The sequence below is a fragment of the Paenibacillus sinopodophylli genome (genome assembly GCF_005930355.1).
Taxonomy (GTDB): domain Bacteria; phylum Bacillota; class Bacilli; order Paenibacillales; family Paenibacillaceae; genus Pristimantibacillus; species Pristimantibacillus sinopodophylli.
The window spans coordinates 30,807-146,149 of the sequence record NZ_VDBO01000011.1 but is presented as its reverse complement, the minus strand read 5'-3'; the positions used below and the strand labels follow the sequence as shown (position 1 = coordinate 146,149).

At 46.0% G+C, this 115,343-nt stretch carries 75 protein-coding genes and 2 pseudogenes (1 of these 77 only partly in view); 30 read left to right on the top strand and 47 right to left on the bottom strand.

What is annotated here, in order from left to right; translation table 11 throughout:
- Positions 1-52, top strand: partial view of a response regulator transcription factor gene (locus tag FGT79_RS25010; protein ID WP_171056435.1) — the final stretch only. 644 nt of this gene lie to the left of the window's left edge; the window shows 52 of its 696 coding nt (coding positions 645-696); the start codon falls outside the window, past its left edge; its stop codon occupies positions 50-52.
- A complete protein-coding gene (locus FGT79_RS25005) occupies positions 49-1,452 on the top strand; it encodes a sensor histidine kinase (protein WP_138755564.1) in 1,404 nt (467 codons plus the stop codon). The genes FGT79_RS25010 and FGT79_RS25005 overlap by 4 nt, the downstream gene beginning before the upstream one ends.
- A 265-nt stretch (positions 1,453-1,717) precedes the next feature.
- Here FGT79_RS25005 and FGT79_RS25000 read toward each other — a convergent pair whose 3' ends face one another.
- Entirely contained in the window at positions 1,718-2,632 is a 915-nt protein-coding gene (locus tag FGT79_RS25000) for an AraC family transcriptional regulator (RefSeq protein WP_138755563.1), read from the bottom strand.
- A gap of 186 nt (positions 2,633-2,818) precedes the next feature.
- On the opposite strand from FGT79_RS25000, the gene FGT79_RS24995 reads away from it, so the two are divergent.
- Positions 2,819-3,556, top strand: a complete 738-nt coding sequence (locus FGT79_RS24995) for an SDR family oxidoreductase (protein WP_138755574.1) — start codon at positions 2,819-2,821, stop codon at positions 3,554-3,556.
- A 184-nt stretch (positions 3,557-3,740) separates the two neighbouring features.
- Positions 3,741-4,049, top strand: coding sequence for an MBL fold metallo-hydrolase (locus FGT79_RS32655; RefSeq protein ID WP_138755573.1), 309 nt, complete (start codon positions 3,741-3,743; stop codon positions 4,047-4,049).
- A gap of 265 nt (positions 4,050-4,314) precedes the next feature.
- On the opposite strand, the gene FGT79_RS24985 is transcribed toward FGT79_RS32655, so the two are convergent.
- The 5 genes from FGT79_RS24985 to FGT79_RS24965 form a co-directional block, all read right to left on the bottom strand.
- Positions 4,315-4,668, bottom strand: a complete 354-nt coding sequence (locus tag FGT79_RS24985) for a nitrite reductase (NAD(P)H) small subunit (protein WP_138755562.1) — start codon at positions 4,666-4,668, stop codon at positions 4,315-4,317.
- Between the two features lie 13 nt (positions 4,669-4,681).
- Entirely contained in the window at positions 4,682-7,123 is a 2,442-nt protein-coding gene (nirB, locus tag FGT79_RS24980; protein WP_138755561.1) for a nitrite reductase large subunit NirB, read from the bottom strand.
- A gap of 36 nt (positions 7,124-7,159) precedes the next feature.
- Complete coding sequence (locus FGT79_RS24975; RefSeq protein ID WP_138755560.1) at positions 7,160-7,702, bottom strand: hemerythrin domain-containing protein; 543 nt, start codon at positions 7,700-7,702, stop codon at positions 7,160-7,162.
- 122 nt (positions 7,703-7,824) lie between these two features.
- Positions 7,825-8,424, bottom strand: a complete 600-nt coding sequence (gene mobA, locus FGT79_RS24970) for a molybdenum cofactor guanylyltransferase (RefSeq protein ID WP_171056434.1) — start codon at positions 8,422-8,424, stop codon at positions 7,825-7,827.
- A gap of 216 nt (positions 8,425-8,640) precedes the next feature.
- Positions 8,641-11,367 carry a DNA/RNA non-specific endonuclease gene (locus FGT79_RS24965; protein WP_138755558.1) on the bottom strand — a complete coding sequence of 909 codons (2,727 nt, stop codon included), beginning with the start codon at positions 11,365-11,367 and terminating at the stop codon, positions 8,641-8,643.
- 479 nt (positions 11,368-11,846) lie between these two features.
- Between FGT79_RS24965 and FGT79_RS24960 the strand changes: the two genes are divergently transcribed.
- The 5 genes from FGT79_RS24960 (at position 11,847) to FGT79_RS24940 (ending at position 20,899) form a co-directional block, all read left to right on the top strand.
- Positions 11,847-12,290, top strand: a complete 444-nt coding sequence (locus tag FGT79_RS24960) for a GNAT family N-acetyltransferase (RefSeq protein ID WP_171056433.1) — start codon at positions 11,847-11,849, stop codon at positions 12,288-12,290.
- Positions 12,291-12,498: 208 nt separating this feature from the next.
- On the top strand, positions 12,499-14,481 hold the full coding sequence (locus FGT79_RS24955) for an ABC transporter substrate-binding protein (protein WP_171056432.1): 1,983 nt from the start codon (positions 12,499-12,501) through the stop codon (positions 14,479-14,481).
- A 415-nt stretch (positions 14,482-14,896) separates the two neighbouring features.
- Positions 14,897-18,319 (top strand): S-layer homology domain-containing protein, encoded by a 3,423-nt coding sequence (locus FGT79_RS24950; protein ID WP_138755555.1) that lies wholly within the window; start codon positions 14,897-14,899, stop codon positions 18,317-18,319.
- A gap of 223 nt (positions 18,320-18,542) precedes the next feature.
- Entirely contained in the window at positions 18,543-19,271 is a 729-nt protein-coding gene (locus tag FGT79_RS24945) for an AfsR/SARP family transcriptional regulator (protein WP_138755554.1), read from the top strand.
- 215 nt (positions 19,272-19,486) lie between these two features.
- Positions 19,487-20,899 carry an S-layer homology domain-containing protein gene (locus FGT79_RS24940; protein WP_138755553.1) on the top strand — a complete coding sequence of 471 codons (1,413 nt, stop codon included), beginning with the start codon at positions 19,487-19,489 and terminating at the stop codon, positions 20,897-20,899.
- A gap of 212 nt (positions 20,900-21,111) precedes the next feature.
- Here the strand turns inward: FGT79_RS24940 and FGT79_RS24935 are convergent, their stop codons facing one another.
- The 4 genes from FGT79_RS24935 to FGT79_RS24920 all read right to left on the bottom strand — a co-directional run bounded on the left by FGT79_RS24935 (position 21,112) and on the right by FGT79_RS24920 (position 29,857).
- A complete protein-coding gene (locus tag FGT79_RS24935) occupies positions 21,112-24,459 on the bottom strand; it encodes a glycoside hydrolase family 9 protein (protein WP_138755552.1) in 3,348 nt (1,115 codons plus the stop codon).
- Positions 24,460-24,729: 270 nt separating this feature from the next.
- Positions 24,730-26,472 carry a type 2 periplasmic-binding domain-containing protein gene (locus tag FGT79_RS24930; protein ID WP_138755551.1) on the bottom strand — a complete coding sequence of 581 codons (1,743 nt, stop codon included), beginning with the start codon at positions 26,470-26,472 and terminating at the stop codon, positions 24,730-24,732.
- 40 nt (positions 26,473-26,512) lie between these two features.
- On the bottom strand, positions 26,513-28,096 hold the full coding sequence (locus tag FGT79_RS24925; RefSeq protein WP_138755550.1) for a response regulator: 1,584 nt from the start codon (positions 28,094-28,096) through the stop codon (positions 26,513-26,515).
- 39 nt (positions 28,097-28,135) lie between these two features.
- Positions 28,136-29,857, bottom strand: a complete 1,722-nt coding sequence (locus FGT79_RS24920; RefSeq protein WP_171056431.1) for a cache domain-containing sensor histidine kinase — start codon at positions 29,855-29,857, stop codon at positions 28,136-28,138.
- A 239-nt stretch (positions 29,858-30,096) separates the two neighbouring features.
- Here FGT79_RS24920 and FGT79_RS24915 point away from each other — a divergent pair, with 239 nt between their 5' ends.
- Together FGT79_RS24915 and FGT79_RS24910 are read left to right on the top strand one after the other, a co-directional pair.
- Positions 30,097-32,877, top strand: a complete 2,781-nt coding sequence (locus FGT79_RS24915; RefSeq protein ID WP_138755548.1) for a hypothetical protein — start codon at positions 30,097-30,099, stop codon at positions 32,875-32,877.
- A gap of 55 nt (positions 32,878-32,932) precedes the next feature.
- A complete protein-coding gene (locus FGT79_RS24910; RefSeq protein ID WP_171056430.1) occupies positions 32,933-33,865 on the top strand; it encodes a YbjN domain-containing protein in 933 nt (310 codons plus the stop codon).
- A gap of 142 nt (positions 33,866-34,007) precedes the next feature.
- Here the strand turns inward: FGT79_RS24910 and FGT79_RS24905 are convergent, their stop codons facing one another.
- The gene (locus tag FGT79_RS24905; RefSeq protein ID WP_246096611.1) at positions 34,008-34,400 is read right to left on the bottom strand and encodes a hypothetical protein; all 393 of its coding nucleotides are present in this window, start codon (positions 34,398-34,400) and stop codon (positions 34,008-34,010) included.
- A 241-nt stretch (positions 34,401-34,641) separates the two neighbouring features.
- Here FGT79_RS24905 and FGT79_RS24900 point away from each other — a divergent pair, with 241 nt between their 5' ends.
- Positions 34,642-35,994: a stalk domain-containing protein gene (locus FGT79_RS24900; protein ID WP_138755546.1), complete on the top strand. Its 1,353-nt coding sequence runs from the start codon at positions 34,642-34,644 to the stop codon at positions 35,992-35,994.
- An 84-nt stretch (positions 35,995-36,078) separates the two neighbouring features.
- Here the strand turns inward: FGT79_RS24900 and FGT79_RS24895 are convergent, their stop codons facing one another.
- Positions 36,079-37,071: an aldo/keto reductase gene (locus FGT79_RS24895; protein WP_138755545.1), complete on the bottom strand. Its 993-nt coding sequence runs from the start codon at positions 37,069-37,071 to the stop codon at positions 36,079-36,081.
- A 146-nt stretch (positions 37,072-37,217) separates the two neighbouring features.
- Complete coding sequence (gene csaA, locus FGT79_RS24890; RefSeq protein WP_138755544.1) at positions 37,218-37,550, bottom strand: chaperone CsaA; 333 nt, start codon at positions 37,548-37,550, stop codon at positions 37,218-37,220.
- Positions 37,551-37,766: 216 nt separating this feature from the next.
- Here csaA and FGT79_RS24885 point away from each other — a divergent pair, with 216 nt between their 5' ends.
- From FGT79_RS24885 to FGT79_RS24870, 4 genes are all read left to right on the top strand, one after another.
- The gene (locus FGT79_RS24885; protein WP_138755543.1) at positions 37,767-38,168 is read left to right on the top strand and encodes a VOC family protein; all 402 of its coding nucleotides are present in this window, start codon (positions 37,767-37,769) and stop codon (positions 38,166-38,168) included.
- A 361-nt stretch (positions 38,169-38,529) separates the two neighbouring features.
- Complete coding sequence (locus FGT79_RS24880; RefSeq protein WP_171056429.1) at positions 38,530-39,300, top strand: LytR/AlgR family response regulator transcription factor; 771 nt, start codon at positions 38,530-38,532, stop codon at positions 39,298-39,300.
- Between the two features lie 59 nt (positions 39,301-39,359).
- The gene (locus FGT79_RS24875; protein ID WP_138755541.1) at positions 39,360-40,004 is read left to right on the top strand and encodes a hypothetical protein; all 645 of its coding nucleotides are present in this window, start codon (positions 39,360-39,362) and stop codon (positions 40,002-40,004) included.
- A gap of 53 nt (positions 40,005-40,057) precedes the next feature.
- Entirely contained in the window at positions 40,058-41,662 is a 1,605-nt protein-coding gene (locus FGT79_RS24870; protein WP_171056428.1) for a sensor histidine kinase, read from the top strand.
- A 113-nt stretch (positions 41,663-41,775) separates the two neighbouring features.
- Here FGT79_RS24870 and FGT79_RS24865 read toward each other — a convergent pair whose 3' ends face one another.
- The 8 genes from FGT79_RS24865 to FGT79_RS24830 all read right to left on the bottom strand — a co-directional run bounded on the left by FGT79_RS24865 (position 41,776) and on the right by FGT79_RS24830 (position 49,909).
- Positions 41,776-42,546: a DeoR/GlpR family DNA-binding transcription regulator gene (locus tag FGT79_RS24865; RefSeq protein ID WP_138755539.1), complete on the bottom strand. Its 771-nt coding sequence runs from the start codon at positions 42,544-42,546 to the stop codon at positions 41,776-41,778.
- Between the two features lie 185 nt (positions 42,547-42,731).
- Complete coding sequence (locus FGT79_RS24860) at positions 42,732-43,295, bottom strand: D-lyxose/D-mannose family sugar isomerase (RefSeq protein WP_138755538.1); 564 nt, start codon at positions 43,293-43,295, stop codon at positions 42,732-42,734.
- Between the two features lie 34 nt (positions 43,296-43,329).
- Positions 43,330-44,544: a carbohydrate kinase family protein gene (locus tag FGT79_RS24855; protein ID WP_246096610.1), complete on the bottom strand. Its 1,215-nt coding sequence runs from the start codon at positions 44,542-44,544 to the stop codon at positions 43,330-43,332.
- Positions 44,541-45,707, bottom strand: a complete 1,167-nt coding sequence (locus FGT79_RS24850; RefSeq protein WP_138755536.1) for a Gfo/Idh/MocA family protein — start codon at positions 45,705-45,707, stop codon at positions 44,541-44,543. Before FGT79_RS24850 ends, FGT79_RS24855 begins: the two co-directional genes overlap by 4 nt.
- On the bottom strand, positions 45,707-46,549 hold the full coding sequence (locus FGT79_RS24845) for a class I fructose-bisphosphate aldolase (RefSeq protein ID WP_138755535.1): 843 nt from the start codon (positions 46,547-46,549) through the stop codon (positions 45,707-45,709). Before FGT79_RS24845 ends, FGT79_RS24850 begins: the two co-directional genes overlap by 1 nt.
- A gap of 254 nt (positions 46,550-46,803) precedes the next feature.
- Positions 46,804-48,204 carry a sialate O-acetylesterase gene (locus FGT79_RS24840; protein WP_138755534.1) on the bottom strand — a complete coding sequence of 467 codons (1,401 nt, stop codon included), beginning with the start codon at positions 48,202-48,204 and terminating at the stop codon, positions 46,804-46,806.
- A gap of 46 nt (positions 48,205-48,250) precedes the next feature.
- Complete coding sequence (locus FGT79_RS24835; RefSeq protein ID WP_171056427.1) at positions 48,251-48,961, bottom strand: SGNH/GDSL hydrolase family protein; 711 nt, start codon at positions 48,959-48,961, stop codon at positions 48,251-48,253.
- 84 nt (positions 48,962-49,045) lie between these two features.
- Positions 49,046-49,909: an AraC family transcriptional regulator gene (locus FGT79_RS24830; RefSeq protein ID WP_171056426.1), complete on the bottom strand. Its 864-nt coding sequence runs from the start codon at positions 49,907-49,909 to the stop codon at positions 49,046-49,048.
- Positions 49,910-50,171: 262 nt separating this feature from the next.
- Between FGT79_RS24830 and FGT79_RS24825 the strand changes: the two genes are divergently transcribed.
- Positions 50,172-51,152, top strand: coding sequence for a zinc-dependent alcohol dehydrogenase (locus tag FGT79_RS24825; protein ID WP_138755531.1), 981 nt, complete (start codon positions 50,172-50,174; stop codon positions 51,150-51,152).
- A complete protein-coding gene (locus FGT79_RS24820; protein WP_138755530.1) occupies positions 51,149-52,138 on the top strand; it encodes a zinc-binding dehydrogenase in 990 nt (329 codons plus the stop codon). Before FGT79_RS24825 ends, FGT79_RS24820 begins: the two co-directional genes overlap by 4 nt.
- Before the next feature lie 114 nt (positions 52,139-52,252).
- Here FGT79_RS24820 and FGT79_RS24815 read toward each other — a convergent pair whose 3' ends face one another.
- The 12 genes from FGT79_RS24815 to FGT79_RS24760 form a co-directional block, all read right to left on the bottom strand.
- The gene (locus tag FGT79_RS24815) at positions 52,253-53,389 is read right to left on the bottom strand and encodes a substrate-binding domain-containing protein (protein ID WP_138755529.1); all 1,137 of its coding nucleotides are present in this window, start codon (positions 53,387-53,389) and stop codon (positions 52,253-52,255) included.
- 118 nt (positions 53,390-53,507) lie between these two features.
- Complete coding sequence (rpe, locus tag FGT79_RS24810) at positions 53,508-54,173, bottom strand: ribulose-phosphate 3-epimerase (RefSeq protein ID WP_138755528.1); 666 nt, start codon at positions 54,171-54,173, stop codon at positions 53,508-53,510.
- 26 nt (positions 54,174-54,199) lie between these two features.
- Positions 54,200-55,240 (bottom strand): alcohol dehydrogenase catalytic domain-containing protein, encoded by a 1,041-nt coding sequence (locus tag FGT79_RS24805; RefSeq protein WP_212758625.1) that lies wholly within the window; start codon positions 55,238-55,240, stop codon positions 54,200-54,202.
- The gene (locus FGT79_RS24800) at positions 55,237-56,307 is read right to left on the bottom strand and encodes a galactitol-1-phosphate 5-dehydrogenase (protein WP_138755527.1); all 1,071 of its coding nucleotides are present in this window, start codon (positions 56,305-56,307) and stop codon (positions 55,237-55,239) included. The genes FGT79_RS24805 and FGT79_RS24800 overlap by 4 nt, the downstream gene beginning before the upstream one ends.
- A gap of 31 nt (positions 56,308-56,338) precedes the next feature.
- Positions 56,339-57,238: a sugar phosphate isomerase/epimerase family protein gene (locus tag FGT79_RS24795; RefSeq protein ID WP_138755526.1), complete on the bottom strand. Its 900-nt coding sequence runs from the start codon at positions 57,236-57,238 to the stop codon at positions 56,339-56,341.
- 250 nt (positions 57,239-57,488) lie between these two features.
- Positions 57,489-60,401, bottom strand: a complete 2,913-nt coding sequence (locus FGT79_RS24790) for a family 78 glycoside hydrolase catalytic domain (protein WP_246096609.1) — start codon at positions 60,399-60,401, stop codon at positions 57,489-57,491.
- 69 nt (positions 60,402-60,470) lie between these two features.
- Positions 60,471-62,627 (bottom strand): beta-galactosidase, encoded by a 2,157-nt coding sequence (locus FGT79_RS24785; protein WP_138755525.1) that lies wholly within the window; start codon positions 62,625-62,627, stop codon positions 60,471-60,473.
- A gap of 110 nt (positions 62,628-62,737) precedes the next feature.
- Positions 62,738-68,887 (bottom strand): S-layer homology domain-containing protein, encoded by a 6,150-nt coding sequence (locus FGT79_RS24780; RefSeq protein ID WP_138755524.1) that lies wholly within the window; start codon positions 68,885-68,887, stop codon positions 62,738-62,740.
- A 46-nt stretch (positions 68,888-68,933) separates the two neighbouring features.
- Positions 68,934-69,752: a carbohydrate ABC transporter permease gene (locus FGT79_RS24775; RefSeq protein WP_138755523.1), complete on the bottom strand. Its 819-nt coding sequence runs from the start codon at positions 69,750-69,752 to the stop codon at positions 68,934-68,936.
- 4 nt (positions 69,753-69,756) lie between these two features.
- Positions 69,757-70,626, bottom strand: coding sequence for a carbohydrate ABC transporter permease (locus FGT79_RS24770; RefSeq protein ID WP_138755522.1), 870 nt, complete (start codon positions 70,624-70,626; stop codon positions 69,757-69,759).
- A 58-nt stretch (positions 70,627-70,684) separates the two neighbouring features.
- Entirely contained in the window at positions 70,685-72,049 is a 1,365-nt protein-coding gene (locus FGT79_RS24765; RefSeq protein WP_138755521.1) for an ABC transporter substrate-binding protein, read from the bottom strand.
- 315 nt (positions 72,050-72,364) lie between these two features.
- A complete protein-coding gene (locus FGT79_RS24760) occupies positions 72,365-75,613 on the bottom strand; it encodes a family 78 glycoside hydrolase catalytic domain (protein ID WP_171056425.1) in 3,249 nt (1,082 codons plus the stop codon).
- A gap of 360 nt (positions 75,614-75,973) precedes the next feature.
- Between FGT79_RS24760 and FGT79_RS24755 the strand changes: the two genes are divergently transcribed.
- Positions 75,974-77,725, top strand: coding sequence for a sensor histidine kinase (locus tag FGT79_RS24755; RefSeq protein ID WP_171056424.1), 1,752 nt, complete (start codon positions 75,974-75,976; stop codon positions 77,723-77,725).
- Positions 77,726-77,739: 14 nt separating this feature from the next.
- Positions 77,740-79,281 carry a response regulator gene (locus FGT79_RS24750; protein ID WP_138755518.1) on the top strand — a complete coding sequence of 514 codons (1,542 nt, stop codon included), beginning with the start codon at positions 77,740-77,742 and terminating at the stop codon, positions 79,279-79,281.
- A gap of 214 nt (positions 79,282-79,495) precedes the next feature.
- Here the strand turns inward: FGT79_RS24750 and FGT79_RS24745 are convergent, their stop codons facing one another.
- From FGT79_RS24745 to FGT79_RS24730, 4 genes are all read right to left on the bottom strand, one after another.
- On the bottom strand, positions 79,496-80,869 hold the full coding sequence (locus FGT79_RS24745; protein WP_281286011.1) for a (Fe-S)-binding protein: 1,374 nt from the start codon (positions 80,867-80,869) through the stop codon (positions 79,496-79,498).
- The gene (locus FGT79_RS24740; RefSeq protein ID WP_138755517.1) at positions 80,862-82,277 is read right to left on the bottom strand and encodes an FAD-linked oxidase C-terminal domain-containing protein; all 1,416 of its coding nucleotides are present in this window, start codon (positions 82,275-82,277) and stop codon (positions 80,862-80,864) included. The genes FGT79_RS24745 and FGT79_RS24740 overlap by 8 nt, the downstream gene beginning before the upstream one ends.
- Positions 82,278-82,727: 450 nt before the next feature.
- Entirely contained in the window at positions 82,728-83,771 is a 1,044-nt protein-coding gene (locus FGT79_RS24735) for an NAD(P)/FAD-dependent oxidoreductase (protein ID WP_138755516.1), read from the bottom strand.
- Complete coding sequence (locus FGT79_RS24730; protein ID WP_171056423.1) at positions 83,768-84,778, bottom strand: ABC transporter substrate-binding protein; 1,011 nt, start codon at positions 84,776-84,778, stop codon at positions 83,768-83,770. The genes FGT79_RS24735 and FGT79_RS24730 overlap by 4 nt, the downstream gene beginning before the upstream one ends.
- A gap of 211 nt (positions 84,779-84,989) precedes the next feature.
- Between FGT79_RS24730 and FGT79_RS24725 the strand changes: the two genes are divergently transcribed.
- The 6 genes from FGT79_RS24725 to FGT79_RS24700 all read left to right on the top strand — a co-directional run bounded on the left by FGT79_RS24725 (position 84,990) and on the right by FGT79_RS24700 (position 90,201).
- Complete coding sequence (locus FGT79_RS24725; RefSeq protein WP_138755514.1) at positions 84,990-86,573, top strand: helix-turn-helix domain-containing protein; 1,584 nt, start codon at positions 84,990-84,992, stop codon at positions 86,571-86,573.
- Positions 86,574-86,916: 343 nt separating this feature from the next.
- Positions 86,917-87,042 (top strand): transposase, encoded by a 126-nt coding sequence (locus FGT79_RS32650; protein ID WP_138755569.1) that lies wholly within the window; start codon positions 86,917-86,919, stop codon positions 87,040-87,042.
- A 623-nt stretch (positions 87,043-87,665) separates the two neighbouring features.
- Positions 87,666-88,232: a TetR/AcrR family transcriptional regulator gene (locus FGT79_RS24715; protein WP_138755513.1), complete on the top strand. Its 567-nt coding sequence runs from the start codon at positions 87,666-87,668 to the stop codon at positions 88,230-88,232.
- A 56-nt stretch (positions 88,233-88,288) separates the two neighbouring features.
- Positions 88,289-89,020 (top strand): SDR family oxidoreductase, encoded by a 732-nt coding sequence (locus FGT79_RS24710; protein WP_138755512.1) that lies wholly within the window; start codon positions 88,289-88,291, stop codon positions 89,018-89,020.
- A gap of 447 nt (positions 89,021-89,467) precedes the next feature.
- Complete coding sequence (locus FGT79_RS24705; RefSeq protein ID WP_138755511.1) at positions 89,468-89,677, top strand: hypothetical protein; 210 nt, start codon at positions 89,468-89,470, stop codon at positions 89,675-89,677.
- A 44-nt stretch (positions 89,678-89,721) separates the two neighbouring features.
- A complete protein-coding gene (locus tag FGT79_RS24700; RefSeq protein ID WP_171056422.1) occupies positions 89,722-90,201 on the top strand; it encodes a transposase in 480 nt (159 codons plus the stop codon).
- A 260-nt stretch (positions 90,202-90,461) separates the two neighbouring features.
- Here the strand turns inward: FGT79_RS24700 and FGT79_RS24695 are convergent.
- The 3 genes and pseudogenes from FGT79_RS24695 to FGT79_RS24685 form a co-directional block, all read right to left on the bottom strand.
- A pseudogene (locus FGT79_RS24695) lies at positions 90,462-91,618 on the bottom strand (transposase).
- Positions 91,619-91,824: 206 nt separating this feature from the next.
- Positions 91,825-92,460, bottom strand: a complete 636-nt coding sequence (locus FGT79_RS24690) for a nitroreductase family protein (protein WP_138755509.1) — start codon at positions 92,458-92,460, stop codon at positions 91,825-91,827.
- A 42-nt stretch (positions 92,461-92,502) separates the two neighbouring features.
- A complete protein-coding gene (locus FGT79_RS24685; protein WP_138755508.1) occupies positions 92,503-93,096 on the bottom strand; it encodes a TetR/AcrR family transcriptional regulator in 594 nt (197 codons plus the stop codon).
- Positions 93,097-93,222: 126 nt separating this feature from the next.
- On the opposite strand from FGT79_RS24685, the gene FGT79_RS24680 reads away from it, so the two are divergent.
- Both FGT79_RS24680 and FGT79_RS24675 read left to right on the top strand, forming a co-directional pair.
- On the top strand, positions 93,223-94,404 hold the full coding sequence (locus tag FGT79_RS24680; RefSeq protein WP_138755507.1) for an MFS transporter: 1,182 nt from the start codon (positions 93,223-93,225) through the stop codon (positions 94,402-94,404).
- Positions 94,405-95,591: 1,187 nt separating this feature from the next.
- On the top strand, positions 95,592-99,644 hold the full coding sequence (locus FGT79_RS24675) for a DUF5695 domain-containing protein (RefSeq protein WP_138755506.1): 4,053 nt from the start codon (positions 95,592-95,594) through the stop codon (positions 99,642-99,644).
- 132 nt (positions 99,645-99,776) lie between these two features.
- On the opposite strand, the pseudogene FGT79_RS24670 reads toward FGT79_RS24675, so the two are convergent.
- A pseudogene (locus FGT79_RS24670) lies at positions 99,777-99,875 on the bottom strand (IS3 family transposase); the annotation flags it as partial.
- Between the two features lie 204 nt (positions 99,876-100,079).
- Positions 100,080-100,529, bottom strand: a complete 450-nt coding sequence (locus FGT79_RS24665) for a MerR family transcriptional regulator (RefSeq protein ID WP_138755505.1) — start codon at positions 100,527-100,529, stop codon at positions 100,080-100,082.
- Between the two features lie 167 nt (positions 100,530-100,696).
- Between FGT79_RS24665 and FGT79_RS24660 the strand changes: the two genes are divergently transcribed.
- Positions 100,697-101,548 carry an aldo/keto reductase gene (locus FGT79_RS24660; RefSeq protein ID WP_138755568.1) on the top strand — a complete coding sequence of 284 codons (852 nt, stop codon included), beginning with the start codon at positions 100,697-100,699 and terminating at the stop codon, positions 101,546-101,548.
- A 456-nt stretch (positions 101,549-102,004) separates the two neighbouring features.
- Here FGT79_RS24660 and FGT79_RS24655 read toward each other — a convergent pair whose 3' ends face one another.
- Positions 102,005-102,529 (bottom strand): hypothetical protein, encoded by a 525-nt coding sequence (locus FGT79_RS24655; RefSeq protein WP_138755504.1) that lies wholly within the window; start codon positions 102,527-102,529, stop codon positions 102,005-102,007.
- A 333-nt stretch (positions 102,530-102,862) separates the two neighbouring features.
- Between FGT79_RS24655 and FGT79_RS24650 the strand changes: the two genes are divergently transcribed.
- Positions 102,863-104,071, top strand: coding sequence for an IS110 family RNA-guided transposase (locus tag FGT79_RS24650; RefSeq protein ID WP_138755503.1), 1,209 nt, complete (start codon positions 102,863-102,865; stop codon positions 104,069-104,071).
- Positions 104,072-104,282: 211 nt separating this feature from the next.
- On the opposite strand, the gene FGT79_RS24645 is transcribed toward FGT79_RS24650, so the two are convergent.
- From FGT79_RS24645 to FGT79_RS24630, 4 genes are all read right to left on the bottom strand, one after another.
- Positions 104,283-104,489: a helix-turn-helix domain-containing protein gene (locus tag FGT79_RS24645; RefSeq protein WP_138755502.1), complete on the bottom strand. Its 207-nt coding sequence runs from the start codon at positions 104,487-104,489 to the stop codon at positions 104,283-104,285.
- Positions 104,490-105,079: 590 nt separating this feature from the next.
- Positions 105,080-107,629 (bottom strand): winged helix-turn-helix domain-containing protein, encoded by a 2,550-nt coding sequence (locus FGT79_RS24640; RefSeq protein ID WP_138755501.1) that lies wholly within the window; start codon positions 107,627-107,629, stop codon positions 105,080-105,082.
- Between the two features lie 142 nt (positions 107,630-107,771).
- Positions 107,772-111,812 (bottom strand): InlB B-repeat-containing protein, encoded by a 4,041-nt coding sequence (locus FGT79_RS24635; protein WP_138755500.1) that lies wholly within the window; start codon positions 111,810-111,812, stop codon positions 107,772-107,774.
- Between the two features lie 276 nt (positions 111,813-112,088).
- Positions 112,089-115,343, bottom strand: a 3,255-nt coding sequence (locus tag FGT79_RS24630; protein ID WP_171056421.1) for an S-layer homology domain-containing protein, incomplete at its 5' end; no start/stop codon positions are given.

Here is a 115,343-nt window from a genome sequence, read left to right as displayed (position 1 = left end):
TATTCATACGATTCGAAGTGTGGGTTATCGTTTTTCGGGAGATGGACTATGAAACTTCGTACAAAAATGTGGATTTTCGTCATTTTGAGTTACGTAATAAGCTTGGTTGTATTCCTCGTTCTCATCAGAACAATAGCGAATGTCGCTAATGATGGATATTCCTTGCATATTCTGGACAATATTGCACATTCCGTACTGGAATCCGCCCAGGAGCAGCAAGTATTCAGTGAGCATGGAATTGAATCAGCTTTAACGCCTTTTTCCAAGGAGCATCCGAAAATCCGTTTTGAATGGATCGCCTCTGATGGCACAGCGATATACGACTCTTCGGGCATCATGAACCATTATCAATTTAAAGAACTGTTCGATCGATTTCTCGACATGAGATATACACTATCAACCGACGGAAATCAGGTTTCACTGGCCTATGCATCAGAACAGAATGGAGAAACCTATTATTTACTAATGGGATTGCCTACTGATGCGTTAAAGCCAGGCCAAATGTATTTCTACGTTCGTTCCTTTTCCGTATATTTTATTTTTGCATTACCTATATTGGTCGCATTTTTAATACCATACATACTATCTTCATGGTATTTTTACTCCATTAATCGACGTATCCGCAAGTTAAATATGGCGTTGAATCAAGTTAATATCCAAACGAATGTAATGGAACTGAAGGATAACTCCAAGGATGAAATCGGTCATCTCACTCGGCATTATAATGACATGACTCGAAGAATACGAACGCAAGTCAATCAAATCGAACAATTGGAGAATAATCGCAAGCTCTTGCTGTCTAATTTATCCCACGATTTGCGAACACCTTTAACTATGATGCTTGGCTATGCTGAGTTGATTCGAACTGGCCATTACAAAGATGAGAAGGATCTGCAAACCAGCGCCAAAATCATTCTTCAACGCTCCCGATACATGGCCAAACTTCTTGATCAAATACTCGACGTTTCACGACAAGAAACCGATAAGCTGGAAATCCATTTCTCCTCCTATAACTTATCCGAGCTTATTCGAAAAATTGCTTCTGATTACCTTTTTGTTATTGATGAACAGGAATTTTTATTTGAGGTAGCCTTACCGGAAATGGAGGTTTTTGCATGGATTGATGCTTCATTAATCGAAAGAATGCTCCGCAACTTGCTAGATAATTCCATTCGTTATGGGAAGGATGGACACTTTCTCCACATCGAGCTGATTGAGGAAGAACAAACTGTGTGTATTGTAGTGAAGGATAAAGGTGCAGGAATTCCTCCAGCAGAACAGGAGCGAATCTTTGAACGGTTCTATCGTGTAGATCGGGGAAGAAAGGGTGAAGGCCTTGGCATCGGACTATCTATCGTAAAGGATATAGTCGAGGCGCATCAAGGCAATATTCAACTGACCAGTATCCCCTACGAGGGGACTACATTTCTCATTAAGCTGCCGAAGAACTAGATGAATCCTTATCAAACAGAGCCCATTACTGCTTCTTATGCAGTAGTGGGCTCTGTTTGTTGTGCAAAGTGACATTTATTTTCTCGAGCATCACGGTTATTTATCAACTCTGTGTAATAATACGACCGACTCCACATGTGTGGAGCACTTACGCTCCTATTCGCAGATTGAGCATCGCCGCTTCTACCCTCAATTCGATCCTCTGCTTTACCACTAGCGATGATACGGTTCACCGTAACATCTATAGAGCGAAATCGAAGGCACCCTAAATGGATTGGCGCAACTCCTGAATATCCTTGGTCGGCGGACTTCCGTACATGCGGGCGTATTCCCGGCTGAACTGGGAAGGGCTCTCGTAGCCTACCCGAAACGCCGCATCGGAGGCTTGAACGGATTCCGTCAACATGAGGCGTCTCGCCTCTTGCAGACGCAAGGTCTTCTGGTATTGCAAAGGGCTCATTGCCGTGACGCGCTTGAAATGCTTGTGGAACGCTGACACGCTCATGTTCACGGACTTGGCGAGCTGCTCGACCTCGATCGGTAGGTTGTATTGTCGGTTGATCGATTGGATCGCCTGCGAGATGTTATGCGAATGACTACCGATAAGCGCGAGTTGGCGAAAGACCGCGCCTTGTTCGCTTTGAAGAACCCGGTATAGGATCTCGCGGACAATCAGCGGCGATACTATCAGAATGTCCTCCTGCTCGTCGAGCAGCCGCATAAGCCGTACGAGCGCTTCGAGCATCGCGGGGGTCGATCGGTTGACCTTGATGCCGCGAGCGGACGCGGCAGGCGCGGGGACTGAAGAACTCATTTCTCTGACGATATCCAAAATGACATCGTTGTCGAAGCTAAGTTTGAGGCTTAGATATGGCGTCTCCGGAGACGCCTCGATGATTCGACCGAGGATGGGCAGGTCGACAGAAACGACGAGGTAGGTAGACGGATCGTAGCAGTAGGTCTCGTCAGCCAGCGAGGCCGTTTTGGCGCCTTGCGCCACGACGCAAATGGACGGCTTGTACACGGATTCCATCGGCTCCGACAATTCGGTGGCATGCATTAGCTGCAAGGAAGGCACGACAGTAGGGTGCGTCCCGGTCGAGGGAGCATGGCGGAGGATCAAGGACGCCAGTTGCCGCTGGGCCAGCTTCAAACGTTGCTCTTCGTTTATCGTATTCATCAAGGAGACTTCCTTTCCTGGGAGATTGCATCTTACCTATATAATAGCTGGACGGAAGAGAATTAGGCAAAGATCGAACAGGTATGGTCTACCGCCGCGATATGTCGTTTGGTTATCATAAGGATGCGAGGTCGAACAAGAAGGCATAGCCGGTCGACTGATATCCGGATAAAGGAGCGAATGACAATGAGTTTGAACGGCAAAGTTGCAATCGTAACGGGAGCATCCCGAGGCATCGGACGGCAAATCGCTATCCAACTGGCACAGTTGGGTGCGAAAGTGGTCGTCAACTATTCCTCCAACGAGGTGAAAGCCGAGGAAGTCGTGGAGACGATCGGGCAAGCCGGAGGCGAGGCGCTGGCTATCCGAGCGGATCTGGGCAAGATAAGCGAAGTCGAAGCGTTGTTCGAGAAGACGCTCGAGCGATACGGGCGCATGGACATTCTAGTCAATAATGCCGGCACGATGGAGAACGCGGCGATCGGGGACGTATCGGAGGATAGCTTCGACCGCCAATTCGCTCTTAACGTGAAGGGGACTTACTTCGCTTGTCAACAAGCGATGAAACATATGTTGCCGGGCGGAACGATCCTTAACTTCTCGACATCCGTGTCGGGCGCGATGCTTCCGACCTATAGCGTCTACGCTGCGACGAAAGGCGCGGTTGAGCAATTGACCCGCCAACTGGCGAAGGAGTTCGGCCCCAAGGACATCATTATCAACTGCATTGCGCCCGGGCAAGTGGCAACGGAATTGTTCCTAAACGGCAAATCGCCGGAGCTGGTCGACTCGTTCCGCCGGATGAACGCGTTCGGGCGATTGGGCGAACCGGAGGATATCGCGAACGCGATCGAACTGCTCGTCAGCGACAAGGCCCGTTGGATCACAGGACAGACGATTCGAGTTAACGGCGGGTTTAATTGAATAGAAAGGCAAGGCCAGCAAGTCGTTAATTTAGGTAGCCAGGCACAAAGACACGCACCTTTACAAGGTTGCGTCAGACTGTCGAGAAAGTCTCGGCAGTCTTTATTTTCTTGATATTCGAACCTTACACATATTATAATCATCAATCTGCTATGAAGAGCGTGAATAATATCAGTCTTCGCAACTGCCTCGTCACCTTCGAACTCGAAATAATCTACAGTGGTTAGGTCTCTTAGAGAATTTACAACCCACATTTGCTCAAACTTACTCTATAAAAAAACGAAGACTAAACGCCGGTCCGTTAAAACAAATCGTGCTGACCCATGGACATCCCGATCATGTCAGAAAATTACACGCTATTGGCAGCTTAAAACCTTGTTTTAAACCAGGTCATTCGCCGCGACACGTCGTCTTCTATCACGAAAAAGATCGGATTATGCTATGTACAGCCGTTGTCTCTACTGATGGCTCTGACAAACCGTCTCCACTATGAATTCTTCATACTTGTGATGCGGTTCAGCACGAATAATCTTAAACATCCTACCATCAAACTTAAAATGAACCATCTGTTCCATACACAATCTTTCTATTGAATTCCTATTTTTCTTTTAGCACCAACTCCCTATATACATTTCGCTACCATTCTCCATCGAGTCAACATGACTCTCTAACCGATTACCTAGCACGCTACAGAAAACCCCCAAGTCATCATTGACTCGGGGGTTTGTCGTTACTTTCCAACTATTCAAGCTATCAATCTATCCATTCTGCTCAATACCAACAAGCACAACATCGCCCTCCAAGCAAAGCGGGAACGTCTCTACCTGTCCGGTGTCTGGGAGCTGAACCTCTCCCGTGACCAAGCTTATTTTACAATCACGAAGCGGACAATACACATACTCGCCGCTGACAAGACCCTCAGCGAGAGGGCCTCCCTTCTGATGCCCTGTTCTATTCTCCAATGCGTACAGCGTACGTTCGTCCAATCGGAATATGGCGATTTCCGTTCCGCCGCTGCCCAGTTTAACAACCTTCCCTAGATGCAAAGGAAAATCTGCAAGACTTCCTACTGGATAATACGCTACTTCACCTTTACTCATAACGGCTTCCATATCGCTGCCTCCCCTAAGTCATCTGAATGTGCTCGTATAGCCGATGCTGCAGCTCTTCACTCTCTACAACCTCACCCCACGGATCATACAGCCCTTGCAGAGCCCGTTCAATACTTGCCATAAGCTCTTCTCGGCGTGCTTTGTTCTCGACAATTTCACTGACAATTGCAGGCAGGCCGAGCCGCTCCACCCATTCCGATGTCCGCTCCCCGTACTTTCCGGTTTCTCGATAGAATTGGATAAAAGCACCTGCGAGCTCGATAAGCTCTTCATCCGTTTTCACCTTGCATAATAGATCCGCAGCCCGCAGCTTAATCCCGCCGTTGCCGCCGACATAGATCTCCCAGCCCCCATCGTTGCCGATGATGCCGAAGTCCTTAAACGCTGGCTCCGCACAGTTGCGCGGACAGCCGTTAACGGCCATCTTAAACTTGGCTGGCATCCATAGCCGTTCGAACTTCTTTTCCAGCAGGATTCCCATACTAAGGGAATCCTGTGTCCCGAACCTACAAAATGTAGAGCCAACGCAGGTTTTCACCGTACGAATCGCCTTCGCATATGCATAACCCGACGGCATACCGAGATCTTCCCACACACGCGGAAGGTCTTCTTTCTTCACGCCTAGTAGATCCAGTCGTTGTCCACCTGTTACCTTGACCATTTTCACTTCGAATTTGTCAGCTACATCGGCTATTTTGCGCAGCTGCTCCGGTGTTGTCACCCCGCCGTACATCCGAGGAACAACCGAATACGTGCCGTCCTTCTGAATATTGGCATGCAGCCTCTCGTTAACGAACCGGGAGTCCTTCTCATCCTGGAAGGCATCCGGCCATACCATGCCGATATAATAGTTGATCGCTGGTCTGCATTTCGTACAGCCCTCTGGATTTTGCCAACCCATCACATTCATGACTTCGCGAACATAAGTTAATCGCTTATCCCGAATGGCCGCAATGACATCCTCTCGGCTATGCGTGGTGCAGCCGCAAAGCGACTCGACTGCGCTATGACTGCCCTCATATTTGTCACCAAGCGCCAAGGTTAGAATCTGCTCTACCATCGGCTTGCAGCCTCCGCAGGAACGGCTGGCACCCGTGGAGCTTTTGATCTCATCCACTGTACGCAGTCCATTATTTGTAATGGCATGCATGATCATGCCCTTGGTTACCCCGTTGCACCCGCATACGATTTCATCAGAAGGCATAGCTGCAACGAAAGAGAGCGGATCTGCGTCATCTATATGCTTCGAGCCTACGAGCTGCTCGTGAATGTCCTGTGTCATCGGCTCATGCACCTTCACCCACTTGGACAGCTGCGCAGAGTCTGTCATATCTCCGAATAGAACGCAGCCGACGATACGATTCTCACGGAGAAGCACTTTTTTATACGTCTTCTTCCAATGGTCCTGCATGCGGATAACATCTAGTTCAGGCGCATCCTGAAACTCCCCAGCGGAGAATACATCAACGCCGGATATTTTCAGCTTGGTGGATACGATCGTTCCTTGATACGGCTCCACAGGCAGACCGCATAGATGCTTCGCTAACACGGCGCCTTGCTCAAATAGCGGTGCTACAAGGCCGTAACATATCCCCCGATGCTGATTGCATTCACCAACCGCATATACATCCGGTGCGCTTGTCTGCATAAAGTCGTCCACGATAATGCCTCTTGCCGTTTCTATGCCGCAATCGCGAGCCAGTGTCGCCTCCGGCAAAATGCCTACCGCCATCACGAGAAAATCCGTTTCCAGCGACGAACCATCTTCGAACTGCAAGCGATCTACGCGCGTTTCTCCGTCAATTGCAGTTGTCTTCTTGTTCAGTAGGAAACGAATACCCTGCGCCTCAAGCTCCGCTTGCAGCATAGACGAAGCGACGGGGTCCAGCTGTCGTTCCATCAAATCCGGGAATAAGTGAACGACCGTTACTTCCATTCCCAGCTTTAGAAGTCCCTTCGCGGCTTCAAGCCCAAGCAAGCCGCCGCCGATAACGGCCGCCTTCTTCCATTCACGCGCCGCACTTGTCATGCGCTCACAATCCTGTAAATCGCGGAAGCTGACAATACCTTCTTTATGTATCCCAGGAATCGGCAGCATAAACGGATTAGATCCTGTAGCGATGATCAGCTTGTCATAGTCGCTAGAAGTCCCATCGCTCAATTGTACGCGTCTGGACTCGGTATCGATATGCGTGGCCTTTATGCCAGTCAATAAAGTAATCCCATGCTGCTCATACCACGAATAATCATTCAGAATGATTTCCTCAAACGTTTTGCTTCCTTCCAATAAGTAGGACAATTGGATACGATTATAATTGGGATGCGGCTCTTTGCCAATGACCGTAATCTGGTATTTGTCCGGCGCAAGCTTCAATACCTGCTCGATTGCATTCACTCCCGCCATGCCATTACCAATCAGTATCAGTTTCTCACGTGTATCATGCAGTCCAGCCATTTTTAGTTCCTCCTCGGAAAACCTGATGTACATCGTCTATGAAAAAAAGGATTCTAAATCCAATAAAATTTTCTCTGTTAGGGGGAAAATCACTTGTTCTTCCATCGTGAAATGATCATTCAATAATAGACAAGCTTGAACGAGATGAGCCGCTGCTTCCGAAAGCTGTTTTTTGACGGCTGTCGATTGACTATCTATTACCGCCTCGTCGAACGAATGGATAAAGGAAACGCTCAGTTGATGGTCCTTCTCGAGCACCCATAAGGATGGCCGTATCGTAGGAACGGGCTCTCGGTTGAAATAAGACATAAGGAACGGGAATAAATCTTGTTTCTCCCAAGCGAAATGCTGCTCCAGATCATCCATAAAGAGAGGCAGTTCGCCTTTCAGTTGCTGAAGGATTTGCAAGCCCTTCTCTGTATCGTCAATTAGAATGACTTCCTTGGCATGCGATTCAAACATTTTCAATTGATTTCGTAAGTGCTGATGCTCCTCCTTCAATCGGTCGGTTGCAAAGGAAATCATAGCCGGGTTAGATGATGCAAGCCCTGAACCATTGTTTAAGACATTTACCTCCATTCCAAATCCCTCCAAATACTTAGTTCAATTCACCTTATTGTATAAGTATATGAGCGCAAGCCAATTCTAGCTGTGCGGTAGATCACACTATCCGCCGATATGGGTATTTCCTCAGGCATATATTAGTTCACTTCCAACCGCTGCATGACCTCATAATCGTCCATCTTTTTTATGCTGGCTACAAAATTCAAGTCAACACCGTTTTTGTTCCAATACGAATCATCCCGCTCTCCCAAGGAAACATGCTTTAGCAACGCAGAAAGCTGCGTTTCCCCCTGACCAAGAAGTGGAACAATATATGTAGCACATGTCCGATCATAGATACCGTGTAAGGGATAACGTTTCCCGGCTATTACAGGAACGACCGCTTCATAACCATCGCGTTTCCTTCCTAGCAATAACTCAGCCGCTTTACTAGATATGAAAGGCATGTCACACCCGACAACCCACACAGAATCGTGCTTTGCGAGGGACAAAGCTGCGTGCATGCCCCCAAGAGGGCCTTGACCGACATAAAAATCGGTAATAATGCGTACAGATCGATTAACTATATTTAAAAAAGGGGTAGGATCATGGGTTACGACAATCAGTTCATCGCATATCTCCCGCATTCGATCCAATTGCCTCGCAATCATTGGTTGTCCGCCAAAAGGAAGGAGTGCCTTCATCTCCCCATTTAATTGACGATTTGCTCCTCCTGCCAAGACTACTCCCGAAAGCATCGCAATCACTTCTCCTATTCTGATTCTTATGCATATTACTACTCTCATTAAATCATCTCATTTAACTTGCCCGCTGTGACGTTTATCACATCGCATACTTTACACGTACAACATCAAAAAAAGCCCTCCTGAACAAGTTATCCAGGAAGGCTTCATCTATGTATTTCAATCCTTTACCTCTGCCCAACCTTTGTAATGAGACAAACCTCTGCGGCATCATTGCGTTTTTACTTTTTTGGTTGAAAAGTCTACACTGTTGTAGCCCTCCATATACGCCACGGTATCACTACCCGCTTCATCGCGCATTTCCGCATCTGATGCTCCCTCTTCGAACTCTAAATATCCTTCCATGTATGCCCGATTCCCATTCTGATAGCCTAATTGATTGCTAGCGTCATTCATTCCATCATAGTATTCATTATAGCCATTCGTGTACGCTGCGGTATTGCCATTCTGACCGTTGTCAGACTGAGCATCCTCGAATCCTTCACAGTAGTCGTCGTAGGCTGCCGTATAAGCGGACGCCGTATTCCTCTTCACAATACTCGCTTCTGCATCCCCCAGACCGCTCTCATAATTGTTAAAACCTAATTGATAAGCCTTGTGCCCCGCTGGCGGACCATTCATGCCGTTCTCAGCATCGACCCAGCCACTCTCATAATCGCTGAAGCCTGCTTCATAAGCCCGTCCGTCGCGAGCCGGAGCAGCTTCCCCACGTTGTGATATACCAAGCCGTCCTTCTTCATATTCATCGAACGCCCATTTGTAAGCATAATGGGTCTGCTGTGCATCGCTTCCTGCCTGATTATCGGTCAAACCAGCCTCATAGTCCTCATAACCAGCTAAGTAGGCAGCCGTATTGTGCTGTTTCATCTGATCGCCGTCCGCGTCCTTCCTGCCGTTTGTATATTCGTCGTGCGCAGCCACCCGCGCCTTGTTTGGATTAGCAGGATCATGTCCTTGCCGCGCTTTGACCAATCCATCATTATATTCATCATAAGCTGCTAGATAAGCTTGATAGTTGGATGCAGGAGCAATTGCCGCCTGCGCTGCCGCAAGACCGTCCAAATAATCCTGATGACCTGTTTCGTAACCTAGTTGATCTTTGTTGCAATCGGCTCCACTTTCTGCGCGTGCGAAACCGTCCAAATAATCTTTATACCCTGCGTCAAAAAAATCACTGATTAACTTATTCTTATTATCGATCCGAGCAGCCTGCCAGCCTAAGGTGTACATAGCTTCCTTCATATTCAGAATTCGCTTGTCCACATCCGAATAATGATCCAGCATTCTTGTAAATACAAGCTTAGTGTAGCATGTATACTCATGTTGACCCAGCCATTCAATCTCTGCTGCACTCAATTTGTGATACTCATCGATTACATGCGTCAATGCGTCTAACATATCGGCAATATCCTCTTTCTTCTTGGAAAGCTCATTCGTGATATGATTCCATGCTCCAACACTGGCGAAGTTGGAGCCGCGAAGCTCTGCTATCCCTTTCGAGTCTCCTTGGGAATCTAGAATAATCGCTTTAAGCACGAAGCCTAGATTAATCGGGGTGACCTTTTTCAAGTCCTTTCCTACCAATTGAGCGAGCGTCGAAATAATCGTTTGCTGCTTGTCGATCATTTTTTTGACCTCATTATAGAATTCCATAATGCCATCTGCCACTTCTTCGATGACCGGATCATAGCCCTTTGCTCCCTTGTTTTTGGTCACCGATAACTCGACCCATTTGTTGTCGACGAATTTTTTGTGGCTCGCATCAGGATTGTCGGCTCCTGCTATTGTCGCGACTCCTAAATCCTGAGGTGCTTGGACAACGCCATGCTTGGACTTGATGACGCAATTGACATATTTGGACAACTTCGAACGCCCGCCATTCACCGAGAGCACATAAGCTTCACAATGCAGATCTGCATCGACATAATTGCTAGAATCGTCGGTAAGCGTTTTATCTATTTTTTCGCTAATATTTTTCACTTCCACATGATAATAAACAAAATGGCCCGATTCGTTTACCCATGATTTCACTTGGCTTTCAACGAAGTGCTCATGATCTTTGTTAGCCCTTTCCGTAATCGGAAATAAATTTTGCTCATAGCCCGGACCGCCTAGACTGTCATTAAGCAAATGTCCGCGAATGTACCGATTTTCTAGACCTGGATGTTTTTTACGATTGGTCGGCAAATGCCGCATCAGGTTCCGCTGATCTGCTGGACCGAAGCCCTGCGGATGATTAGGCCCTAACTGGCTAGCGATCATTTCCTTTGCCCATGTATGACCTGTTGTGCTTTTTCCCGTCTTAAACTTCACGTCCTGCTTATCCGGCATACCATGTGAATCACCTTTATTCAGCTCAAATTCGTTGTTATTCGTAAATAAACAGGCGCCTTTCGGATTAATTTCCATGGCGACCTGCGCATTAGGTGTACCTAAATCTTTAAATCCGATTTGCTTCAAGCCAAACCGCAGCTGCAGCAGTGGGAAATAAGCACTGACCTCGTCTAAATTGTCGCACTTCGCAATGACCTTATCGACCGTTGACTGAGCAAGGCGAATGTCGCGTTCCATCTCTTCTCGCGAGCGCTTGGAATCAGTAGGCTGCATCGCTAAGATATCATCAAGAAACATCGCTTGCACTTCCACCTCTTCAAGCTCCTTCTCGCCCACTTCTTCCTGCATCTCAGATTCGCTTGGCATAGCCGACTGACCGCTAGGCTGCTGTTCTTTCACATCCGGCACCTTGTTTTTTGGAATTGAACCTTGAATCATACGCTGTACCGCTCTATTTCCGAAGCTTTTCTGTAGCTGCATCATCTCTTGAGCGCTAAGTAGAATACCGCTTGCCGTTTCCATCTGTCCCACTGGACTTGATGGCTGTTCCGCATGCTGGGACACGGTTTTCGCTTCCGTTTTAGGTTGGGATTTCGCGAACATATTGGATGACTCCCTTATAGCTCCTTTATTTTCCTATCCTTTAAAATCATAAGAGATTTCATCCGATTTGTCTCGTCCAATGATACGAAGAAAGGAAAGAACAACAAATAATGCCTCCAGCCACTCGAACGACATCAACGCAGTCAAAATATACAAAACCAGCAATGTCCCTGACGGACCAGCAGCCTGCGACTCGAGTGTTGGATCTATATGGGTGCTTACGTGCTGATGGCTTAGTTAGCCACACTCAGTTATAGTTATTTTTTACCAGAAATCCATTTGGTTATATCGTATAGTCTAATTGGATGGGAATTTAGCTTAAGAAGCGTATTCTTCTTCATACCTGAAAGGAGTGATGTTCTATGCAAAAATCAAGTATTCGTTGTGATAAATGCTGCCATTCGGTGGTTTTAAAAACAGGAGGATTCTTACTACTTAGATAAATGATCCTCCTGCAACAAAACATGGGAGGTAACTGCATGGAAATAGCGTTCAAAGATATTTCAAAAAGCAACTGGGAAGAGTGTATCCAGCTCAAGCTGCATGACGAACAAGTTCAATATGTTGCTCCAAATTGGTATTCCATTATTGAGGCCAGCTTTGACAACTCCTACGTTCCAAAAGCCGTATACTTAGATAGCCATATGATTGGTTTCTTTATGTTTGGTAAGGATCCTTCGGATCAGAGCTATTGGATTGTTCGATTAATGATCGATAAGCACTATCAAGGAAATGGATTGGGGAGAGCAACATTACTAAAAGGAATAGAACTAATTCGTAATAAACCAGATTGCAGTTCGGAAATCATTACGAGCTTCAAACCCGATAATAAAGCTGCTGGAAGCTTGTATGAGCAAGTTGGATTTAAGAAAACTGGACATATAATCGATGGTGAAGTGGTAGTCCGTTTACGAGTAAAATGAAGAACCTGTATAGATATTAATTACACTGGTTGCCGACATGCTCGGCAGCCTTTTCTGTATGGGACGAATGGGCTTTACTTCATTATTCCGATCCAATACGATATAAGCAGTCAAAACGGAATGAAACAGGTAGAAAAGTCCCTTTAAACTTAAATACCTATCTCTTTAGTTCATATATTTATCATTTAACATGAAAGGAGCCCGCTACATGAGTACTCATGATTATTATGGATTCTGGAATGAAGCGAATGTGACCATTCGGGATATACGGTATATAAGGATAGAACCAAGCAGAGAAAGGACTCGTTATCGCTTGCCGACAAGCAGTTATATTTACATCACTAGAGGAAGCGGTGTTATATGGCTGGACGAGCAGTTGCACCGGGCAAGCAGTAATTATTTGCTGCATGGCGCCAAAGGGATGGAGCTCGTCATAGAAGCATCGGATTTTCTAGAATACTATATTCTATTGTACCGAGCGGAACGAAATCCGACGAGAGATTCGTCCTCCCCTAAGCATGCCGAAGCATTAGATCCTCCTCTTCAGCCATATGGGTACGCTCCGATTTATCCAGCAGAACTGCGAAGTACAATGGAACAAATGTACCTTGCCTGGAAAGCATCGACACAGCTTGAACGCCTGCATGTCAAATCGACCTTTTATCATTTTGTTTACCATCTTCTATGGCAAATGCAGCGACAAGATATCATTCCAATGAGACCCAATTTACTGGACCAAGCTATTCGTTATATGAACGATCATTACAATAAACCGATTACAATCGAAATGATAGCAGATGCGCTGAATTGCAGCACTCGTTATTTGAACAAGCTATTCAGCCAGAAGCTGCAGGATAGCCCTATCCGTGTACTGAGACAGATTCGTATGGATCATGCTGTATACTTGCTGAGTCATTCTGACATGAGCTTGCATGAAATTGCCGAAAGAGTAAGCTATTCCGATGCACGGGCATTGAGCCGAGTGTTCAAGAACCATCTTGGAATGTCGCCCTTGCAGTATAGAATGGACAATACTACGCGTAATACAGTTCCGAAATTGTCATCGAGTAGTTCCGATGGAGTCGTTGTGTCTGCTTTACCTCGATGCTATATTGATAACGGTTATCATAATCAATTGAAATATCATCGAAGGGAAGAAGCAACCATGTTTAAGTCATCTAAACCATCTATTGCTGCTGTAATGTTCATTTGCTTCGCAGTCCTGCTTGGGGCCTGCGGTAATGCAACAGGCAATTCGCCAGCTAATTCAACTGTTACGAATGAGGGAACCGTTCCCTCACCTGAACAAACTGCCAATGCAGTGGAAGAGTCTGCAGAAACGAGTACAAAAAGCTACAGTGATAAGTTTGGAGAACGTCAAATTCCGGTTAACCCGCAAAAAATTTATGCGATGGGTGCCGCCTCTCCACTGCTCGCATTAGGTGTCCAGCCAATTGGTGCTCCCTCTTACGAAGTAGCGCCGGATTACTACTTGAGCAACTATCCGGACAAAATTAATATCGTTGGGGACTATCCACCCAATTATGAGGCAATCGCTGATTTAAACCCAGATCTAATTCTAGCCGCAGACTACATCGATACTGAAGTTTATGAGCAGCTTGCGAAGATTGCACCAACAGCTACATTTCTTTGGCAAGGACAAGATATTTATGATCAACTGAAGCAGGTAGCCGGCATTGTGGGGAAAACCGCTGAAGCTGACGAATGGATTAAAACCCATCACGAAAAAGCAGAAAAGGCTAAATTAGAAGTTCAACAATCGGTTCAACCTGACGAAACGGTCTCCATTCTTTGGATCTATAAGGATTCCTTCCAGGTTGTCGGCAATCGGAATGTCGGTCATGTCATTTATGATCTGCTGGGAATAAAACCGCTTCCAGCTATTCAACAAAAGATCGACGAAGGAAAAAAAGAATTTGTTTATACGGACAAGCTTTCATTAGAAGTATTGCCCGAGTATGATGCCGATCACCTTATTGTGATGGTATCCGATGTAGAAGCAGGCTCTGAAGAAAACTATAAAATCATGCAAGAATCGGCCATTTGGAAAGGGCTCCAAGCAGTCAAAAATAACAAAGTACATGAAGTACCCTATGATAAATGGTGGTCATATACCGTGTTAGCTTCAGATGGATTACTTAAGGATTCCGTTGAGCTTTTCAAGCCATAATGTAAAAATAAACCCCGTTAACTATTCTATCCTTTCGTTCTCATATCGGAAGGATAGAATCTTTTTTTCTCCCGATTATCCACCCTCCATTGCCCTGCTATCGAAATTCTATTTTTCAAATTAAGCTACTACATTAAATATAAAAGGAATGAATAATAAACAAGCTTTACATTTCATGTCATGTATTTAAATATTTAATAGTGACAAAAAAGAATTGACTCCTTTACGAAATTTAATTTAATATTCATAATGCAGTCTTGTGTTAAAGGCTGTATCTAGGCAATTCTAGTACCGCATTAAAACTTATCTTTTTAAAGAGCGGTTTTTTTTTGACCACTTATTGATAATGATAATCATTAGTACTTTGAATTGTCACCCTGTATTTATTCATTTTACATAAGGAGAGATTAACAACATGTTGGGTAGTGTATTGGGAACAAATGTAAAGCAGAAGATATCCATCGCCATTTTAATTTCATTATTCGTTTCTTTGCTTTCAGGTTTTTCAGCGACTGTGAATGCAGCGCAATTGGAGCTCACTCCTGCGACTTTAAACTACGTGAAATACGCTGACAAAAATGTATCGTATGACGGCACCGTTGGCAGCAACTATTACGATGCGAAAACCTATGAGCTTAGTGGACAGAAGTATCTTCGCGTAAGTGTATTAGAATCAGCAATTAATTTAAAGCTTGAAATTGACGGTGTGACTCCGACAGTAGTGTCATCTGTTTACAATGATGACGACGTCGTAACTGCAAAAGTGTTTGACTATCCAATCGAGAGCTTTACTGCTCCATTAGCCGGTAGAATTACTTACAGTGCTGGCGGCTTCCAAGGTAACCACCCTACGTATATCGTAATTAATCAAGATGCTACAGCTAATACGAGAGCCGCATTAAAGGCTAAGCTCTTAGAAGCCAATGCGATTACAAACAAAAGCAATGCTTTAACTCAAGCCATTGCAGTAGCAAATAGCGTTGATCACTTGCTCTCACGTGAAGCTGAGCTTCAAGCACAGCTAACTGCGCTAACTACAGCCATTGCAAAGGAATCCGTGGAACTAACCGCCGCGACATTGAACTATGTAAAATACTCAGACAAAAATGTGTCGTATGATGGTACAGTTGGCAGCAACTATTACGATGCGAAAACCTATGCATTGGATGGACAGAAATATTTACGTGTAAGCGTATTGGAATCAGCAATCAATTTAAAGCTTGTCATTGATGGAGTAACTCCGACAGTAGTGTCCTCTGTTTACAACGATGACAACGTCGTAACTGCAAAAGTGTTCGACTATCCAATCGAGAGCTTTACCACTCCATTAGCCGGTAGAATTACTTACAGTGCTGGCGGCTTCCAAGGAAACCACCCTACGTATATCATAATCAATCAAGATGCTACAGCTGATACGAGAGCTGCATTGAAGGCTAAGCTCGTAGAAGCGAATGCGACCGAAAACAAAAGTACTGCATTAACTCAAGCGATTTTAGTAGCAAGTGGCGTTGATCATTTACTATCTCGTGAAGCTGAGCTTCAAGCACAGCTAACTGCGCTAACTACAGCCATTGCAAAGGAATCCGTGGAACTAACCGCTGCGACATTGAACTATGTAAAATACTCAGACAAAAATGTATCTTATGATGGTACCGTTGGAAGCAACTATTACGATGCGAAAACCTTTGAACTGAACGGTCAGAAGTATTTGCGCGTAAGCGTGTTGGAATCAGCGATTAACTTGAAGCTTGTCATTGATGGTGTAACTGCTACAGAGGTAAACACGATTTATAATGACGACAACATTGCTATTGCAAAAATATTCGACTATCCAATTGAAAGCTTTACTGCTCCAATCGTCGGTAGAATTACTTACAGTGCTGGCGGCTTCCAAGGTAACCACCCTACTTATATCATCATCAATCAAGATGCTACAGCTAATACAAGAGCAGCATTAAAGGCTAAGCTCGTAGAAGCAAATGCCCTTGAAAACAAAAGTATTGCACTATCTCAGGCTATTACAGCTGCAAATGCCATAGATCACTTGCTATCACGTGAAGCTGAGCTTCAGGCACAGCTCACAGCACTAACTACAGCCATTGGAAAAGAATCAGTGGAACTAATTAATGCTACATTGAACTATGTAAAATACACAGATAAAAAAGTATCGTATGATGGTACTGTTGGCAACAATTATTACGATGCAAAAACCTTCGAGCTTAACGGGCAGAAGTATCTACGCGTAAGCGTATTGGAATCAGCGATTAACTTGAAGCTTGTCATTGACGGTGTAACATCGACAGAAGTAAATACGATTTACAATGACGACAACGTCGCTGTTGCAAAAGTTTTTGACTATCCAGTCGAGAGCTTTACAGCTCCAATAGTCGGTAGAATTACTTACAGTGCTGGCGGCTTCCAAGGTAACCATCCTACTTACATTTTGATTAATCACGATGCTACAGCTGAGACGAGAGCTGCATTGAAGGTTAAGCTAGCAGAAGCCATTGCAATAACAAACAAAAGCAATGCATTAGCTGAAGCTATTACAGCTGCAAATGAAGTAGATCACTTGCTGTCACGTGAAGCCGAGCTACAAGCACAGCTAGCTGCATTAACGACAGCCATTGGAAAAGATTCCGTGGAATTAGCAGCTGCTACATTGAACTATGTAAAACTCTCAGACAAAAATGTATCTTTTGATAGCACTGTTGGAAACAACTACTACGATGCAAAAACGTATGAATTCAATGGTCAGAAATATTTACGCGTAAGCGTGTTGCAATCATCCATTAATTTGAAGCTTGAGCTTGATGGCGTAACTCCGACGGTAGTATCTTCTGTTTACAATGATGAGAATGTTATAACAGCTAATGTTTTTGACTACCCGATTAACAGCTTCACTGAACCACTAGTTGGAAGAATTACTTATACTGCAGGCGGACGTCAAGGTGATCACCCTACTTACATCGTAATTAACCAAGATGCTACAGCGGAAACTAGAGCTGCATTGAAGGCTAAACTAGTAGAAGCAAACGCGATAACAAACAAGAGCAATGCATTAACTGAAGCCATTACAGCTGCAAGTGAAGTAGATCATCTGCTATCACGTGAAGCTGAGCTTCAAGCACAGTTGTCGGCGCTAACAACAGCAGTTGCGAATGAACCGACTGTTAGCCCGAGCCCTACTAGTAACCCGAATCCAATTTCCACTCCGAGCCCAACTGTAAGTCCGAGCCCGAGTCCTACTGTTAGCCCGACTCCAACACCGAGTCCGGTCACAGAAGGTCCTAAGTTTAATGATGTTCAAACACACTGGGCAGCAACGGAAATCGAACGCGCTGTAGCTCTTGGCATTACAAATGGTTATACAGATGGTACGTTTAAACCGAATGCTACTATTAATCGTGCTGAATTTACTACACTTATTGCTCGTGCCTTTAAGCTTGATAGCGCAACAGAAACGGTTACATTCTCAGATAATAATAATATTCCTGCATGGGCACAATCCTTGATTCAGCAAGTTGTTGCAGCAGGCATTATTAGTGGATATGAGGATAACACTTTCAGAGCTGCTTCCAATATTTCACGTTCTGAAATGGTTGTCATGATTGTTCGTGCACTTGGACTTGAATTAGAACCTGCTGACTCTTTAACGTTTGATGATTCACAAAACATTCCGCAATTTGCGAAAGCATACGTAGCTACAGCTTTGAAGCATGGTTTGATTAAGGGGAAAACCGAAACAGAGTTCGGACCTAACCTTGAAGCATCAAGAGCAGAAGCACTTACACTCATTCTTCGTGCAATTGATTATGCAGCTCCAACTGAGGAATAAGTGTTAAGCTACACGATTTCCATAGGTATTCATCTGAAATAATGGATTAAAAGGAAGAGATCGAGCTCTAACGATCTCTTCCTTTTTTATATAGTCGACCACTATACGAAATTGACGCGGTCCATGTCGAAAGAAAGCGTTTTTTTGCTTGGAGATATGCTTGTACGATGCTACACTTATGGTGAATATTTTGAGCAGAAATGTGCGCTAGGAGGCCCCGCAAATGCTAGTTAATCAAGCTAAGATTCGATGCTTCGGGCATTTTGTATTGCTTGCCCCAAGCGGGGAGCCCGTGAAGTGGCGTACCTCCAAAGCCGAAGAGCTAATGGCCTATCTCGTCCATCACCGCGGAGAGGCTGTAGACCGCTCGCGAATTATGGACGCTTTGTGGGGCAATGATGCTGCAAAAACATCCGCTTATTTCAACACAACGACACATTATCTCCGCAACAGCTTATTGCATATTGGATTAGCTGATATACTGCAGCATAACAAGGGGAAGTATTATATTCGGGCGGAAGCCTTTGATATCGACTCGCTTTCCTTTGAAGACTGGCTGCATTCCTGCAAGACCATTGATTCCAGCAATATTGCCGGCTGTGAGAATATGGCCAAGCTCTATGTCGGCGGATACTTTATGAGCAAGGATTACAGCTGGACCGAACAGCGCCGAGCTTTATTCGAGAACAAGTACCTAGAGCTTGTCATTGGGATGAATCACTATTATGTAAGAGAAGCGAACTACTCTGCCTCCGTTAAACTTCTCAAAAAAGCACTCAAATTCATCCCTTGGAATGAAGCGCTGCATGTCTTGCTCATACAAGCACATCTGAACGGCTATGACCGCCTCGCTGCGCTCAAACAATATGATGCGCTTAAGCGGATGTTACGGCGTGAATACCACGAGAAACCCGGGGATGAGATTAAACGGATGCTGCATATCATGATTTAGCACTTTTATATGATTCGACATCAATATAGTCAAAATATCTACTTCTTTCGACAAATTGAAAATTATGGAACTTTAATAGATTTGTCTTTTAAAACCCATATCTATCAGCCCTTTTAGCGCTATTTTTCCTCAAATTCCTTAAATTCTTGTTTATTGTCCTTTTGATAGAATAGAGCTACGTTTGATAACTATTACATATGAATAGGAGTTTGATTATGAAGAAGAAATGGATCACCATTAGTCTCGCAGCTTTGCTTAGCTCTTCTGCGCTTGCATTCACACCAGTTCCTGCACTAGCTAAAACATCCGCCGACTTCAATGATTTAAAGGACTTGGACGCAGCCACCAAAGCTAAGTTCGATGCATTGATTAGTGCTGGAATCTTTGATGGTGTCGCCGAAGGAAAATTTGGCTTGAAGGAAGAAATGAATCGCGCACAATTCGCAAAAGTAGCCGCGTTAATCTATGAGTTAGATGTTGATTCAAACTTGAAGCAGTCTAGCTTCACAGATGTGAAATCAGACGATCCTGCTAACGGTTATGCCTTGCCTTATATCGAAGCTCTTAAAAAATCCGGCATTACAGATGGCGTTAGCGAAAGTGCCTTTAATCCAGCCGGCAAGGTGAGCAAAGAGCAATTAGCCACTTTCCTCGTTCGCGGACTTGGCAAACGCGACGAAGCGGAATCAAAGCCTGGCGTTAATGATAATACGGTATCTGACTGGGCAAAAGGCTATGTTGAACTTGCCTTACAGCTTAAGATTCTGAATAACAATGCAGATGGAACATTCGGTGGCTCTACTAAAGCAACAAGAGACCTATTGGTCACTGGCGCGTATGAAGCCAAAGAAAAATTCGTGGAACTTCAGCCATCGCCGACTCCAACGGCTACGCCAGTACCTACACCTGTGCCGACACAGGCACCTACACAAGCACCTACAGCGACACCGTCACCTACAGTGTCACCTACAGCGGCTCCTGAAGTGTCAGCGATTGATTATACGCTTAAAGTTGGCAGCACCTTGAGTTCAGTAGCTATTGATTACGAGCATAATCAGGATCACAGCTTGAGAATTGCAAGAAGCGCTACCCCAATCTCTGAACCGATTGCCGGTACAAACGTATCTACAATAGACGATTTGAACAATTACACGGCAGGCACAGACATTTCGGATATTACGCTTATGCATTACATTGGCTTATACGAAGTGGACAGCACTGGAACTGTAGTGAAATTCAGCAATATCTTCTTAGAAGCACCTGAAACCATAACAACACCCTCTTTCAATTTTACGAAACACGATACTTCACCAGGCGGCGTCTTGAGCCTCAAGTTATTTCCAATCGTTGGGCTTCCTGATGCGGTTTCCTGGGAAGTTAAATCCGGTGCTGATTTAATTGCTGGAACGCCTCCTGTCGGTGCAATATTCGGTGGTGAACCAGGCGTATCTGGCACTTATTATGAACATCCAAATAACGTCGCAATCGCGGCTGTTGATAGCGAAGGTAAAGTAGTCGGATATACATTCCAGTCTACTGAATCAGTCGTTATAGTAATACCGCCAATGCCAAATCCATGCATAATTAATCCAATAATGTGTGGACCTATCATTATACCTATTCCTTAAGCAACATAAAATATTATCTATTCTAAACGAACAGGCCTACCCTGAATAATCGGGTAAGGCCTGTTTTTCTTTTCGTACATGCTCCACTTATGTCGCACCATATAAAAGGGCCGTCCTGAAATCAAGCTTCAGAACGACCCCAATCTAATTCCTATTCTATTCATTCGTTTATTCTTAATATACTTCCCATCATGAGTTCTGTCCTACTTCGTTCAGGGCTCAATTCCCCACTGGAGAGCACCTGAGATATAGCCAGTCGTTTTACTCCAATCCGCATAAGCCGTATGAGTCGAATCGAAAGAGTAATCACCCGTCTGCGTGTAATTCGTCCAATCTGTCTTGGACACACGTATCTGAATCTCAATACTAGCTCCCGCAGCCAAATTTCCTGCTCCGCTCGTAAAGCCGACCTCTAGATAATGGTCAGCTCCAGTCACGGGAGTTGCCAGCTTGACAAAGGTGCCCGTTACATTGCTATTACCAATAGTAGACCAATCGCAGAAGAAACTTTGAGCTTTCTCCCCATCAATTGTGTAATAATAACGCAGCTTCACGTCGGACAAATTAATGGAGGAAGTACCCGTGTTGATCAGCTTGAGCTTCGGATTTAGCGTATTTGTCGAAGCTGCAACGGTGGAATTGTACTGCTGCACCTTGATTAACCCGCTTCCGCTAGCAGTGGTATCTACGACTGAAATTGCAAGAGCTTTACTTGCTCCTGCGCTGAAGCTGAATGTCAGCGTCGTTGTTCCCACCGATTGTGCAGCCAAATAGGCTTTCTGGATCGTCACCGTCGTGCCCGATACCGTGTAGTCCGTTCCGGCAACTAGAGTAGCTGTGCCATTCTTAATGTTGGTCAACGTATTTCCGTTCAGCGTCAAGGTCACCGGAATGTTCGCCTGAGCTGCCGTTTTCTTATCAAAGGAAGCAGTCGTCGGACTAATCGTCGAGTTGGCAATTGACGAATCATTCACTGCGATGGATAGCGCAGCAGAGGAACCCGCGCTAAACAGGAAAGTTAAATTCGTCGTTCCAATCGGCTGCTGAGCGAGATAGGTTTTTTGAAGTGTGACCGTGTTACCTGCAACTGTATAGTCCGTGCCCGCAATTAGCGACGCCGTGCCGTTCTTAATACCAGTAAGCGTGTTGCCGTTCAACGTCAGCGTCACCGGAATATTCGTCTGTGCTACGGTTTTCTTGTCGAAGGCACTGGTCGTTGGACTAATCGTCGAGTTATTTACGGATCCTGTTGCGTATGCGGCAACAAACACCAGTCCCGAATTCCAATAAACGGTATGCTCGTTTGTTGTCCATTCTTGGAAATTATCATGATAGTTTTTAGCCGCAAATCTTGATATCTGATTCCCTACTGCTGCATCGTTGGAGTATCTATTCGGACCTCCTACCAGGAAGCCCTTAGGTACCCCAGGTAAATTATCTGTTCTGTACAAAATACTAAACGGATACTGTACGGCGTTATCGCCATACCCTGATACAAAAGATACGCCTACTGGGTTCTGTCCAAGAATCCAGTCTAGCTGGCTATAGGTAACCTCATTGATAATCGCGCGTTTGCTCTCGAAGGTTCCGAGCAAATTGGTACCAATGATCATTTCCATTGGTGTATCCACATACTGCATAGTAATTCCCCAATAGTAGTTACCGTCTTTTACAATGCTATTCCAAGAGCTATCGTTGACTCTGGTTACTTTATCATTGAACCATTGCTGGAATTTGGTCGTATACCAACTTACGACTGCAGCATTCTTATTAGCCGCTTTCATATAACTGAAAAATCCTGTTTGCCAGGTGTTCGCCCAACCGCTGGCGAAATCAAGAGTATCCTCGAAATATACCGCCATATTCGTGTAGTTTGCAAGGAAATATGTGTTGTATTTGGCATCACCTGTGGATCGATACAGGGAGCCTGCAGCCCACAGACGGTTCGATGCATCATCCGTAACGTCGTATGGCCATCTGCCCGTATTAGGCGTGCGGATATTTTCCGGATGTGCCTCCAAATAACCCCATGCCGCAATTGCCGCATTCAGACATTGCTGCGCAAAAGTCGGGTCGATAGTTTGATAAATTACGTAAGCATGTGCGAGTACACCTGCTGCAGTAGCCGTGTCCGCAGTCGTTTTAATAGCTGTCCGTGAGCTTACCGTATCTTTATCAATAATTTGTCTGTCTACTAAGTTGTCATCGTCTTGGAAGGTCACGCGAGCATAGAAGCCGCCGCTTGCCGCATCCTGCATTTTCAGTATCCATTCCAGTTCCCAACGTGACTCGTCCAGAATATCAGGAATACCGTTTCCGCTCTCTGGAATATTAAATTGACCATCCGTAAATTTCTCTGGCATCACTTCATACGCCCAGAAGAGATCAGACAAGGCTTTGGCGCCAGCATTTACGTACTTGCCTTTATCGCCCGCATCATACCAGCCTTTGGAAACGTCCTTCTTAATAGAAGGGTTGGACATCAAAGGAACCGCTGTATCTGGCGTGAAATCCGTTCTTTGATAATCTTGCGTGTACGGACTAGTAATATTAATACCTGTCCTCTGGTGATAGAAGTATCTGGAGACATCAACTAGGAAGGGTTCGTATATCGCATTAGCATCGCCAATCGTGAATTTAGGAGAATTCTGAAGACCCTGCACCTTCACATAATAGTTGCCGGGTACGGTGAAATTCGTAAAGTCAGCCGTGAAAATTCGCTCTCCGCTATCTATGGCTTCATAATTATCGGTAAGCACAAGCGAACCCGTGTATGCTGTGGTATTAGTGGTTGCGTTAACAACGGTAAACGGTGTTCCCGCATCAACAGTGAGAACATCCTCAAACCCGGTCACGAGTGCCTGCTTATTGCCGTCTACAGGATACCCTACTTGATTGACCTTGATAGGCGCATATTCTTTCTCCTTATCAGGAGAGGTAACCTTAATATCATTGAGCCAGACCTTCAAAGGTTGGAAGCCATTGTTTTTAATCGATAATGAATCAATGGACGCTGGGTCAATGCCTTGCGTGACATTAATTACATCTTTTAAAGGTATTTTCACATGCGTCCAGCCTGTCGTAATGCTGGCATAGCTATTAATGTTTACTGTAGTCGTAATTTCATTGCCGGCAGCTCTCTCGAATACTCGGTCTTTAAAGCCAAGGAGGAAGGACTCTCCGCCTGCATTACCTTTAATATTAAACTCAAGAAAACCATTCGGATGATACGGCGTGAAGTTATATGCTTTCCAGCCGGCAACCGTGATCAATGCATTGAACCAGGACGGGCTAGTAGGCGTCTTCGTGTTTAACAACAAAGAAGGCAATCCGTTGTAAGTAACTGTCGAATCGATCGGCAGTTTGCTATTCTCCGTTTCCAATCCGAATCCGCTGTCTCCTGCCCAGCCATCCGTGACATTGCTGAATATCGTGTAATCTAATAAATTTCTCCACCCTGCTGGCGCTTCGGGGGTAGCGGCGTTCGTCGTGATTGGATTCGAAAATAAGATTGTAACAAACATGGTAATTGCAAGGACTAAACTTACTTTTTTCCTCATTAGCTCTCCTCCTTCAAATGTTTGACGATCTGCTTCCTATGAATCTTATTCGCACTCGACTTCTTAGCGGCTGCTGCGCGCCATCACCCCTTTCAATTGAAAACGCTTTCTTATATCATAATTTTAATTCGCTAAGTTGACTCTAGTATATAGAAGAAACAAACAATCATAGAAGAAAACAAGCAATTGCATTCATCTTCCTATTAAAAAAAGGAGCCGCATTCCATGAACCGAATGCGGCCTCCTCTCTGTCTGGTGAACGAAATGCCATTATGGCTTGTTCGCCTTATACCAATCGTTCACTTCCTTCGTAATCACGTCGCCGCCATTCTCGTAAAATTGGTCAACGAATTCATCAAAGTAGGAAAGCGGCTTTTCTCCATAAATAATGTTCAAGTAGCTCTCCGTTGCGAGCTTCTGCAGGAACACACCATGCTTCCCCATCCCATCTGTTAACGGCCCGTGGTATCGGTTTGGAATTTCGAGCTCCTGCTCAGAAATGGCGACTCCAGCTGCCATCAGTTGGGCCGAATTCAGCCCTTTGATTCCCTGTTCAATCGGTGTCATCACCTCGGCATTTGCATTCTGCAGCAACTTTTTTATCGCATCTTCATTCATATACGGCAGCGTCGGTGCGCCCCCGGTCAACGGATACAGCATCCAACGTATATCTATAGATGACCCGTCCGCAAGCGGCCATTCGTAGCTCGGTACGCCTTCAGCTTCGAAATTGACGGTAATGACCTTATCATCCTTCATTACATAATCGTAGCCCTCGTGAAATCCTTTCGCGAAGCGAGGATCGAAATAGGCATCTTCCGGGCCAAAGCTTTTGGCAAGAAGCTTGTTGTAATAGGCAAACCAAGCTTCAATGTGGCTAAAGTCTTTGCTGAATACCGTGTAGCCGCCATACAACGACTTCTGCGCCTTGCCCTTTCGTCCATCCGGTCCGGCGGGAATGGGATACGCCTGCCAGTTCGCTTCTGGCTCAACCTTCATCGTGTCCCCAAGCGGCCAGGCCCCCATCCAGAACGGGCCGAATATGACGCCCGCCATTCCTTTGACCGCAAACTCAGACGCTTTGCTCGAGTCCTTCATACCTGCATCCTTGTCTATGTAACCCTTCGCCATCCAGGATGCCATCGTCTCCAAATATTTCTTGGCATCCGGGTGAACAGCGCCATACACTAGGTTGCCATTTTCATCCTCATTCCAGAACAGTTTGATGTCCAATGTGCTAATCATCTGCCCAGAAAAAGCACCGACTATCACGTCGGTCTGCCCCATCCAGCTCCATGGACCATCCTTCAGCGTAACCGACAGGCCAACTTCATCGTCTTTGCCATTCCCGTTAGGGTCTTGTTCAGAGAAAGCCTTCAGTACGTTCTCCAACTGGGTAATTGTCGTCGGTGGTTTTAACGAAAGCTTCTCGAGCCAATCCTTGCGAATCCACATGACCGCTCCTTCATCGCCCACGTTGAAACGGGGAATACCGTAGATCATACCGTCTTTGGTTACCTCCGTCATGACATACGCGTACTTCTCAATCGCTTCCTTTAGCTTAGGATGTGCAAATATCTCAATGGCATCGTTGAGCGGAAGCAGTTTGTCGGCTTTGAGCAAATCCTTCAGAATGACCCCATCTGCACCGAAGGTGTCCGGCAGCTTGCCGTTCACAGCCAGCGCCAGCCGAACTTTTGTATCCGCGTCCTCAAACTTGCTGACGATCCAGTCAAACTTCGTAATGATTCCTAAGTTTTCATCCATCCAGCGGGAATGCACGTTGTCCGTGAGGCTCTCCCCCGGCTTGAACGCGTTAGGCCGATTCTCGTCCACAATAGCCGTTGTAATCGTAATCGGCGGATCATATCGAAAGTCCCATATCGGCTTCACTTCATCACCCTCTGAAGTGCGCTTGGTCGTCTTAGTACTGCTATTTACACAGCCAACAAGCAATAGATTCCCTATCAGCACTCCCAATAGAATGAATATTAATCTCCTTTTCTCCTTCACTAGCCTTACTCTCCCCCTTTAACGATTAATAGGTTATTAATCACTCCATTCCCGATCGGTATCTGTCTCTGTATTCCTGCGGTGTCACCTGATAATAGTCACGGAATTTGCGAATAAACCAGTTTGTATTCGGGTAACCAACGTTTTCACCGATATGGTAAATTTTATTATTGGTATGCTTGAGCAACTCGCAAGCCTTGAGCACGCGCTGTTCGTAAATATACTGGGAAACGGTAGTATCCGTACATTGCTTAAAAAGCTTTGACAAATGGTTCGGATGAATGTAGACGCGCCTAGCCAGCATCGTAAGCGATAAGTCCTTATCAAGCTCCTTTTGGATGTAAGACTGCGTCTTCCGGACAATCGACAAGCTGTGATCTTCGGATTCCTCGCCCAGCTTATCGCGAAGCGTGTGCAGCGCATCTAGTGCCCAGCTTTCTAATTGCGCCGCGTGCAGCATCGCTTTCCCCTTTACATAAGCGGACTGCCTAGGAGTGAGCACCTGAGTCAGCGTCCTACCGCTGCGATTCGCGATATACTGAAATGCATTCGACAGAAAGAAAAAAACGTCGCGCATGAGATCAGGAGAGCCTGTGTGGAGCAACGGCGACACGAATGAGCGGATTTTGGCCTCCGCCTCTTCCCATTTCTCCGTCTCTAAAAGATGCGTCAAAAGAGGCGCTTCGTAGAGTTTTCGCATAAGACGCGCTTCCCCCTCGTTCCGCTCAGGTACTTGTGCGGACGAACTGCTGTCCTTGTCCAAGCGTGTTACTGCCGCCATATAACTAGCTTGCAGCCCATCAGGGAAGTTACAGTCGGCTTCCCCAACACATATTTCTCCTTTCAGTAAGCGTTGCACTTCTCGCTTTAGCTGCTCTAGCCGCTCGTGCAACCACTCTTGATTCGGTGGTGCGTCCGAAAGGTCGTACACCACAACAAGCAGAGTTCCTTCTTCATCCACAGCCGACCAGCAATCATACCGCTCCATCAGCAGCTCTTCCAGCATGTTCGTTACCGCGAACCTTACCAAGGACTGTGAGTAAATATCTTGTTCATCAAAGGGAGAGCCCAGCCTAACGAGGCAAAGTAAGACATGACCTGGCATCAGCAGCGGAAGATCGAACAGCTTCAGCTTCTCCGCAAGCACCTCGCCATTCAGAGTGCCACTAAGCACCTTGAGCAGCAATCCTGCCTTCAGCTCTGCGCTGTTGTCTAAATAGATACGGAAGCCCTGTTCAATTGCTCGCTCCTGCTCAAGCTGCTTAACGATTCGCCCCATCGTCTCTAATAGCTGCTCGTCCTTAGCCGGTTTCAACAGGTAATCGAGCGCTTGAAGCTCAATCGCTTTGCGGGCATAATCAAAGTCCGCGTAGCCTGTGAGCAGCAAGCATTTCAATTGAGGAATGCGCCGCCTTGCCTGCTCGATTAGTTCTAGGCCGTTCATGCGCGGCATATGGATATCCGTCATGAGGATGTCGACAGGAAATGATTCCATCAGCGCAAGCGCTTCGCTTGCACTGTAAGCTTTCAAAACCTGGGAGATGCCTAGCTTCGCCCATGGAATTGTATCCGCCAAACTGTCTGCATAATGTCTCTCATCATCAACTACAAGCAGGCTATTCACGGCTTTCCTCCTTATCGTTTCGACTCCAGTATTCAGTAATCAGTATTCAATATCCAATCTCCAAACTAACCTCACGGTTAATCCGCCCAGCCCGGACGGATTCATCGTGATTCTAGCGTCTGAGCCGTAATTGCCTTGTAGTCGCTGATACACATTCCATAGGCCGCAGCCTGCATATTCGCCGGCTGGGATAAGAAGATCCCGTTGAAGACCATCAATCTGCTCCGAAGTCAGTCCTTTGCCGTTATCCTCTACTTCCAAGTGCACCAGGCTTTCCTGGACATAGACTCTAATTTCCACCTTGCCGGGGTAGTCGACGTTCTCCAGTCCATGCACTAGCGCGTTCTCTACAATCGGTTGAATAAGCAGCCGAGGAACGCGAATCTCCTCCAGCTCCTGCGGCAGCTCGATGCTGTAGGTCAGCGTCTCATTGCGCAGCCTAAGAATCTCCAAGTGAATGCGTACGAACGCAAGCTCTTCGGCCATGCTGACTCCCTTATTGTCCATCCGTGTTGTATAGCGATAATAGTCGGCTAGGTGATACGCCATATCCATGACTGCCCTGTCCTTTCCCATTTTGGTCATGTTAATGATAAAGCCCAGGCAGTTGTACAGAAAATGAGGATGTATCTGCGCCTGCAGCTGCTTCAGCGTTGCATCACGAGCAAGAATGCGAGATTGCAAGTCATTCTCGATGAGATTTTGAATTTGTGTCGCCATCTCGTTAAAGTTTTGCATCAGGAATGCAAATTCATTGTTCGATTTCTTAGGCAGACGGTACGCATAATCACCGCGCTTGATCTGCTGTACCGCGTGCACAAGACGAAAAATCGGTCTCTGTACGTTCCAGTACAAGGCAGACGCGGCGGCGATACCAGAAAGCAGCAGAATGATCGAAGACGCTCCGAATAATACTCGCTGCTGCTTGATCGGTCCGATGATCTGGTCGAGTGGAACGGAATCAATGAGCTGCCAATCCAGAAGGCTGGAATAATAATAGGTAATTAGATAAGGCCTGCCATCGAAGGAATGGATTAAAAAACCTGAAGTACGGCTATTGACTCTGTCACCCAGCTCTGCGACGATTCCGTCCATCCTCACCCCTTCTACGGATCGACTGGCGATAGGGGCATGTCCCTCTTTGTAAAAAAACGGATTGTTGGAGTGGCCCGACTTGTAGGTATCGAGCAAATTCTCGAAGCTCCACTTGTACAGGTTAATGCGAACGGCAACATCCAGCTCATTCGAACGGTCCGGCTTGTATCCCGTAGTGACATAGGTACGAGTAAAACCTGCCCCTATTCCCAAATCTTCACCGTAGCTCCACCCCAGTGAGAACCGTCTCTCAAACTCTGCCACATCATATTCATAGGAAGGAGAGGAGGATATACTATCGCCACGTTGTGGAAAATAGATGGTCATATCATTGCGCCAGTTGCCCGACGCGCTGGCCAGAGACAGCTTCTCCTGAATCAGCAGTCTTGTTTTCATGAGGGAAAAATCGCTCTTATTAAAGTGGTACAGGTACTCCAGCACATTCGTATCAACGAGCATGGGTGCGGAGACCAGATCGAACTTCTCTATGCTGGCATCCAATTGTGTCATGAAGAGCTCCATCTGATTCAAGCTTGCCTTGATGAGTTCCTCCTGTATAACATTGATGCTCTTATACGTTGAATAATAGTACAGCGCTACGACCGGGGTCAGCAGAATCAGCAGCAACACAAGCAATTTCTGAAAGATGTTGAACTTGATTCGCATAGTCATTCCATCCTTGTTCTGAAAGTACACTTCATTCGATATATTACAATAATTTGGAAGCGTTTACAATATTAATTGTTAGTTTTACATTAGAAGTGTAAGCGGGAATACCTAGTATTTCATACCTAATGAAAACATGGATAAATTTTTAGTAAATGCAGGATTTATCCTGTTTGCCAGCGAATTCAATCTTTATCTATTACATACTTGAAAGTAACATAGGTACAGGAGGTTCACTCGTGCAGGAAAGGATAGAAGCTAATAAATCAACAAGCACAACTACAGCCGCACCGGTAAGCGGAGGTCATACTGCACCGGCCGGCCCGATTATGAATCCTTCTTCTATGTCACAAGGCCAAATTCTGCAATTGCAAAGAACAGCAGGCAACCGCGCCCTGCAAGGTATGGTGATCCAGCGAGCAGGAGGAAGCTCTGGCAGTGGAACACCCACGCCGCCCGCACAGACACCTGAACAATTACGAAGAGCAGAGCTCGCAGCTTACCGGGATGCTCAGTCTCCCGGAATTGCCCAAGCTGCGCTTGATGATACAAGGCAGAAAGTCAAAGGTCAGCTAGGGCTATTTCTGAGTAAGGACAGTCAGGCGGCCAGTATTCGCACCAGTCTAGATGCCAAAGCAACAGAAGCCGTAAAAAGCAATATGGATGCCACTGCCAGTGTATCTGACCAAGCCAGAACCGATGCGAAAAAATACGCGAGTGAGTTTACCAAAGCCGGCGTTGATCAGTCGCTGCTTAAATATGCAGGTGAATTAACGGATACCGAACTTCCCGATTCCAAGAAAGCAGATTTTGAGAATGTTACCAAGCAAGGATTCGATACAGTAGCCCCAAAAACGAGTCAAGAGCTTGACCAGCAGAAGACGAATGCGCTAGCTGCCGCTAATAAGAAAGTAAAAGAGCTTACTTCCTCCCTTCTTTCAACCTCTGTTACGAAATCGAAGCGAACGGTTAGTAATAAGGTTAAGAGCGCGGGCTCCAATTTTCTTGATGCTACTGTTGACGTCGGGGATGCTGGTAAAAGTGCAGTCACAGATCGAAGTACTATGGATACGAACGGGACTCTGTCTGCTGGACTGAATACGGACGAAATTTATGAGAACGCGCTAGCCAATCCGCTTAAAACGGCTGTTCTCTCTAAGCTTGGCGTTGGTCGAGGCGAATTCCGTAGATCGAAAGAACTGAATGCATTCCGCCAAGAGCTCAAGGATGCTGCCCGTGAGAAGGCCAATACGGATATTGACGCCGCAGTTGCCAGTTCAACCCCAATGGCCAAAGAGTATAAGTCCATGATGGCCAAAACCAAAGCCTTCAAGCTTGCCAAAGGCTCGGTGGATAAAGTTATGGAAGATAAGGCCAAGCTCATTATTGAAGCGACTGTGCCTAAGGACACGACAAAAATTAAGCTTAACGAAGCAGGGAAATCTGCTGCATACGACATCGTTAAGGGGAACTCATCCACTACAGAGAAGATAAAAAAAGCCGCCATTGCTGGCGCTATGCAAGAGGCTAACAAGCTGCTAGTCGTCAATCAACCTAAAGCCGTCTTAAAAGCACGTGATTTAGTCAAAAAGACACCGCCTGCTCAGAATCCGGAAATGAGCGGACTTAAAGATAATGTTAAAACAAAAGTAACCAGCGATGACATTGCTACACAAGCCATTGAATCTGTAACCGCGGACAACTTGAACAGCGGTTTCGCCAAGCTGGGGAGAATTGTAGATCTTGCCGTGCCATCTGCAGGCGATTCCGCTTCTCTTTCCGTTGAATTGAAAATACCCGTTCCTAGCGCGCCTGGTCTCTACTTTCTGTTTGCATTCGGCGGAGAAGCCGAACGGGAGGAAGATGAGGTTTCGTGTAATACACAGCTTACTTTCGGGGCAGGCTTCCAAACGTTCGGTCTAGATGCGAACTTTAGACTAGGCGTATATCTCGACGCGTCAGGCAAAACGACAACAAACGTGATGAATTTGATGTCCTATGGCTTGTACCGACAAATGCGCTCCTCACCTATCGTTCCTAAATCGGCGCCAGATTTCTTCTATGGACAAGGCGGCAGGTCGGGCAGCTCTAAGCTTGAAGAAGCCGAGAAATGGGCAATGATGATCGAAGAGCAGGATATGACTGGCGACAACGCTGTTGATATTGGCGTGCTTGTACAATTAGGTATGGAAGCGAACGCTGGTGTAGCTGAGTTTTCTGCTGAATTAGCCTACAAATATTTAAGCCGCTATAACAAGAAACTGGTTGATGACAAAAGTCTGGGCCATACCTCGCTTGAGGATCGTACCAAACGGATCGGCAAGGGCGAGGTCCGTCATGTCGTAGAAGGAGCAACCGAGGTTACCGTTACGCTTGGCAGTACAAAGGTCGCCTTTGGACTTGAAGGGGCTATGACCTTCTCCTCGGGCAGGTTAAGAGAGCTCAACCTCGGCCTATCGGCCAACGTCCCTGCACAATTCGGTGAAGAGACGAGTAAGTTTGCCGAAATAGCTGGCAAAATCGTCACAGCATCTGTCGGCAGCTTGAAAAACCTGGTTGCGCTTATTCAAGCCAAATATAAGAGCACTCACGGAGGGCCCGCGATGGACGGTACCCGTGCTGCTGGCTCTGTCCTAGATTCGGGCAGCGACGCCTTGTTTATGGGCAGCCATTTCGACAGCATCGGGGCAAGTCTATCCGAGAAAATTACCGGCGACGAAACCGTTAATGATACCATTCGCAGCTGGCTGCCTGGACAAGACAGCTCTGCCAGCGATATCGAGCAAGTCGGCAAGATTGGTTTGTCCAACTCGCTGCAGCTAGCTATTGCATTCGAGAAAGAATGGGACGCGGCTGGAACTGCCGGTGATTGGGAAATTGCATTAAGCGCAAGCCAAGTGAAGTCACTTTCGATTGACGCAGGTATCGTCGCCGTTGAAGTGGAGAAATCCAAACGAATCGGTAAAATTGGCTTTAACCAAGATGGCCTGACTGGCGGCTTAGCCGGTCTTGAAAAGTAACTCCTCTCTGACGCAGAACGACTGCTAGTGCAGAGAAGAAGGGATGGTAATCACAATGAGCAAACCAAGTAATGAAAAGCTGATCCTTGACCATCCTATTGTCTTTACCACATTGGCTGGCCAATCGATTCCAGCACAGCTGCAAGAAATTAGGCTGTTTGCAGACGGGGATTCAAGGCGCTGTACCCTACGCCTTGAGCTGGGCTCAGCTGCCTTTCTGGATATTGTCGAGGGTGAATGGTTCGCGCTGCATCCTGCTGCTATCGGGGGATTAACCGTCAGCAGCTTCGACTTGGAGCTGCCTGTGGAGCTGCAACTCTTGCTCCGCAAAGGAATCGCAGAACAGTTTTTACAGGAAACGACGAGCGGCGAGGACATCATTAAAGCTTTACTTAATCCCTCAACTGATGATATGAACGTTAAACTATATACAAGTGAAAATTGGCTGGCTACTGAAATTAAGCAGGAGATGAGTCTACCTGAGGAATTAGCTGATGAAGGTAAGCTCAAACACGGCTTCCGAACGCAGTGGGCCGAAGCTTCAAGATCAAGCTCAAGTGCTGCCACAGCAGCTATCGTTCAAGGAGATATGCATGAAACCGTCGATCAACTGCTTAGCGGCTGGAATTGGAGCTTTCTTCGCGAGGATCCCGAATTGCTTTCCGTGAAGTTTAGCGGAGAAACAGGACAATGGACGGTCCTCATCGCAACGGATGAGGAAAAAAGTCTATGTCTCATCTATTCGATTTACCCGGTTAAGGTACCTGAAGCTCGAAGGTCGCAAGCTATGGACTGGATGACCGAGACAAACTACAATTTACCGATTGGCTGCTTTGAGATGGATCTCACAGACGGCGAGCTGCGCTTTCGCAGCGGAATTGACGTTGAGCAGGACCGTCTGAGCAGGGAGCTGCTGAGTAACCTGCTAACGACGAACATGGCGGTTATGGATATGTATTTTGCCGAACTGGCACAGTTAATAGAATGAGCCTAATAGAAAGAGGCATGAGCTAAGCTCACGCCTCTTTTCTGTTCAGATACGGCATCATCGGGATGGAGTAACCAACCTCATGTGCAACTTCACTAATCTTCAAATCCTTATGCTTCAACATTTGAACCGCTCTCTCCATTTAACCATCGTTAAGGTGAACACGGATTATAATATCCTGATCGTGGTTGCCGAAGCCCGCACCATAGAGCGTCAACCCTCCTACATGAACAGCATGCTCATCAACCGCGAAACGAAGCGTCCAGAACGGTTCGTCCAGCTTCAAATCCGCGAGAATCACGTCCGACATTCGTTCTTCATCGATAAATGTCCCCGCTGTGTCAATTCGAATAGTCTTCAATAGCCCGTATTGATTCACATTGCGATGCCACCATGCAGGTGTGAGCCTCCCCCTCGCAGCTCTTCCGAAATCAGCCGGACTTGTCCATGTACCTAGAGAGATGCCATTAAACGTGAATGCAATATCCGAAGGCCAATAGTCTCTTAAGCCGGGCGCTTCCGAAGCAAGCTCCATCGAAATTTCGATGGCGGCTGAAGGCGGTACGGAGATTCGCTATACCTTCATTGAACGTCTGAACACCGGAGATATTAAATCTATCGAGCATGAAATCAAATCCGGCCGCGATAATTACACCAATATTTTCTTTATATCCATAAAATTAAAACATTTTACAACATTTAATCGTCTATCGTAATAAGAAAAATAAGGGGAGGTTCCTATTCTGAAAAAATTACTAGCTTTTGCAATAAGCCTTATGTTGTTTAGTTCACTTGCTGCTACTGCTTACGCCGCTAGTCCCGCTTCAAATGAAGGCCGTACACTGCGCGGTATTGTGGACATTGCTTTTACGGCCGACGGGGATGGAGTTGGGATTGCGCTGGACGAGAACGGTACGGTGTGGTATTGGCAAGGCAACAGCTTCGCCAAACGTGGACCAAGTGTTCCCGGTGCTGTCAAAGTAACCTCCAAGCTGCTGCTTAAGAAAGATGGGACGGTCTGGGAGTGGAGCGAAGATTCCTCTGACTCTTCACAGGTTCAGGGTTTGCCTAGCATTCGCAAGATTGCAAGCAGCAACGCTGGAAGCATTGCCTTGGATGAGAGCGGCAAGCTTTGGGCATGGGGGCAAAGCTGCCAGGTCGCGCTTGCGGCGGATTCCAAATTGGCATCAACTATTTGCACTGATAACGAGGCCCGCGATCCGCTGTTGGATAAGCCTGTCCTTATTGCCCAGGATATCGTTGACGCGGATATCAATACGAATCTCGCCTTCGCCCGCAAGAACGGTCTCATTGAGCAGTTTTATTATGGGGATAATATTCATTCCGGCACATACAGCTACCGACTTCCAGGAAATCGCAAAGCGGCATCTATATCGGAGAATGCGATGTTTGTAAATCGCGGCGCTCTATTCGTTCTCGGAGAGGACGGCAGCCTTTGGTATAGTTATTATGGCGCTGAACTGCAGCAGGTCGCAAGCAACCGAGCATTCCGTTCCATTGATGCCGGGTATGGGTTACAGCTTCACAGCCTCGTGGTCGACTCGAATGGACAGGTCTGGAACGCCTCATGGAATGCAGCCAATACGAGCTCTTCCATTAAGCTGAAGGGACTGAGCAATATCGCGAAAGCTGCGGCGCGGTCAATCAACAGCGGTCTGGCACTGGACACAAGCGGTAAGGTTTGGTATTGGGGCGGAACTAATATTAATTACGATAAAGACAGCCCGGTGAATGCATCTCCTAAAATATTACCTGTGCAGCATGAGCTTACCGTCACCTGGAACGGCATTAACCTACCGCTGGCATCCGCACCGATCATGCGTGACGGATCGTTGCTTGTCCCCATGAGGGAACTATTCGAGATTTTCGGTACCAAGGTAGCATACAACAACGGCAGCATAACGGCAACACGAGGCAAGCAGGTCATTCAACTGACCGTATACAGCAAGACTGCCATCCTTGATGGAAAGAAAGTACAGATGAGCACGGCACCAACCTATGTGAACGGCAAGACATACGTACCACTGCGGTTTCTGTCACAATCTCTCGGAGCTACAGTGGAGTGGAATGCGGCGAAGGGTGATGTAGCGATCATTACTTCCAAATGACCACTCCTTAATGATTACATTCTCTAGAATTAAATAAAGTCCCGATGACATGATGCTCATCGGGACTGAACGCTAATCTGCCCATTATTTAAAACCAGCATTAGACCCATATACCGGATGAGCCACATACGAATCCTCCAGTAAAGAAATTTCTTCAGGGGTCAAACGAATCGAAAGGGCTGCAGCCGCATCTTCTAGGTGAGTCATTTTCGTCGCACCAATAATAGGAGCTGTAACCGGTTCCTTCTGCAGCAGCCATGCAAGTGCAATTTGAGCGCGAGTGACGTTACGCCTTGCCGCAATTGCTGCAACCTGATCGATAATGATTCGGTCGGCCTCCACGGTCGCATCATACTTAGCTTTTTGTATCTGATCGTTTTCAGAGCGTTGTGTGGTTTCCTGCAAATCCCGAGTCAATCTGCCTGATGCAAGAGGACTAAATGGAATAACACCGATTTTTTCTGCCTTGCATAACGGCATCATTTCCCTTTCCTCTTCACGGTAGATCAGATTGTAGTGATTTTGCATCGTCACAAATCGGGTCCACCCGTGTTTTTCGGCGACATATAGAGCCTTTTGAAACTGCCAAGCATGCATGACAGAAGCCCCAATGTATCTTGCCTTACCAGCCTTTACTACATTGTGTAAGGCTTCCATCGTCTCTTCAATTGGCGTATGGTCATCCCAGCGATGAATTTGGTACAGATCGACATAGTCGGTCCCAAGACGTTTGAGACTTTTATCTATTTCACTCATAATAGCCTTTCGGGATAGACCGGAGCCGTTTGGACCTTCGTGCATGCGGGAGAACACTTTTGTCGCTAGGACAATCTCATCCCGGTTAGCATAATCCTTAATTGCACGACCAACAATTTCCTCGCTTGTTCCCTCTGCGTAGACATTTGCCGTATCAAAAAAGTTGATACCAAGCTCCAAAGCTTTTTTGATAATAGGACGGCTGTTCTCTTCATCAAGCACCCATTTATGAAATCCTCGTCCAGGTTCACCAAAGCCCATACATCCAAGGCAAAGCCTTGAAACATCCAAACCGGTATTTCCAAGTTTCACGTATTCGATTGGAATCCCTCCTTAACGATAAATTAATAGCTTTCCTCAAAATCCAATAATCAGTTCTGCGGACATGATCGCTTCCGCCTTTTTCAGCTTTCACTTGTAGAATACCAGAAAATAAGATAGAAAGCTTTGCTGTCAGGATTCCCAAATCAACCAACAGGAGTTCCATTCGGCAGCGTACTGTCTGGTTTCAAGAGAACTACATCCCCTTTTCCCAACACTCCTCCTAGTACTAATACTTCTGATTTGAAACCAGCTATACGCCTGGGAGGAAAGTTAATGACAGCTACTATTTGTTTCCCGATCATTTCCTCAGCCTTGTATCGTTTCGTAATTTGTGCACTAGATGTTCTAATACCGATCTCTGTTCCAAAATCAATCTCAAGTTTAATAGCGGGTGTTTTTGCTTCTGCAAAAAACTCCGCTTTTGTAATTGTTCCAACACGAATATCGAGTTCTAAGAAATCTTCGATTGTTGCCATTGTGCAATCTCCAATCCAGATTGTAGTTTAATAATTTTGACCCAAATATTTCTCCATACCTAATAAAATCAGCATACCACAGATTTGTATCCATTTTCGGGCATACGATCTGCAACTTACAATGATTCGACTGGCTCCATTTATAAGATTCGCTTCTGCTGCTTGGAGTAGCGTATAGTAGGAGGGATTGAAAATATTTTACAGGAGGCTACTGCCATGTCAAAGGAGATTTGGATTAATCTCCCGGTCAAAGATGTTGAGAGTTCAACTGCCTTTTTCAATGAGATTGGATTTCATGCAGAGAACGTTGGTAACGTGAGAGCCCAGCTCATCATAGGCCAAACAACGATTTTGCTGTTCCCGAATGCAACGCTTGAGAAATTTACAGGTTCAAAAATTGCAGATACTTCCCAATGCGCAGAAGTCATATTCTCCATTGGCGCTGAAAGCAGAGAAGAAGTAGATGCCTTTATCCAAAAAGTAGAGATTGCTGGAGGAAGCATCTTTGGCAAGCCGAGCGAAATTGACGGCTGGATGTACGGTGCAGGATTTGCCGATCTGGACGGTCACCGCTGGAATCTGCTGTACATGGATGAGAGCAAAATGCCAAAACGCTAATACGGAAACGCCGGTCACCTGCTCAGGGTCACCGGCGTTTTTCACTCCCTATCTTTCAATAGATAACTATATTTTCTCAGTCCACTGTATGGGCTGTGAGTATTAAGAGAATTAGACAAATTGAGGGTATTAATCTACATTATTCGACAAATTATTATACCATTCGATAAATTACTCCAATTACTTAGTACATAAGGATGAGTATTATGCTATTATAAACAAGGAATATATTGTGAAATGAGCTTTCTCTATTAGGAGATAGCTCTTTTTCTATACGACAGTTTGAAGCTTCTTGTTAATTATCAAGACCATAGTCCTACTACATATTCGAAGATGCTTCGTCGGAATTGAGGGTGAAGATTTGAATAGTCAATTATCCGTTATTATAGCTGAAGATCAGGAGGCAATTAGAAAGCTGCTGGAAATTTATGCGAAGCAGCTTGATTTGAAGATTATAAGTTCTACCAGCTCAGGTGATCAGTTTGTTCGAGATTGCATACAAAACGAACCTGATTTATTGTTTCTAGATATTGGGTTGCAGGGTATAGATGGTATTGCTGCTTACAAGAAAGTTTTGGAGAGTGGTTTATCTCCCTATTTGATTATGATCTCGGGTACACAAGATTCGAAACTAGTGCTGGAAGGAATCACAATGAATAGCATTGAGTTTATCTCCAAACCCGTTTCGTTTGAAAGAATCACATCTGCAGTTGAAAAGGCGCGAATAATAATAGGAAAAGATTTGGTCTATACGAAGTCAACTCCTTGCAAAATCATTCAATTGAAAAGTAATCATCGTACGATATTTATTAATGAGAATAATTTCTTATACGCCACGAAAATGAAAGGTGAACATAAGACCATCGTAACTTTTGACGGTGGTAAGGAAACGGGCATTGAAGTCAGTAATTCTCTTTCGAACATTCAGAGTCAATGCTCCGAGCACATTTTCTCACCAAACCCGTCTAGCTTAGTTAACTTGAAGTTCATTAGACATGCATATGCAAGTAAGAATCTTTTTGGGACGTATGTTATTCAAATGAAAGCAAATAATGTTAAGTTCGACTTAACTCGTACAAAAAGAAAAGAATTTGAAACACGCTATGCAAAATATCAATTTGAAGTAAGGTAATTTATGAAATGATGATTTCATAGAGTAGACCAGCACATTTGAAGACTAGGAGAATAGCAATGGATCTGACGATACGATTAGAAAAAATTAAAAGTGAAATACGTATTTCATTTCTAGGTACATTATTTCGATTCGACTATTATGATGATAACTTACATTGTTATTGGTACGATGGGCCAACCATTCAACAAGTAGAATATTACTTAAATCAGATATTCCCTAAAAATAATGTACTTAGTCCCTATTTTGATTCCCTCCAAATAAATAAAGGTTTAGATATGTTGATCACCAGAGGCACGTTGTCTTTTAGATTATTCAGGAGTATTTCATTAGAAAGAAAAAAAACGATTGAAAACGAATTAAAGAAACAGGGTTTAGTTACTTTCTTGGATTATGAGATGAATGCGATGGAGCAGCTATTAATGGATCAAGATCAGTTAGGCGGGTACATTCTGCATCCAGATGGGACGCACTTCAGTCTTAAAGAAAATGGGGATAATGTTTTCTCATTCTGGAGCAATTCTAATGTAGTCAAATTCGGAAAATTATATAAATCAATGCGTTCAGATCATAAGCTAATCGTTACTGTTCTCATTCAAATTTATGGTCAAACACGTGTGATGGAATTATTAGATAATAATGAGTTCACGCTAGAAGAGATATTCGAATCGGCTGCATATGTGATGTTCGGGGATGGATCATAGACGAATCAGCATAAATGCAAACGTGATGGATGATATATTGGGGGATCATTTCGGTGGGTATTCTACGTAAAGTACAAAAATTCAAGGTGTCTCTTTCTGCATTATTGATCTTTATGTTTCTATTTCTGATTACGAATATAGCTTATTTGCTCTTAACAAAAGACGCGTTAATCTCAGAAGCCAATAAGAGGTTAGACGTACAGGCCGAATACGTAAGGCAGCATATCGGACAAATCAAAGAAAGCGATTCGATCATTCAACGTGTAGAGAATTCGTATATGACAGGTGTAATGCGAATGATCGAGACGAAGTTGGGCGCACGTTTTTTGAGAATAAATGAAGAAATCCTTGTGGAAATCGTAAATGAATTTAAACTTGATTCTATAGCTGTAAATACCCGTAATTTCGGTGAAAGAAAGCTTGTGAACATCGCATCTGAAAGCCCTAAAGATCTCCGACTAGATGAGGGTCTAACAGTAATACACGATATAAATGGCCTTACACATTTTTACTATCAATCGAATGCCAATGATTACGTCATACAAATTGATTCTAAATCAAATATCCCTGCAGATATATCGAAAAGGGTAAGCGAGCATATTGCTCAGCTTCATAATAACCCTGTAAATCTGTATCATGATAAACCCCTTACATTAGAATTTATATTAACTGAAACGACAAATAATCATTTTAATGGAATCCAAAACATGGTTACTGATGGATCTTATAAACTTGCGAATAAAAATGATATTGATTATGTAAAGAAAGTAACCCATTCTGGAGAGAAAAACTTCTACATTGAAGAAATAAATGGCAAGAAGTATGAGAAATATTTTATGCCTCTTGCATTCGAAAACGAGAGCTACGTTCTTTTTTTAATATCGGATTACTCCCTCTTGGAGCGAGTACTTTATGACCAGGTAATTAAATACGTTTATGCGATCATACTGAGTTCTGCTCTGTTTTTAATTTTATGCTTTATCGTTTATCGGGTTTTTCTGTACAGAAGAGAACAAGTATTACATACCATTGAATCTTCCTATAGAGGGAGCTTGGATAGCTTATTCCAATCATTAAGATGGCAAAGACATGACTTTAATAACCATATGACCACGGTTCATGCACTTGTCAGTATGAAGGAGTATGATGATCTCATAACGTACACTTCAACTTTAGTTGAAGAGGCTACCTCGATTAATGAGATCTTGAACATTAATTGTCCGCCGATAATGGGACTGATACAAGCAAAAGTTGCCTATGCTGCAACGAAAAAAATCGATTTCACCTTTGATATACTCGATTTTCGGGACATCAATATAAAGCACATTAAAGAGAATGAAATTGTTTCTGTATTAGGCAATTTGATTGATAATGCTTTTGAAGCCGTACTCGAAAATATGAATGCTGAACCGTCCAAAGTAAAAGTTAGTGGCATTGCAGAAGGGCAAACCCTCAAATTCAAAGTATTTAATAATGGTCCAGAAATATCAGCAGCATTAAAGCAAAAAATATTTGAACCAGGATTTACTACGAAGAAAACCGGCACTGGGCTTGGGTTACAAATCATCGGCCAATTAACGAAGAAGTACGACGGTAAATTAACCTTGGATTATTCCAATGACGATGGCACACAATTTACTGCTGAGTTTTCGCTGTAAGGAAAAGTTGGAAGGAAATGTTCTCGTTTCCGTTCCAACTTTTTTGCCTTATTGCTTCTGTAAGAAAGTAGCGATTCGGATGCCCACTCGGGACACAAGTCTGCAACTATTACCTAATTCGCCACTTCCATTCGGACTCCCGCCTCTCGGCACGCCAATTTCAGACTCTCATCCGGCCATTGATCCGATATGATCCGATCTACACCGGACAAAGGTACGAAGGATACGAGCACCTTAGCTCCGAATTTGGTATGATCCAGCAAAATATTCGTTTCCGAGGCTTGGCGAATAGCCGTCTGTTTAATCTCAGCTTCATAAATATTAGAATTGCTAAAACCATGCTCGATATTGAGGCCGGTCGCCCCAAGAAAAGCACGATCAAACGCCATGCTCACTAAGCTCTGCGCAGCGATCGGACCGACAAGAGAATTCGTTGCTTCCAGCAGCATGCCACCGGTCACAAGCACCGGAATTTGCTTGCCGGACAATTCCGCGGCTACGTTTAGCGCATTCGTAACGACGGTAATATTCATGCCGGGCGGCAAAAATTTGGCCAGCTGCAGCGTTGTCGTTCCCCCATCGATGAATATCGATTCTCCCGTGCTGATTAGGCTGGCGGCATATCGGCCGATCTTGGCCTTTTCTTCCGTCAGAATACCGGCTCTCTCCTGCAGTGCGATATCTTTGCCGACGAAAATCGCGCCTCCGAAGGTTCTCTTGATCGCCCCGGCTTCTTCCAACTTTTCGAGGTCGCGACGTATGGTCATTTCCGTTACTTGATAAGTATCTTTCAAAGCTGCAATACGGAGCTCGCCTTCGCGGGAGAAATGCTCCAGCATCTGCTGCTGTCGGGCATTTAATCCTTGATATAAGCTTGGTTTCATAACTACTGGCCTCCGATAACCTTAATTTCCGGTATGCCTCTATTATCCATGCTCATGTAGGAACATTCAACTCCAGCCGGTAAGAAATTGACTCTTTCAGCTGGGGCACGGGCAGTCCCTCGCAGCTCTGTTGAACTTTGCGTCCTGTTATTCCCATATAGCAGCACCTAGCCACTGCCTGCCTTTCACCCGAACGATTCATCTTCTATGACGATCGGTTTTCTGACAATCAGCGGATCTGTGAAAATGTCCAGTTCATCCCGGCTTGTACTTGAAAATTCCGATACGACCGCGCCTTCCGGACCACCCTGGAACCAATGATTCGTGTTCGGCGGGATGCTATATTGCTCGCCGGGCAGAAGAATAATCTCATGAAATACGGTATAGGATGACTCGCTTTCGGACGGCACAACCGCTTGAATGTCGGGAGTAGGTTCACCTTCAACGTACAGCAGCACGCTGCCCCAGCGGCAGCGGAAAGTCTCCATCTTGCCAGGCATGCCATCCACGGACGGATGCCGATGCTCCGGGCATGTTTGTCCAGGAAACAGGACAAGATCCTTGGCACAATAGCGATCCGTATTAATATAAGTAATCAGCTCAAGACCTTGCTTATTAAGATTGCCCAGACCAAAGCCGGCGACCTCAATAATCGCCTTTTCCTCGTCACTCAACACAATGCCGGCTCCCGCAATCATTACAGACGCACGCGCCTGAGCCTGCCTCACTTCGCTTCTTGTCAGCGACATGTCCTTCCCCCCGCTTCTTCTTTTTCTTCGATCGTTATGTATCCCGTTCCCATATGCCGGACCCTGGACGATGGGACCAGTCTGGCAGTGCCAGAACAGTATCACGTTGCTGCCAGCCCGCAGCGATTCGCCCCTGCACATCTCCCCAGCTCGGAATACCGCTAACCGCATCAGCCTGCTCTACATTGCAAGCACCAGTACCAACCGCACCCAGTGCCATTTCCTCCATCGTCAGCCCCTTGGCAAGCCCGGCAAGAAAACCAGCGATTGTGCAGTCTCCCGCTCCTGTTGTACCCACTGACTCAACTTCGTAACACGGTGCAAGCAATTCCCGTTCCCTCCAGTTCTCCAACCGTTCGGCATTCGGGGCGCATTGCCCCATTCCTCGGAGACGTTCAGCGCTCGCGGTCGTCCGCAAATAAAGTCCATGCTCGCCGAGCTTTAGCCCGACGATTGCCGCTCCCATACCCAATAGTTGGCCAGATAACGAGTTCAGCAGCATTCCGTCAGCCCAAGCCAGAAGCTCAGTCGTTCCATAAAGCTCGCATAGCTCTCGATACTTCTCGGGCCGAAGCATGTACAGGATTTCTTCAAAGCTCGGAAGAAACACATCCACAAGCGGCAATACGCGCACAAGAATTTTCAACCAATCCGCTTGCCCGGCAGGCGAGTCAGGCTCCGGCCGCGCCATATCCAGCGAAACGGTCAATCCTGCATCCTTGACTTTAGACAGCATGCGCTCCAGCTCGACTCCCTCCTGCTGATACATCCTGCGCATGAGCGGGGGATAGCCAAAATGGAATAGCCTCGCTCCCGGCAGGGAATCGCTTGGCACATCCTCTGCCGTAAAAGTATCATTGGCTCCGGTGCAATGAAGGAAAATCCGATCAACTCCCGGCGGGCTGATTACAAGAGAATAGGAGCTGTGCTCTCCCCCGGCGATAATCATCCCGTCGGCAAGAGATTCTCCGTAGTCCTTGAGAATTTTTACTATAGCATCACCGAACAGATCATTGCCGATCTTGCCCATCAGCTTGACAGGCAGGCCAAGCCGATGCAAGGCCAGCCCTGTATTGGAAACCGTCCCGCCCGTAGACAAATGAACCTGACCGATGTCAATCAGCTTGCCTGGAGCGAGTATCTCTCCTATGCCTTGTCCATGACTCATGCCATTCATAGATGGAATAACATCCAGACAAATATGGCCCGCTACGATAATCTCCGGATTGGCACCATCCCGGCCGCTCACGCCAAGCCCTCCCAGTCTATGACCACTGTTCCGCCTGATTTCTCGGATTCCAGTGCTGCACTGAACAGGTAATGGCTGCTGGCAGCTTCTTCTGGCAATGCGCATGTAAACGGCTGGCTCATGCCTTCAAGGCCGTTCACAATCTCATCGCAGAACGCCGCCCACATTTGCAGGATGGAATCTGAAAATCCGAACTCGAAGATGCCGCCGGTAATCGTGCTGTAAGTGGATTTGTAAGGCACATCGACGACATGCCAAGCCTGCTGCCCGCCCGGTTCATACGTAAGAGAGGACAGCTGTTTTGGATTTTTTGTGGAATACTCCGCTGACATTCTCGTACCTTGGATACGAATAAACCATGTGTTGGCATGTCCCGGTGCAATACGCTTCGTGGAAAGAACCATTGGGAATTTTTGATCGTCTGTCTTGACATCGCAAGCGAGAATCGCGTTGTCCCACGTCTCGCAAGGCGCGGTTCCGCCTTTTCCGTCCGGTCGTTCCTCAACGATTTTGGATAGCAGAGCCCGAACGTTCGCAGGCTTCCAGCCAAACCGAAGCGGCAGATGAAGCACATGTAGGCCAAGATCGCCCATGCAGCCATATTCGCCATTTGTTGCAATCCTTCTTTTCCAATTGATCGCTTTGGTCGGGTCCAGGTCGCTGGAATGCCAGAAGCCCGCTTCGACTTCAATGATTTTCCCGAATCTCCCTTCGTTCACCCACTGTACCATTTGCTGTGCTCCAGGGAAAAACGGAAATTCGGAAGAACTGCGTACGACCACTTCAGGGTTTTCCTTAATCGCAGCCATAATCGCGGCATTTGCTTTGCGATCTATTCCGAATGGCTTTTCCCCCAGCAAATGCTTGCCTGCGCGAATAATGTCGATATAAATTTGCTCATGCAGATTATGCGGAACCGCACAATAAATCGCTTCTACGGAAGGATCCGCAAGCAGTTCCTTATAATCCGTGTACGCATTCCTTACGCTGGGCAAATGATCTTGAAACCACTGGGTCGCAGCTGGATTGGCATCGCAAACGGCGACGATATGCGGTTCGAAGCCTACATCCGTTAGATGGCACCAACGCGCCGCCGCGCTTGCAAACTCCTTGCCCATTAGGCCGCAGCCAATGACGCCAAACGAGATGATTTTTCTAGTCATTAGTTTTGCTCTCCCTTCAGAATAGCCAGCGCTTGCTCGGCTGTCGCTCCATTATGCACAACGCTCATCAGAGCGGATGTCATGCCCGCAGGGCTCGGATGCTGAACGACGTTACGGCCGTATACGATTCCGGCGGCTCCTTGCTTCATCAGTTCGACCGTACGGCCAACGATTTCCTCGTCGCTCGCGCGTCCGCCGCCCCGAACTAGTACCGGGATACCGGAGGCTACTTCGATTACACGATGATATTCCGTCACGTCATCGCAAGGGTCCGCCTTAATGACATCCGCACCGAGCTCTACGCCTTGACGGACAAGCGGCATAATTTTGTGAAGGTCTCCGTCCACCATATAGCCGCCTTTCTCTTCATTCGACAGCATGACAAGCGGCTCTACCATCAGAGGCATTCCGTATTTCTCACATTCCGTCTTCAGCAGCGTAATATTGCGCACGCACTGATGGTGCAGCTCAGGCTGACCCGGGAGCAGAAGCAGATTCACGCACACCGCGACGGCATCAAGACGTACAGCTTGCTCAATCGCGCGATCAATCAGTTCGCTGAACAGGAATCGCGGAAGCACGTTTCCATAAATGTTGGCCGCATCCGTCCTGAGCACAAGTCCCGGCTTCTGCTTGCCCGGAATTTCCTGCAAATGCCTCGCCTGCCCCGGACTCAGCTGAATACAATCCGGCCCCGCTTGAACGACTGTTTCTACTGCGTCTTTCATATTCTCGATACCAGAAAGAAAAGAAAACTCATTAAAAAATCCGTGGTCTATGGCAACATCAAAACATTTCCCTTGAGCGCTGAACATTCGATTTAATCTAACTTTGGTAGACATTCCACAACATCTCCTCTTATGCTTCCTTTTTGTAACTTGTTCGTTTTAAACATAATATTATAATAAACAAACATTTTCGTCCACTTAAAAATTTACAGACTGACATGAAGGCTTCCAGAACGAAATCTGGAAGATTGTGTTTGACTCACACATTAGACTTGTGCATAACTCGTCAATTGCTTAAAGCCCGTCAGACATTTGTCCTGACGGGCTTTTCGAGTTTTGTAAATATATTTATTTGCAATGAATTGTGATTACTCAACGAACCTTACTTGCTGTTTATAAAAGGCAAGCATCGGCATATAAGTACCCGTATCCAACGGCAAATGACTGGAAGGATTCATCTCATATGCACCATGAACAAATGTATCACCCTCGGGAGCTCTAGATAAACGCAGCGTAATCTCATTGCGAGCCGTTACTTCCCACTGGGTACATGCCATTTCTCCGTTTGCGTCTTCAACTGTGAACACTTTATCTGCCGGGTCAATGGCTATAAGATAACCAGACACATCGGCAAACCTCAAGCAAATACTAGCAATCTTATCTTCATGCAGCCAAACAGCGGAGGATAGATTTGGGGCGGCTGCAGATACACTTGCATTCTTATAGATATGAGCTAATGCAACCTTAGCCAATCTCTCACCAATGATCATGTTCCCAGCAGGGCTGTTATGTATGTTATCTGACAATGGACAATCCAAGGCAGGGACTGTATACACTTCAGGGATGGTGAGAGCAGCTTGTCTCTGGCCTTCCCTCACTCTTCCCCATGATTGATCACCTTCAATGGTCGCTGCATCCGTGCAACGATTAAGCTGAACCGTTAATATGGGCAAATCCAAAGCGTTCAGATCTCGACGAATATGTTGAACCAACTGCTCGAACCGTACCGAGTAGCTGGAGGATTCCTCAGGATTGCAATCCGAACAGCCCTGATACCACAAAACACCGCGAACTTTGCCCCCTGTGGATGCAATGATTTTCATCATATGGCGGTATAAGAAACCATCTTCATCTGGATTCCAAGCCTTTAAAGGTGATCCGCCAAATGCGGTTTGCAGGAATCCAATGGGTAGACTCGTTTTATCCTGAATCATTTTACCAAATGCTAGAAACGGGGAATGGCCTGGATTAGCAAATTCTCTATTCTCATAGTGAATGGAAGCTGTAGATTCGTTAAAAGGATGGGATGCCAAGTCCCATATCCCGTTATGTCGCTGCAAATGAACGCCGAGCTGCGGCGCATCTTGAATAGGACCTTTGCCATAGCCAGCAGCATTGCTTTGCCCAGCTATGACCCAGATATCTCCCACTCCGATATGGTGAATCATATCCCCTCGAGCAGCCCATTCCAAAGCCGGATGGTTATCGATTTGCAGACAGGTTTCAAGTCGATATAATCCACCTGCTGGAATCTCATCCAAGGTTATCTCCCAAGCCTGCCCCTCTTGCATCATACAGGGCCGCCAAGGGACAACTATTCTACCATCTGCTTCGTTAACGATTCGAGCCATTACCTGAGCGTGATTGATTACGCGATCGATCATACCTGCCCAAACTCCGGATATAGCTATGCTTCCAAAGCCTTTTTCCTGCTGAATAATCGCCCAATGCTGTGGACCTTGCTGAATGATCACGCCTATTTGCGCCATTTGTATACCCAGCTCCTTTTAATAAAGCAATAGATCACGCGATTGGTTACTCCAGCAGCCTAGCTTCAAGCTCTATAGACAACTGTTGATGGAAAGCAATATCCGGATGATTGATTCCATTCGATAAACGGGTATGAATATCAACGCCCGCTTGCTCCATCTGCTCCCAGATCGCATATACATCAAGCAAAGGTACAGCATAATCAGCAGCATAGCTGCGAAGCGCCTGGTTATATTTCAATAAGGTACCCTCTTCATATACGCGGATAAAATCAGGAACCATTGCTTTATAAAGATCTGGAACGTTTGGATTATCGGTTTTTAGCATCATAATCGTGGATAAGATAAGTATTTCTGCTTCTGTCTCTATCCGTATCCGAGTAACGAGATCCCCAATAGCCGTTATATACGTTTCTATTCCTGCTTCGCCCTCATGACAATCGTTGAGACCAAAGCAAATCGTTACTAAGTCCGGCTTGTAGAGAAGGACATCACGCTCCCAGCGTGATCTGGACTGCTCCGCCGTATTCCCGCCGACTCCTGAATTAATGACATTAAAATTAGCCTCGGGATAATGTTTCTCTACTCGACGACGCAGAAGCTCATGATAGACTTGTTCATGCTCAATCTCATTCGGGCCTAGGCAGCCTTGGGTCACACTGTCCCCAATGGCAACATAGATCACCGTTCTTGCTCCTGGATTCTCGGACTTCTCCTGCAGCCGTTGATGAAGACGTGGGAATTCATCTTTACTCATAAATGGCATTCTCCCTTAGTTATCTGATCGTAAATCAAGATCAGTCTACCTTAATAGGCTAGGGAAGTATTTACAGAATATTAGCTATTCCGATGCTGATTTCTGCTTTCGCCAGTTCGTTGGGCTTAGACCTGTTTTCCGTTTGAATTCTCCACTAAAATGATGGATATTGGGATACCCTGTTTCCTCAGCCACCTTTTGAATCGGCATCTCCGTAGTGGATAAGTACGTTTTCGCTGCCTCCATGCGCAGCTCCAATAAGTAATCAATCGGAGTAAATCCCGTTTCCTCTTTGAATCTTTTAATTAAGTAGGTAGCTTGAAAATTACTAATACGCGTTAAATCATGTAATGTAATTTTGCTTTTATAGGTGGATTCCATGTAACCTGCTAACGCTTTGATTACTTCTTTGCTTAAAGAATAACCTGATGAGAGTACCGTGCTGCTGTTACTCAGCTTCCTATCTTTTCCGTACAACTCGAGCGTACCCTTAACCAGAAGTAAAATTTTTTGCACGTTTAGCAGCAGTAATTGTTCGCCATAGGGTTGATCGTGAAGCTTCATGTCCAGCATTTGGCTGACTTCGCTCAAACATAGCTGCATGAGAGGGGACGAAGTGAAATGGGGATCTAATCCGGATTGCAGCCTATTCCATAATAAAATATTTTGCAATTTCGAGAGATAAGGCTCCTCCTCAATGCCCGTTAATTCGATATACCAAAAAACAGCATTTTTGGAGTGGATGATTAAATCATGCGGGGTATTGGGCGTTAAAATAAATAATGATGACGTTGAGACCTCGTATTGTTCACCTAACCAATGCAATTGGTAAGAACCCGACGCAAGAAAAAGCAATTCATAGGTCGGATGTATGCCGCCTGTTTTGTATTCAGGCGTAGCAGTGACAGTAGAATCATGATAGACCTTTCCATAATTTCTTAGCCTCATTTCATCCCGCCTCCCTTTTCCACACACCTCTTTATCCCTAACATTAGTCATATCCGAATCGCTTGTAAACCTTTTTCAAGTGAATATATCTGAAAGAGTGAAATATTATATAAATTAAAAGACTATATGGGTGTTGAATAAGTACAATTTAACTGCTGTTTTCGTGAATCCAAGTAAGATTTAACAAATACTTCGAAGGATATATCTCTTACAATGAAGGTGGAATGATATTCACACTTCAGCTATAGAATGGAGCTTTGATATGAAAGCATTGCAAATTGTAGGAAAAGAGCAATATTCAATTATCGAGACTGCAATCCCTGATGTTAAAGATTTCGAAATACTGGTGGAGATTCAAATGGTTTCGACTTGTCCGCGCTGGGATATGAATATGCTTGGCGGAATTAATATGTTCGATTATTCGCGTGAACCCGAGTATCCTTTGCCATACGGTTTTCCCGGACATGAAATGGCGGGTGTAGTTAAAGCAATTGGAAGCGGTATCCGTAAATTCAAAGTGGGGGATCGTGTTGCAGCGCTTGAACATATTGGAGATGCCCCAGGTGCTTATGCGCAATATGTTTGCTTTAGAGAAGAGGATTTGCTTAAGCTGCCCGATTCGATTACTTATAAGCAAGCGGTTTCATTCGAGCTGCTGAAATGCGTCATGATTGGAATGCTGCAGCTTGGGGATCTGAAAGGGAAAACCATATTAATTTCAGGACTTGGGCCTGCAGGAATTCTGGCCGTACAAATGGCTAAGTTATGGGGAGCTTCCCGCGTTGTTGGGATAGACTTGAACCAAGAACGTGTTCAGTTTATCAATGATCTTGGCCTTGCTGAAGCCATGCTAGTTAGCAATTTGACCGATGAAAAGTTCGACTTTGGCTACGACTGTGTGGGAGCAGCACCTTCCGTGCAAAATCTATTTAACTTCGTAGAGGAGCATATCGTTATTTTTGGCGTATTACGAGGGGAATTGAAATACGCCGACCACTTATGGTTTAAAGGCTTTAAGCTGGAGTCTTACAAATATCGAGGACTCGTTCAAAGAGATCATGATTTGTTAATCGACCTGGTAGCGAACAAAGGCTTAAACATGGAGTGCCTCCAAACCCATCATGGTTCGTTTACTAAATATGATGAAGCGGTGCAGCTGCTAAGAGAGCAAAAAGCGATTAAGGTTTATTTCCACCCCCAAGAGGACTTCGAAGAAACTTCCGTTAACGGTGAATCCCTATGATAGGAAAAGGGGTCGTTTTTACTGAAAAACTGAAGGTAGCCTATCAAGATGTCAGCATTCCCGCGCTACAGGATGATGAGGTTATGATAGACGTCGAGCATTCTTGGATTAGCAATGGAACGGAGTCCTCGTTTCTCCGTGGGGAGAGAACCGATGGCGAAACACCGTTCAGGGAGGGTGATCCGCTTCCTTTTCCACAAGTAGCTGGGTATCAGAAGGTTGGCGTAATCACCTCACTGGGAAAAGATGTGCAGGACTTTGCAGTTGGCGATCGAGTCTTTGCTACGATAAGTAATGTTAATGACATGTTTTTCTCTACTGGAGGACATGTCAGTCCTGCTGTCACTCATAAAGGGCAGGTATGGAAGCTGCCGGCTGAAAAGGATCCCCTTGCTTATTCAGGACTCGTATTGACCCAGGTTGGTTATAGCTGCGGCATGTGTCCACCCGTTAAAAAGGGCGATTATGCAGTCGTTATTGGAGATGGAATGGTTGGGCAATGGGCTGCCCAAACGCTCATGCATCGCGGGGCTCATGTCATTGTACTCGGTAGACATCATGACCGCTTGAACCTGCTTCCTGAAGGTATTCGCAAAGTAAATACAAAAGTATCCTCTATTGAGGAAGCCCTTCAGGATGTCAGGGATACGTTCTCGATCATAGTAGATACGGTGGGGTCATTAGCAACGGTAACCGAATTAATTTCATTCGCGCAGTACGGCTGTCACTTAGTTTCGGCTGGATTTCTCGGCGAGGACGGCCGGATTGATATCCAAATGCTGCGTACCAAAAAGGTTACCTTGCATTGTCCATCCGGCTGGAGCCAAGAAGATATGGACGAGACCTTGCGAGGGATCACAGAAGGATGGCTTCAAACCTCATCACTTATTACACATCGCTTTCCTGTCGAACAGGCAAAGGAAGCATGGGATTTAATATTGGATTCGAAACAGGCGAAGCTTGGCGTTGTTTTAGATTGGATTTGATCGGGAGCAACCCATGCAATGGTCATGTTAATCGATCTGGCTGAATTCATAAGCCATTGTATTTATAGCTATACAAACAACAAACCCGCCATGTTGAATTGGCGGGTTTGTTAACTACACGTTCACTTGTCGAACACTTCCACGTTCAATAATCTGTGTAGGAAGCTTAACGCTTTCAATTCGGCTACCCTCTGAGGCCATCTTCTGCAGGAGTAAACCGAAAGCTTTTTGGCCTAATTGTTCTGGAGATTTCATTACGGTCGTTAGCGAAACTCTACTTACTCTGGAAATCATCAGGTCTGTAAACCCGACTACAGATAAGTCTTCCGGAATTTTACGACCTAATTGTTCGGCAATATTCATCACTTGTATGGCGACTAAATCATTCGAACAGAATAGAGCCGTCATGTCTGGGTTCTGCTCGAAAAAAAGAGCCAATCTGCTAGAATCCTTTTGTTCGTTATCCCAATCCGAGATGATGGCATTGCTCATAAAGGGGATTTCGGCATCAAGCTGAGCTTGAATAAATCCATAGTAGCGGTCTTCCCTGCTCATAATGCCTGAGATCGGCTCAGAAATAAAACCCACATTCCGATGTCCTTTGTCGATTAAATACTTGGTCATCTCATAAGCACCCAAAAAATGATCATGATAGATCGCCGTAATGTCTACTTCACGAAACACCCGGTCGATAATAACGACTGGAAAATCGTTCAGATGGAGCCGTAAAACCTCTTGTCCGCACATCCTCCGCTCGCCTGGGAATAGCACAATACCACGTACCCTTCCCCCGCTGCTAACCTCCCGCAGAATTGCGTCCTCTTGCTCAAGATTATTACCCGTCACTCGGATAAGCACTTCCCAACCATGGAAAGCCCCCTCCTGCAGGAACGCAGTAACGGCCAAACCAATAAACTCATCCAGCATAGGAACAACAATGACGACCGCTTGCTGGGGCACCAGCGACATTCCTGACAGAGCTGCAGCTTTAAGCATCGTCTCCGTATTCTCTGCAAGGAAAGTCCCTCTCCGAGGCAAGCGATAGAGAATACCTTCCTTGGCGAGAAGCTCGAGAGCCTGCTTACTTGTTCTTCGGCTTACGCCAAACAGATCGGCAAGCTCTCCCTCTGATGGAACCGGGTCATGGGGCTTCAATTGTCTTTCAACAATTAAAGCCATTACCTTCTGACGCATTTGCTCATATAACGCGATCGGTCCTTTAGTCAGCTGTTCCTTTATGTTTTTGTTCATATCCGCTCATCCTTCATCAGCAATGTATCACTGATACTAACATAATGCATCTGGATCGACTAATCAACGCAATTGCAGCAACTTGTCCGCATATCCGCTTCCAAATATGCTTATTACCTCAAGTAATATACGCGCGGAACTTCTCCGTCAATTCGTATAAATCCTGATCCTTCTTAAAAATACTCGAGGTGCCTGCCACGAATATATCTGCGCCCGCCAAGCGCATCTTTTGCGCATTCTCACAGCTTACGTTGCCATCTACCTCAATCTCAATATGCGAATGTCCGGATTGTTGCAGATATTGCTTCAATTTATGGATCTTTCCTAGAGTGGCAGGCACAAGCTTCTGTCCTGCGAATCCCGGATTAACCGTCATAATCAATACGATATCGATATCGTCGAGAATATCGTCAAGCGTATAAATCGGTGTGGAAGGATTAAGCGCGACCGAAACCTTGGCCCCCTTGTCCCTAATTTGCTGAAGCGTTCGTTGCAGATGAATCGTGGCTTCCTGATGGACCGATACGATATCGCCGGGACGAATCGCGAAGATCGGAAGAAAATCCTCTGGCCGGTTGATCATCAGGTGAATATCAAGCGGAATGCCCGTCATCTCTCTGACACTGTTCATAAAGTCTGGACCGAGGGTGAAATTAGGAACAAAGCTGCCATCCATAATGTCCACGTGTAAATAATCAACCTGTGCGCGCTCCAAGGCTCTTATCGTTGTCTCCAAATTTCTGAAATCCGCGCACATGATAGACGGCGATATTCTGCCTCCCATACCTGCACCTCCTTAGTTATTAAGGCTTACGGTTGCACGATAACCCGCATTCCGACATGCTCTTCTGCCGCGCTTATCGCTTGGTTGATCTCATCAAGGGGATACCGATGAGAAATATAACGTTTCATATCCATTACGCCGGAGCCGATTAAATCAATGGCTTTCTGATGATGTGCAGGCAAGGAACCGTGCGCCCCGTGAACGAATAGCTCTTTGTAATGAATAATATTGGTATCTAGCGTAACCATCGATTTCCCCTTAGGCAAACCGCCGAAGAAGTTCACCCGTGCGCGATTTTTCGCCATATAGATCGCATCCACCTGTGCTTCCGGCGACGGGTTCGAAGTGATGACCACGTCTGCTCCGAGTCCGCCCGTTTCCTCCAATACCCGTTCGATGGCGTTCTCCTCGGATGAACAGATATAAGCATGTGCACCGAACTGCTTAGCCATCTCCAATCGGGGTCTGGAACGTTGTACGAGGATCACCTTCGTGGCCCCCATCAGCTTTGCAACCTCTATAATCATGCAGCCGATTGGGCCTGCACCGATTACAACGACTGAATCCCCCAGCTTAATGTTCGATAGCTCCAAGGCATTTAGAACGCAGGCAAGCGGTTCGGCCAAAGCGGCCTCCTCATAGGAGATATGATCCGGGATTTTGTGGATCGGACCGAAATTTACCATTGTCTTGTTCAGAAGCACATATTCTGCGAAGCTGCCCGCGAATTGGTAGCCCATAGCGTAATTGATCTGACAATTGTTGCCGATTCCAGCCTCGCAGAAGATACATTCCCCGCAAGGTACGTCTGCGCCGAGAGAAATTCGATCTCCGATTTTGAACTTGGTTACATTCGAGCCTAGTTCAACAATTCGCCCCGCAGATTCATGCCCCAGCACTTGAGGAAGCGTCACCCTGTTATTCCCATGGCGGAATATCCGGATATCCGAACCGCAAATACCTACAGCTTCGACCTTCATTAGAATACTGTCCCCATCTACGGATGGTCTTTCCACTTCCTGTACGACCATTTGCTCCAATTGCTCTAAAACAGCTGCCTTCATCATTTATCCTCTCCCACCTTCATTGACTCGTTAGAATTGACATACATGACTTTGTTAAAGAAGCCTTTACGGTCACGCATCATAACCATTCCCTCATAGATTTCCTCAAGCGCAAGCTTATGGCTAATGAGTGGTTTCACATCCAGCTTGCCCGCTGCCATATAGTCGACGGCTAGCTTCCATTCGTTCCTTGGAATGTCCGCATAGGAAGAATTCCAAGTACCGCTTAGCGTAAGCTGTTTGCGGAGAATTTCCCAATAGCCATCCTGCGTCAGGCTCATGCCCCCTGTTGGATTGCCCATCAACACTACCTTACCAAAGTTCCGGGTCGACTTTAGACAATTCTCCCATGAAACCGGGCTTCCGGCTCCTTCTACCGCTACATCTACGCCTCGTCCTGTCAGCCCGTATGCCCACTTCTTGATATCGACCTGCAAGGGATTGCATACATCCGGAAACCCCTGATCTACGGCAAAATCAAGCTTAGCCGGATCAATATCCGCGAGCAATACACGGGATGCCCCCCAGGCTCGGGCCCACAATGCCAGCATCATGCCGATTGGACCTGCTCCGCTGATCAGAACCTGATCGCCGATGCCAATTCCAGCTTGCAGCAAAGCATGAACGGCTACTGCCGCCGGCTCAACCATAGCCAATTCCTCATAGGACAGCGTATCGGGCGCAGCGACCAAATTCCATATCGGGATGCAGATAAATTCCGCAAAAGCACCATCCCGCCGCGAACCCATGTAATCGTAGTCCTCGCACTGGGCGAATTCGCCGATCTCGCAAGAAGCACATTTGCGACAAGGCAGCAAAGGAAAGGCTGCTGCTCTTCTTCCAATCCAGCTGGGATCGACGCCTTCTCCCGCTTGTACGACTAGCCCTGAGAATTCATGCCCGGGTATTGTCGGGAAACGGTAGGTTCCCTTGGTGAATACTCGTGGAATGTCAGATCCGCACACCCCGCATGCTTTGATCTGCAGAAGCACTTCGCCCTCTTTGGGCGTAGGAGTATCGACTTCCTCCACTCGCAAATCTCCGAGTCCGTGCAGTACACAGCCCTTCATCCTTCCCCCTCCAATCTGTTATCCGTGCTGCTTAGTTCTTAATAAACTGGCGCCAGTAGTTTACCGACTCTACGTGATCCTGGATAATTCTGAATTCGGTCGACCACGCCTCCCGATGGGAGAGCTCGAATATAATTTCCGCATCGGTTGCACCCGATTGTTCAATAGCTTCGATTAATGGCTCACCATGAATGATGCCAAGCTTATTGTATTCTTCCGTGAATGGCCAATGCCGACTGTGGTCCTTCTCGGTTTGCTGGATATGGATGATTGGCGAGACGCTGCCAAGCTCCCTAACCCACCGGTATGGATCACGATCATTCGGATGGGGAGCGTGCCCTACGTCCAGACATACCTTGAACGGAATTCCGGCACCATCGTTTAATCTCGCCAGCAGCTCCTTGGTATCCTCGACCGTATTCGCCATTTCCCGCGGAATAGACATCGGCTCGAAATTCAAATATTCCATACCGAGCTCCTTACAGTACCAGCTAAGCTCCTGCCAATTCTTGATCCCTTCTTCGATCATATATTCCCTGCGCCGAACATCGTCATAATCAGCAAAGGTGAGTATTCCGAAGTGGCTGCCTGTCGTTCTCGCTCCCATCTGAACAGAGATGTCAGCGAATCGCTTAAACCAATTCAGCCACGCTTTGCGGGTATCTGCATCCGGATGCATGAAGTGGTTAACACGCGTGAATACACTCGTAAACGTACTCGTGATCGCAAGATCATGCTTCTGTGTACATGTATTGATCCTCTCAACCTGACGGTCCACAATGTCGGGAGGTAGAAAGACGTTTAGTAAATCAGCGACGAATTGAACATACTTGATCCCAAGATCTTCAGCTACAATACGCGTCCACACTTCTGGCTCAACGTACTTGTTGATTGCAAAACCAAGATTGATTCCTAGATTTAAATTGGCCATTCCGACACTCCTCTGATCGATTGATCCTAATTGGTATGTTCTGATACATTTAATACTATTACGTGTCACTGATACATTCAAGAGGTATTTTAAATAAAATAATGATTGTTGGATACGTCCGCTTCCTTACCCTCCTATCCGCCAAACACAGGAGAAATCGGAGAAGACAAGCACAAGGATCAAAACGAAAAGAGAGGCTCCAAGGCAATTGCAGCCTTGGAGCCTCTCTTCATTAATAACATAGCTAAGCTTATATAATTCCCAGCTTCATTTCCGTAATTGATCCGGTATAACCTTCCGGCAGCCGGAAACGAGCCACCATACCTTCCGGATAGGACACATTAAGCTGCATCGTCCGGTTACTCTCATCAGCGGTCCATGAAACGTCAATTCGCCCGCCTGCAGGGTGCGGAACACTGCCCTTCGCCCATGTTAGTCCGCATGGGGCAGGTGCAATTTCAACTTCGGTCCAGCCCGTCGTCAAGCTCCTCACGCCAAGCAACTCACGACCTAAGAAATAGGCCGGCGCAGATGACCACGCATGGCAGTGACTGCGGCTTAGCATATCCGGATTAGCCCGATTCTCGAGGAAATTCGGATATTGCTCCCAGCATGTAGTCGCGCCATGACGGATCATCATGCCATAGTGGTGGCGGATATCGTCCAAGATGAGACGAACCTCACCCAGCTTGGCCAGCGCCTCATAATAGAAGAAAGACATAAACGGACTGCCGATTTGCACGAAGTGTTCCGGAGGCTGAACGAGATAAGCGTCGATTATCTGCTTGCGTTCTCCCTCAGCGACTCCCGTAAGTGAGGCTACGACCTGCGAATGTATGCTAAGGCTGTCGGAGCGACGACCATCCGCATGGATACAATCAATATATGCCTTCTTGTCTTCATCCCATAGCTGCTCATTGATTGCACGCGCAAGACCGTTAGCCGCTGCTTCGAATTTCGCAGCGCCTCCCTCATCCTTCGCAATCCTCCCCATCTGTGCAGCTACATATAACGTCCGAACCAAGAACATGTTCTGATGCGTGACGATACCGTCGTTCGGCTGGTCGATTGGCGACCAATCCAGCATGTTCCAGCCTTCTACATTAAACAAGCCGCGTTCGTCAATCTTGAGCAAATAATGCTCCGCCGTGTACCGAATAGCGTCATACATCTCCACCGCGAACGCTTCATCCCCGGTCTGTTCGTAATATTCCGCACAAGCAATTGCCCAGAAGAACGTCCAATTCGGAATCACGCTGCTCCAGCCGCTCGGCACTTGGTTCGCATAAAGCGGCGACTGGTGCTTGGAGCCTGGGACAAGTCGTAAGCAACGCTTCAGAATATCCTGCACCCCATACAAGTAATTGCTTACAAGCGCTTCGTTGCGGCTGTCGCCAACCCAGAAGGTTTGTTCATACGCCGGGCAATCAACGAACGTGTCTTCCATGCACAGCTTTGTCGTATGCCGGCTTATTTCCCAGATGTCGTTCAGTAGTGTGTCCGAGCATTCAAACCGCCCGATTTCGGCCATCGGATAGTTGCTCTGAATAAAGGTCACGCCATAAATACGCACTGGTGCCTTTGCACCGCGCACCGTCAACGCCAAGTAACGGAAGCCACGGCGAATAGGTGTCTCATACACTTGTCTGCCTTCATGGCATACGTAACGGAGCGTATGATCTAGATCGAACGTATCCTGTCGGTACTGTCCAGATAGGTATTCGAATCCGTACCAGTCAAGTATCGTTCCAGCTTCCGCCTCGACTTCAAATGATAGATACCCGGAATATTCCTTGCCTAGATCGAACAGAACCTCGGTATCGCAGCCTTCGAATACGGGCACGATACCCGCCTCCGTATTCGGAATGATAGCGTTCTGAAGCTGTGCGGGAACGGCAAATTTCACATTTTCTTTCCGCCAAACACTTAGCGCGAACACATCGACCTCGGACACGTACTTCGGATTAATGGGGCTTATCCAATTTCCGTACCGCTTCAAATCCTCCGGTCGTTTCAGCGCACCGAGCAATTCAAGATAGGTCGGATGATTCCAATCGAGCGCTCGAACGGGCTGATGATCAATCGGAATGATCGCATCGAATGGGCCGATCCGGAAGAAGGTTGATGCAGAATGATCAGCTTGCAGCTCTGAAGGGGCAGCGAATGACAATTCCCCGGTTTCTTCTCCGTATATGCCGAGCTGCAGCTTGCCGGCGTGGAGGCTGCCCGATACATCGATAATGAGCAGGTTATCCCCTTCGTTCAGGAAAACATCCATATAGCGCTCGGGAGCCGTTCCATATATCCGATTCTGGGAGACCATTTCCCCATTAACGGACAGCTCACGAAAGCATTCTCCCCCCTGCAGGAAGCCAAGTGTTGCTGCACCCGCACAATTTGTGCGAATCGCAGTCACCACGAATCCCGTAAATTCCAACCTATTCGCATGGTCCTCACTGCCATCGTTCAGCGCATTGCGAACATCAATCGCTGTTGTCGCATGGAACGACCTCACCTTCGCCAATGACTCCACCCGCACGGGATACACCGTCTCGTCCGTCAGCATCGGGATGTCCCTGGGCTTAAGCGTCGTCCACGGCGACATACCGACCGAACCAAGGGAGATCGCATTCGACCATCCCGTATTGTTAGCTGCCAGCTCCATCCAAGATGAATCCCATGCTGTGGCATCAATGTATTCGGAGAATGCTTGCTGAACCGACATCCGCGGTGCACGTGGATGCTGTCCAAGATGACGCGAGGTCAGCCAAGTTGAGTCGGTCGCAACGACGACATCCCCATCCGCATCATTAAGCTCAACTAACAAACCTCCCCGTCCCCTTACATAGTAGAACGTTGACAACCCGAAATGCATGACGAGCACAGCAATCGTATTTTGTTCGCCAACCTTTAGAAGATGACTAACCTCATAAGTATCGTAAGACTGCTCGTTCGGCCATGAGCGAACAGGTCCCCGCCCAAGCCTCGTCCCGTTTACGTACAGGACATATCGTGAATCAGCCGTAATTCTTAGTTTAGCGCCGGAGCGTAACTCGGCTGCAGCCGATACGTCGAATGTTTTACGGAAGCATCTCCATTCATTGCGAGGACTTTCCTCCCCTTCTCCCCAAATCCACTCGGCTTGCCAATCTATCGTCATCATTGTTCAAGTCCCCATCCATTTCGTTAGATTGTGTTCTTTTGTAAAAATCAGAAAGCGCTGCTGATGGTATCAACGAATAAATGGCTCATGCAATTGAAACACTTGAATATCGCCTGCTTTTAGGGAGAGTTGTATAGAATCGTTCACATCGTTCTCCACCAAGGTATTAGCTCCTTCTGGGAACCATGGCGTTACACCATCATAGGCGAAAGGCAAACTCACCGTAAAATCCGTATCCCTATTCGTCGTGTTATGAACAAATAGAAAGGCTCCCTCTTCGCCATCATGCTTCCATTCCAGAACATCCGCACGAGCCTGACCGCCATGAACCTTCACATACGGCTCCAAACCAAGCTCTTCCTCCATTATTTTCCCCAAGAATTCGAGCGTACTCCTATCCTCTTCTTGCCAATAGGATGCGCCGAGTAAGGTACCTATCCAAACCGCTCTCCCTTTCCCGTAATCTGCAACGGTTACGGCAGCCGAGCTATCTTCGCTGAACGTAGCGGCAACTCTTACATCCCTTAGCAGCTCAATTTCCGTTTTGTAGTAGGAACCTTGAGCAGGATCATATCCAAGCGCACTGTTCAATGGAATTTTCTGCTTGGATTGAACCGTAACATTATGATAGCTATGATCTAAATTTTCTATAGAATGAATCCACGTTTCACGTATTCCAAATACCTCATCAAATCCATAGCCAGGCACTTGATAGCTATGCGTGCCATCCTCCGCCTGCAAGGCTCCAAAGGAGCATTCGGATAGAACAATTCCGCCTTCGCTTACCCACTCACGAATGACATCCGTCATTTGTTTGTTTAAATAGAGCGGATAAGGCATCCACAGGCATTTATACTTGGCCAATTCCTCTTTCGAAATATCATGGTCATGAATAAATTCGACCTTATAGTTCAAATCATGCAGAAGCTTATGTGCTCCTTGCACGGAATCCGTATAGGTATCCAAATGCGCGTAAACGGAGAAATTAGCAATTTGGTTTTCCGAGCTGAACAAAATTGCAATTCCATCCGACGGTCTTTTTGAACACAGCAATGGATTGCGATTCGCTTGAATCGTCTCGTTTAAGCTCGCCATTTCTCTCAGCCATGGTGTCTCACTTCCATCCAGGTAAGTGCTTCCCCATGCTGGCGCCTCATGTCCAAGCACTTCCGGGCGGTATTGCCAGAATAAAAAACCGCTAATGCCTCTAGCGAGTGGGATTAATATATGTTTTTTCAGCTCTTGCCATGAAAGCTTTTGTGGTTTGAGTGCCGTATTTCCAGGCAACGCATGAATTTCCGAATTAATAATCGGCTTTCCCTTCGCCGCTGAGATCAAGAGGTCCGCTGACCAGGCTGACGATCCCAAGCTATTACCGAATAAGTCGCAAGGCTCCGCCAATTTGAAATCATCCGACCCTGCCGTAATGAGATTAAAAATCGGAGAGGGAACGGTGTGCACCATCACAGGGTGGACGGTATCGAGTTGCTTGACTACCGCTATGCGACATTTCAAGTCATCCGTTAAAGCATCTGACATAAACAAGCGCCAATCGACCATATCGTTAAATACAGCTTGCCCGCGAGGGGGTTCAATTTCATCCCAATTCTGATAGGTACGCTGCCATTTGTAATTAAGGGCTTCAAGCGTGCCATATTTATGCTCCAGCCATCCTCCGAATGCTTGCAAAGAATGCTCGCAATAACAAACCTGATTATCAAAGGACAGCTCACGTTTAATTCCTGCTGTCAGCTCAGGTTCGTTCCATAAATCCCATACCCACAAAGCAGGATGATCTCTAAACGCCTTTACCGCTTCCGCCAAAAACTTGTCTTTCTCCAGTTGTCCCGGCGCATGATGATAACAAGGACCAGGAGCTCCACCTATTTGTCGGTAACTTAATGCTCTCGGTTCAATAACTGTTCCATCTGATGTAATCATTTTGGAATCTGGATATTTCTTGTAAAACCACGCTGGAGCGACGTCAAATAGGGTGTTTAGCACAACCTTTAATCCATTGCGGCCTGCTATATCCATTAGCTCTCGAATATCGTCAAACACAAAAGCGTTTTCGGCTGGATGGCTCGCCCGCCACTGCACCCAGAACTTTACGCAATTGAATCCCATTTGGGATAGGTTGCGTAAATCCTCTTCCCATTGATCCCGGTAAGGAGTTGGGGAACGGTAATACTGAAAACCAAAAGGAATGAAACCTGCTTCCGACATACTAACACCTCGTATTTATGATGAGTAACCTGTTGCCCAAATGAGCTGCTTTAAATGAAGCGGAGGGTAGCGGCCTCACGAAGGACTATGAGGCCGCTACCCTAACCGGCTTAGTTCTTATCCTTGATGATGGCAAATATAAAGGTTGCCGCTTCCGCCCTCGTTGCCTTTTCCTGTGGTTCGAAACGATTGTTTGTTCTGCCTTGCACAAGGCCTGCAAGCTTAAGCTCCCTTACATAAGATACTGCCCAGCTTGGTATTTCTTGCGTATCGGAGAACAGATCACCGCTAGCGGTATTCCCTGTTAACTTAAGCGCTCTTCCCATTAGAACGGCTATTTCTGCACGTGTGATGGGTTGATTCGGCCCGAAGCTATCTTCGCTTATTCCTGTAACAATACCCGCAGCTACAGCAGCTTGAAGGCTTTTCGCGTACCACGAATCCGCTTTAACATCCTTAAATCCTGTAGCTATGTCTGAGGGCTCAAGATCTAATGCCCGAACCAGAAGCGCAGTGAATTCTGCTCGGGTCGTCAAAGTTGCAGGCTTGAATATGGTTTCGGTCACTCCGGTTACAAGATGCTTTGCTGCCAGCACCTGAAGTGTTCTAGCGGCCCAATGTGCTGCTGGGACATCCTCGAAAGTCTTCTTATACTCCAGCACCGCGTATTTGCTAAGATGCTTCAGCTGGACCTTTATCGTATCCGTAACCTTATCTACCGTTCCGCCTACATATTCCCATTGCTTAGTAGACTCGTTGTAGAAATAAATGCCTAGAAGATCCTGATCCAATCCCGTTGTAAAAGGCAGTGAAATTTCCACGTCACCCGATACTTGTTCAGCTGTATAAACCGTTCCATCTAGCTTCGTTAACGTAATGCTAAGCTCATAAATCCGGCCTGCGACTACTACTCGCGCTTTCCCTCCCAGTACTGGAGAATTCGAGATATTCGAATCTACTACAGGCAACATTTGAACCTCGAGAATAGCGCCCGATGCTGCCCCCGCCTGCTCCGATAGCCTGCTAAGTACGGCTGGACTAATCGTAAATACGGCTGCTCCCGATTTCACCTGCACAGGAAGATTACCCACTTTCTCCATGGGTACTGAGAAGATAGTTTCATTGCTGCCAAACTCTACAATCACCTTGCCCTCATCGACCACAAAACGACTTGTTTTATTGCCATTGTTGCTTGTCGGTGTTGGTGTTGGTGTCGGCGTTGTTGGTGATGGCGATGGTGTCGGCGGTGTACCATTTACAGCTGCAAAATCCAACTGATCAATGTACTTGGCCGTTCCTTTCGGCTCCTTGCCTTCAAAGCTTTGTATCCAATTTGTATCGCCAATAATCCAAAGATTTCCGTCCCTGAGTGCCCATACTTTGCCTTCGGCCGTCTGATATACAATCTCAGCAGTAGCACTTGCTTGCGGATTCAGGACCTGAACGACCGTCCCATTCTCTAACGTTGTAAATTCGTTCGTGAAATAGCTATCAATCTCCGGCAATGCGCCTAAATTTCGGCGATAACCCATATAGACGGTATCCCGCGTTCCATCCTTTAAGCTCCCTAACTCCAGCAATGCTTTTCCATAAACCGTAGTCGCTGGATCATCCTCGAGATTGACGAGCAGTACGTCGGTTTTCACCTTAGGATCGAATGTAGGCAGCACCCATTTGTCATTTGCAGTCGTAAGCGTAGCTCCACCCTGATAGTCATTGCCAGGCAATACGACATTACGTCTGTTAGGTCCCCACCACATTTCTCCTGCAGGATAGGCATAATATACCTCCGGACGATAATCAACCAGCTCAGCTAGCGAATCTGGAGCTAATAGATTCGTCCGATATTCGTCCAGCCATTCAAATTGAATAGGCTTGGCTGTGTAATAGGCATACGCTTCGGTACAGGCTGTATGATAGCTGCAATTGAGCAAGAAATCATAAATGCCTTTCGAGCCGCTCTTGATCAAATTATCGAAATGATTGTACATCGTTTGCTGATCTGGATAGCCTTTCACACCCGAATTATACTTCTGCTCCATATTCTCATCTAACTGTGTTTCGGTTGTAATCAGCCACATCGTTTGCGCAGACTGTTCGGCTGCGGAGTAAGGATATCCTGCCCGCTCCCTTACCAAATACTCGGAATTTCCGTATACTTCTCCACCTATGCCTTGAAAACCGCCGGCTTGTTGATGGTTGATAAAATACTTCCTTTGGCTTGAAACGTATTTATAAATAACAGGTATGGAAACAATTTCATTAATAGCGTCGGCAACCTCCATTTGATAATCGTTAAAGGAATCGTCCCGGAAATCCGCATAATCATCCCACAATCGACCCTGATAGGCATCCGCCTTATACGTAGCATCAGGAGATGCTGAATCGACTAGCAAAAGCTGGTTTTTCCAAGCATCTTCCCTTTCCCCCCTCACGATAGGAACGAGTCGTGCTGCCGTTTCGAAGGAAGGCAGTGGTGTCAGCATTTTCCACGCCTCATTCAAATCCTCAATCGTGGAATAACGATTATTCAGCCACGTAATAAATTGAGCGCGATAGACAGGCGAATCAATCAACATGCTCTCGTTCTCGGCATATACGCCCGATTCGTTATTGACCGGGTCCACGAATAACCGGAAGTTAGGTCCGAGCCTTAACTTACTGACATGGCTCTTGATTTTATCAAGAAAGAGATCTCCCTTATCCCAGATATTGACCAGTACGTGACTCTTGTATTTGACCTGCGGAGTAAAGTAAACCGTATAAGTACCCTCGCTTAAAGTCGGCACCGTGACATCGGCCTTAAATTCAAGCATGCTGCCGCTTTGCTTCTCCACCGTCCCTTTGCCCGAGGCGACCACTTCCCCCGTCTTAGGGTTAACGACTGTAAACAAATTAGATATAGCCGTTATGCTAAAGCTCGAAGCTGGCGCTACAGCATTCTGAACGTTAGCGGATGGAACAATGAGAGAGACTTCGCCACTTTGAGTAATATCCTCCACTTTCAACCAACCGGATAAATAGGCTCCCTTAACGTTCCCTGATTCCGCTTCAATCCAGGCGTAGTCATTGATTGGATGATTCGGTTTAGCGATTCCGCTCGGTGTCCATGCCCAATCTTCAGGTACTACCGCAATCGCGTCGAGTCCTTGGGCGTATAAGCCGTCATTGACACTTTGCCTTGGCGTGTCGGTCAAGAAGCCCAGTGAATGCGTTCCGCTTGCTAACTCTACGGAATCCAGCTTATGCCATCCGAACTGCAAAGCTTCAATAGTACTGAATACCGGTTCGCCATATGCATCACCAGTTGATTGATAAGCCCCGTTATCAAGCTTCCACTGATAAGTGGAAGCATAGGATTGATTATTCGGTGTGCCTAGCACCCAAATGTCATAGTTCCCCGCGGCAGGAAGATGAAATGAATAATCTGCTGTCCCCTTAGAGCCTGGAATTTTGGTGTACATCTTCAGGAATTGTCCGCCGCTGGCTGCCTTGAGTGACGCAGCCCCGTCGCTCGCCCTAGGCATATACGCAGTCTGAACGACCTCTTCCTCGTCCCCATGGTTGATCGCATTAAATTGAATACCGTAAGTAAATCCTTCTTCATCCAGATAATCGAGCAGCCACTGCCATGCCCATGCCGGTATTCCAGCCCCATGTACGACAGCATTGATATACAAATCCTTTAATCCTTGAGCCTTCATATATTGTAAAACCCGCTTATCGTCTTCCCAACGCGCTTTGTTGGCAGCAGCATCCGTTGTGGAGAAATAAATCAAATAGTCAGAGGTAAACAATCCCCCGATGGGAACAAATGGTACCCCATCCCATATCATCGTGTGGTTTTGGTCTGCATACCAAAAGTGGGTTTCCCCCAGCTTCTTGTCAACGAAGCTGCCATTCGTGAGCGGCTTGTAGCCATCGCTCGATGCCGTGGTAGAAACAACAGTCAAGCTCGGTGTCGATGGTAACGCTTGCAGCTTATGAAGTCCAAATTTGACAACATAGCTCGCGGCTGGAATATCTTTGGGAATCTGAAAATCGAATACAACTTCCTTGTTTTCACCGACAGACAAGCTAGATGTATTCACGGAAGCAAGCTCCGATACGCCCCACAATACATCATCTTTCCAGAAGCTCAGATAGGCTGTCGTATCGAAATCTATAGCTTGCAGCAATTCAAAGGAAGCCGTTCCCTGCAGGGTCGCCTCTCGGTTCATTTGTTGCGGAACGATCAATTCCTGTATTTCTGCCTTAAGCTCCGGCGCATCCCCTTGAGCTGAACCCATTGCGAATGACTGTACGAGTACGGAGTCGTTACCATCCGGCGCATTCGTGTAAGGAATATCGACGATTCCGGTTCTTACCTCGTAAGAGCCGTCAGGTGCATTAAATGGAATTTTCAGTTGCATCGTCTGAACGTTTTCTTCCCCGTTCGTCCAGCTCTTCTTAACGGAGGGAACAACCTCGCGTGATACGACTTCTTCGTTTAGCATCAGATCGGCAAAGAAGTACAGCTCGCCATTAAAGTCTGCTTCCACCTTATTCGTAGTGGTGACGGTCAATATATCCTCTCTTTGCACAATGGTCTTATCTAGTTCGCCGCCAACGTAACTAAATTTCACTTCTTGCCCATTAAACGGCTTATTAAGGCCTTTCGGAGACCATCCCCACGAATCCGGAACGATAACCCAAGCATCAATAGCTTGCGAATACAAGCCATCTAGAGAGGCCTGCCTTGGCGTATCCGTTAAGAAGCCCAGCGAATGCTGACCTTGGCTTAATTCAGATGTACCTAGCTTTTGCCATGACATAGGCAATCCTGCTGGTGTGACATACACCGTATTAGCTGAAGGGGAATCGACGACTTTATAGCTAGCGTCATCCAGCTTCCACTTAAATGGGGATAGCCATGGGTTATCTCCAGGTGAAGCCAATACCCAGATGGAATAGCTTCCGGCTTCAGGAATATCGAATTCATAATCCGCTGTACCCGTAGCACCAGGTGTCATGGTATACATTTCGAGAATTTGTTTGTCGCTTGCCTTAGCATTATATTTCGAACGATACTCTCCAGTTATAGAAGCAGCTTCGCCTTCCATCCACACATATTTAGGAGGAATGATCGGTTTGGGTGCAGGAGGTTCCAATCCATTAGGTGTCCATTCCCATACCTGCGGCACGACCACCACTGCATCAATTCCTTGCGAATATAAACCATCCGGCGTACCTTGCCTCGGGGCATCCGTTAGAAAAGCTAAATCGTGCTGGCCCTGCTCCAAATACAAGGAGCTTAGCTTAATCCAATAAAAAGGCATGCCTTCCGGTGTACCATATACACTTTCTCCGAAAGCTTCGCCAGCAGCGCTGTAGGCACCCGCATCCAGCTTCCACTTATAACCCGACAACCATATGTTATCGCCAGGCGTACCCAATACCCAAACATCATAACTAGCCGTTGCTGTAATATCCAATTGATAATCTGCCGTAGCGACTGTATTCGCTTCAGAAGTATATAACTTCAAATAACTTGCTCCGCTGGAGGCGCTTTCACCCGCGACTGCATATCCTCCATTAAAGGAGTGTGTATCCTCTCCTTCTATCCACAAGGAGTCAGCTTCAGGAAGAACCATATTCGCAGGCTGTTCCAATCCATTAGGTATCCATTGCCATGCATGCGGCACAGCTACCACTGCATCAATTCCTTGCGAGTATAATCCGTCCGAATTGCCCTGTCTCGGGGCATTCGTTTGAAACCCCAAATCGTGCTGACCCTGCTCCAGATCAGTTGAGCTGAGCTTAGTCCAATAGAATGGCATGCCATCCGGTGTCGTAAATACGCTTTCTCCGTAAGATGAGCCAACAGCACTGTAAGCACCCGTATCCAGCTTCCAATTGTAAGCGGACAGCCATATGTTATCTCCAGGCGTACCGAGTACCCATATGTCATATTTAGCTGTTGCTGGAATATCCAATTGATAGCCCGCCGTAGCAACGGTATCTGTATCATCAGTATATAATTTCAGATAACTGGCTCCGCTGGAAGCCCCTTCTCCAACAACTTGATAGCCTCCGTCGTAGGCTTGTGCATTCTCTCCTTCTAGCCATAAGTATTCTGTCGTTGAATGCACAATCGGCGTATTAACACCACTATCATCTTCAGCGTAAATAACATAAGATGGAAAAGTAGCCACCAATACGGCTAAAACGAGTGTTAGCGTTAGAAGTTTATTTTTCATCATTTTCATAGCTTGCATCATTTGAGAAAACGCCTCCCATTACTCTTATAATGAATTGCAATCTCTATTAACCCTTAACTGCACCAGCAGTAAGACCCGAAACAATATATTTTTGCACGAATATATACAACAAAATAACGGGCAACGAGACAATTACAATATTGGCAAACACCAAATTCCAGTCACTGGAATGTTGACCAAAGAAGAAATAAATGGTCATGCTTAACGTAAATCGACTTGCCGTATTCAGAAAATAAAATGGCGTTTGAAAATCATTCCAAATGTTCATGGATGAAAGGACGACAACAGAGGCATTGACTGGCATTAATAACGGAAAGAGAATTTTGAAAAATAACTTAAATCTTCCAACTCCATCGATAATAGCCGCTTCGTCGAGCTCTCTAGGCACACCTCGAAGAAATGAAATATACAAATAAGTCATGAATGGGAAATTGGTCGCAACATAAAGTAAAACAATTCCCGTAAGCGTACGAATGAGATGCAGCGATTGCATTAAATAGTAGGTCGTAATAATAGAGCCAGGAAGGATCATTCCCGCTATTAGAACGTGCTGCAACAGTCTCATAAGACGGCTATCCCTGCGTTCAATAACAAAGGCGGCAACTGCACAAACGATAATAATAAGGACAACAGATACAACGGTTATGAGCAGTGTAATCCAGAACGCTTGTGGAATACGTGCAATTCTAAATACCTCTGTATAATTATTAAATCCTGACCAATCTTTAGGCAGTGTCAACTTTAGGTCTGCTGCATCGCTTTGATTTTTAAGAGAGTTCACAATAACCATGTATAAGGGTATTGCTACGATTCCACTTAGAACCAAGGAAATCAGCTCTAGTACTCTTTTTTTCCATTTGCTCATCTGATCACCCTTCTACCTTCCGGTTCAGCACCTTATTAACGAGCAGCACAATCACCAGGACAATCAGGAACAACATGACGTTCGCTGCCGTAGCCTCCCCATTCCTGCCTGCAGCAAAATTTTTAAACACGATTGTGTTAATGACCTGCGATGAATTCCCTGGTCCTCCCCCTGTCAAGGCATATACAATGTCAAATACCTTCAAACCGCCGATTACACTGAGAATAACGTTTGTATTCACAACTGGCATTATTAAAGGAAGCGTAATATGTCTGAACATTTGCCAAGAGTTAACCCCCTCAACCATCGCCGACTCCTTCAATTCCTGAGGGATCGTTTGTAGTGCCGCCAGGAATAGAATCATCGATAGACCCGTCCACTTCCAAATCTCGACAAAACTCACAGAGAAGATAACAATTTGCGGATCAGTCAACCATGATTGCGTAAGCATACCCAAATGAAGCGTTTCCAGAAACACATTTAAAAGCCCTCTACTCGGATGCAACAAAGCACTGAATACAAGTGAAACGGCCAATGTACTTAGAAGAACTGGGAAAAATAGCATCGATCGAAAAAAGAGTGTTGTCCTTAACTTAGCATTGGCCAGCAACGCAAGCAGCAAGCCTAAAACAATCTTAAAAACGGTCGTAATAATGGCGAATATAAATGTATTCTTGAACGCAATAACCTGATCATCCTCCTGGAACAAGGATTTGAAATTGTCGAATCCAACAAACCGAGTATATTTAAAACTTTCGTCCATATTCGTAAAGGCATATAGAAATCCTGTTAGATTCGGATATATGAAAAAAATACTAAAAATCAATAAACCAGGGAGCAGGAGCCAGTAGCTATAATACATTTTTTTAATCATTTAGCACCTCTATATAAAAGGAAGGGAGTAATGAACTCCCCCCCCTTTTCTAATGTCTTTACTTGAAGTTCGGATCGTCCTTGGCTTTTGCCGCCTTCTCATAATCCTTTTGCTGCGCTTCCAGCACTTGTTCAGGTGTTTTTCCGCCAATAATGATATCCTGCAAATAAGCTGGGAAAGCCGCGTTGATATCGTATTTCATACTAAACCCGTCGCCGCTCGCTTTACCTGCATCCAATAAAGCTTTGGCTTCAAGCTCCGCCGGTGTTAATGAGGTTTCGGTTACCCCTTTGATTGCCGGAATACCGCCATCTTTGCTGAAGAAGATGTTTTGTGCTTCTAGAGATTCGAAGAAGTTAACAAACTTTTGTGCGGCTTCTTCATTTTCACCTTTGACCACAAAAACGGCATTTGGTGCAAAAATATAACTTTTGTCAGCTTCAGCACCTTGGTAAGGCATAAGGAACGCCCCAATGTCTGCTGTCTGATCCGGGAATTTACTTGCAATATCAGTCATAACCCAAGTCGCCATAATGTACATCCCTGCTTCGCCTGTTGCCAAAGCCTTCTGTGCATTATCATAAGTATCAGAAAGCACGTCTTTGTTCGTCAGGCCTTTAGAAGTCACGTCTTTAAGGAACTGCAGCCCTGTCTTGCGAGCTGTCCAATCTGCAAATTTTGCTTCATTAACATCGATTTTAGCGAGAACCTCGGCCGTTGAAGGTGAGGCTTGCGCATGCTGCACAGGTAATTGCAATGTCCATGCATCTTTACCGGAGAGGTATAGCGGAATTTTCCCGCCTTTCTTGAGCGCCTCGCTTACGCTCCAGAACTCATCCATGGTTGTCGGTACTTGAAGCCCTAAGCTTTCGAATACCTTTTTGTTATACAGAACTACGCTTGTATTCGTACCGCCATAAGGAGCGCCATAATATAAACCATCTTCGTAAGCAGTCATGATACCCTTCCAGGATTCCTTGTCAAAATTAGCAATCCAAGGTTGATCCTCTTGGCTTACAAATGTTTCGGACATTTTACCAAAGCCTTGTGTATCCCCTAGCCCTGCATAATAGAATAGTAGATCCGGCTTGTCGCCAGTAGCAAAGCGGGCTTTTACTAAATTAACCCCGTCCATGCCCTCTGGAATTTTCTCTATTTCTAACTCAATGCCTGTTTTCTCAGCTGCTGCAATTAGAACCTCATCCATACCAGCTTTAAACCAACTCGCATGTCCAATCCCTTTGATTTTAATCTTCTCCAAAGGTACGCTTGGGCTTTCTTCAGATGCAGAAGGACTAGCACTTGGTGCACTAGCATTGTTTGTGGAGCTGGTATTATTCCCACCACCGCATGCTGTAACCACCACCATGAACATAGCCAATATTGATGCAACAAACGTTTTTCCAAAATGTTTTTTTCTCAATCTTTTCCCCTCATTTCGAATCGTTATTGGTTGAGATGTTCTTAGTTTAAGGCCTGTAACTTTAGAACGAAATAGACATTCTTATTCATCGCAGGTGGATAATCTTATCCACCTCTCGATTCGGCTAAAAATATTATTAAACAACAATTCCCCCTTAAGAATGATAGCTAAAGGGGGAATTTATATTTGTCTAAACGGATAAGTTAATGCCTTAGTGTTTTAATGCGGTTTTTATAATCTTTTTCGTTTGTCAGCAAGCCCTATTTAAATGACAACCGAGTTCAATTGGCAAAACACCCGCCAACCACACTCGGTTCACCGCGAATGAAACGAATAACATCCGGATGAAACGAGATATTCTGTGGCACTTTCTGTCGCTGAGACGAGTGTGACTCCCACTGCATCGCCAGCTAATACTCCGCTCTCTGTAACCATTTGCTGCGGGAAGGTCGGAATAATAACTGTAGCCGTTGTGTTGGCCGGCACCTCAACCTTTAATTTCAGCTCCTCCTTATTCTTGCTCCATTCGCAAGAAATAGTTCCTCGAACTGAGTGGTAAGCAGCCTCCACCCAGTCGATTGAGCCGGCGATCTTCGGCTCAATTCGGACCCGCTTATACGAGGGTGCGTATTCATCCGGACGAATGCCGCCGAAGCTTTGCAGCATCCACTCGGCAATGGAGCCGAAACCAGAATGAACAAAGCCGTTCATCGCGCTGGGATTAAAGCCTAATCCGGCAACATAGGAGTCGAGGCGCTCCCAAACCGCGGTGGCTCCATGATCAATCATATGGCCAAAAGACGGTGACTCCGACCGCATGGCCATATGAAAAGCCAGCTCATGCTGCCCATTGTCAGAAAGGGCATTTAACAGAGTATTCGTAGTCGATGTACCCGTTGTGAAGAAGCCGTCATACTGCTCAATCGCCTCAAGCATCTTTTTCAGGACAACGGCTGCATCAACAGGCTTCACTAGTCCATAGCCAAGTAGCAAACCGTAAAGGGTTTGAGAAGCCACAGCTGGTTCTTGCGAGGCGACTATCGTACCAACAAATTCCTGAGTCAGCTTCGCAGCAAACTGCTCAAGCTTATCAGCAGCATCCTGGTCACCGACAACGCGTGCGATTTTCTGCACCAGTTGACTGATCTGCAAAAACGCCAGCATTTCATAATGATATTTGTCCATGCAGGGAGGCCCGGTATCTTTCCATAAGGTCGCTCCCGGCCGGACAGTCATGTGGGACGCCAAGTGATCATTCCAGCAATACTCAAAGGGCTCCAGCCCGCTTTCCTGCCGGTTTTGCAGCAACATACAATAAGCAAGCAGCAAGGGATACGTCTCCTCCAACAATCGCTTGTTGCCGTAATTCAAATAAGAAGACCATGCCGTGGTAACAGCTGCATCGGACCAGCCGGCCGAAGGAGAGATTAATCTCATCCGTGGCGCCGTGCTGTAGAAATACCCTTCATCGCTCTGCTCATCGGCCATATCGGTGATTCTGCGCGAGAAGTGGGAGGACATATCCAGCATATAAGGGAGAGATTGGGAATGGGTAGTGAAGCAATCGCCCAGCCAAGGCCAGCGCTCGTCCCGATCTACGACATCAACAAGCACACTTTTCATGCAGGCTTGATAGGTCGACCGTATGTTGGACCAGAGTTGATTCAAACGTCTGTCCGAGGTTTGCAGATTGGATGCCACCGCATAATCATCCGCAATCATAATAGCGGTTATATCGACCAGTTGGTCCCGTGCATTCAAGCCCGTTACCTCGATATAACGAAACCCTTGAAAGGTAAATGAGGCTTCAAACGTCTGCACTCCCCGGCCATTCAAAATATAAACATCACCATTATTATATGCACCCCAGAGACTGTCTGTATAAAGCGAACCGTCATCCTTCAATTCCGGGATATAGCGCAGCTTTATTCGGGAACCTGCCGGACCTTGCAAGGTGACCCGGCAAATGCCGCCGACGGTTTTGCCGAAGTCACACAGCCAGACGTTGCAGCCAATCTCTTTGACGGACTCGGAAGGGAATTCCGTTAAACGGCGGATCGGCTGCACGGTTTGCGGTGATTTATCCAAAGCCCATGAAACAGGCGAGACTTCAACCGGCTTCCAAGCGGATGCGCCTGAGAAAGTGGGCTCAGCCCAGCCTGGCATCTCTTGCCGGGAATCATAATGGATTCCGTCATACATGCTAGTTTTGCGATAGGGGCCGTCCATGGTATATGTCCAGTCGGAGCAGGTGCCTATCGTTACTTGCGAACCATCCGTATATTCGATCTTCAATTGCGAAATTATTCGCGGAACCGCATCCCCGTATCTCCCTTCGGCAAAGTTCTTGTACTGATCGTACCCGTCAAGGCGAAAGCGTGAGCGGTACCAGCCATCAGCCAATATTGCGCCGATGGCATTAGCGCCTTGATTTAATAACGCGGTTACATCGAATGCCTGCACAGCGGCCCGTTTGTTGTACTGGGTAAAACCCGGTGCCAGGCAATGGTCACCGACACGTGAACCATTCAAATAGAGTTCATAAAGCCCAAGGGCCGTGACATAAATCATAGCCCGTTTAATCGGCTGGTTAATCTTAAATTCATTTCTAAAAAACGGAGATGGGCGCAGATTACGGCGACTGCCGGGATCATATGCCGTCTTCCCATCTGTCAGAAAGACCGTTCCGAATCCTTCCTCCACATTCTCATAGGAATCCAGCGCACTCACTTTACAGCCTAGAGCTATATTAACGCCATTACTCAGCACCTCTAATTCGGCCAGCTTCAAACAGTAGGTCGGGCCTGCGAATGCAGCTTCTGTTTGCTTGTGTGAAGTCAATCGGATATAACGTCCACTAGTTTCAGCAAAAGCGGAGGTTACACACGATTCAAATGCGACATCCACTTCAGAATGGTCCACTGCCAGAGTACAGTCCAGCATATCCGCATTTTCTGAAACTTCGACTTTGTAACGCATAGGAAAACCATCGGACGGAGGTATTTCACCACCCTCCGGGCGTAAACCCCGCCTTCCGGCTGCAGCAAACATTCGAATGCCATCGATCTTGCGTGATTGGCCAAGATCAATTTGCACCCATTTCTGCTCCAAAGGATTTGGTGTTTCCAAAGACATATAACCGAGACAAACCGGTGAATCCTCGATAAACTCTAAAGCGGTAATCCATTCAGCTTTCCAATCTTCACTCTGCAAGAGCCCTATGGAAAATTCGGCAGTTTCATCGGCTTCACTTTTTTCTGCCATGCCGCCAGCCACAACTGTCCATATATATACTGTCCAGAAACAGCCGTCACCTGAAGACAGCACTGACCCACCATATTCGATATGGAGCGTGTCATCGGAGTCAATTTTCCCAGAATCCCATAGGTCAGCCAAGTCCGGCCTTAATTTAGCCGGATCGGAGGCAACCAGGATTTGATAAGCTGCTTGTTTAACGTTTCTTCTTTCATCTACGATTTCCCAAGAAAATCTGGGTTTGGGAGTGCTGATCCCGAGTGGATTGATCAAATATTCACAGCGTAAATAAGTGGCTTTACTGGGCATAGGAATCTCCTTTATCGTTGGCATGCAAACACAGTACAACTGGATCGCTCAAAGCGAAACCGTGCATCTTGTCTTAAAGGCCTACCTTATAACGCCTCTACCTTTAAACGAGGCTACCGCATAAAAAAATCGTCAGATGAGCTATCAACTAAATTCGCCAGACCTTCGATTATAACGATCTCAGTTTAAGCCCTGTATCCATCAAACAAAATAGACATTCTTATTCATTGCAGGTGGATAATCTTATCTACATCTAGATATCGTCAGTCTAGCTCCATCGTTGAGCTTAACTCTATTTCAATTGAAATTAGTTCATGTTACAGTATTAAAAAAATGATCCAATTTGAAGATGATAGGTGGATGCTAATGTTCTCCTCCAGCAGCTTGCGCGCAAAACTATTCCTAACCTACATGCTTATTATTATTGTCTGTACGCTTGGTGTTTCCATTCCCTCTTATTTCTACATTAAAAAAAATATTGAAAGCAGCACCCTCTCTAGCCTAGAGCAGTCGGTTCAAGGCGTGTCCGATCAATTGAATGCTTATCAGAACGAGTTTGATAATATCTCCACGCAGCTCTATCTGAATTATGATGCTGTCGGCAATACGATGATACACTATCTCAATGTTCTTAATACGTCCACCGATTCAATCGAAAGACTAAAAGCAACGCAATCCCTTGATAAATTCATCCAAATTAACAGTTCCATTTATCAAGACCTATATCGCATTACTCTCTATGCTAATAGTGGTCTTCTCTTCTCAAGTAAACCCATCGATAATAACATCTATGATTCGGAAGAATCTCATGCTTGGATTCCTTTAATCGCTCCACTTCGCGGCGACACGTTTTACCGTTATTCCGCTAGCGACGAATGGACGAATGAACAGCAGCCTGCCGTTTTTTCCTTCATCCGTGCAATCGACCCTAACGACCAGCAATCGGGATATATCGAAGTACAGATTAAAGCCGCCGATATTCTTGCATCCGTTGATTCACTTAATTGGGAAGGAAGCCAACTCCGTCTATTAGACGAAAAAGGCCATGCTTTTTACACCATGATAGCAAACGAAAAACTAAAAGTGGCCAGCCATAACAGAGAAAACTTCTATACCTTTACGAAAACAACAAGCAAGAAGTATATCGTCGCCGAGCTAACTGTCACCAAGGATCTCGTGCTCTCCCCCATTCGATTACTTCGAAACATCTTTATCGCATCGCTTGCGGTGTTTCTTATATTTTCAGTATTCTTCTTATCATTTTTAGCCAAAATTTTGATTAATCCCTTAATTAAGCTTAAAAGCAGCATAGACCGGATCGACTTGGTAGATAAGCCCCTAGGCATTGAGAATAAATATAAAATGAATGAGGTTGATCAGATTAACCGGGCCTTCCGGATTATGAATGACAGGCTGCAAAACTCATTACAGCAAATTATTCAATTTCGCACCATGCAGCTGCAATCCCATTTCGATACGCTGCAATCACAGATCAATCCCCACTTTCTCTTTAATATGCTAGGCGTAATCCAAGCTTTGTCCGATAAAGGGGATACGGAGAAGATCAATAAAATCACTTCTAATCTAGCGGATTTCTTAAGATATTCCTCTGCAACGAGCTCACCCGTCACTTCATTAAAACAAGAAATAGAGCTTACGAGAAAATATCTAGAGCTAATGAAATCTCGCTACTTATATCGCTTGGAATACAGCTTTGATTTGGATCAACAAATGAATGACTTGATCGTACCAAAGCTAACCCTTCAGCCATTAGTGGAAAACTGCCTCCAACATGGCTTTAGAGATGCTCATCCCCTTCGTATCCTTATTTCCGGTAAGATTGTAGGAGATCGGTGGCAATTGACTGTTCAAGATGACGGAATTGGTTTTTCAGAGACCGTCTTGCCAACGATACGTGATAAGGTTGAATCCTATTTACAACAACTCGACACTATGGAGCAAGGTGATCGTTTGGGATTCGGGGGGCTCGGATTATGCAGCACACTGGCGAGGATGCAGTTGATCTTGAAAAACCAGCTTCATTATACGGTAGGCAACAATGTGAATCGGGGAGCTTACATCACGATGTCCAGCACTATTAAATTTCTCTAGGAGGCATATACGTAATGAAGATTATGCTTGTAGATGACGAACCCGTTTTTCTGGAGCAATTAAAAGAACTGATTGTTCGGATAGCCTCCGAAGAAGGGCCTTATTCGTTTGAAATTATCGCGGAATGTTACAGCGGACAGATGGCCCTTGATCAAATCCCTTTCTTAATTCCAGATGTCATTATTACGGATATTAAGATGTCGGCGATGGACGGCATCGAATTGGCTCATAAAGTCCAGCAGCGTTGGCCTAGCACCGCGGTCATCATTATTAGCGGCTTCTCCACCTTTGATTATGCCAGAGATGCATTACGAGCTAACGTCGAGGAGTATTTGTTAAAACCTATCGAGGCCGATGCCGTAAGAAGCGTGCTTTTACGGATTCAAGAAAGACTCATGAACAAAACCTATTCTCGGAGCAAAGAAATTTTACAATTGATTCTTGAATCAAAGCGTAACGCCTCTTTGCCTGAGCTCATTCAAGAGCGGTTATTTCCCTATTCCAATTATGGGCTGCTGATCGTTCCGGATCATGACTTCTCGATCGATAATGATTTGCTGCTTCCCCAGTCCTTAAGCACAGAGAAAAGCTACTATAGCAAAGCCAAAAGCTACCTCGACGAACAGGAAGAGCTTTGGGTATTGCGGACAAAGAGCAGGCGAGAGCTTGCGATTCTGATTGGTTTTCATACAGATTCAGCTCTAAAGCTGCACAATCTCCTTCCGTTTTCACAGCATCATTTTATGAACAAAGGCCTTAGTCCTTCTATTGCTTACAGTGATAACCTGATTCATTTGGCAGATATCAATATCATTCAACAAAAACTGATTGATGAGCTATATAAGAACTTGGTCATAGGAGAGCCGAAGTTCATATCCTTAGCTGACTTCTCGGAGCCTCTCCATGATGATTTTCTAATAAAAGCAGATGAAGTAGAGCAGCTTTCCCTCTACTTGAACAAAAGTGACTGGAAACAAATTAAGAAACTCATTTATCATCTCTTTCAAAACTGGGGCAGCAAAAAAACTCCCCTATTATATTTGGAAAAAAACGTTAAGAGTATCGTCCGATTATTGGAACAGCAATTGCCTCCAATCGACATCGTAACAAGTAAAACTCTTGAAATTCGAATAGAGGAGATATGCTTTGTCTCTTCATCATTCTCGGAAACAGCAGATTCCTTCTGGGATTTAATCATTCACGTGTTCCAGCCCCAGGTTCAAGAATCAGATTCAGGAGCGCTACTCTTCCAACAGATTGAAAGTTACATCTCCTCTCATCTGAAGGAAGCGCTCACTTTAGGTGATTTAATGAAACATTTCCATATCTCTAGCTCCTATTTATGCAACTTATTTCGGAACAATAGCGGCAAATCATTCGTGGAGTATATTACCGCGCTGCGTGTGGAGAAAGCAAAATCTCTCATGCTTAACTACCCCTCCATGCTGCTGAAAGATATTTCGGAAATCGTAGGCTATCAGGATCATCATTATTTCAGCCGCGTATTTAAGACAGTCGTTGGAACAACGCCTAAAGAATTCAAAAATATGAACTAAACCATATTGACCCACCAAAGTGATATCGAATTTGTAAAAACAACACCTCTTGCGCAGTGGAAAAAGCGTTGGAGGTGTTGTTTTTGTAAAATGCCAAAACACTCTGTAAGAGACATTGTCTCTTACAGAGTGTTAGCAGTATATTCATGCAAAGCTACGGTGACTTGTGTTTCGGCAGCTTGAATAATAGATGTCCATTCTCCATCAGGCTGATTCATTTCGTTTCAAGAAGCCTCTCGTAAAGGAAGTCCACAATATGCATGACCTCCATCCGGCTGCTATCTCCATGCTTTGCAACCCCCAGCTTCATCTGTAGGAGACATCCCGGATTACTGCTCAAGAGATAACGAGCATCGGTCCTGTTGGCGTGCTCCATCTTATGTTCCAAAATTTCACCTGCCATCTTCGGCTGTGTTACATTGTAGATCCCCGCGGAGCCACAGCATCGATCTGCTTCCTTCATCTCGACAAATTGGACATTAGCAACTTGTCTCATAAGCTGCCTTGGAGCACTTGCGCTCTTCATGACATTACGCAAATGACAGGAATCCTGATAGGTTATCGTTATGGGATCTTCGGTGCTCGCGCTCGAGTCCGCAAATGCTGGAAGTCTTCCATGATCGATTAGCAGCTTGCTTATATCCATTACCCTAGGAGCAAACCATTTCGCAAGAGAGTGGTATTCGTTGTCTTCATGTAAGAGATGATCATACTCCACGAGCAGTGCTCCGCACCCGCCTGCATTTGAGACTATATAGTCGACTCCCGCTTCCTTAAAGACGGAGAGGTTAGTACGTGCCAATGCTTTTGCCGAATCCAACTCCCCACTATGTGCGTGAAGCGCACCGCAGCACACCTGCTCGTCTGGAATAACGACCTCAAAACCGGCTTCTGACAGCAGCTTTACCGTATTCACATTGGTATCAGCGAAAAGTACATCCATGATACACCCCCTGAATAATGCAACACGCGCAATGGCTTCACCTTTAGCCGGATAAACTGTACCCATTCGTTCTACCACACCCTTCCCTGTCGCACTGGGAAGAATTTGCTCCATTTCTCGCAAATGCTTCGGAAACAGTCGCATCATACCGGTACCCTTTGCTACTTTACGCAGGCCTGACTTCTGATAAAATGCGAGTGATCGTCCGAGCCATTTCATCCGTCCCTGATGAGGGAACATCTCCTTAAGCAATACCTTGCGCAGGCCATTAACGGGGATGCTATGCTCTGCATGCTCCTCGATAGCATCTCGAGCCTGTTCAATGAGCTGACCATATTTGACATCAGCCGGGCAAGCCGGTTCGCATGCTCTGCAGCCGAGACAATGGCTCATTTGATCTTGAAAAGGCTGATCCGGTTCCATTATGCCGTCTACAACAGCTTTCATAAGCGCAATACGTCCACGTGGAGATTCCTGCTCCAAGCCGGTTTCTCGGAAAGTCGGACAGGCCGGCAAACAAAATCCGCAACGCATGCAATTAGTCAACTGATCATAGTCCAGCTTCAGATGAAGCTTCTGGGCTGTTGGATTGCTGAGCTTTACATTGGGCTTGCTTGGGAATGTCGGTTGATTCGCATTAGCCACGGGTTATCACCACTCTTTTTCTTGTTTCTTTTGCGAATATCTTGCCCGGATTAAGCAGATTATGCGGATCGAAAGCATGCTTGATTCCGCGCATCATTGCTATTCCAGGCTTACCGATCTTCCATTCGAGGTATGGCGCTTTTACCATGCCGACACCATGCTCTCCGGTAATCGTTCCTCCCAGTTCAATCGCCGCTTCAAATATTTCCTCGAATGCCTGCTCTACCCGATGAACTTCGTCTAGGTTCCTAGCGTCCGTAGCGGCTGTTGGATGTAAATTCCCATCCCCCGCATGACCAAAGGTTGCGATCATCACATTATATTTTCTAGCAATTTCATTGATTCTTAATACCATTTCCGCAATTTTGGATCGAGGTACCGTTGCATCCTCCAGTATGGTTGTAGGGCGGAGCCTTGCAAGTGCAGTGAAAGCGCTGCGCCGTGCTGTAAGCAGCTTTTCAGCCTCCTCACGGCTCTCCGCTATCTCTACCAGATCCGCCATCTCCAGCTTGCATATCTCTTGTATCCTCTCCATATCTCGCTCCACAGCCTCCGAATCGCCATCCTGCTCGATAAGCAGAATCGCCTCCATGTCTCTGGGAAGACCAAGTTTGGCGAAATCATCAACGACCCGAATCGTAGGATTATCCATAAACTCCAGCGTTGCAGGTATAATTTTCGATTCAATAATGCGTGATACAGTCCTTGCTGCTCCATAGAGGTCTTTGTACATGGCAAGCATCGTTTTCTTCGACTTTGGCGGCGGTATCAGCTTTAAGGTAGCCTCGGTTATGATAGCAAGCGTCCCTTCCGAACCGACCAGCAGTTTCGTCAAGTCATAGCCGGCAACATCCTTCATCAGCTTTCCACCGGTCCGCATAATGTCTCCGTTCGCAAGCACCGCTTCGAGCCCGATGACGTAGTCCTTTGTTGTACCATATTTCAAACCGCGAAGCCCGCCAGAACACTCCGCAATATTACCGCCGATGGTTGATATTCTCATGCTGCTTGGGTCGGGTGGATAAAATAATCCTATCGATTCAATATGCGATATGAACTCTGCGGTTATAATTCCCGGTTGAACAGTTGCCGTTAAATTTTCCTGATCAACCTCTAAGATTGTATTCATGCGGTGCATAACCATCACAACACCACCTTGGATAGGGACCGTTCCCCCGCAAAGATTGGAACCAGAACCCCGGGACACGACGGGTATACGATGTGCTGCAAGCACTTTCATAATATCCGAAACCTGCTGCGTGCTCTCTGGGTAAATAACACCGTCCGGCAAACTTTGGAGCATAGGCGTTCCATCGTAGGAATGAACAACCAAAGATTCCCGATCATCCCGAAAGTTTTGAATGCCTACAATTCGGCGTAGTTGTTGAACAATGACTTGCTCCAGCATGATGGTTTATTCCCCCTTGTCTATTATACGAATGTCCTTTTTAAACATTATATGATATTTAATGTTCGTTGCATATGTATATATTGTTCGTTTATAACATTTTAATTTAAGGATTAAACGTTATCCGTTTATTCATAAATTCCAGTGAGTGTTTTTGCCATATCTGATTGAACAAAACTAGTGCTGCTTCAATTAATGTTCTTAGCTGCACATATCGAAAATAGCATAAAGGATTCTACTTTCCATTCGACATCAAGAGATTTACATCTTCCCGATTTTGTAAATTAATGGAGCTAAATCACGCGGAGTGCGACAACTAAAATGGCTATCATTCCTGGCAAAACAAGACTATTACAGCATTTCCCCTTTTTCACCTTACACGCAGCAAGCAACACAAACAGGACCGCCCTGTTCGGGCAGCCCTGCTTGCATTCGAATGCTGCAACTATTTTATTCCTCTTCCTCCACAACGCCCAGCGCGCGGTTCTTCTCTTTGAAACGGTCGTTATGAGAAGAAACGTAGGCCATGTAAGGAGCTTCCGGCTCCATATACTTCTTCGCGCTATTTAACGCCAATATACCGCTGGTGAAGGTGCCTGCAATCAGCTCCACCTTGTTCGGATAGGTAACGAAATCACCCGCCGCGTAGATACCCGGAATGTTCGTGACCATCTGGTCGTCTACCTGCATGTTCCATTCATTCATATTAAGCCCCCAATAACGGATTGAACCGTAATCGCATCTCATCCCATGACTGACGACCACCGCGTCGACCTCAAGCTTCTGCTGCTCGCCTGTAGCTGTATGGGCTATGGTAACGGTGTCTATCATCGTACCATCCTGGCTATGAAGTGCTTCTACCGTATAGGGGGTAAGGATGGTCACGGAAGCCTGCTTCATCTGGCTAACCGTCCGTTCATGCCCGCCAAATTCGCCTCGCCGATGAACAATTGTCACACTAGCCGCAACCGGCTCCAACTCAACGGCCCAATCCACCGCGGCATCACCGCCGCCAGAAATTAATACTCGCTTGCTGCGAAAGCCTTCCAACTGCTGCACCGTATAATGCAGATTGGTCACTTCGAAACGATCTGCTCCCTCTATCTCCAGCTTTGCCGGCTTGCGAGCGCCGTAACCGACAGCCAGAATAACCGTCCGGGTGAGATGCTGGTTACCATCATCTGTCGTCAGCACGAAATTCCCATCCTCCTGCCGCTCACAATGCTGGATACGCTGGCCGAGCACAATCGTCGGCTCAAAGGTATGAGCTTGCTGAACCAATTGATCGATCAGCTTTTCCCCGCGGACAGGGGTGATCCCCCCAACATCCCAAATCATTTTCTCCGGATAGGTTAGTATGCGTCCGCCCAATTCGTCTTGGGCTTCTATGAGCTTGGTTTTCAGTTCTCTCATGCCGCTGTAAAAAGCCGTATACAATCCCGTTGGGCCGCCGCCAATAATCGTAACATCGAATAATTCTAGAGATTGGCTCATGACTGCTCTCCCAATATAACGGGAAGCTGCTTAATTAACGCTTCTCTCGCGAGCGGATCTGTCGTAATGCCCAGTCCCCCATTTATAAAATAAACTTTTCCCGCTTTCACGGCCGGCAAATCTCTCCAGATTGGCTCAGTGATCATTTGCTTAACTGCATCAAGCTCAGGCCCATCAAAATAAACAATAAAGATCCGGTCTCCTGCTATGTTTGGAAGCAATTCAGCCGATATGTCCGAGTATCCGTAATTCTTAGGATCATCAATCAGCTCTTGGATGCCCGCTGTTGGCTTGAATCCTTTCTCATGATAGACAAAGGTTGGCAAATAGCTGGTTGTATACACGCTAAGTCTTTTTTGACCTAGCATATATTGAAAGACGGAAGCCGTTTCGCCGCTATGAATGGTGCCCTTCTGGAGCAAAGAATCCCACATCTCATCGATATCTGACTCATGCTTCGCTAAAAACTCATCCGCCTGTTTCTCAAAGCCGAGCCAATCGCCAATTCTCTTTACGCGGACAGGCATCGGGTCCCACTCATTCGTCTGAATAACCGGCGCAACTTTTCTCATCACATCCAGCTGCTGAGCGTCCGTCATGGATGTAATAATCAAATCAGGCTCCAGCTCAATCAGCTTCTCCGTGCTCGGCGGCCAGCCCACATCGGCAACGTCTTTCACTTCATCCCGGTACACGGCATATTGAAGACCATCTTGAATTAGACCAATAGGTTGAACGCCAAATAGCAAAATATCCCCAACTGTGTTATCTGTATACACAATTCGCTTAGGCGAGCTTGGAATTTCCACTTGTTTATCGTAAGCATCTGTCACAAACTTGGTTGTAGACGCATTTTCTTGCCCGCTTCCTTCAGTCTCAGCAGCCGTTGTTGTATTTGTTGGCTTTGCTTCACTGCCACCGCCATTATTGCCACACGCACTTAATGCCATTGCGATACAAAGCACAGCAAGACCTTTCCGTATATTTTTGCTTTGAATTACCATCATTGTCTCCGCCCATCTCTCCGTTTTATTGATAATCATTATCAACTATAGCCAGTATAGCTTTTGCTATTGGCAGCGACAAGGATAGAATGGGACGTTATTTTATACTAATGGGCTATTTAATAACCTAAAGGAACCGATTGAAATTGATTCAGCTTTACGGTATGATTTCTTTAATTGATAATAATTCTCAACTAAGCTTGGAGGTTTTCACTTGAATCGGAATGGTTTGGAGGTCAGTCGGCCGATACATACCCTTTATTTCGAATTGCACCATTTACAACATATTGTCTCTCCCCTAATAAGTGAAATGTCGGGCCAGCCGCTGACCTCCTATACCCTGCTTATCATGGAAGAAGGGGAAGGCGCGCTACTGTGGAACGATAAAGAATACGCGCTTAAGGCCGGTAGTTGCTGGATGTTTAATCCTGGATCGATTATCGACGTGAGCCTATTTCACGGACAGGGTACCTCGGTTTTGCTGCTCAGCTTTTCCATCCTAGGCAACACAGCCAGACCTGCCGTGACCTATTTGCAAACCGGTGAATGCCGTATTTCCTCTACTAAAGCGTTGCTGCGCATAGTCATGGAAATCAGCAGTCACCAGAATGATAAGTCTGCAGCCCGACAAATGGATAATCACGCGAGATTCCAAAAACTGATGCGAATCATAATAGAGAGCAGAGAAGATCAGCCCGCTGCCGAAACAACACGTCAATCTGTGCTGGCTATTATTGAACAGCTCAAAGAGCACTTTACCGAAGATATCTCTGTAGAAGAGCTTGCTGCGCAAGCCCAAATTAGCAAACGAAGATTCACCCACTGGTTTAAGCAAATTACAGGCAAACATGTGCTGGAGTACATCACGGCCTTACGGATGGAATCTGCAAAACAACTCCTATTAAAAGGCGAGCGCCTGCAAGAGATCTCCGTCAAGGTCGGCTATCGGGATGAATTTTACTTCAACCGCCGGTTCAAGCAGACGGAAGGGCTAACGCCCGGACAATTTGTCCGCAACTATGAGAACAAACCCGCCCATATCTGTGCGCTAACCTGCCTTGGGCATCTACTCGCTCTTGGCATTCGGCCTATCGCAGCCGCCAAAAATTTAACCAACAGGCCTTACTTGCGGAACCTTAGTCTGGATATTCACCGTGTGAACAATATTCCTTATCAACTGGAAGAGATCGCAGAGCTGCAGCCGGAATATATACTGGTATCGAACGAACAGGAATGCGAAGAGCTGTCCACCGTTGCCTCTACGATGATCTTCTCACAAAACGATCATAAACCAATGACTTTGCTAGCGATGCTCGGCGAAGCTTTTAACAAACAGAGGATAGCACAGCAGCTTATTTTGCAATATGAACACAAGGCTGAGCGTCACAGAACGGAATTACGGGGATTCATATCCAAGGAAGAAACGGTTTCTGTTATTGAAATACGCACTGATTCCATATATGTGTTTGGCAACTTCTGGTGCCGTGGAGCTTATAATTTATACGATGGACTGGGCATGACGGCCCCTCCCATTATTGAGCAAGAGATGCTTAACCGTGAGGCTTATCGCCTGATTACAGAGGAGCAGCTTTCACTATACGCAGGTGACCGATTATTTGTAAGCATCCTTGATCCGGTTCGATTCCGCGCGCTGGAGAAAACTTTCATCTGGAAGCAGCTGAAGGCTGTCCAAAATAATAAAATCTATTTCATAGACCCCGAGCATTTCGCTGTCAGCGACCCCATCTCCATGCACAGCCAAATGGACGTGCAGATGAAGCTGCTGCTTGCTCACTAGTTTGAGAGGAGTCTGGCCAAATCTACATTTGATTCTATATAGAATACAAGTAAAAAACGAACTAAGTCACACTAGCCACCAAATTGGGTAATGAATAGCAACAAGAACCTGGTGGTGATAAAAATGAGTACCGAAGAAATGGACAAACTCAATGTGTCCAAGAAAGAAACTTCAGATAAACGGCTTTACGAGAGATACCTGAACGCTTCCTCTGGTTGCCGAGTGGATCAAGATGACGTTTGGTGTCACCATGAACGGCCTTGATCCTGAACAACAGTCGCATTCATCATGCTAAAGCGTTACAGCCGTTTCTCAAAAAACATCCTCGTTTACAGCTGGTCTTCTGCATCCTTACAGCCCGAACCTTAATCCGGTGGAAGGCTTCTGGCTATGGCTCAAAGCTGACGTAGCTAATAACGTATTCTTTGAAAAATTCTATAAGATCAAGCTTCATGTGATCCAATTATGAATTGGATTAATAAGCATCCGATGGAAACCATCGATCGTCTACTTGTTCAGTCATGATCTTAATTGCGGTCTATATAAATATAAAATTTGTAACGACCTTTCCAGCACCAGAAAACCATGATTAGTCTAAAACTTTATTTAGCCCATCTACAACTTCATTTTCCAGTCTAGGCAAAACCTTCGTACATAAGGGATTAAGGCGATTCAAATACATTTGTACAAAATACAATGTAAGTTATATTATTTTAAAACCCATATAACCTCAATCGTTTTAATAGGTTGTATATGTAGTGTCCATATATTATCACTACCTTTTATTAACCAATACAATTGTCTTGGTTCAGGCCTGTTGATTAACTACTAAATGGTAGCAAAAGTGTAGTCAACTAAGTAATATGTTTGTACCCCTAGAAACCAACTGTCCAAAGAAAATAAAGTGTTGGACTGAAAAGACTGCCACACCCCTTTAAGCTAACGGGCAGTCCACTTCCGTTAATATCACAAAGGGGTGAAACACGGGATAGCTCGGGAATTGCTCTTTGCCCACCGCCATAATGACTTGACTAGGATTGAGGAATATTTTATAATTGGTCGACCAACCAATTATGCTAGAAGGGAAGAAGTATGATTACAGAGCCGCTAAATAACAGGGATCTCATTATCGCCAAGACGCATGATCTGTTGATTGAGTGTGGTATTAAGAATACTTCAATGAAACGGGTTGCACAATCTGCTGGTATCGCACCAGGCTTGATTCATTATTATTTCAAAAGCAAAGAAGAGCTTATTTTGGCTGTGCTGGAGGAAGCTAAGGGCCAATGCCTTCAGGACTGGGATGAAATTCTCCAGCAAGCGAAGAACAACTGGCAAATCGAACACGTTTTAAAGTTGGTTAAGGAACGGTTATTTGCTGATTTAGAGGTTTACCGGCTACGATTCGAACTTTATTCCAACGGTCTAAATAATTCGAACCTCAAGTCGCATGTGAATGCACTATTACAGGAAGAACAACGAAAAATCGCCGAGCTCTCCACTCATCTTGTCAGAAAAGAAGGCGTTAATCACGAAGCTATCGCAGCTACTTTGACCGCCGCGTTTGATGGGCTGGCTCTGCGCAAACTGACTGACGAGAGCTTCGATTTGGATACGGCGTATGAAACATTAAGTGAAATGTATCTTTCGTTCACTTAATGCTTCTTTTTTAATAATTATTGGTTGGTCAACCAAACACTATGGAGGGGTAATAAATGGATACACTACATGAAAAAAAAGTCGTGATTGTTGGAGGTAGTTCAGGTATTGGATTGGCAACTGCCGGTCACTTACTTGAAGCCGGGGCTAGTGTTGTTATTGCTGGACGATCTCAGACAAAGCTAGACCTTGCGCGAGAACGCTTCGCTCATTATGGTGAGAATGTCGAGTACTATGTTCTGGATATGATGGATGAACTGCAGGTAAAACAATTTTTCAAACAGCGGATCAAGCAGTTCGATCATCTCGTGATTAGCGCTTCAGAAACTTCCTTGGTCGATTTTAAAGAGTCCGAGATGCAAACCGTGAAGGAATTATTCGCCAGCAAATTTTTCGGTCCCTACCAGTTGGTTAAACATGCAGCGCCTTGGCTATCGAACGAAGGCTCAGTTACGTTGTTTTCGGGAGCGGCAGCATTCAAACCGGCCAAAGAAACGGTGGTTCTTGGCTCGGTGAATGCGGCGGTTACCTTTTTTGGTCAAGCTCTGGCACTCGAGCTCTCTCCTATTCGGGTCAACGTGGTTTCTCCAGGCATTATCGACACACCAGCTCACAGCAGCATGGACGTTACTACCCGCAATCAGTTTTTCCAACATGTGGCCTCTGGTCTCCCTATAAATCGGATCGGGACCGCTGAGGATGTCGCCGAAAGTGTGCTCTATCTCATCCGTAACGGATTTAGCACGGGCAGCGTTTTGCATGTGGATGGAGGGCAATCCATTGTGTAGTTAAGGGTAAAAGAGAATAGCAAAGTAATCGACTTTGAACTGATCGAGGAGGCAACGAATCCGGCGATTGGACACTGCAAGAGATATTCCGTATGCCCGACAGGATTCATGGTCATCCCGATTTACGTGACGGGAATGAAGCTATTCATACATTCGTAGCGCCAGTCTCGGACTTTATTTTCTTGTCCTTGGCTGTCGCTTTTTCATTTTCTAGGCTCAGTCTAAAACTTATTTTAGGGAGTCTGACGGTATGACAATTTGAATAGGCGCGTGGAATCGAGTTATCCGGTCTAATACTTTATTTGTTACTGACACCAACCGAAAGGTGACGACTCCTTGAAAAAGTCTATCACGATTCCATTCATCCTTTAATCTATACTCACACCTGAAGAAGTTGCACTCGTCATTCAATCCGTCGGTTACGTGAATACAGCTCGAAAGTTCACAGTGTATCATTTGTTACAGTATTGGTATGCAGCAACAAGTGAAGAATGGTCCAGTTATCGTTTCGGTGTGAATCTTGCTTCTTGTATCGGCTTGCCGGAAGTTCACTATTCCTCCTTTTCAAGCAAAGCAGCTGATGTACCGTTTACGGCATTTAAGGCACTTTTCATCTGCTTATCCGCAAATGCAATCGGGAAACGAGGCGGAAGCTAGCCTTTTCTAAAGAGTTATTACTCATTGACTCCACTACTATAACTGTGGGAAAAACACGGTTACCTTGGGCTCCATACCACGGAGAACGTTCTGCTGTGAAGCTACATGTAGCTTTGCAGGACCGAAACATGCAGCCACTTAAAGTTACGGAAACGATTGGCTCCAAACATGATAGACCGACAAGTGAATCGTTAGAAAGCATCGATTTTATTATGGTTATGGATCGCGCTTACGGTAAATTGGAGCGTTTAGATCGTTATAAAAAAGAGGGACAATCCTTCGTCGTTCGACTTCGTGACAATGTTCATCTTGAAACACCACGAGCCTTGCGACGTCAAGTTTTCAATGATTCTTCTGTAATTCGGGATATCACCTGTCAACTTGGCACATCTCAGTGTCGTTCTGAGATGCGTCACCGTGTGGTCATCTTTTGTGATTTTGAGGGTAGAGAAATTCGTGTCGTTACAGATTTAATAGGAATAACGGCGGAACAAGCAACATTTAAACATCCCGACATTATTTGATACGACAGAAAATTCCGTATATGGTCAACTCTTCTCCGCATTGCTCGTCTTTGTGTTGCTCAAATGGCTGTTTGATGGCGCGAAGGACATGTTGCCCCATCATGCGGAGCTTTCTTTTGTTCGATTTACTCAGTTGCTGCTTTGGGATGGCTTACCGGTCGAATGGATGTTGCACATACATCGCATAATTGAATCCATTTCATAATGCTTAGTTACAGAATCGCAGACTAACCGAATTTGAGCATTTTCGCTTTTGAAAATTAGGCTGTTAGTTCTTGTAATTGGCGACTTAGACGATCACATGCTAACTTTGTACAATTGTAAACAAGCGTTACCAGGTTAAAATGTGCTTTTGCTTTTTGACCTGTTCGATGTCTCACATTGTTCAACTGGAAGAATTCTTTTAGGTACGCATTAACTCTCTCGACTGCAGATCGTTTCTTAGCGATTTCTTTCCACCGTTTTGAGCCTCGAGCGGGAGCGGTATACTTTCTAAAATCATTTGTGATCTTCATCTTGTAAACCTTCTGACAAAGAGAATCTTTCGCCAGTGGACAGCTCTCACATTCTTTGGGTCGAATGTTTTTGAGCGTTTCATAGGTCGAGTCGTAGCTGTCGTAACGATAAGAATGCTCTCTCACTCAGGTAGCAGCGAAGTGTTCGTCAAACCCGTGAAGTTCAGGTTCCCGCCGACGGTTATAAGCGATAACGGCAAGGTGGCCTTTATAGCCATACCAGAAGACATTTTTCCATCACTATTTTTCTTAATTTCCCACTGCGGGTCAAGAGGCATTTCATCTCTTAAAACATGAAACGTCTCACTGAGCTGTGCCGCGATTTCTTTCTTGAAGATTGGCTTTTGTTTCTCTTCTTCGTCTTTTTGTTCGAGCCAAGCCTCACGTTCGACTTTTGATTTCCGGCCATGCTTTTTCAATTCAGTTTTTTTCTTTTCTTGTTTTGCAGGTGCTTGATCTCGAGCTTCAATGTGGGTTGCATCTATAGCAATGGTATCATCCGTAATGAATGATTCAGCCATGGCTTGCTTTAACAGCTGTTCTTGCATGTCTTCTAGCGCATGGCTTTGACTCAACTTTCGTACCAACTTGGAATAGGAAGAGGCAGATGGAATGGCTTCTGAAAGCATAAATCCACAATCCAGGCGGAATAAGATGTCAATTTGAAGTTGCTATATTAAATCTTTAATCGTAGGAATACGTTCAACGATTGTAACGATTAAGGAATAGACCATCGCCCTGTCATTCATTTCAACCGGGGCGCCATAAAGGGATGTTTTCCTGACCAAGCGCAAAATAGGCGTAATATCGATGGTCGCAAAAATCTCACGGAAACGATCTTTTTGTTCCATTTTATAAAGCTCTTGCAGGGTAAATAAGCTCTCATGTCGTATATACGGCATAGGGAGTTCTCCTTTTTTCTCTATTGGTATGGTGTGGTAACTTTACCTATTCGAGATTTGGGGAGGTACTCCTTTTCTATGTCCTAAGAAGCTAGTCGTAGCAAGGCTTTGTATTTATGAAATTGATTCACTTAATAATTAATACGAAATAGCCACTAGCCATTAAAACATTGCTAATAGGGCATCTTTTCGTATTAATAATTCCGTTATTTCCACTCTGTAATTTGACTGATCGGAAGACGAACAGGGGGACGCGCTTCAGAAGCTGCCTTGCCAATTGAAATGATCAGTATCGGAACATATTGCTCCGGATCTAATCCCAACACTGCTGCAATCTTTTCTTTGTTGAAGCCTGACATTGGATTTGTCGCATAACCGTGAGCGTGTGCCGTAAGCATAAACTGCATAGAGACAAGTCCCCCATCCAGTATCACAGACTCTTTTTTCTCATCCATCGAAAATTGATTATACATGGGTACTACCATAGCAAGAATCTTATCTTTAATTTCGTGCGGGATATAGCCAAGATCAGCGGTTTCTTTGTAAATTTCTTCTGCACGGTCAACAAACTTCAGATCACCAAAAACGGCGATTACAGCTGACGAAGTATTAATTTGCGAAAAATTGAATGGCGCAATTTCAAGCAAGTCTTCCTTACCTTTGTCACTCTCAATAATAACAAAACGCCAAGGCTGTAAATTGAATGCGGATGGCGCCGAAGTAGCATCTTCGAGCATTTCAATGATTTCTTCCCTGCTAATTTTAAAATTCGGATCGTATTTCTTTATCGTACGACGGCCATGTAAGACCTCACTAAAATTGTTTGTTATTGAATTATTCATTTTTCCATTCCTTCTTCCCATAGTCTGATTCAGCGATGCTAATCATTGCCTATTAATAGCAAGTAGCTGATCAATGATTTCGTTCAAAGCATTTTTTCTCTCCATATATTGTTGTTCACTCCAGGTAAACACACCTCGATCAAGCCAAAATGCAACACCGACCAAAAGGAACTCCGCTTTAAGCTCGGGTTGTTGAGCAAGAAACTCCCCCTTTTCCGCCCCCTGCTGCACAATTTTTTTGATATAAGGAAGCAATGCATTAATTTCGATAATAATCCATCTTTGATGCAATGTACTGTTACTTTCCTTATGAAGATATTCAAATACATCTTCATCCTCTTCGTTAGGGGTTGCGTCCATAAAAATACGAATCAGTTTTTCTCTCGCGTTAATCTCACAATTTTCAATTAAATGATTTATCGCTTCCAAACGTGATGCTAATGTTCGTTCACAAGCAGCATTAAGTACATCTTCTTTGGATTGAAAATAATTGTAGAAAGTTCCCTGCGAAACACCAACTTTTCTTACAATCTCACTAACGGAAGTTTCTTCATATCCCTTCGAGTTAAATAGTTCCATAGCCACAGACAGTATTTCATTTTTTCGTTCCTCAGGATTCTTGCTTATTCGTGTCATTGTCAGATCTCCTTTGTCACTCCTTTATATTAGTATAAATGTACAACTTGACTAACTGTCAGTCAATGTTATAAGCTCAATATACATTATGACTGACAGTCAGTCAATATCAGCTGGAGGGATTTTATGAACACACGACGATTGCTCTTAATCTTGGGGACTTCTGCCGCTATTGTATCACTTGCTCAAAGTCTGTATATTCCTTTGCTACCTGATCTGCAACAAGATCTAAATACCTCACTACATTTAGTAAATCTAACGGTTACTTTATTCACTATTGCGATGGCAACCATGCAAATTATACTTGGCCCCATCGTTGATCGTAACGGTCGTAAGAAAATCTTAGTTCCAGGTATAATGGTTTATGTAATAGCTACTATAGGATGCATGTTTTCAAGCTCAATAGAAATGCTGCTCATTTTTCGAGTAATCCAAGGAATAGGTGCATCAGTTGTTCCGTTAGTAGCTGCTACAATGATCGGAGATGTTTTTGAGGGTAAAGAGCGTGCCAAAAGTATGGCTACCTATCAAATGATTCTTGGAATTTCACCAGCTATTGGTCCGCTCATTGGCGGTATTATTGGTAGTATATGGGGTTATACGGGTACTTTTGGTTTTGCAGCAGTTAGTGCTCTACTAATCCTAATAGCAGCCATATTTATATTACCTGAGACTAAACCAGTCAAAACAAAACCCGCAGTAACAAGACTTGGTTTAAAAGCATTTGGAAAAATTATAGGAAACAAAACCGGTGTTGTCATTCTTTTGAGCGGTTTCATCATGTATGATGTATTTTACACATTAATAGTATTTATACCCACAATATTACAAACTAAATATGCTTTAGGCGCTGCAAGCATTGGTCTTTTCTCCCTTGCCCTCATGATATTCAATCTTGTTGGAAGTAAAATGAGTGGAAGTTTACAAAATCGAATAGGGTCAGTTCGAACACTCTTATGGGTCGGCATTATGACCATCGTGAGTCTTGTCATTTTCATTTTTGCTGCAGATTACTCTCTAATTAGTTTGCTTATCTCTCTGATGCTTACTGGATTCGTTACGGGACTTGCAACACCTGTGATGCCAACCCTCTTGTCCTCAGAGTTTGTTGAAGAGCGTGCTACCGCAATGGGTGTCTATAACTTTGTTCGTTATCTCGGCATGGCCGCTGCTCCACTAATCGGAAGCTTCTTGTTCCCTATAGGCAATATCCAACTTTTAATCGGGATAACAGCTCTTATGATTGTAATAGTAGTATTCGCAACAAGTCGTTTACTACCAATTAAAAAGGCTGAGCTGCCAAGCTAGACTCCCTAATCGGAGATCATAGAAAGCATATATTTCGGAAAATCTGATTATAAGTCCCCACAAGCCTATTCAACTGTAGAAAATAGACGAGTCTGGATGATAGGGATCGTCTATTTTCATTTCCAACATGATTTAGTCATCTGTATTGGGAACTATTGGATGCCTGATGTTTTAATTCAACCTAAATGACAAAAGCCCATAAAATCAGGTGTTCGAGAAAATCAAAACTGGTGATCGCATCCAACTATTGAGACTGTATTTGCAATTGAAGCCAGAATGAATGAAATAAAGTATCACTTCCCTCCTCTCTTACTCCTAGAAGGCTTCCCGCCACTCTTCAACTCCCATTTTTTATCACGTTTAATAGCTAAAAGTTTGATATGAAAGCAAGAAAACATAGGGAAGTGCAGATAAAATCGAGGAAAATAAGGGATTTGGTTCGTTGGCAAACTGAATCCTGAAGGCGATGCAGCAGTTAACCCTAGTTCTCTCCACCTAAAATGCATTCAACTATTGTTAGCTCCTCACCCATTTCACTTGTGGCATGATATTATTCCTTACCGCCCGAGTAACTCCCCACTTGACAACACCGCACTCATGGATGTATATGAATCAATCATTTAAATTCTGAGGTAATTTATAAAAGTTGTAAATTCAAAAAAACAGGGTGAGAAATTGGATTCCTTTCACATGTGAATCTAGTACACTTGTATAAAGTTCTTTCTTTTATAGTGTCATGGTGAAGCAGTGAAGTTATGCAGCAGCTCAAAAAGCAGCTGTTATTGAGTAAATTCACTACATTGATGCTGAATTTTTCTGGAGAGCTTATAGGTTTTAAGTGTTTGAATGAAATGACTAGACGTATCAACTATAGCTATTTTGAAGGGAGGGGACATCTACCCGGACGGTGTCAAGCTAGTATTTTGCTACGGAATGTATCATTGAAGAAAAGTTTCTAGCGATTAATTGAAAGGATTAATCACTGAAAACTAGAAAGCGCTTTCTGCGAAAGGCCAATTACTAGATATAGGAACGTTACAGAGGGTCAATGTCATCTTCTACCAAACTCAAAAAAGTATTCCGTAAGGGAATTACTATTACTGGAGTAATCAGTTAGTTCAGTAATAGGACAAGCAGTGGATTGAATCTTCAAAAATCTAATTTTGAAATGTGAACAGGAGGATATTATGAAAGCGGTTAACAAAAGATTGATATCATTAGTTACTGGATTTGCACTGTTTACCGGATTACTGCCGGTTGGGATTAACGAGACGCCTTCGGTATCCGCTGCAGCGAATGCTATCGCCAATGATAGTCTTTCTGCTACAATCGGGGATTTAGGGCAGATTGAAGTACTAAATATCAAGAATAACCCACTAAACAAAAAAAATGCTGTTGTCAATTTTGTTTTGCCAAACTCTACATCACCACAGAACGACGTCCAGCACCAATGGATGGGCGAAATGCTTTTTTCTTACCGTACCGGTGACACAGCAGTATTCCCTAACGACAGGGTTGGCTTTGTAGAAGTTGATACAAATAAAACACTGGCGGCTGGTGGATCGACTAAATATACTACCATTAATGCTAGTAACCAATATTTTACGAAGGTGGCTTCTTCAGACGGCAAGAAAGTAGAAGTCAATTTTATCGGACAGGCCCTTACTTCTACAGCTGCTCGCGTGATGAAAGGTTTTGACGTGAAGTCTGTATTTAATATGGATACCACTGACGGTTCATTGCAGTGGGAAATCACCTTGAAAAACAAAAGCACCAAATATATTGAATTCGGTGATATCGGTTTGCCGATGCCATGGAATAACAAATATTTAAGTACATCAGATACCTATGACAACCGAGTTACTGTGCATAATTTTGCCGGTGCTGATAGTGGGTATTCCTATGCCATCCGCACGAGCGGCGAAGGGAATTTCATGATGTTCTCCCCAGTGCCGGAAAGCGGCGCACGCATCGAATATGTTGATTATTGGTTGGGTGACGCGAGTGAAGTTCGTGCTGGATCTTTGTACTCAAACTGGGTCGGTGACAGCGGCGGCTGGTTCCCGGGACTGAGTGTTCTATATCTTCACTCCAAGGATATATCGAAAACAGGTCGTGGATATTTTACTGATTCCACTAGCTTAGTTTTGGCGCCTCAAGCGGAAAAAACATATAAGTTTAAGTTTTCTGCGGTACGCGCAGGCGACAACACACCGCAAGTAAATGCCGCAAGTGCAAATAATGCTTCTACTTCTATGGAAGACCGTGAGAAAAACCTTCGTTCCATTCTATACAAATCAGGGATGATTGACGCAGTGGCGTTGCCTGGCTTCCAGTCTGCGATCAATATGCCTGTCAAGCTGGATCTGCATTTCGACAACACCAAAATAGATTTTCAGTCGATAGAGATTCAGAATATCCTCCAGAATGATCCATATGATGCAGCACATATCCCAGTTATTAAAGGTACGAACCGAGCCGCTATGGTCAACAATACTCGTACCGGACGTGGTTTACCTTCCGGGAACCCGGGGTATACAAAATCCGCAACGTTTGTGGAAACCAAAATAATAGACGGTGAACAGCATCATATCTATGCACTCACTTTTGACAACATCGGCAATAACAGCGTTCGTGTGAATTATAAGCTAAAATCTGATCCTGTAGGGGTGAATAAATTTACCCAACTTGAATTCAATATTCTAGCTGAGCTTGACCAAACATCGCAAGCCCATAGCCAATTTATGGTGAATAATACTCAGGATAAGGTCACAACTAGCCCTACCTTCGGTATCTACCGTGACTGGTACCTTGCAACTGGTCTTGATACGGCGAACAGCCATTGGGGAGATGACTGGAGTCACGATAACATCAACTTCATGGCTATGAAAAATTATCTCGACCCAAATGCTAGTGAAATCCAATCAATTGAAAACTACCTGATCGATTTTATGTGGAAAAATTATATGAAATATACGCAATCAACTTTTACGGTTGCGAACTATCTCAACGCTTCAGGTATTTACTCAACTTCAAGTGCGCCTTATGTACGGACATTTTCTGAAGCGATGGAAGCGACTGGATTCTTCAATATGTATCGGATTCAAAAGGCATATCCAAATATGATACAGTATCGCGAATCTCCGCAATTCTATCTGGAAAAGGCTTATGGCATTTACTATAACCGTGTCGGCACCGGAGCAACCGGATTCTACGGTGAACAACAAATTCCAGATTTAATTGAGGCACTTAAAGAAGAAGGAATGCTAACTCAGTATAATAATCTAAAAACGAAGTTTGCTCAAAATAAAGCAACGAGCATATTAAACGCTGCTTATCCTTATGGGTCAGAATTCGAATATGACAATACTGGTGAAGAAGGAGCCTATGCAGCCGCAAAGGCATTGCGCACTTACTACCCACAAGACTCGAAGGTAGCCAAAGCCTTGGAAAGCATGAAAGCAGATGACTTGAAAACTCGTGCAATGCGTGGTATTCAGCCTACTTGGTACTTCTATTCCGTACCGGCATTCCGGGCTGGAGAAAGCTGGTGGAATTTCCAATATACCGCTTCTTTGGCGGGATCCATTATGGATGATATGCTTCGCTATCAGGCTGATGGCAGGACTTCAGATCAAACGGCTGTCGCACAGCAGCGCAACTATGCTGCGAAGATTTCAAACTTCAACTCCGTTAATATGGGGCAGATATCAGCCCAGTCTGTAGGAAGTATCGCTTGGAGATTTAATGCTCATAAGGGCGGAACAGGTACCAAAGACGTATACGATGGTGGTACACGCGTTATGAACAACGGCTGGCAGGACTTTTCTGGAGAATCAGAGGAAGGACTCTATGGCTCGCTATTACGTATCAGTTCTGATATTGTCACCGATCCGGTATTTGGGCTTTTCGGGTATGGAGCTACGGTCACTGACGTAAACAACAAATACAATATCATACCAAAAGACGGTTTTGGTAAACGTATCAACCTAATCAAAGAGAAAATTTACCTAGCTTCGGAAAGCGATAAAATTCAAAGTGCGTTGATTCAAAAAGATGGTAAGGCAATTACCCTTCAAATCTCGAATCTTTCTCAAAAAACGCACGCATCAAGGATTACTCTCGATGGGCCAGGAGTAGAGAATGGCTATTATACAATCAAGCTGAATGGTGCAAATGCCGGACAGTTCTATGTTCAGAATAACAAAGGTGTTGCTATGTTCCAAATGAGCAGTGCGCTAACTACTGCTGAAGTGATCATTGAAAAGTCACTTACTGGATCAAATCTAGCTCCACAGGTTACTACAGAAGTGGTGACACTAAGCCCGCCGGTAAATCTTCCGATTTTGTTGAACGGAATTGTGACCGACGACGGCGCACCGAATGGCGCAACGACTTACCTATGGGAAGTTGTCAGCACTCCGTCAGGTGGCCAACTAAGCTTTACCAATAATAAAGCAGCAGTCACAAAAGCTGTAGGTACAATAGCAGGCTCCTATACGGCTAGGCTTACCGCTAATGATGGTGCATTGAGCACCTCTAGCTTACTGACCTTTGTGTTGGCTGGTAGTGGTACTGGTAACGTAGACAAGACGGAACTGACAAACAACTATAACTTTGCAAATTCATTAGTAGCTGCGAACTTTACCGGTCAAGGGCTTACACCGATTGCTGCTGCGAAAACGGGCGCTGCCGCTGTGATAGCAAACGCATCTGCTACACAAGCTGAAGTTACTCTAGCAAATGATCAGCTGCTTACAGATTTGCGATTGCTCACTCCGCTCAATAATAATATGGCGTTTGCAGCGAGTGTCTCAGCCAGCTACACTTCAACTTGGGAGAGTCTACCTGCGGTGAAAGACGGGTTAAAAACGGCTACAACCAACCCGCATTGGGGTAGTTGGGGTAATGCAAGCGCTTCGGAATATGTGCAATATAATTGGCCACAGGGAGCAACAATCGGAAGTTCAAATCTGATGTTGTGGAATGATGGACAAGGTATAAAAACGCCTACAATGATAGAATATTCATACATTCCGAAGAATAGCAGTACGAATGCATGGGTAACTGCAGGGACCATTAACACAGGCATCGTAGCCTTAAATACGCCAGTGGGTTCCTCAAATATCTTTAATATTAACCCGGCTTTAGAAGTTAAAGCACTGCGTGTTACAATTACAAAACCAGTAAATGATAGTACTGGTGTTGGCTTATGGGAATGGGAAGTTATCAAGGGGTAACGGTTGGTACGTCCATCCAGTAATTATGCATCTCACTGCAACAGATGATACAAGTGGCGTGGAAAAAACGTTGTATAGTGTTTGATGAAGAACTGCACCTCGTCAAGTAGACAGTAGAAATAGTAAAGTTAGTTAAGCGGCCTTTGTCCTGAATTCCATAGGACTGAGGCCGTTTAGTTTTGCTTGTAGTCGCTCGTAATTGTAAAAATGAATATAGTGATCAACGTCCTTTTGGAGTGATTCTTTATTTTACTACATTACTACAATTAACTTCTGACTGTACGAAGAAAATAAAGTATTAGACTGGAGTTGTTATCATTCAACTATCGTTCTTACGTTAGTTTATGACTGATGTGAATCTTGTTCATTGCCAAGCCAATTAGGAGTTTAAAACCGAGTATTTTCTTCAGAGCGTTTGGGTCTCACGTAGATCTCTCACACCTTCCGAACAGTGGGCGAGTAAAATACGTCACTATGCATATGCTGAATTTTGTCCCAATTCCCAGGATTGGTCGTGTCTGGAGAGCGGTGCTCCAGAATGGCTTGATATAGGGCGGTTTTTTCTTCCAAATGGGCAACGTGTTGTTTGGCTTCTTCGAACTTAGCGAGCGCCGCTTCTTTATGCTCCATCATGAGTGCGGAGCGTTGCGGAATGGTCGAATCTCCTTCGAGACAGAGATCGACGTACATTTTTATGACTTCAATCGGCATACCGGATTGCTTGAGGCATTTAATGCCATGTAGCCAGTTGATCGATTCTTCGTCGAACATCCGAATATTATTTTGATTGCGCTGTACGCTTGGCACCAGGCCTTTATCCGTGTAAAAGCGTACAGCGTGCTCAGTTAGTCCCGTTATTAGAGCGGCTTCTTTGACCGTATGCAAGTGAATCCTCCTCGAAAAATAAACTTTTGAAGACACCTTGACTTCGTGTAACACGAAGGTAATAAGCTTATTGTAATGCAAATGAGCCGTAAGTGGAATCCCTCTCTGCAGTTCCCGATTCAGGGGGTTACGCGCCGTTTGCTATTAGATATTTAGGAGGAATTACAATACAAACCGTAACATTAAACAATGGTGTAAAAATGCCGATCATCGGCTTTGGTGTCTACCAAGTTCCGAATGCTGAAGAATGCGAAAACGCGGTATATGAAGCGCTGATGGCCGGTTATCGCCTGATCGACACCGCAGCCGGTTATCTGAACGAGGAAGCGGTTGGACGCGCGATCAAGCGCAGCGGTGTACCGCGCAAGGAGCTATTCATCACGACCAAGCTTTGGGTTCAGGATGCCGGTTACGAGAGTGCCAAGCTGGCCTTTGCCAAATCCTTGAATAAGCTACAGCTCGACTATCTCGATCTATATCTTATTCACCAGCCGTTCGGCGATTACTACGGCGCTTGGCGCGCGATGGAAGACCTGTACCGCGAAGGCAAGATCAAAGCGATCGGTGTCAGCAACTTCCTGCCCGACCGACTGATGGACCTCGTCGTGCATAACGAAATCGTGCCCGCGGTCAACCAGGTCGAAACGCACCCTTTCTACCACCAAATCGAGAGCGCCGCTTTTATGAAAGAGCAAGGAATACAGCACCAGTCATGGGCCCCGTTTGCTGAAGGACTTAACAACTTGTTTGGCAACGATGTGCTGGCCTTGATCGCAGAAAAACACAACAAGTCCGTAGCCCAGGTCGTGCTTCGCTGGCTTGTTCAACGTGGAGTCGTTGCTATTCCAAAATCGGTGCGTAAAGAGCGGATCGTCGAAAACTTCAACATTTTCGATTTTGAGTTGAGCGCGGATGATATCGAACAAATTTCCACTCTCGATACGGGGAATAGTCTTTTCTTATCGTACCGCGATCCAGAAGTCGCCAAGATGATGGGCAACTGGAGAGTCGAGCTGTAAACCTTGATCGAACCGTAACTCATCACGCGTTCATCCTCATATCTTAAGAAAGGAAAGGGTGGGTTCCCCTTGTCCTTTTTCTGTACTTGATTTCAAAATCCAAGAATAGTAAAACTGCTGCTATGGGTGCAACGAATTCTATACTCCTACCATTTCAGTTAACATACAGAACCACCGAGAAATCCATAACTATCTTTCCCGCTGAATAGAGCGTTGTCAATCTAATACTTTATTTTCTCGGTTTATCAAGAGCTAATATAAAAAAGTCAGATATAATAAAGGGTTCCCCATATTAGTCATGAATAATATGTGGAACCCCCTTTATATTTAACTATCGCCTCCCGTTAGGGAGCGTAACGTACGGTTCGAATAAAAGGAACTTGGTTATACCCTTCCATCTTCGGTAAAAGTCCTATTAGCATGCCTTCACTTACTTTTGCCACTAGGAGATCAGCTTTAGTTATCGAAGGCAATAATAAGTCTTATATCTGATGGATTTTTTCTGCCATATAGACTATTAACGACCTCCATAAACGTTTTACCACACTCTGCATAATCGACGAACTCCATGATTTTCTCACCGCTCATGGTCTCATCCTCGTAATGAAACACCTGGTTCCAATTAAATGCAAGCAATTCTTCAGCCGTAAACCACGTTGTCGTATGACATTCACTATTTCTGATTTGCAATCGAATCTCTGGCGTAACGTCTTCAGGCAACCCTCGTGGTTCACAGATATATGGCATGTTTTCGGAATTTCGTTGATTAGCTAGGATTGCAAAGAGGTCATAGTCTCTATCCTTAAAGACCATATCGCTCCGATCTACTTCCCAAATTGGATAATTTTTTTCTGGATAGAGAATTGCCCAGTCGCTTTTAGTCCATTTATCAATCGATATCCATTTTCCAGTTCGGTTTGTTTCATGAATGCCGCTGCGATACACTTTTTGTTCTACAAAACTGTGAATACCCGTCCCCATTTATTCCTTTCCTCCAAATCTTGATTTTATTTATTGTGCCATATACAGGAAGTGAACTTCCCTATAACTCCACGCTAAACTTCCCGTTCGTATTATGAGATCAACCATTTCTTTTCTGGTTGATCCTTTTTGCATTTGCTTCGAGGATTAGAGTAGCCGGGTCGAACGTAACTGCCCGTGGGACTTGATCCCGAGCGCTATAATGTTCACCCCTACTTGTCATGACCATGATTGAGGCTGGCTAGGACATAGATCCCGTATCACATGCGATGCTGTGGAGCGACAAGGAGGCTCATAGGGGCTAAAGGTAAATCTATTTCAAGGAGAGATAAAATGAATCCTGTTATAGGACTAGACATTTCTAAAGAAGAAAGCCACGGACAAGCTTTCTTAGATCGAGGAAAACCATACCGTGGGGTATACCATTTCGAACATACACGGGATGGTCTCGAGATATTGCTTCAAGTTATTCATGACATTGAACATGAATCGGGGCATCGACCTACAATGATTCTGGAAGCAACCGGGCATTATCAAAGCCCTGTTGTTCGATTTCTAGAGGAGCATCACTATTTATTTATCGTTATCAATCCGCTCATTTCTAATCGGCTTCGCAAAACCAATCTGCGTAAAGTGAAAACGGATGCTGCTGACGCTTATCTTCTGGGTGAACTTTATTATAGGGAGGAATTCGAACCATTCAAAAAAAGAGGTGTGCAACTGCTTAATATGCGTTATCTGACGCGACAACACGAGTCCTTCTCTAAGATGTGCGTGCAGACGAAGCTGCAATTCCAAGCCGTTCTGGATCAGGTTTTCCCGGCGTACAAAGGTGTTTTCGGAGCTATGTATTCTAACGTGTCTCTTCGCTTCTTACTTGAGTTTCCGACTTCATCCTCTGTCCTACAAGTCAGTGAAGAGACGCTTAAAATCACAATCAATGCTCTTTTAACTTCAAAACGTGGACGATCAGAGAAGTGGATTAATGAACGAGTTCAACGGTGGATGGAAGCTGCAAAGCAAAACCCATTTCAGCAAACGATGTATGAGAGCCACTTAATTAATCTTAAGATCTTGATCAGTCTTATCCTTCAGTACCAAGAGTATCTTTCTGTGTTGGAACAGACCATAGATACCCTGGCTTCTAAGATTGAAGAGTATGATTTAATCCAGTCGATTCCCGGTATTGGTCCTAAAATTGCTGCAACAATTTTAGCGAAAATTGGAGAAGTCGACAGGTTTGATCATCCAAAGAAACTGGTTGCCTTTACAGGAATAGACCCCAGCGTTTTTGCTTCAGGAAAATTTACAACGACACGTAATCGAATCACCAAACGTGGTTCCAGGCATCTTAGATACGCACTTGTAATGGCGGTACAGTGTGGCCTGATCCGCTCTCGCAACACGCGGATAAAAGAGTTTTACGAACGCAAAAGAGCTGAAGGGAAACCTCACAAGGTGGCTCTAGTGGCGTGTGCAAATAAGTTAGTTCATTGGTTGTATGCCATTTTAAAAAGTAAGAAATCATTCCGTCCAGCTTAAAAAGCAATAATGGTACAACCTTACAATGTAACTCGAATTGGAGGGTTATTTGGTATGCTCATTAATCAATATAACACAAGTCCTCCTGTTGTTTTGCTGGTAATGTTGACAAGCTATTAGCTGGTATAGCGTAATGAGGAGGGTAACCCAACCACATTTGGATACAGAGATCATCTTAATTTCTCGCATCGATTCGCTCTTCTCCTCGACATTACCTCTTCTCTCCTAAGAGAAGCCAATTTAGATCCACACCGAATTTTTCATATAGTTGTATGATCGTTTCAACCGAAGGGTTAAATTTATTTTTCTCCAATTCACTTAAAGTTCCTTGTGAAATCCCCAGTGACTGAACAAAGGAAACTTGATTAAGTCCGTATGACTTTCTGATATGCTTTATCCTTGCACCAATGGTATCCATTTTTCATCCGCCCTTTAAAAGTAAAAATGGTCCCGATTGATTTTGAAATCATCGGGACCATTCAAGATGATATTTGATTTGCCATGCAGAGCTTGAATACCAACATTAATGTCCAGACACCAACTTTAAAGTCTAGGTACCAACATTAATGTCTAAGCACCAACTTTAATGTCACCGAACACAATTCCTGTCAGGTGAAATAAAACTATGGAACCAATTATGTTGATTTTATGCGGTTTGTAACGTCACATGATAAACATAAAAAAATAAAAGTCTGGAACCACCGCAAACTACCATTAAATAAAAGTTGGAAACCAAAATTCCTAGTTACATAAGCTCCTAACAAGGTTATATTTTATTAAAATCTAACATAAACTTCGCTTGTGCACGCTCAACCGCAACAACTGTTTGGTTAATGCGATCAGTTGAATGGGACTAAACACCGTCCAAGTATTAGAGCCCCTTTTCTATGAGTATTGTTTTTATAAAAGTTGTAGGGACATCCACCGCAGGGCGTTCTTGTTTGGGCGCTAAACTATTCGAAGCTTATTCATTAAATTTCGTCGCTCTCAAGCTTACACACCAATCGCTCAAACTCGTTTCCTATACTCCTTGGCTCGCATGATTGCCTCAATCCGGTTATTTACCCTTAACTTGCGATAAATGTTCTTCAAATGAAACTTCACCGTATCTTGAGTGACATTCAATTGATCGGCAATCTCCTTATAGATGAATCCCTCCGCAAGCAATTCAAACACCTTCTCTTCCTTCTCGGTCAGAGCCTCGTTAGACAATGATTTAGGAGACAGATTGCTGCTCACCGCGTCGAGAAGGAGACGGATGTAGTTCGAGGGCAACAATGTCAATGCTGTCTTTTGCTGCTGATTCAGAAGCTCGGCCAGCATCTCAACCATTTGAGGGCCTTCATCAAGGTAGCTGCGGATGTAGCCCAATGGTTCCGAGAGCCTCAAGGCAATAACCAGCGGCGCAAGGGCTGCTTGGGGCTCCTCGGATTGCCGAAGCACCATGCTATGCAAGATCTTCAGCCTGATCTGTTCTCGCAGACGACTCTCCTTGTCCGCAAGACGCTCCAGCTTCTCGAACAATTGTAGCGCATCCTTGATCCGTCCGTTCCCCGCAATCACCCTGACCATGACTAAATACTCTTCGAAATACCCGGCCGAAACTTCGTCCGAATGCGACATTCCACTCTGTTCGAGCCAATCGTATGCCTTCTGACGCTGCCCTTGAAGCAGATACAGCCTGGCTTGTTCCGCCTTGATTCTTTTCCAAATAACGGGCTGATCCGGCGAGTCGACGCTCGAAACGAGATAGGTAAGCGAGTCGATTGCTTCTTCCTCTCTTCCGAGAGCCTGCTTGAGTCTTGATGACACAAGCCCCAGATGAATCCAAGTCCATACGTTGGCACGAAGATCCTTTCGGCTGAGCGCTTGTCCAATGCACGACTCCGCCTCGTCCAATCGATTCCACTCGTGCATAAGCGAACTATAAGATAGATACGCGTAGCCGACAAAGGGATAGTTCGGCTTCTTCCCCCACATCGTTATCAGCTTAAGCTGGAATTGTTCCATCTCGTGCAGATCGACGGTCAGCGAGAGCGGATCCCCGAATCCCTCGTGACCTAAATACCGTTTGGTCGAAGCTTTCTGGAGGCTGCTCCCTTCTGGCAAGTAATGCTCCAACAGCTCAAAATAATGAAGGGCTCGCGGCATATTCTGCTGCATTCGGAAGAAGAGTGCATTTAAGTAATAGAGATTGCCCATCAGTTGCTTCCATTCCGGCTCAGGGATGGACGCCTCCATGGCTTCGAACCGTCTCTCCGCTTGCTCGGCCTTACGCAGTCCTTGCTCCCAATCCCGATTCATCAGGAACTGCGAGATGCGGTACAACTGGAACATCGGCTTGTGTTCAAAGCTGCTCTCCGGCAAGCCGTTAATCCATCTTCGAACCACGTGACTCTTCGATTGCAAGAGTTCCGGCATGATGCGGTCAATAATCCGGACGGCATCTTCAGCCTGTTCCGTCCTAATATAATGCTCCACCGCTTCTTCATAGAGCTCCTCGTTCTCATGCCAGGCCGCAGCCCGATGATGGGAAAGTCTCCACAGTTCCGGGTAGTCCCTAGCGCACAGCTGCTGCAAGAACTCGGACAACAGATGATGATAGCGGAACCAATCGCGCTGCTCATCAAGTGGAATGATGAACAAATTTAGTTGCTCCAACCGCTCCAGCTGGACCTGACTGTCGGCTTTTCCCGTCACCGCCGCGCACAGCTCCCCGTTCATGCGACTCAGAACCGAGGTAGCCAGTAGGAATTGCTGCGAGGATTCCGACAGATGCCCGAACACTTCTTCCAATAGATAATCGGAGATTTGGCGCTGCCGGCCGCTGAACTGGCGAATCGTATCGGCGATATTGCCGCTTCGTTTGAGCGTAATAGCCGCAAGCTGAAGTCCGCTTACCCAACCTTCCGTCTGCTCAAACAACGTAGAGATTTGTCTTTTCGTTAGTGATAAGTTCGTCATCTCTCGGAAGAAAACAACTCCCTCCCCCAACTCGAATCGCATGTCTTCTATTCGAATAACGTTGATCTCGCCCTTGGCAAGAAGTCTGGTCGTGGGAAAAGACAGTTCGGTACGGCTTGCGATATAGAGATGAAAGTACGGAGGCAGATGCTCAAGCATATATCGGATCGACTCGTTAACGAACGTATTTTCGATGACGTGATAGTCGTCCAGAATGAGTACAAAATCGCCGCGTATCGAACTTAGCTCGTTCAGAAACGCTGATACCGCGAAATCGATAGAGGCCGCAGACTCTTGCTCAAGCAGGAATTCGATCGATTCCCCGAACAGCGGCAGTCTTTCTCGTATGGAAGCTAAGACGCAGCTCCAGAATGCGCCCCAATCGTTATCGTATTTATCCAGGGAGACCCAGGCAACCGAAGCTCGGCATTGCCTCGCCCATTCGCTCAAAGCTGTCGTTTTGCCGTAGCCCGCTTGAGCCGATAGCAAAGTCAGCTTGGTCTCCATGCCTTCCTCAAGCTTGCGCGTCAGTTGTGGCCTAGTCACCAAAGCTCCGCGCGCTGGGGGAATGAGATATTTGGTACTGCGAATCATATTCAAAGCCTCCAAATGCCTAAATTAAAAAAACCTATATATTCGATTATATTCGATTTAATTGGACAACACCCTTTGACAATTTTGTGACAATTTCAAGACCCCTGTGCTATAGGGCACAGGGGTCTCTCGCCAATCCGGTTTATTCTTTTGTTTTCTGCTGCTCTAGCATTCGCAGGAGAACCGTCACCGCTTCTGCTCGACTTGCTTTTGCTTCGGAATCGAACCGATTATCTCCTTTTCCTTGCATCAGACCGGTCTCCTTGAGAGCGGCAACCGCTCCCTTCGCCCACGCTGGAATCTCGCTGTTATCCGCGAAGCTGGTCACGGCATTCGCTTCGACTGTCAGATCTAGCGCCTTAACGATCATCGCCGCCATCTCGACTCGTGTAATCTCAGCGTTCGGACGGAAGGTACCATCGTCATAACCGTTGATGATGCCTGCTTGTTTAGCCTTCGCCACGGCATTCTTAGCCCATGCAGGAATTTGTGATGCATCCTTGAAGGCCAATTCCTCCATTGCTCCAGCAAGCTTAAACGCATTCATTAGCATCACAGCGAATTGAGCTCGCGTAACCGTGAAATTCGGCTTGAACGTGCCGTCCGGATATCCAGTCGTGATCCCTTGGCTAGCTCCTTGGCGAATCGCTTCCTCCGCCCAGTGACCAGTGATGTCGATGAATTCGATTACCGGCTTCGCCTTATCTCCTACAGCTAACACGGCAAATTTCGTGAAGTGATTGACCTCTGCGGTAATGAAGCCACCGCTTACGACGCCGCCAACCTCCACCCATTCTTTCTTCTCTTCATCAAAATAGAAGATGGAAGCACGCTCGCCGTCACCTAGCTTCGTCGGATCGAAGGCCAGCTTCAACGTAATGTTTTTCTTGAAGGTACCTGGGACATTCTTCAACACTTCGAAGACTTCACTTACCAGCACTTCGTTATTCTTCAACAATTCATCCGTGTCCAACAAGGTCTCGACTGTCACTCGCAAACTCGCGTCCGTCGCTCCAACTGGGATCTCGATGGTGATCTCGTCATCACTCAAGCTAACCGTTCCCGGTCGACCAACAGGAAGCGTCAACTCTCCATTGTTGGAGATGACTGGGCCGTTATCCGGAACGCTTACGCCTCCACCACTGACGCTGTCGCTTGGAACTTTTGTCCACTTCGCATACAGCGTCGTATTCGCGCTTATCGTATCTGTCGTGAAGTTCCACGCCGAGGCATAACCCTCATCCTTATACCAGCCCGAGAACGTGTAGCCCGCTCTCGTCGGATCGGTCGGCTTCGTGACAGTCGCGCCAGAGAGGATGCCTGTCTCGTTCGCTACCGCGCTGCCTTCCTTCGAGTCGAACGTCACCGTGTATGTCGACACAGGAACTGCCGTCCACTTCGCATACAACGTCGTATTCACGCTTACCCTATCCGTGGAGAAATTCCACGCCGAGGCATAACCCTCATCCTTATACCAGCCCGAGAACGTGTAGCCCGCTCTCGTCGGATCGGATGGCTTCGTGATCGTCACTCCCGAAGCAATGCCAGTCAAGCTCGCTACCGCGCTGCCTTCCTTCGAGTCGAACGTCACCGTGTACGTCGATACAGGAACTGCCGTCCACTTCGCATACAACGTCGTATTTGCACTAACCGTATCCGTTAAGAAGTTCCACGCCGATGCGTAGCCCTCATCCTTATACCAGCCCGAGAACGTGTAGCCCGCTCTCGTCGGATCGGATGGCTTCGTAACCGTCGCTCCCGCAGCGATGCCAGTCAAGCTCGCTACCGCGCTGCCTTCCTTCGAATCGAACGTTACCGTGTACGTGACGATTGGAATCGCCGTCCACTTCGCATACAACGTCGCATTCGCGCTTATCGAATCCGTCGTGAAGTTCCAGACCGATGCATAACCCTCATCCTTATACCAGCCCGAGAACGTGTAGCCCGCTCTCGTCGGGTTCATCGGCTTCGTGATCGTCGCTCCCGCAGCGATGCCAGTTAAGCTCGCTACCGCGCTGCCTTCCTTCGAGTCGAACGTCACCGTGTACGTCGACGCCGGAATCGCCGTCCACTTCGCATACAACGTCGTATTCGCGCTTATCGTATCTGTCGTGAAGTTCCACGCCGAGGCATAGCCCTCATCCTCATACCAGCCCGAGAACGTGTAGCCCGCTCTGGTTGGGTCCGTCGGCTTCGCGATCGTCGCGCCAGAGAGGATACCTGTCTCGTTCGCTACCGCGCTGCCTTCCTTCGAATCAAACGTTACCGTGTACGTCGACACCGGAACTGCCGTCCACTTCGCATACAACGTCGTATTCGCACTTACCGTATCCGTGGAGAAGTTCCACGCCGAGGCATAGCCCTCATCCTTATACCAACCAGAGAATGTGTAGCCCGCTCTCGTCGGATCGGTCGGCTTCGTGATCGTCACTCCCGAAGCGATGCCAGTCAAGCTTGCTACCGAGCTACCTCCTTGCGAGTTAAACGTCACTGTGTACGTCGCCGCCGGAATCGCCGTCCACTTCGCATACAAAATCGTATTTGCACTTACCGTATCCGTGGAGAAGTTCCACGCCGAAGCGTAACCCTCATCCTTATACCAGCCCGAGAACGTATAGCCCGCTCTCGTTGGATCGGTCGGCTTCGTGATCGTCGCTCCCGCAGCAATGCCAGTCAAGCTCGCTACCGCACTGCCTTCCTTCGAATCGAACGTTACCGTGTACGTCGACACCGGAACTGCCGTCCATTTCGCATACAGAGTCCTATTCACGCTCCCCGCATTCAAGATTTCCGTATCCGTCGCGAAGTTCCATTCCGACGAGAAGTTTTCATCCACATACCAACCCGAAAATGCATAGCCCGCTCTCGTTGGATCAGATGGCTTCGGGACGGTTGCTCCGGAGAGAAGACCGGACGCTCTCTCAACCAAACTTCCTCCTTGCGAGTCGAACACCACCGAATACGTCGGCGTCCACTTCGCGTACAGCGTCGTATTCTCATTTACCGTATCCGTATCGAAATCCCATAAGGTATTATAAGTCCCTTCCTTATACCACCCCGCGAAGAGATAGCCATCATGGGTTACCTCCGGTCTTGCAATCGTCGATCCCGGACTAACTTCATCCAAGTCAGCGACTGGATCGACACCGCCATTATTCTCGACGAAGGTTACCTTGTAGCCCGCCGGCGCGGCTCCCCGCGTTACCGTCAGGGTGTAGTTGGCCGTAGCCAATCCATTCTCCGACGTCACCACGACCGCAATCGTATTGCTTCCGACCTCCAAGGGAATCGCCTCGGATAACCCGCCGTTCGCCACGCTTTTTCCGTTTACGGTAATCGTTGCATAATCCATTTTGGCCACCGGATATACTCTAGTGCTCTTCACACCATAGGCGAAGTTAACAGAGTATTTCTTGTTATCGCCTGGATCGACAACGGGTATGCCGTTGTTCAGCCCCAGTTCGATAAGTGAAGTGTCCGCGCCCGGGAGGCGATTAATAAGCAACGTATAGGTCCGGGTTGTCGTCCCGTCGCTCGCCGTCACGACGACCGTTATCGTGTTATCTCCCATTAGTAAGTCAACGGGTACTTTGACACCTCTTGTCGCTTTGATTCCGTTTACCGTGACGGTCGCCCCGCTATCTTCGGGTTGGGGATCGATCAGAACCTTGTTCTGGCCGATGAAAGATATCAAATCATAGAACGGCCGGCTCTTATTGAACCCGAAGCCGACGGGTAAATCGCCCGGTATTTCGCTTTCCAGAAATAGGCCTAGAAAATTCAGTATAGTATTGCTACCCGGACCACCCGCTCGAGTTACTGTTAAAGTAGTGATTTTCTTTAACGCTGAATAAGGGGGTGCCGGCGTCACCAGAATCTCTATCGTGTTAACTCCAACATTTAGGGCAATTGCTCCCGACGGACTGCCGCTAGCTACTTCTACACCGTTTACCTCAATCTTGGAATCAGCGTCCGCCGCCGTCGGCGTAACCGTTATCTCGCTCACGTTGTTCGCAACGTCCGCATAGAATTTCCAAGTGTCCATGAGGTCCTCAACAGCCTTGCCGCTAGACAAAGTTAATGTGGTTAGACTCGTGACTCCGCTTCCTGCAGAAGAATAAGATGGAAATAACCCCATTACTATTAATAAAACCGTAAACAATGAAATACCACGCCTAATCATTAGTCTCTACTCTCCTCTTATCGTTGTACTGATAGAGTCCATTGGTCACTCTTGAGCTATACAAGCCCTAATATTTACTATAAAAGATATCAGGGCTGAATTGACCTACCTTAGAGGGTAGGTATATGAGCTAAATCGGGTAGTTAGGTTCATGTTTACAGATTCGGATGCCCCTTGGTTATAAATAGGAAAGGAAACCCCTGAGTCTAGAGGTCTCCGCGTTCAAGTCAATAAAAAACGCCAAGCCGGATTAGATCCAGAGCTTAGCGTCCTAATTTAAATAAGTTTGGTTTGCTGTAAAAGCCTCAATACGATCATAGCTACTTCCGCACGGGTGATATACGCTTTCGGAGATAGCTTATTTCCTCCGCGGCCCCATACCAGACCAGCCTCCACTACCATCGCCGCACCGCTTCTCGCCCATTCCGATAGGCTATCTGAATCTACAAAACGGTTGAGCTGAGCAGAGGGATTAACCGTCTGCTGGCTTTGATCCGTATGAATCAGCACCATGGCTTTGGCAAGCATGATAAACGCCTGTTCGCGCGTTATGTTATCTTGCGGTCGGAACGTGTCGTCGCCGAATCCTGAAATTAAGCCGTAAGCATAGGCCGTTTGCACAACACCGCTATACCACTCTTCCTCCTTCACGTCCACAAAATGCATCGGCCCTTTCACCCTTCTCAGCCCAAGGCTCCGCACGAGAATTCCCGCAAACTCGGCTCGAGTTATGTCGCGATTGGGATGGAAGAATCCATTTACCGGAGCACTCAGAATTAGACGCGACCCCAAGTCGTTTACGGCTGATTTGGACCAATGCTTCTCCACATCGGTGAAGTGTTGCGAATGATGAATAACGGCATAGGTGCCATTCGACAGGTCGCTGATTTTCACATAGCGTTTGCCGTCGACCATAACGATTCTGCTCGGAACATGACGAATCGTTCCATTCGATTCAAGAGCGACTGCTGTCGTGATCCGATTCACATCCACCTCCGGTGCAATCGCAAGCAGTCTATCTGGGTACTTCGAATACCGGACTACGTCCTCTGTCTTATCGCCATACTCAACCTTGATGGCAAACGTGAAAGCTGGCGAGATGATCTCCGTATCTAACCGCTCGGCTGCATCCTGCAGTCGCTTGGATGTTTCACTCGTAGCGTGGCCGACGGAGAGCCATACCTTTACGTCTTGCAGCAGAATTTGGCTACCCAAACGATCCGCGACGATCGCGTCGCTATAAATTGATTGGGCAGGCAGCGTGAAAACCGTCTTCTCCGTCTGAATGACCAAGGTCGTCGCTTTTTCCTTCAGGTTGTGAAGCAGTTGGCCGTTTAGCTTGATGTTTACCGTGTCGGAGCCATTAGCCGCGACAATGGACAGGACTGCTCCCGGCTTTTCTTGCCCTAACCTAGACGTTAGCTTAGCGGAATCCAGCTCAGCCGTGATGACCGTTCGCCCCGCTAGAGTTGTTGCGATGACAGGACCAAGCTGTTCTACCTGCTGCCCATTCACCAAAAACTTCACCCATTCCATCGTTGGGGAAGAAGTCGGCAGTGGTGACGATGTGACGCTCGCCGTCGGCCTTACGGAATGAGACTCGGCAGATATCGCACCAGGTCCAACGCTGTTGATCGCCCGAACCGTAAACGTGTAATCCGTCCCGTTGGTCAGCCCTGTGACTTCCATTTGCGTTGTCGTTCCGACTACCGTAATTCCGCCCGGTCTTGCCATCACCTCATACCGAAGAATGGCGCTCCCCCCATGGTCAGCCGGAACATCAAAACGAACGGTGGCTGTCGTGTCGCCTGCGCTCGCTCGTACGTTCGTCGGAGCTAATGGCACCGTTGCAGGTTTCGCACTGTCTTCTGCCGAGAAGGGACTTGAGCCTTCCGAATTGCTAGCCTTGACCGCAAAATAATAGGTAACTCCATTGGTTAACCCTGTCACTTCGTAGTTTGTATCCTTCACCGTAGCGACGGAATCACTGAAATCGCCCGAAGCCGTCGCTACATAGATCTCATATGCATCGGCATGCTCCACCGTCTGCCAATGCAAGGCAACGCTTCGATCCCCGGCTATAGCTTGTAGCGAAGTCGGGCTTGCAGGCACGCCAGGCAGGGTAATGTTCTGCGTAACGGTAAAGGTCCGATCGCTCATAAGGGCAGCGGATACGGTAACCGTTGTCGTATAACTCCCGGCTGCGAGACCATCCTTGACTTTGACTGTAAAGCTGGTGGACGGCGCACCGCTGTTTAAGATGGAGGCCGGCTGTGAGATTTCAAAAGCTTCGGCGTCTGCTCCCCCCTTCGCTACGGATAAGCCTGTTAAATGTCCCGTACCGGTATTTGTAACGGAGATTACTAGTGTTTGCTGAGTACCGGGTCCATACCCTTGCGTCAAGGCAGATGCAGTCTGATGATCTATCGCTTCTATTTCGTAAGTAAGAACCTCGTTTGTGGTGACGGATACGACATTGCTCGTTACGCTAGCGGTCTTCGTTCCATTAACGCTCGCATTCGTATTCGTCACTACGACGTAATAATACCTTGTGCCGGCCGTTGCTGTCGGTGCGTTGTAGCTAGCGCTTGTCGCACCGTTGACCAACGTGCCTCCGCTCGTGCTGTTACTGCTGTTGCTATACCACTGGTAGCTCAATATACCTCCATCACTCACACTCGCCGCTACGCTAAGCGTTGCAGTTCCTCCTACGCTCACTGTCGCATCCGTCGGCTGCGTCCCAATGCTCGGCGTAGCTGCATTTACGAGTGCGTTCACCGTCACCAATGCGGTTCCACTCGTCACACTCGCCGTCTTCGTTCCGTTCACGCTCGCATTCGTGTTCGTCACTACGACGTAATAATATCTCGTGCCAGCCGTTGCTGTCGGTGCGTTATAGCTCGCGCTTGTCGCTCCAGACACCAACGTACCTCCGCTCGTGCTATTGCTGCCGTTGCTATACCACTGATAGCTCAGCACACCTCCATCGCTCACGCTCGCCGCTACGCTAAGGGCAGCCGTTCCTCCTACGTTCACTGACGCATCCGTCGGCTGCGTCCCGATGCTCGGCGCAGCAGCGTTCACGAGCGCGTTCACCGTCACCAATGCGGTTCCACTCGCCACACTCGCCGTCTTTGTTCCGTTCACGCTCGCATTCGTGTTCGTCACTACGACGTAATAATATCTCGTGCCAGCCGTTGCTGTCGGTGCGTTATAGCTCGCGCTTGTCGCTCCAGACACCAACGTACCTCCGCTCGTGCTATTGCTGCCGTTGCTATACCACTGATAGCTCAGCACACCTCCATCGCTCACGCTCGCCGCTACGCTAAGGGCAGCCGTTCCTCCTACGTTCACTGACGCATCCGTCGGCTGCGTCCCGATGCTCGGCGCAGCAGCGTTCACGAGCGCGTTCACCGTCACCAATGCGGTTCCACTCGCCACACTCGCCGTCTTTGTTCCGTTCACGCTCGCATTCGTGTTCGTCACTACGACGTAATAATATCTCGTGCCAGCCGTTGCTGTCGGTGCGTT

Bases quoted from the DNA above. Each gene is read 5' to 3' on its own strand.
- FGT79_RS25005 (WP_138755564.1), top strand. From the start codon at position 49: ATGAAACTTCGTACAAAAATGTGGATTTTCGTCATTTTGAGTTACGTA.
- FGT79_RS25000 (WP_138755563.1), bottom strand. From the start codon at position 2,632: ATGAATACGATAAACGAAGAGCAACGTTTGAAGCTGGCCCAGCGGCAA.
- FGT79_RS24995 (WP_138755574.1), top strand. From the start codon at position 2,819: ATGAGTTTGAACGGCAAAGTTGCAATCGTAACGGGAGCATCCCGAGGC.
- FGT79_RS24985 (WP_138755562.1), bottom strand. From the start codon at position 4,668: ATGGAAGCCGTTATGAGTAAAGGTGAAGTAGCGTATTATCCAGTAGGA.
- nirB (WP_138755561.1), bottom strand. From the start codon at position 7,123: ATGGCTGGACTGCATGATACACGTGAGAAACTGATACTGATTGGTAAT.
- FGT79_RS24975 (WP_138755560.1), bottom strand. From the start codon at position 7,702: ATGGAGGTAAATGTCTTAAACAATGGTTCAGGGCTTGCATCATCTAAC.
- mobA (WP_171056434.1), bottom strand. From the start codon at position 8,424: ATGCTTTCGGGAGTAGTCTTGGCAGGAGGAGCAAATCGTCAATTAAAT.
- FGT79_RS24965 (WP_138755558.1), bottom strand. From the start codon at position 11,367: ATGTTCGCGAAATCCCAACCTAAAACGGAAGCGAAAACCGTGTCCCAG.
- FGT79_RS24960 (WP_171056433.1), top strand. From the start codon at position 11,847: ATGGAAATAGCGTTCAAAGATATTTCAAAAAGCAACTGGGAAGAGTGT.
- FGT79_RS24955 (WP_171056432.1), top strand. From the start codon at position 12,499: ATGAGTACTCATGATTATTATGGATTCTGGAATGAAGCGAATGTGACC.
- FGT79_RS24950 (WP_138755555.1), top strand. From the start codon at position 14,897: ATGTTGGGTAGTGTATTGGGAACAAATGTAAAGCAGAAGATATCCATC.
- FGT79_RS24945 (WP_138755554.1), top strand. From the start codon at position 18,543: ATGCTAGTTAATCAAGCTAAGATTCGATGCTTCGGGCATTTTGTATTG.
- FGT79_RS24940 (WP_138755553.1), top strand. From the start codon at position 19,487: ATGAAGAAGAAATGGATCACCATTAGTCTCGCAGCTTTGCTTAGCTCT.
- FGT79_RS24935 (WP_138755552.1), bottom strand. From the start codon at position 24,459: ATGAGGAAAAAAGTAAGTTTAGTCCTTGCAATTACCATGTTTGTTACA.
- FGT79_RS24920 (WP_171056431.1), bottom strand. From the start codon at position 29,857: ATGCGAATCAAGTTCAACATCTTTCAGAAATTGCTTGTGTTGCTGCTG.
- FGT79_RS24910 (WP_171056430.1), top strand. From the start codon at position 32,933: ATGAGCAAACCAAGTAATGAAAAGCTGATCCTTGACCATCCTATTGTC.
- FGT79_RS24905 (WP_246096611.1), bottom strand. From the start codon at position 34,400: ATGGAGCTTGCTTCGGAAGCGCCCGGCTTAAGAGACTATTGGCCTTCG.
- FGT79_RS24900 (WP_138755546.1), top strand. From the start codon at position 34,642: ATGTTGTTTAGTTCACTTGCTGCTACTGCTTACGCCGCTAGTCCCGCT.
- csaA (WP_138755544.1), bottom strand. From the start codon at position 37,550: ATGGCAACAATCGAAGATTTCTTAGAACTCGATATTCGTGTTGGAACA.
- FGT79_RS24885 (WP_138755543.1), top strand. From the start codon at position 37,767: ATGTCAAAGGAGATTTGGATTAATCTCCCGGTCAAAGATGTTGAGAGT.
- FGT79_RS24875 (WP_138755541.1), top strand. From the start codon at position 39,360: ATGGATCTGACGATACGATTAGAAAAAATTAAAAGTGAAATACGTATT.
- FGT79_RS24865 (WP_138755539.1), bottom strand. From the start codon at position 42,546: ATGAAACCAAGCTTATATCAAGGATTAAATGCCCGACAGCAGCAGATG.
- FGT79_RS24860 (WP_138755538.1), bottom strand. From the start codon at position 43,295: ATGTCGCTGACAAGAAGCGAAGTGAGGCAGGCTCAGGCGCGTGCGTCT.
- FGT79_RS24850 (WP_138755536.1), bottom strand. From the start codon at position 45,707: ATGACTAGAAAAATCATCTCGTTTGGCGTCATTGGCTGCGGCCTAATG.
- FGT79_RS24845 (WP_138755535.1), bottom strand. From the start codon at position 46,549: ATGTCTACCAAAGTTAGATTAAATCGAATGTTCAGCGCTCAAGGGAAA.
- FGT79_RS24840 (WP_138755534.1), bottom strand. From the start codon at position 48,204: ATGGCGCAAATAGGCGTGATCATTCAGCAAGGTCCACAGCATTGGGCG.
- FGT79_RS24835 (WP_171056427.1), bottom strand. From the start codon at position 48,961: ATGAGTAAAGATGAATTCCCACGTCTTCATCAACGGCTGCAGGAGAAG.
- FGT79_RS24830 (WP_171056426.1), bottom strand. From the start codon at position 49,909: ATGAGGCTAAGAAATTATGGAAAGGTCTATCATGATTCTACTGTCACT.
- FGT79_RS24825 (WP_138755531.1), top strand. From the start codon at position 50,172: ATGAAAGCATTGCAAATTGTAGGAAAAGAGCAATATTCAATTATCGAG.
- FGT79_RS24820 (WP_138755530.1), top strand. From the start codon at position 51,149: ATGATAGGAAAAGGGGTCGTTTTTACTGAAAAACTGAAGGTAGCCTAT.
- FGT79_RS24815 (WP_138755529.1), bottom strand. From the start codon at position 53,389: ATGAACAAAAACATAAAGGAACAGCTGACTAAAGGACCGATCGCGTTA.
- rpe (WP_138755528.1), bottom strand. From the start codon at position 54,173: ATGGGAGGCAGAATATCGCCGTCTATCATGTGCGCGGATTTCAGAAAT.
- FGT79_RS24805 (WP_212758625.1), bottom strand. From the start codon at position 55,240: ATGATGAAGGCAGCTGTTTTAGAGCAATTGGAGCAAATGGTCGTACAG.
- FGT79_RS24800 (WP_138755527.1), bottom strand. From the start codon at position 56,307: ATGAAGGGCTGTGTACTGCACGGACTCGGAGATTTGCGAGTGGAGGAA.
- FGT79_RS24795 (WP_138755526.1), bottom strand. From the start codon at position 57,238: ATGGCCAATTTAAATCTAGGAATCAATCTTGGTTTTGCAATCAACAAG.
- FGT79_RS24790 (WP_246096609.1), bottom strand. From the start codon at position 60,401: ATGATGACGATAGATTGGCAAGCCGAGTGGATTTGGGGAGAAGGGGAG.
- FGT79_RS24785 (WP_138755525.1), bottom strand. From the start codon at position 62,627: ATGTCGGAAGCAGGTTTCATTCCTTTTGGTTTTCAGTATTACCGTTCC.
- FGT79_RS24780 (WP_138755524.1), bottom strand. From the start codon at position 68,887: ATGATGCAAGCTATGAAAATGATGAAAAATAAACTTCTAACGCTAACA.
- FGT79_RS24775 (WP_138755523.1), bottom strand. From the start codon at position 69,752: ATGAGCAAATGGAAAAAAAGAGTACTAGAGCTGATTTCCTTGGTTCTA.
- FGT79_RS24770 (WP_138755522.1), bottom strand. From the start codon at position 70,626: ATGATTAAAAAAATGTATTATAGCTACTGGCTCCTGCTCCCTGGTTTA.
- FGT79_RS24760 (WP_171056425.1), bottom strand. From the start codon at position 75,613: ATGCCCAGTAAAGCCACTTATTTACGCTGTGAATATTTGATCAATCCA.
- FGT79_RS24755 (WP_171056424.1), top strand. From the start codon at position 75,974: ATGCTAATGTTCTCCTCCAGCAGCTTGCGCGCAAAACTATTCCTAACC.
- FGT79_RS24750 (WP_138755518.1), top strand. From the start codon at position 77,740: ATGAAGATTATGCTTGTAGATGACGAACCCGTTTTTCTGGAGCAATTA.
- FGT79_RS24740 (WP_138755517.1), bottom strand. From the start codon at position 82,277: ATGCTGGAGCAAGTCATTGTTCAACAACTACGCCGAATTGTAGGCATT.
- FGT79_RS24735 (WP_138755516.1), bottom strand. From the start codon at position 83,771: ATGAGCCAATCTCTAGAATTATTCGATGTTACGATTATTGGCGGCGGC.
- FGT79_RS24730 (WP_171056423.1), bottom strand. From the start codon at position 84,778: ATGATGGTAATTCAAAGCAAAAATATACGGAAAGGTCTTGCTGTGCTT.
- FGT79_RS24715 (WP_138755513.1), top strand. From the start codon at position 87,666: ATGATTACAGAGCCGCTAAATAACAGGGATCTCATTATCGCCAAGACG.
- FGT79_RS24710 (WP_138755512.1), top strand. From the start codon at position 88,289: ATGGATACACTACATGAAAAAAAAGTCGTGATTGTTGGAGGTAGTTCA.
- FGT79_RS24690 (WP_138755509.1), bottom strand. From the start codon at position 92,460: ATGAATAATTCAATAACAAACAATTTTAGTGAGGTCTTACATGGCCGT.
- FGT79_RS24685 (WP_138755508.1), bottom strand. From the start codon at position 93,096: ATGACACGAATAAGCAAGAATCCTGAGGAACGAAAAAATGAAATACTG.
- FGT79_RS24680 (WP_138755507.1), top strand. From the start codon at position 93,223: ATGAACACACGACGATTGCTCTTAATCTTGGGGACTTCTGCCGCTATT.
- FGT79_RS24675 (WP_138755506.1), top strand. From the start codon at position 95,592: ATGAAAGCGGTTAACAAAAGATTGATATCATTAGTTACTGGATTTGCA.
- FGT79_RS24655 (WP_138755504.1), bottom strand. From the start codon at position 102,529: ATGGGGACGGGTATTCACAGTTTTGTAGAACAAAAAGTGTATCGCAGC.
- FGT79_RS24650 (WP_138755503.1), top strand. From the start codon at position 102,863: ATGAATCCTGTTATAGGACTAGACATTTCTAAAGAAGAAAGCCACGGA.
- FGT79_RS24645 (WP_138755502.1), bottom strand. From the start codon at position 104,489: ATGGATACCATTGGTGCAAGGATAAAGCATATCAGAAAGTCATACGGA.
- FGT79_RS24640 (WP_138755501.1), bottom strand. From the start codon at position 107,629: ATGATTCGCAGTACCAAATATCTCATTCCCCCAGCGCGCGGAGCTTTG.
- FGT79_RS24635 (WP_138755500.1), bottom strand. From the start codon at position 111,812: ATGATTAGGCGTGGTATTTCATTGTTTACGGTTTTATTAATAGTAATG.